General features: G+C 65.6%; 110 protein-coding genes, 2 tRNA genes and 1 riboswitch (2 of these 113 cut by a window edge). Of the genes, 59 read left to right on the forward strand and 53 right to left on the reverse strand.

The annotated features are described in order from the left end of the window. The 5 genes in view from ahbB (ACZ5YA_RS29205) to ACZ5YA_RS29225 are tightly spaced (at most 13 nt apart) and all read left to right on the forward strand, a layout consistent with a single transcriptional unit that may run on beyond the window. Positions 1–461, forward strand: partial view of a siroheme decarboxylase subunit beta gene (gene ahbB / locus ACZ5YA_RS29205; protein ID WP_464091584.1) — the 3' portion only. 538 nt of this gene lie to the left of the window's left edge; the window shows 461 of its 999 coding nt (coding positions 539–999); the start codon falls outside the window, past its left edge; the stop codon is at positions 459–461. Further along, positions 454–939 carry an Lrp/AsnC family transcriptional regulator gene (locus tag ACZ5YA_RS29210; RefSeq protein WP_118931723.1) on the forward strand — a complete coding sequence of 162 codons (486 nt, stop codon included), beginning with the start codon at positions 454–456 and terminating at the stop codon, positions 937–939. The genes ahbB (ACZ5YA_RS29205) and ACZ5YA_RS29210 overlap by 8 nt, the downstream gene beginning before the upstream one ends. Before the next feature lies 1 nt (position 940). After that, positions 941–1,459, forward strand: coding sequence for a siroheme decarboxylase subunit beta (gene ahbB / locus ACZ5YA_RS29215; protein ID WP_251877625.1), 519 nt, complete (start codon positions 941–943; stop codon positions 1,457–1,459). A 13-nt stretch (positions 1,460–1,472) separates the two neighbouring features. Further along, a complete protein-coding gene (gene nirJ / locus ACZ5YA_RS29220; protein ID WP_464091585.1) occupies positions 1,473–2,612 on the forward strand; it encodes a heme d1 biosynthesis radical SAM protein NirJ in 1,140 nt (379 codons plus the stop codon). Beyond that, positions 2,613–3,251, forward strand: coding sequence for a DUF4202 domain-containing protein (locus ACZ5YA_RS29225; RefSeq protein WP_464091586.1), 639 nt, complete (start codon positions 2,613–2,615; stop codon positions 3,249–3,251). It begins immediately after the preceding gene. A 27-nt stretch (positions 3,252–3,278) separates the two neighbouring features. Here the strand turns inward: ACZ5YA_RS29225 and ACZ5YA_RS29230 are convergent, their stop codons facing one another. The 3 genes from ACZ5YA_RS29230 to ACZ5YA_RS29240 are packed head-to-tail and all read right to left on the reverse strand — an operon-like array spanning position 3,279 to position 6,209. After that, positions 3,279–4,271: a precorrin-2 dehydrogenase/sirohydrochlorin ferrochelatase family protein gene (locus tag ACZ5YA_RS29230; RefSeq protein ID WP_280015033.1), complete on the reverse strand. Its 993-nt coding sequence runs from the start codon at positions 4,269–4,271 to the stop codon at positions 3,279–3,281. A 14-nt stretch (positions 4,272–4,285) separates the two neighbouring features. Then, entirely contained in the window at positions 4,286–4,633 is a 348-nt protein-coding gene (locus ACZ5YA_RS29235; protein ID WP_118931727.1) for a c-type cytochrome, read from the reverse strand. Positions 4,634–4,649: 16 nt separating this feature from the next. Next, positions 4,650–6,209 (reverse strand): nitrite reductase, encoded by a 1,560-nt coding sequence (locus ACZ5YA_RS29240; RefSeq protein WP_306633963.1) that lies wholly within the window; start codon positions 6,207–6,209, stop codon positions 4,650–4,652. Positions 6,210–6,442: 233 nt separating this feature from the next. Here ACZ5YA_RS29240 and pdxR point away from each other — a divergent pair, with 233 nt between their 5' ends. Next, entirely contained in the window at positions 6,443–7,969 is a 1,527-nt protein-coding gene (gene pdxR / locus ACZ5YA_RS29245) for a MocR-like pyridoxine biosynthesis transcription factor PdxR (protein WP_464091587.1), read from the forward strand. A gap of 167 nt (positions 7,970–8,136) precedes the next feature. Further along, positions 8,137–9,498, forward strand: a complete 1,362-nt coding sequence (ccsB, locus tag ACZ5YA_RS29250; protein WP_118931729.1) for a c-type cytochrome biogenesis protein CcsB — start codon at positions 8,137–8,139, stop codon at positions 9,496–9,498. A gap of 47 nt (positions 9,499–9,545) precedes the next feature. On the opposite strand, the gene ACZ5YA_RS29255 is transcribed toward ccsB, so the two are convergent. Beyond that, positions 9,546–9,633 (reverse strand) — tRNA-Ser (locus tag ACZ5YA_RS29255). Between the two features lie 115 nt (positions 9,634–9,748). Between ACZ5YA_RS29255 and ACZ5YA_RS29260 the strand changes: the two genes are divergently transcribed. The 4 genes from ACZ5YA_RS29260 to ACZ5YA_RS29275 all read left to right on the forward strand — a co-directional run bounded on the left by ACZ5YA_RS29260 (position 9,749) and on the right by ACZ5YA_RS29275 (position 13,185). After that, complete coding sequence (locus ACZ5YA_RS29260; RefSeq protein ID WP_059375540.1) at positions 9,749–10,726, forward strand: NAD(P)H-quinone oxidoreductase; 978 nt, start codon at positions 9,749–9,751, stop codon at positions 10,724–10,726. Between the two features lie 140 nt (positions 10,727–10,866). Continuing rightward, positions 10,867–11,613 (forward strand): triose-phosphate isomerase, encoded by a 747-nt coding sequence (tpiA, locus tag ACZ5YA_RS29265; RefSeq protein WP_464091588.1) that lies wholly within the window; start codon positions 10,867–10,869, stop codon positions 11,611–11,613. 21 nt (positions 11,614–11,634) lie between these two features. Next, positions 11,635–12,117 (forward strand): preprotein translocase subunit SecG, encoded by a 483-nt coding sequence (gene secG, locus ACZ5YA_RS29270; RefSeq protein WP_059375538.1) that lies wholly within the window; start codon positions 11,635–11,637, stop codon positions 12,115–12,117. A 165-nt stretch (positions 12,118–12,282) separates the two neighbouring features. Continuing rightward, positions 12,283–13,185: a MurR/RpiR family transcriptional regulator gene (locus ACZ5YA_RS29275; protein WP_223283221.1), complete on the forward strand. Its 903-nt coding sequence runs from the start codon at positions 12,283–12,285 to the stop codon at positions 13,183–13,185. On the opposite strand, the gene ACZ5YA_RS29280 is transcribed toward ACZ5YA_RS29275, so the two are convergent. Then, entirely contained in the window at positions 13,179–14,018 is an 840-nt protein-coding gene (locus ACZ5YA_RS29280) for an HAD-IIA family hydrolase (RefSeq protein ID WP_464091589.1), read from the reverse strand. The genes ACZ5YA_RS29275 and ACZ5YA_RS29280 overlap by 7 nt on opposite strands. Positions 14,019–14,248: 230 nt before the next feature. On the opposite strand from ACZ5YA_RS29280, the gene ACZ5YA_RS29285 reads away from it, so the two are divergent. The 12 genes from ACZ5YA_RS29285 to ACZ5YA_RS29340 all read left to right on the forward strand — a co-directional run bounded on the left by ACZ5YA_RS29285 (position 14,249) and on the right by ACZ5YA_RS29340 (position 27,427). Next, positions 14,249–15,184, forward strand: coding sequence for a phosphate/phosphite/phosphonate ABC transporter substrate-binding protein (locus ACZ5YA_RS29285; protein WP_118931731.1), 936 nt, complete (start codon positions 14,249–14,251; stop codon positions 15,182–15,184). A gap of 17 nt (positions 15,185–15,201) precedes the next feature. Further along, positions 15,202–16,047, forward strand: a complete 846-nt coding sequence (locus ACZ5YA_RS29290; protein WP_118931732.1) for a phosphonate ABC transporter ATP-binding protein — start codon at positions 15,202–15,204, stop codon at positions 16,045–16,047. Beyond that, positions 16,044–17,063 (forward strand): phosphonate ABC transporter, permease protein PhnE, encoded by a 1,020-nt coding sequence (phnE, locus tag ACZ5YA_RS29295; protein ID WP_059375527.1) that lies wholly within the window; start codon positions 16,044–16,046, stop codon positions 17,061–17,063. The genes ACZ5YA_RS29290 and phnE overlap by 4 nt, the downstream gene beginning before the upstream one ends. Before the next feature lie 86 nt (positions 17,064–17,149). Further along, positions 17,150–17,320, forward strand: a complete 171-nt coding sequence (locus tag ACZ5YA_RS29300; protein ID WP_165867779.1) for a hypothetical protein — start codon at positions 17,150–17,152, stop codon at positions 17,318–17,320. A gap of 37 nt (positions 17,321–17,357) precedes the next feature. Next, positions 17,358–19,613, forward strand: a complete 2,256-nt coding sequence (locus tag ACZ5YA_RS29305; protein WP_464091590.1) for a phosphocholine-specific phospholipase C — start codon at positions 17,358–17,360, stop codon at positions 19,611–19,613. A 78-nt stretch (positions 19,614–19,691) separates the two neighbouring features. After that, a complete protein-coding gene (locus tag ACZ5YA_RS29310) occupies positions 19,692–21,113 on the forward strand; it encodes a YadA family autotransporter adhesin (RefSeq protein WP_464091591.1) in 1,422 nt (473 codons plus the stop codon). An 86-nt stretch (positions 21,114–21,199) separates the two neighbouring features. Next, positions 21,200–22,141 (forward strand): LysR substrate-binding domain-containing protein, encoded by a 942-nt coding sequence (locus ACZ5YA_RS29315; protein WP_059375512.1) that lies wholly within the window; start codon positions 21,200–21,202, stop codon positions 22,139–22,141. 80 nt (positions 22,142–22,221) lie between these two features. Next, on the forward strand, positions 22,222–23,619 hold the full coding sequence (hglS, locus tag ACZ5YA_RS29320; protein WP_419342488.1) for a 2-oxoadipate dioxygenase/decarboxylase HglS: 1,398 nt from the start codon (positions 22,222–22,224) through the stop codon (positions 23,617–23,619). After that, positions 23,616–24,791 (forward strand): alpha-hydroxy acid oxidase, encoded by a 1,176-nt coding sequence (locus ACZ5YA_RS29325; protein ID WP_464091592.1) that lies wholly within the window; start codon positions 23,616–23,618, stop codon positions 24,789–24,791. The genes hglS and ACZ5YA_RS29325 overlap by 4 nt, the downstream gene beginning before the upstream one ends. Positions 24,792–24,891: 100 nt before the next feature. Further along, positions 24,892–25,881: a Bug family tripartite tricarboxylate transporter substrate binding protein gene (locus tag ACZ5YA_RS29330; RefSeq protein ID WP_464091593.1), complete on the forward strand. Its 990-nt coding sequence runs from the start codon at positions 24,892–24,894 to the stop codon at positions 25,879–25,881. A gap of 157 nt (positions 25,882–26,038) precedes the next feature. After that, positions 26,039–26,123: transfer RNA gene (locus ACZ5YA_RS29335), tRNA-Leu, on the forward strand. Positions 26,124–26,527: 404 nt separating this feature from the next. After that, positions 26,528–27,427: a LysR family transcriptional regulator gene (locus ACZ5YA_RS29340; protein WP_223283223.1), complete on the forward strand. Its 900-nt coding sequence runs from the start codon at positions 26,528–26,530 to the stop codon at positions 27,425–27,427. Between the two features lie 16 nt (positions 27,428–27,443). Here ACZ5YA_RS29340 and ACZ5YA_RS29345 read toward each other — a convergent pair whose 3' ends face one another. From ACZ5YA_RS29345 to ACZ5YA_RS29355, 3 genes are all read right to left on the reverse strand, one after another. Continuing rightward, positions 27,444–29,528 carry an acetate--CoA ligase family protein gene (locus ACZ5YA_RS29345; RefSeq protein ID WP_280016776.1) on the reverse strand — a complete coding sequence of 695 codons (2,085 nt, stop codon included), beginning with the start codon at positions 29,526–29,528 and terminating at the stop codon, positions 27,444–27,446. An 8-nt stretch (positions 29,529–29,536) separates the two neighbouring features. Continuing rightward, positions 29,537–30,700, reverse strand: a complete 1,164-nt coding sequence (locus ACZ5YA_RS29350) for an acyl-CoA dehydrogenase family protein (protein ID WP_464091594.1) — start codon at positions 30,698–30,700, stop codon at positions 29,537–29,539. Positions 30,701–30,805: 105 nt separating this feature from the next. Next, positions 30,806–32,236, reverse strand: a complete 1,431-nt coding sequence (locus ACZ5YA_RS29355) for an NAD-dependent succinate-semialdehyde dehydrogenase (RefSeq protein WP_464091595.1) — start codon at positions 32,234–32,236, stop codon at positions 30,806–30,808. Between the two features lie 302 nt (positions 32,237–32,538). On the opposite strand from ACZ5YA_RS29355, the gene ACZ5YA_RS29360 reads away from it, so the two are divergent. The 7 genes from ACZ5YA_RS29360 (at position 32,539) to ACZ5YA_RS29390 (ending at position 39,010) form a co-directional block, all read left to right on the forward strand. Beyond that, a complete protein-coding gene (locus ACZ5YA_RS29360; RefSeq protein WP_059375496.1) occupies positions 32,539–33,432 on the forward strand; it encodes an NAD(P)-dependent oxidoreductase in 894 nt (297 codons plus the stop codon). A 77-nt stretch (positions 33,433–33,509) separates the two neighbouring features. After that, entirely contained in the window at positions 33,510–34,595 is a 1,086-nt protein-coding gene (locus ACZ5YA_RS29365; protein ID WP_464092877.1) for a glycerol dehydrogenase, read from the forward strand. 34 nt (positions 34,596–34,629) lie between these two features. Then, positions 34,630–35,133, forward strand: a complete 504-nt coding sequence (locus tag ACZ5YA_RS29370; protein WP_059375485.1) for a 2,4'-dihydroxyacetophenone dioxygenase family protein — start codon at positions 34,630–34,632, stop codon at positions 35,131–35,133. A gap of 92 nt (positions 35,134–35,225) precedes the next feature. After that, positions 35,226–36,143: a Bug family tripartite tricarboxylate transporter substrate binding protein gene (locus ACZ5YA_RS29375; RefSeq protein ID WP_464091596.1), complete on the forward strand. Its 918-nt coding sequence runs from the start codon at positions 35,226–35,228 to the stop codon at positions 36,141–36,143. A 117-nt stretch (positions 36,144–36,260) separates the two neighbouring features. Beyond that, the gene (locus ACZ5YA_RS29380; RefSeq protein WP_118931761.1) at positions 36,261–37,223 is read left to right on the forward strand and encodes a Bug family tripartite tricarboxylate transporter substrate binding protein; all 963 of its coding nucleotides are present in this window, start codon (positions 36,261–36,263) and stop codon (positions 37,221–37,223) included. Between the two features lie 13 nt (positions 37,224–37,236). Continuing rightward, positions 37,237–37,998 (forward strand): class II aldolase/adducin family protein, encoded by a 762-nt coding sequence (locus ACZ5YA_RS29385; protein ID WP_059375472.1) that lies wholly within the window; start codon positions 37,237–37,239, stop codon positions 37,996–37,998. Positions 37,999–38,011: 13 nt separating this feature from the next. Next, positions 38,012–39,010 (forward strand): D-2-hydroxyacid dehydrogenase, encoded by a 999-nt coding sequence (locus ACZ5YA_RS29390; protein ID WP_464091597.1) that lies wholly within the window; start codon positions 38,012–38,014, stop codon positions 39,008–39,010. A gap of 110 nt (positions 39,011–39,120) precedes the next feature. On the opposite strand, the gene ACZ5YA_RS29395 is transcribed toward ACZ5YA_RS29390, so the two are convergent. Then, positions 39,121–40,371 (reverse strand): flavin-containing monooxygenase, encoded by a 1,251-nt coding sequence (locus tag ACZ5YA_RS29395; RefSeq protein WP_059375379.1) that lies wholly within the window; start codon positions 40,369–40,371, stop codon positions 39,121–39,123. Between the two features lie 463 nt (positions 40,372–40,834). Between ACZ5YA_RS29395 and ACZ5YA_RS29400 the strand changes: the two genes are divergently transcribed. The 5 genes from ACZ5YA_RS29400 to ACZ5YA_RS29420 all read left to right on the forward strand — a co-directional run bounded on the left by ACZ5YA_RS29400 (position 40,835) and on the right by ACZ5YA_RS29420 (position 45,070). Further along, positions 40,835–41,902, forward strand: a complete 1,068-nt coding sequence (locus ACZ5YA_RS29400; protein ID WP_410469165.1) for an ABC transporter ATP-binding protein — start codon at positions 40,835–40,837, stop codon at positions 41,900–41,902. Between the two features lie 86 nt (positions 41,903–41,988). Then, the gene (locus tag ACZ5YA_RS29405; protein WP_464091598.1) at positions 41,989–42,987 is read left to right on the forward strand and encodes an NAD(P)H-quinone oxidoreductase; all 999 of its coding nucleotides are present in this window, start codon (positions 41,989–41,991) and stop codon (positions 42,985–42,987) included. A 15-nt stretch (positions 42,988–43,002) separates the two neighbouring features. Further along, complete coding sequence (locus ACZ5YA_RS29410) at positions 43,003–43,617, forward strand: glutathione S-transferase (protein WP_118931764.1); 615 nt, start codon at positions 43,003–43,005, stop codon at positions 43,615–43,617. Positions 43,618–43,627: 10 nt separating this feature from the next. Further along, on the forward strand, positions 43,628–44,098 hold the full coding sequence (locus ACZ5YA_RS29415; protein WP_251877579.1) for a type II 3-dehydroquinate dehydratase: 471 nt from the start codon (positions 43,628–43,630) through the stop codon (positions 44,096–44,098). A gap of 12 nt (positions 44,099–44,110) precedes the next feature. Then, positions 44,111–45,070: a 2-hydroxyacid dehydrogenase gene (locus ACZ5YA_RS29420; protein ID WP_306633925.1), complete on the forward strand. Its 960-nt coding sequence runs from the start codon at positions 44,111–44,113 to the stop codon at positions 45,068–45,070. 295 nt (positions 45,071–45,365) lie between these two features. Here the strand turns inward: ACZ5YA_RS29420 and ACZ5YA_RS29425 are convergent, their stop codons facing one another. The 8 genes from ACZ5YA_RS29425 to ACZ5YA_RS29460 form a co-directional block, all read right to left on the reverse strand. Beyond that, entirely contained in the window at positions 45,366–46,187 is an 822-nt protein-coding gene (locus ACZ5YA_RS29425; RefSeq protein ID WP_118931768.1) for an ABC transporter permease, read from the reverse strand. A 1-nt stretch (position 46,188) separates the two neighbouring features. Beyond that, complete coding sequence (locus tag ACZ5YA_RS29430; protein WP_251877575.1) at positions 46,189–47,043, reverse strand: ABC transporter permease; 855 nt, start codon at positions 47,041–47,043, stop codon at positions 46,189–46,191. A gap of 72 nt (positions 47,044–47,115) precedes the next feature. Next, complete coding sequence (locus ACZ5YA_RS29435; RefSeq protein WP_118931770.1) at positions 47,116–48,141, reverse strand: ABC transporter substrate-binding protein; 1,026 nt, start codon at positions 48,139–48,141, stop codon at positions 47,116–47,118. A 25-nt stretch (positions 48,142–48,166) separates the two neighbouring features. After that, positions 48,167–48,952 carry an amino acid ABC transporter ATP-binding protein gene (locus ACZ5YA_RS29440; protein ID WP_059375291.1) on the reverse strand — a complete coding sequence of 262 codons (786 nt, stop codon included), beginning with the start codon at positions 48,950–48,952 and terminating at the stop codon, positions 48,167–48,169. Positions 48,953–48,990: 38 nt separating this feature from the next. Then, positions 48,991–49,680, reverse strand: coding sequence for an ABC transporter permease (locus ACZ5YA_RS29445; RefSeq protein ID WP_059375283.1), 690 nt, complete (start codon positions 49,678–49,680; stop codon positions 48,991–48,993). Beyond that, complete coding sequence (locus ACZ5YA_RS29450; RefSeq protein WP_059375281.1) at positions 49,670–50,383, reverse strand: ABC transporter permease; 714 nt, start codon at positions 50,381–50,383, stop codon at positions 49,670–49,672. The genes ACZ5YA_RS29445 and ACZ5YA_RS29450 overlap by 11 nt, the downstream gene beginning before the upstream one ends. Before the next feature lie 84 nt (positions 50,384–50,467). Further along, entirely contained in the window at positions 50,468–51,259 is a 792-nt protein-coding gene (locus ACZ5YA_RS29455) for a transporter substrate-binding domain-containing protein (RefSeq protein WP_059375279.1), read from the reverse strand. Positions 51,260–51,305: 46 nt separating this feature from the next. After that, the gene (locus ACZ5YA_RS29460) at positions 51,306–52,103 is read right to left on the reverse strand and encodes a maleate cis-trans isomerase family protein (RefSeq protein ID WP_059375276.1); all 798 of its coding nucleotides are present in this window, start codon (positions 52,101–52,103) and stop codon (positions 51,306–51,308) included. Between the two features lie 384 nt (positions 52,104–52,487). On the opposite strand from ACZ5YA_RS29460, the gene ACZ5YA_RS29465 reads away from it, so the two are divergent. From ACZ5YA_RS29465 to ACZ5YA_RS29490, 6 genes are all read left to right on the forward strand, one after another. After that, complete coding sequence (locus ACZ5YA_RS29465) at positions 52,488–52,901, forward strand: RidA family protein (protein ID WP_059375273.1); 414 nt, start codon at positions 52,488–52,490, stop codon at positions 52,899–52,901. A gap of 20 nt (positions 52,902–52,921) precedes the next feature. Next, positions 52,922–53,593, forward strand: coding sequence for a DUF1028 domain-containing protein (locus tag ACZ5YA_RS29470; protein WP_118931771.1), 672 nt, complete (start codon positions 52,922–52,924; stop codon positions 53,591–53,593). 183 nt (positions 53,594–53,776) lie between these two features. Then, on the forward strand, positions 53,777–54,742 hold the full coding sequence (locus ACZ5YA_RS29475) for a LysR substrate-binding domain-containing protein (RefSeq protein WP_059375270.1): 966 nt from the start codon (positions 53,777–53,779) through the stop codon (positions 54,740–54,742). A 42-nt stretch (positions 54,743–54,784) separates the two neighbouring features. Continuing rightward, a complete protein-coding gene (gene argE, locus ACZ5YA_RS29480; RefSeq protein ID WP_118931819.1) occupies positions 54,785–55,960 on the forward strand; it encodes an acetylornithine deacetylase in 1,176 nt (391 codons plus the stop codon). Positions 55,961–56,076: 116 nt separating this feature from the next. Beyond that, entirely contained in the window at positions 56,077–56,346 is a 270-nt protein-coding gene (locus ACZ5YA_RS29485) for a hypothetical protein (RefSeq protein WP_059375267.1), read from the forward strand. Between the two features lie 41 nt (positions 56,347–56,387). Beyond that, positions 56,388–56,954, forward strand: coding sequence for a GrpB family protein (locus ACZ5YA_RS29490; protein WP_059375264.1), 567 nt, complete (start codon positions 56,388–56,390; stop codon positions 56,952–56,954). Positions 56,955–56,987: 33 nt separating this feature from the next. Here the strand turns inward: ACZ5YA_RS29490 and ACZ5YA_RS29495 are convergent, their stop codons facing one another. From ACZ5YA_RS29495 to ACZ5YA_RS29555, 13 genes are all read right to left on the reverse strand, one after another. Further along, positions 56,988–58,196 carry an NAD(P)/FAD-dependent oxidoreductase gene (locus ACZ5YA_RS29495; protein ID WP_280016762.1) on the reverse strand — a complete coding sequence of 403 codons (1,209 nt, stop codon included), beginning with the start codon at positions 58,194–58,196 and terminating at the stop codon, positions 56,988–56,990. Between the two features lie 140 nt (positions 58,197–58,336). Continuing rightward, positions 58,337–58,516 (reverse strand): hypothetical protein, encoded by a 180-nt coding sequence (locus tag ACZ5YA_RS29500; RefSeq protein WP_059375255.1) that lies wholly within the window; start codon positions 58,514–58,516, stop codon positions 58,337–58,339. A gap of 257 nt (positions 58,517–58,773) precedes the next feature. After that, positions 58,774–59,406 carry a helix-turn-helix domain-containing protein gene (locus ACZ5YA_RS29505; protein WP_059375252.1) on the reverse strand — a complete coding sequence of 211 codons (633 nt, stop codon included), beginning with the start codon at positions 59,404–59,406 and terminating at the stop codon, positions 58,774–58,776. Positions 59,407–59,488: 82 nt separating this feature from the next. Beyond that, complete coding sequence (locus tag ACZ5YA_RS29510; RefSeq protein WP_464091599.1) at positions 59,489–60,943, reverse strand: N-acyl-D-amino-acid deacylase family protein; 1,455 nt, start codon at positions 60,941–60,943, stop codon at positions 59,489–59,491. 12 nt (positions 60,944–60,955) lie between these two features. After that, on the reverse strand, positions 60,956–61,969 hold the full coding sequence (locus tag ACZ5YA_RS29515) for an ABC transporter ATP-binding protein (protein WP_464091600.1): 1,014 nt from the start codon (positions 61,967–61,969) through the stop codon (positions 60,956–60,958). 8 nt (positions 61,970–61,977) lie between these two features. Further along, positions 61,978–62,985, reverse strand: a complete 1,008-nt coding sequence (locus ACZ5YA_RS29520) for an ABC transporter ATP-binding protein (protein WP_118931774.1) — start codon at positions 62,983–62,985, stop codon at positions 61,978–61,980. 8 nt (positions 62,986–62,993) lie between these two features. Beyond that, on the reverse strand, positions 62,994–63,869 hold the full coding sequence (locus tag ACZ5YA_RS29525; protein ID WP_054450278.1) for an ABC transporter permease: 876 nt from the start codon (positions 63,867–63,869) through the stop codon (positions 62,994–62,996). A gap of 14 nt (positions 63,870–63,883) precedes the next feature. Beyond that, a complete protein-coding gene (locus tag ACZ5YA_RS29530) occupies positions 63,884–64,819 on the reverse strand; it encodes an ABC transporter permease (protein WP_013391996.1) in 936 nt (311 codons plus the stop codon). 52 nt (positions 64,820–64,871) lie between these two features. After that, positions 64,872–66,443 (reverse strand): ABC transporter substrate-binding protein, encoded by a 1,572-nt coding sequence (locus ACZ5YA_RS29535; RefSeq protein WP_059375234.1) that lies wholly within the window; start codon positions 66,441–66,443, stop codon positions 64,872–64,874. Positions 66,444–66,495: 52 nt separating this feature from the next. Beyond that, on the reverse strand, positions 66,496–67,941 hold the full coding sequence (locus tag ACZ5YA_RS29540) for a M81 family metallopeptidase (protein ID WP_059375232.1): 1,446 nt from the start codon (positions 67,939–67,941) through the stop codon (positions 66,496–66,498). Between the two features lie 127 nt (positions 67,942–68,068). Then, positions 68,069–68,485, reverse strand: a complete 417-nt coding sequence (locus ACZ5YA_RS29545) for a RidA family protein (protein ID WP_059375227.1) — start codon at positions 68,483–68,485, stop codon at positions 68,069–68,071. A 28-nt stretch (positions 68,486–68,513) separates the two neighbouring features. Further along, complete coding sequence (locus ACZ5YA_RS29550) at positions 68,514–69,650, reverse strand: NAD(P)/FAD-dependent oxidoreductase (RefSeq protein ID WP_251877569.1); 1,137 nt, start codon at positions 69,648–69,650, stop codon at positions 68,514–68,516. Positions 69,651–69,763: 113 nt separating this feature from the next. Beyond that, on the reverse strand, positions 69,764–70,135 hold the full coding sequence (locus tag ACZ5YA_RS29555) for a tRNA-binding protein (RefSeq protein WP_059375221.1): 372 nt from the start codon (positions 70,133–70,135) through the stop codon (positions 69,764–69,766). Positions 70,136–70,316: 181 nt separating this feature from the next. Between ACZ5YA_RS29555 and ACZ5YA_RS29560 the strand changes: the two genes are divergently transcribed. Then, on the forward strand, positions 70,317–70,916 hold the full coding sequence (locus tag ACZ5YA_RS29560; protein ID WP_059375218.1) for a nitroreductase family protein: 600 nt from the start codon (positions 70,317–70,319) through the stop codon (positions 70,914–70,916). Positions 70,917–71,014: 98 nt separating this feature from the next. Here ACZ5YA_RS29560 and ACZ5YA_RS29565 read toward each other — a convergent pair whose 3' ends face one another. Next, on the reverse strand, positions 71,015–71,782 hold the full coding sequence (locus ACZ5YA_RS29565) for a substrate-binding domain-containing protein (RefSeq protein ID WP_059375215.1): 768 nt from the start codon (positions 71,780–71,782) through the stop codon (positions 71,015–71,017). 146 nt (positions 71,783–71,928) lie between these two features. On the opposite strand from ACZ5YA_RS29565, the gene ACZ5YA_RS29570 reads away from it, so the two are divergent. From ACZ5YA_RS29570 to ACZ5YA_RS29595, 6 genes are all read left to right on the forward strand, one after another. Next, positions 71,929–72,894 (forward strand): lysozyme inhibitor LprI family protein, encoded by a 966-nt coding sequence (locus ACZ5YA_RS29570; protein ID WP_347881405.1) that lies wholly within the window; start codon positions 71,929–71,931, stop codon positions 72,892–72,894. Positions 72,895–73,322: 428 nt separating this feature from the next. Beyond that, positions 73,323–74,045 carry an META and DUF4377 domain-containing protein gene (locus ACZ5YA_RS29575; protein WP_054450298.1) on the forward strand — a complete coding sequence of 241 codons (723 nt, stop codon included), beginning with the start codon at positions 73,323–73,325 and terminating at the stop codon, positions 74,043–74,045. A gap of 132 nt (positions 74,046–74,177) precedes the next feature. Then, entirely contained in the window at positions 74,178–74,684 is a 507-nt protein-coding gene (locus ACZ5YA_RS29580) for a sigma-70 family RNA polymerase sigma factor (protein ID WP_059375206.1), read from the forward strand. After that, complete coding sequence (locus ACZ5YA_RS29585; RefSeq protein ID WP_118931780.1) at positions 74,681–75,664, forward strand: FecR domain-containing protein; 984 nt, start codon at positions 74,681–74,683, stop codon at positions 75,662–75,664. The genes ACZ5YA_RS29580 and ACZ5YA_RS29585 overlap by 4 nt, the downstream gene beginning before the upstream one ends. A gap of 66 nt (positions 75,665–75,730) precedes the next feature. Further along, positions 75,731–78,169: a TonB-dependent siderophore receptor gene (locus ACZ5YA_RS29590; RefSeq protein WP_464091601.1), complete on the forward strand. Its 2,439-nt coding sequence runs from the start codon at positions 75,731–75,733 to the stop codon at positions 78,167–78,169. 84 nt (positions 78,170–78,253) lie between these two features. Beyond that, positions 78,254–78,697, forward strand: coding sequence for a CopD family copper resistance protein (locus ACZ5YA_RS29595; protein WP_464091602.1), 444 nt, complete (start codon positions 78,254–78,256; stop codon positions 78,695–78,697). 22 nt (positions 78,698–78,719) lie between these two features. Here ACZ5YA_RS29595 and ACZ5YA_RS29600 read toward each other — a convergent pair whose 3' ends face one another. Continuing rightward, positions 78,720–79,169, reverse strand: a complete 450-nt coding sequence (locus tag ACZ5YA_RS29600) for a DUF6389 family protein (RefSeq protein ID WP_464091603.1) — start codon at positions 79,167–79,169, stop codon at positions 78,720–78,722. Between the two features lie 122 nt (positions 79,170–79,291). After that, positions 79,292–79,479, forward strand: a riboswitch (yybP-ykoY riboswitch). Positions 79,480–79,488: 9 nt separating this feature from the next. Here ACZ5YA_RS29600 and mntP point away from each other — a divergent pair. Further along, complete coding sequence (gene mntP / locus ACZ5YA_RS29605) at positions 79,489–80,061, forward strand: manganese efflux pump MntP (protein ID WP_059375198.1); 573 nt, start codon at positions 79,489–79,491, stop codon at positions 80,059–80,061. Between the two features lie 41 nt (positions 80,062–80,102). Here the strand turns inward: mntP and ACZ5YA_RS29610 are convergent, their stop codons facing one another. Next, complete coding sequence (locus tag ACZ5YA_RS29610; protein ID WP_464091604.1) at positions 80,103–81,053, reverse strand: LysR substrate-binding domain-containing protein; 951 nt, start codon at positions 81,051–81,053, stop codon at positions 80,103–80,105. Positions 81,054–81,147: 94 nt separating this feature from the next. Here ACZ5YA_RS29610 and ACZ5YA_RS29615 point away from each other — a divergent pair, with 94 nt between their 5' ends. After that, a complete protein-coding gene (locus ACZ5YA_RS29615) occupies positions 81,148–82,467 on the forward strand; it encodes a D-serine ammonia-lyase (RefSeq protein WP_464092878.1) in 1,320 nt (439 codons plus the stop codon). Positions 82,468–82,532: 65 nt separating this feature from the next. On the opposite strand, the gene ACZ5YA_RS29620 is transcribed toward ACZ5YA_RS29615, so the two are convergent. The 4 genes from ACZ5YA_RS29620 to rpiB form a co-directional block, all read right to left on the reverse strand. After that, the gene (locus ACZ5YA_RS29620) at positions 82,533–83,741 is read right to left on the reverse strand and encodes a hypothetical protein (RefSeq protein WP_464091605.1); all 1,209 of its coding nucleotides are present in this window, start codon (positions 83,739–83,741) and stop codon (positions 82,533–82,535) included. A 72-nt stretch (positions 83,742–83,813) separates the two neighbouring features. Further along, positions 83,814–84,281, reverse strand: coding sequence for a hypothetical protein (locus ACZ5YA_RS29625; RefSeq protein ID WP_464091606.1), 468 nt, complete (start codon positions 84,279–84,281; stop codon positions 83,814–83,816). 14 nt (positions 84,282–84,295) lie between these two features. After that, positions 84,296–85,171 carry a leucine-rich repeat domain-containing protein gene (locus ACZ5YA_RS29630; protein ID WP_464091607.1) on the reverse strand — a complete coding sequence of 292 codons (876 nt, stop codon included), beginning with the start codon at positions 85,169–85,171 and terminating at the stop codon, positions 84,296–84,298. A 27-nt stretch (positions 85,172–85,198) separates the two neighbouring features. Beyond that, positions 85,199–85,627: a ribose 5-phosphate isomerase B gene (gene rpiB / locus ACZ5YA_RS29635; RefSeq protein ID WP_464091608.1), complete on the reverse strand. Its 429-nt coding sequence runs from the start codon at positions 85,625–85,627 to the stop codon at positions 85,199–85,201. Positions 85,628–85,763: 136 nt separating this feature from the next. On the opposite strand from rpiB, the gene ACZ5YA_RS29640 reads away from it, so the two are divergent. From ACZ5YA_RS29640 to ACZ5YA_RS29655, 4 genes are all read left to right on the forward strand, one after another. After that, complete coding sequence (locus ACZ5YA_RS29640) at positions 85,764–86,345, forward strand: CGNR zinc finger domain-containing protein (protein ID WP_464091609.1); 582 nt, start codon at positions 85,764–85,766, stop codon at positions 86,343–86,345. Positions 86,346–86,536: 191 nt separating this feature from the next. Further along, the gene (locus ACZ5YA_RS29645) at positions 86,537–87,409 is read left to right on the forward strand and encodes an alpha/beta fold hydrolase (protein ID WP_464091610.1); all 873 of its coding nucleotides are present in this window, start codon (positions 86,537–86,539) and stop codon (positions 87,407–87,409) included. 132 nt (positions 87,410–87,541) lie between these two features. Further along, positions 87,542–88,483, forward strand: a complete 942-nt coding sequence (locus ACZ5YA_RS29650; protein WP_059375169.1) for a sensor domain-containing diguanylate cyclase — start codon at positions 87,542–87,544, stop codon at positions 88,481–88,483. Positions 88,484–88,563: 80 nt separating this feature from the next. Continuing rightward, on the forward strand, positions 88,564–89,007 hold the full coding sequence (locus tag ACZ5YA_RS29655; RefSeq protein WP_464091611.1) for a DUF695 domain-containing protein: 444 nt from the start codon (positions 88,564–88,566) through the stop codon (positions 89,005–89,007). A gap of 31 nt (positions 89,008–89,038) precedes the next feature. Here ACZ5YA_RS29655 and ACZ5YA_RS29660 read toward each other — a convergent pair whose 3' ends face one another. Beyond that, positions 89,039–89,899, reverse strand: coding sequence for a DMT family transporter (locus ACZ5YA_RS29660; RefSeq protein WP_464091612.1), 861 nt, complete (start codon positions 89,897–89,899; stop codon positions 89,039–89,041). Between the two features lie 118 nt (positions 89,900–90,017). On the opposite strand from ACZ5YA_RS29660, the gene ACZ5YA_RS29665 reads away from it, so the two are divergent. Beyond that, the gene (locus ACZ5YA_RS29665) at positions 90,018–91,403 is read left to right on the forward strand and encodes an aminotransferase-like domain-containing protein (RefSeq protein ID WP_464091613.1); all 1,386 of its coding nucleotides are present in this window, start codon (positions 90,018–90,020) and stop codon (positions 91,401–91,403) included. 88 nt (positions 91,404–91,491) lie between these two features. Here the strand turns inward: ACZ5YA_RS29665 and ACZ5YA_RS29670 are convergent, their stop codons facing one another. Then, positions 91,492–91,815: a hypothetical protein gene (locus ACZ5YA_RS29670; protein WP_464091614.1), complete on the reverse strand. Its 324-nt coding sequence runs from the start codon at positions 91,813–91,815 to the stop codon at positions 91,492–91,494. Between the two features lie 543 nt (positions 91,816–92,358). On the opposite strand from ACZ5YA_RS29670, the gene ACZ5YA_RS29675 reads away from it, so the two are divergent. Further along, positions 92,359–93,414, forward strand: coding sequence for a hypothetical protein (locus ACZ5YA_RS29675; protein ID WP_464091615.1), 1,056 nt, complete (start codon positions 92,359–92,361; stop codon positions 93,412–93,414). Positions 93,415–93,481: 67 nt separating this feature from the next. Beyond that, positions 93,482–93,910, forward strand: a complete 429-nt coding sequence (locus ACZ5YA_RS29680) for a VOC family protein (RefSeq protein WP_059375152.1) — start codon at positions 93,482–93,484, stop codon at positions 93,908–93,910. Positions 93,911–93,929: 19 nt separating this feature from the next. Here ACZ5YA_RS29680 and ACZ5YA_RS29685 read toward each other — a convergent pair whose 3' ends face one another. From ACZ5YA_RS29685 to ACZ5YA_RS29725, 9 genes are all read right to left on the reverse strand, one after another. Further along, complete coding sequence (locus ACZ5YA_RS29685; protein ID WP_059375149.1) at positions 93,930–94,634, reverse strand: ABC transporter ATP-binding protein; 705 nt, start codon at positions 94,632–94,634, stop codon at positions 93,930–93,932. Beyond that, on the reverse strand, positions 94,634–95,350 hold the full coding sequence (locus ACZ5YA_RS29690; protein WP_464091616.1) for an ABC transporter ATP-binding protein: 717 nt from the start codon (positions 95,348–95,350) through the stop codon (positions 94,634–94,636). The genes ACZ5YA_RS29685 and ACZ5YA_RS29690 overlap by 1 nt, the downstream gene beginning before the upstream one ends. Further along, positions 95,347–96,360, reverse strand: a complete 1,014-nt coding sequence (locus tag ACZ5YA_RS29695; RefSeq protein ID WP_059375144.1) for a branched-chain amino acid ABC transporter permease — start codon at positions 96,358–96,360, stop codon at positions 95,347–95,349. The genes ACZ5YA_RS29690 and ACZ5YA_RS29695 overlap by 4 nt, the downstream gene beginning before the upstream one ends. Then, positions 96,360–97,241 (reverse strand): branched-chain amino acid ABC transporter permease, encoded by an 882-nt coding sequence (locus ACZ5YA_RS29700; RefSeq protein WP_059375141.1) that lies wholly within the window; start codon positions 97,239–97,241, stop codon positions 96,360–96,362. The genes ACZ5YA_RS29695 and ACZ5YA_RS29700 overlap by 1 nt, the downstream gene beginning before the upstream one ends. A 69-nt stretch (positions 97,242–97,310) precedes the next feature. Further along, positions 97,311–98,570: an ABC transporter substrate-binding protein gene (locus ACZ5YA_RS29705; protein WP_059375137.1), complete on the reverse strand. Its 1,260-nt coding sequence runs from the start codon at positions 98,568–98,570 to the stop codon at positions 97,311–97,313. A gap of 49 nt (positions 98,571–98,619) precedes the next feature. Then, on the reverse strand, positions 98,620–99,849 hold the full coding sequence (locus ACZ5YA_RS29710) for a serine hydrolase domain-containing protein (protein WP_280016101.1): 1,230 nt from the start codon (positions 99,847–99,849) through the stop codon (positions 98,620–98,622). Position 99,850: 1 nt separating this feature from the next. Further along, a complete protein-coding gene (locus ACZ5YA_RS29715; RefSeq protein WP_464091617.1) occupies positions 99,851–100,780 on the reverse strand; it encodes a phytanoyl-CoA dioxygenase family protein in 930 nt (309 codons plus the stop codon). Positions 100,781–100,802: 22 nt separating this feature from the next. After that, positions 100,803–102,335, reverse strand: a complete 1,533-nt coding sequence (locus tag ACZ5YA_RS29720; RefSeq protein ID WP_464091618.1) for a class I adenylate-forming enzyme family protein — start codon at positions 102,333–102,335, stop codon at positions 100,803–100,805. Next, complete coding sequence (locus tag ACZ5YA_RS29725; RefSeq protein ID WP_280016102.1) at positions 102,332–103,180, reverse strand: phytanoyl-CoA dioxygenase family protein; 849 nt, start codon at positions 103,178–103,180, stop codon at positions 102,332–102,334. The genes ACZ5YA_RS29720 and ACZ5YA_RS29725 overlap by 4 nt, the downstream gene beginning before the upstream one ends. Before the next feature lie 164 nt (positions 103,181–103,344). Between ACZ5YA_RS29725 and ACZ5YA_RS29730 the strand changes: the two genes are divergently transcribed. Beyond that, positions 103,345–104,310 carry an AraC-like ligand-binding domain-containing protein gene (locus ACZ5YA_RS29730; protein ID WP_464091619.1) on the forward strand — a complete coding sequence of 322 codons (966 nt, stop codon included), beginning with the start codon at positions 103,345–103,347 and terminating at the stop codon, positions 104,308–104,310. Between the two features lie 7 nt (positions 104,311–104,317). On the opposite strand, the gene ACZ5YA_RS29735 is transcribed toward ACZ5YA_RS29730, so the two are convergent. The 5 genes from ACZ5YA_RS29735 to ACZ5YA_RS29755 all read right to left on the reverse strand — a co-directional run bounded on the left by ACZ5YA_RS29735 (position 104,318) and on the right by ACZ5YA_RS29755 (position 109,519). Beyond that, a complete protein-coding gene (locus tag ACZ5YA_RS29735; protein WP_059375125.1) occupies positions 104,318–104,638 on the reverse strand; it encodes a DUF4148 domain-containing protein in 321 nt (106 codons plus the stop codon). Between the two features lie 299 nt (positions 104,639–104,937). Further along, positions 104,938–106,023: a helix-turn-helix transcriptional regulator gene (locus tag ACZ5YA_RS29740; protein WP_464091620.1), complete on the reverse strand. Its 1,086-nt coding sequence runs from the start codon at positions 106,021–106,023 to the stop codon at positions 104,938–104,940. Positions 106,024–106,307: 284 nt separating this feature from the next. Beyond that, positions 106,308–107,396 carry an ABC transporter substrate-binding protein gene (locus ACZ5YA_RS29745; RefSeq protein ID WP_059375120.1) on the reverse strand — a complete coding sequence of 363 codons (1,089 nt, stop codon included), beginning with the start codon at positions 107,394–107,396 and terminating at the stop codon, positions 106,308–106,310. Then, positions 107,386–108,855 carry a sensor histidine kinase gene (locus ACZ5YA_RS29750; protein ID WP_306633860.1) on the reverse strand — a complete coding sequence of 490 codons (1,470 nt, stop codon included), beginning with the start codon at positions 108,853–108,855 and terminating at the stop codon, positions 107,386–107,388. The genes ACZ5YA_RS29745 and ACZ5YA_RS29750 overlap by 11 nt, the downstream gene beginning before the upstream one ends. Next, positions 108,812–109,519: a response regulator transcription factor gene (locus ACZ5YA_RS29755; RefSeq protein WP_118931804.1), complete on the reverse strand. Its 708-nt coding sequence runs from the start codon at positions 109,517–109,519 to the stop codon at positions 108,812–108,814. The genes ACZ5YA_RS29750 and ACZ5YA_RS29755 overlap by 44 nt, the downstream gene beginning before the upstream one ends. 245 nt (positions 109,520–109,764) lie before the next feature. On the opposite strand from ACZ5YA_RS29755, the gene ACZ5YA_RS29760 reads away from it, so the two are divergent. Continuing rightward, a protein-coding gene (locus ACZ5YA_RS29760; protein WP_059375112.1) for a CitMHS family transporter crosses the window boundary here: on the forward strand, positions 109,765–110,179 show its beginning. Its footprint extends 926 nt past the window's final position; the window shows 415 of its 1,341 coding nt (coding positions 1–415); it begins with the start codon at positions 109,765–109,767; its stop codon lies beyond the right edge, outside the window.

A 110,179-nucleotide genomic window follows, 5' to 3' on the forward strand; every position in this document is an offset into this window, starting at 1 on the left:
CCGTGCAGAATGGGTTGGACCTTTGCGCGCAACCCTATCGCCGGTTGGGGCTGCCGACGGGGCTGGATGAAGACGAGACGCTGCGCCTGCTGGAGCGCTGGCTGCGTGCAGGCCTGTTCCGTCGCTTCGGCGTGGTGCTCAGGCATCGCCAGCTGGGTTTTCGCGCCAATGCGATGTGCGTCTGGAACGTGGACGACGCGCGGGTGGATGCGCTGGGGGAGCGGCTGGGTGCCGAGCCCGGCGTCACACTCTGCTACCGGCGCACGCGGCGCTTGCCGCAGTGGCCCTACAACCTCTTCTGCATGATCCACGGCAAGGAGCGGGAAGCGGTGCGGGCGCTGCGCGATGCCATCGCCGGCCGGCTCGGATTGGATGCCTGGCCGCATGCGGTGCTGTTTTCGACCAGGTGCTTCAAGCAGCGCGGCGCGAGGTTCGTGCCGGAAGAGGCGGCGCATGGTTAGGCCCAAGAACATTGCCGCGAGCGTGCCGCTGGCGCTGGACGCTGCCGACCGCAAGCTGATCAACCGCCTGCAGGGCGGCTTTCCCATCAGCCCGCGTCCGTTCGCGGACGTCGCGCGGGCGCTGGGGCTGGACGAAGACGCCGTGATCGCGCGCGTGGCCCGCTTGCGCGAGTGCGGCGCGTTGAGCCGTTTCGGTCCGCTGTTCCAGATCGAGCGCGCTGGCGGTGCCTACTGCCTGGCGGCGATGGCCGTACCGCAGGCGCAATGGGAGCGGGTCGTGGCCCTGGTCAACCGCCGGATCGAGGTTGCGCACAACTACCGCCGCGAGCATGCGCTGAACATGTGGTTCGTGCTGGCGGCGGCTGATCCCGCCGATGTGGCTGCCTGTTTGCGCGCCATCGAACAGGAGACGGGCCTGCCCGTGCTGGCGTTTCCGAAGGAACGAGAGTACTTCCTTGAAATGAAGCTGGAGGTCTGAGATGGACGCAGCCGGCCTGACTCCGTTCGAACTGTCCCTGGTCCACGCCACGCAGGACGGGCTGCCGATCCGGCGGGATCCGTACCGGGCCGTGGCCGAGCGGCTGGGCGTCACCGAAGCCGAGGTGATGGCGCATTTGCGCGACATGCTCGCGCGCGGCGTGATACGGCGCATCGGCGTGGTGCCCAACCACTACGCGCTGGGATTCGTGGCCAACGGCATGACGGTCTGGGATGTGGACGACGGCCAGATCGACGCCGTGGGAGCCTGGCTGGGCCAGCGTGCGGAAGTAAGCCATTGCTACCGGCGTCCCCGGCATCCGCCGCTGTGGCGCTACAACCTCTACGCCATGCTGCACGGCGCCGACCGCGCGGCGGTGCTGGCGCGCATCGATGAAGTCGCCGAGGCCTTGGAAGCGCGCTTTCCGGACGCCCTGCGTGCGCGCGACGTGCTGTTTTCCTCGGCCATCCTGAAAAAGACCGGCCTGCGCCTGAAAGACGGCCGTGGGCCGGACGCATAGCGAGGAATTCCGCATGTTCCGCATCTCTGTCTTCGTCTCCGAACTGCTACGCTCCACGCCGCTCGCGCCTCGCCGGGGGGCGGCCGGACCCGTGGTGATCTGGAACCTGATCCGGCGCTGCAATCTGCATTGCCGGCATTGCTACTCCGCATCGGTCGACAGGGACTTTGCCGGCGAACTGGACTACGCCGAGGTCTGCGCGGTCATGGACGATCTGCATGCCCACGGCGTCAGGGCGCTGATCCTGTCTGGCGGCGAACCGCTGCTGCGGCCGGACATTTTCGAGATTGCGCGCCGGGCCAAGGCCATGGGCTTTTACGTAGGCCTGTCGTCCAACGGCACCCTGATAGACCGGCGCAACATCGAGTCCATCGCCGGCTGCGGCTTCGACTACGTGGGCATTTCACTGGACGGCCTGGGCGCGACGCACGACCGCTTCCGGGGCGAGGCGGGTGCGTTCGATGCCTCGCTGGCAGGCATCCGGCTGTGCCGGGACCGCGGCCTGAAGGTCGGCATCCGCTACACCATGACCCAGGGCAACGCCGACGATCTTCCTGGGCTGCTGGCATTGCTGGACGCCGAGAATGTCGACCGCTTCTACTTTTCACACCTGAACTACGCGGGCCGCGGCGGCCGCAACCGGGGCGAGGACAGTCACCACCGCATGACGCGGGTGGCCATGGAGCGGATCTTCGAGACCTGCCTGGAACATGCCGTGGCCGGCAAACCCCGTGAGTTCACGTCCGGCAACAACGATGCCGACGGCGTGTTCTTCCTGCACTGGGTGCGTCGACGGTTCCCGCAGCGCGCGCCGCATATCGAGGCCAGGCTGCGCCTGTGGGGCGGCAACGCCAGCGGCATGAACGTCGCCAACATCGACAACCGCGGCAATGTCCACGCCGACACCATGTGGTGGCACTACACTCTGGGAAACGTGCGCCTGCGGCCCTTCTCGGAGATCTGGTCGGATCCCGCCGAACCCTTGCTCAAGCTGCTGCGGCTGCGGCCGCGGCCCGTCAAGGGGCGCTGCGCCGGCTGCGCCTACCTGGACATCTGCAACGGCAACACCCGCATCCGTGCGCAGAAGCAGTCGGGCGACCTCTGGGCCGAGGATCCCGGCTGTTATCTGACCGAAGACGAGACAGGAGTGTGAATGGAATTCCCGCCCAACCCGGTGAATGCGGAAGACGCATCGCTGCAACGCGCCTGGCAACTGTTCGATGGGTACAACCGGCGCGATCCCAATCTGGTCGCCTGGAATGGCGCGATGCAGCCGCGCGAATGGCTGCACGCCCAATTCCTCCAGGGCTGGGTGGCGAAGCTGGCCCCGCGGGCCGGCGCTGCCTTGCGCCTGGCCGCCCGCTGCCAGCACATCGGCCGCTGGGAGGTCCCGCGCGAGGCCTGTCCGGCCGGCAGGACAGGCTATCTGCAATGGCGCAATACGCTCAAGGAACATCACGCGGACGTCGCTGCCAGGCTGCTTGCCAGCGCAGGCCATGACGCGCAAACCATACAGGCGGTGCTGAAGATCATCCGCAAGCAGGGCATCAAGCGCGATGCCGACGTGCAATGCATGGAGAACGCGCTGTGCCTGGTGTTTTTGGAGCACCAGTACGAGGAATTCTGCGAGCGTTATCCGGACAAGGTCGTCGCGGTGCTGCAGAAGACCTGGCACAAGATGGACGAAGCCGGCCGGCAGGCGGCCGCGTCGCTGTCCTTCAGCGAGCGGGGCCAGGCTTATCTGGCGGCTGCGCTGGCGGGCGGCGAGGAGGCCGGGAACGCAAGTTCCTGATCGCGGCGCTGGTCTGGGGCCGGATGGCTACAGTACGCTGCATGCCACGCCGCAAGCCAGCATTCGTCGCACCAACAGCTTCGGGTCATGCGCGGTTCCCAGCAGCAGGACGGTGCGTTGGCCCGCCCGCACCTGACGGGCCAGCCAGTCCAGTCCCGTGCCCGTGGCTACGGTCGCGTCGGGCTGCAGGCCCGGACCTTTCAACTCGATCCTCGTCGCGTCCCGCCGCGCCTTGTCCAGGATGGCCGGATTGACCGCCGGCACGTGCGCAACCAGGTCGGCCTGGTTCAACAGGCGCAAGGCGCGCAGGGTCAACAGGTCGGCGGGGCCGTCGGCGGCCGCCAGTATCGTCGCGCTGCCTGCGCGGGGCAGGGTATCGGCCTGCATCGCGGCTTCCAGGGCCAGACCGGCCTGCCTGCCGTCTCCCGCCGCCAGCAACGAGGGCAGCGGACCGTCCAGCATCCAATCGTAGAAGTCGCGGCGTTGGTCCAGGTTGCGGAAGCGCGCAACGATGCGGTTGCGGTAGCGCGCCGCAAGCCGGGCCAGATCTCCAGTGCTTTCGTCGAGCAAGGCTTCCAGCCGTTCGCGGATGCGCCGCGCCAGCACGGGCGCACAGCCCCCTGACGAAATCGCCACCACCAGCGGGGAGCGGTCCAGGATGGCGGGCACTTGTATCGTCGACAGAACGGGGTCGTCGACCACGTTGCAGGGAATGCGGCGCGCAACCGCCGCCGCGGCAACCGCCTGGTTCGTGCCGCCGTGATCGGTCGCGGCCACCGCCAGCCAGGCGCCGTCCAGGCAGGCCGGCGAGAAGACCTCCGGCACATGCTGGAACTGGTCCTGGTCCGCGGCTGCACGCAGCCAGGACGTCAGGGCCGGCGCCGCCACGGCAACGGCGGCGCCGGCCCTGAGCAGCAGCCTGATCTTGCGTTCGGCCACCGCCCCGCCGCCCACCACGACCACCCGCCGGCCGGCCAGGTTGAAGTACACCGGGAAGAGCATCGCGGATGGCGTATTCATGGCGCTCTGCTCCCTTACTTGCGGCTGGAGAAGTACTGGGCCAGCTCCTGGATGGCTTCGGGACTCAAGGGCTCTGCCATGGAACTCATGACCGGGTCATTACGTTCCCGGGTCTTGAAGGCATTGAGCTGTTTAACCAGATACTCGGTTTTCTGCCCCGCAAGATTGGGGTACAGGCCGACGGCGCTGATGCCGTCCGCGCCATGGCAGGAGGCGCATAACGGCAGCATGGCGGAGACGCGGGGCGAGAGCGTGTCGGGATTGCCGCCGGCGACCAGGGCGGGCTGCCCGTCGGCGGCCAGCGCGTGGGCGGCGGCCTGGGACAGCAGCAGCGCCGTGAGTATGCGGAATAGCGTTTTCATGTGTCGGTTCCTCGGCTCAGAATTTGCGCGTTTCGGACAGGCCGATGGTCAGCCAGCGGGTGCGGGCGCGGGAGAAAATGCCCGAGGGGCTTTCCATCTTGTGCTCTGCCACCAGTTCCAGGGTCTTGCTGTCGTAGATCTTGATGCGGTCGCCCCAGTAGCCCGAGCTGACATAGAGGTAATTGCCGGTGCGGTTGTAGTCCGGGAAGAAGGCATGCCCGCCCACGTCCAGGGTCTTGGCCACTTCCAGCGTGTTCTTGTCGATCAGCTGGATCCAGGCCGCGCGCTTGTCCTTGTCGACGATGTCCACCGCCACGTAGGGCGCGTTTGGATGGGCGGCGGGCGATTCGGTGGCCCCCGCCACCGGGATCTGCTTGACCACGGAAAAGTCCTTGGTGTCCCACACGGTGACCACGGAGCCCTTGTCGCAGGTGCCGATGTTGGTGCCGAAGGCCAGGAAGCGTCCGTTGACTTCGGTCACCGCGCCCGAGCCGACGTGAGGTTGGCAGCCGGCGGGTATGTCGCGCACCACCTTGTCGTCCTTGAAGTCGATCGCGACGATCTTGTTGTCGTCATAGGACGCGACCATGGAGTAGCGCCCGTCGGGCGTGAGGAAGGTGTCATGCAGCATGCGGCCGACCTTGGTCAGCTTGGTCACGGGCATGTCGGGCTTGTCGGGGTCGATGATCCAGATCTGGCCCGCCTGGCGCAGCGTCAGGGCGAACTTGTTGTTGATCCGGCTGCCGATGACGGGCCCGCCGGCCGATTTAACGAACTTGCCGTCCGGATCTTCGCCCTCCAGGTCCATGTACTTGACCGGTTCCAGCGTGTCCGCCTTCAGGATGGCGACGCTCTTGGGCACGAACGAACTGATGGCCAGCCACTTGCCGTCGTTGGACAGGGCGATGCCGGGACCCGTCAGGCCGACCTTGGCCTTGCGCACGATCTGCAGTGAGTACAGGTCGATCTTGTAGACCATGCCGTCGTCGCTCTTGAGCCAGGCCCAGCGTTCCGCCACGGGGCTGAAATCCATGATGTGCGGCGCCACCGGTGTGGCGATCTCGCCCACCACCTTGTTGGTCTTGCCGTCCAGGAACACGGTGCGCGCATTGTTGCCCGTATCGCCGCGCCCATAGCGCCCGCGCGCCATGACCACCATCAGGTCGTAGACGGTGTCGATGGCGTAGGTCGGCTTGGCGGGCAGGGTGGCTTCGTCGACCACCACCTGCACGCTGGCGCGGATCTGGTCCAGCCCCCATTTTGGATCGTCTGCCGTCTGCGTTTTGATGAGGCGGGCCAACGCACGGATCTCTTCGTCGGACAGGCGGCCCACGAAGGGCGGCATCAGCGTGTCGGGGATGCCGGTCATGATGGTGCCGCGCAGCGCCGCCTCGCTTTGGACCAGGCGGTCGCTGGTCAGGCCCGGCGCGATGTAGCCACCGCGGTCGGCGCCATGACAGACGGCGCAGTTCTGCTGGAACAGCTGATTCGCCTTGAGGTACTCCTCGGTCGGCGCACTCCAGGCGGCGCCGGCCGAGACGAACAGCAAGGCCGCGCTCAATAGCTTGGTGTGCATGTCGATCTCTCCCGTAAGGTTCTGCCGAAACTGCGGCACATGCACTGTGTCATCGTGGCGCCGGGCCGATAAGACACGGCTCACGCCTGTGCGATGGTTACGGTCCAAATCTCTTTTTGACATAGGACAAAGTCAGGGGGCGGCCAAAGCACTACCGTGATAGCAAACGGAGCGCGGCCGGCCCGCGCCGCTTCGAAAGGCCGGCGCCATTTTTTGTCCTGTGGTTGTCCGCCATGTTTTCACTCCCGCTTTCCCTATCCCGCCAGGATGCAAAACCCTACAAGCAGCAGATCGCCGACCAGATCGAGGCGCTGATACGCGCCGGACGGCTGCAGGAAGGAGACAGGTTGCCGGCGATCAACCGCATGTCATCGCTGCTGCAGGTATCGAAGAACACCGTGCTGGGCGCGTATGAACTGCTGATCGATTCCAGCCTGATCCAGAGCAAGCCCAGCCGCGGTTATTTCGTGACGTTGAACCGCAGCCTGGTCATCAATCCGCGCTGTCCCGATTTCGTCCAGGACCGTCCGCCGGTCTACGCCGACGCCGTCAGCCAGGCCCTCTCCAGCGGCGTCTGCGGCCAGTCGCCGCCCATGCCGCCGCGCTATGACTTCAAGGTCGGCCGTCCCTCGGTCCACGCCTTTCCGTTGCGCCAGTTCATCATGCTGTCGAACCAGCTGCTACGGCATGCGGGCTGCGCCATGGCCGAATATGCGCCGCCCGCCGGCCTGTGGGGCTTGCGCGTGCAGATTGCCGATTACCTGTCGGCCGCCAAGGCGCTGAAGGTCGAGCCCGAACAGGTGCTGATCACCGCCGGCAGCCAGGAGGCTTTGAGCCTGATCGCCTCGCATTTCCTGGACCGCCACGGCCGGGCGGTGTTCGAGTCGCCCTGTTATGCGGGGTTCAGGAATCTGGTGCGACGGCATGGCGCGCAGGAGGCGCCGGTTCCGGTGGACGGGCAGGGACTGCGCACCGACCTGTTGCCGGAAGGCCCGGCCAGGCTGGCCTATGTGACGCCCTCGCACCAGTACCCCCTGGGCTACGCCATGTCCCTGTCCCGGCGCCGGCAATTGCTCGAATGGGCCGGCCGCAGCGGCGCGCTGATCATCGAGGACGACTACGACGGCGACTTTTGCTATGAGTCCGTGCTGCCCATGCCGCTGGCCGCGATGAGTCCGCGGCAGGTCGTGTACCTGGGAACGTTCTCCAAGACGCTGGGGCCCGGCCTGAGGCTGGGATACATGGTCTGCCCGCTTGAGCTGGTCGACGATTTTGCCGAACGCAAGGCCTTGCTCAACAACGGCAGCCCATGGCTGACGCAGGCCGTGTTGGCGCGCTACTTCGATGAGAACTGTTTCGCCCGCCACCTGCAGACCTTGCGGCGGCGCTACCAGGCGCAGCGTGACGAACTGCTGCGTGGCATCCGTAAAGTCTGGGGCGGACGCGGCCGGATCAGCGGACAGAATTCGGGGATGCACCTGGCCTTTGAACTGCCGGCGGACAGCCCCGGCGCCGACGCGGTCGCCGCGGCCGCACTGGCGCAGGGCGTGAGGCTGTATCCGCTGGCCCAGGCCGCCGCCAGCGCGGGTGAGGGCGTCGAGTCCCGGCATCTGCTGTTCGGCTACGCCGGCCTGGAAACCGGAGAAATCGCCCTGGCCATGGCGCGCGTGCACGCGGCCTGCAGGCAATTGCAGGAATCCTGTCCGGAGCGGATAGCGTCCCGCCTGTCCCTGGACGAAGTGCGCTGCGCGGGCGTCTAGCACGGTTGCCGCGTTTCCGGTAGGGATGGCGGCGCAGCGTGGGGGCTGGCGCCGTCGCTATGCAGCGCGGGCGCGTCGTTCTTAGAATGAATTTGTCCTATGACAAAATTCGATTCGTTCGGCCTGCGGGCAACCTGGGCCGCACGGTTACGCATGGAGATGCTGCGATGCCGCTTACCGCCACCGGGTCCGTCCCGCCGACTTGCCGCCGGTCCGTGTCGGACGTTTCGAATGCTGCTGCCCGGACCGGCAGGCGCTTGAATCCGACCGACGCCGGGTTCCTGCTGATCTGCCTTGCCGGCTGCGCCTATGCACTGGGGGAGTTCGGCCAGTTCCTGAACGGCTACGAGCAAGCGATGCTGATCGGCGCGGTGCCTGCCCTGGCCTGGCTGGGATGGCTGTGGCGCCCCTTGCGGCCTCTGTTCTTGGCCAGCGGCGCCAGCGCGCTGCTGGCCGCGTGGTTGTACGCGGGCGGGGCAGGGCTGCTGCAGGGCAACCTGGGGCGCGCCGAAAACGTCTTCCTGCTCAAGTACCTGCTGTCGTCGCAGTCGGCCATACTCTGGATGAGCTGCCTGTTCGTGCTGGGCACGCTTTGCTATTGGGCGGGGCTGGCCCGGCCCGCGATCGCCTGGCTGGGCACAGTCCTGACCTGGGGCGGGGTATGGGCGGGGCTGACCGGCCTGCTGGTGCGCTGGCGCGAAGGACATTTGCTGGGACCGGATGTCGGACACATTCCGGTCAGCAACCTGTACGAGGTGTTCGTTTTTTTTGCACTGGTCACGGCGCTGTTCTACCTCTACTACGAGGCCCGCTACGCCACGCGAGCGCTGGGCGGCTTCGTCATGCTGGTGGTTGCCTCGATGGTCCTGTTCCTGTCCTGGTATTCGCTCACGCGCGGCGCCCATCAGATCCAGCCGCTGGTTCCCGCACTGCAAAGCTGGTGGATGAAGCTGCACGTGCCGGCCAATTTCGTGGGCTATGGCACGTTCTCGCTGGCGGGTGCGGTGGGCTTCGCCTACCTGGTCAAGCTGCACGGGCAGAGCGCAGCGGGCAAGCGCCTGATTCCAGTTTTCCTGCTGGGCGCGCTGCTATGCGCCGAGCCGATGATCTTCGGCTCGCGGCGGCTGTCGCCTGTGTGGATGCTGTATTTCGGCGGGGGCGCCATGGTCGTGGGCGCGGTGCTGGCGCTGCGCCGTCCCATTGCCCGCCGGCTGCCGTCCCTGGAGGTGCTGGAGGACATCATGTACCGGGCCATCGCGCTGGGTTTCGCCTTTTTCACCGTGGCCACCGTGCTGGGCGCGTTGTGGGCCGCCGACGCCTGGGGCGCGTATTGGCAATGGGATCCCAAGGAGACCTGGGCGCTGATCGTATGGCTGAACTATGCCGCCTGGCTGCACATGCGGCTGCTCAAGGGGCTGCGAGGAGAGGTGGCGGCCTACTGGGCGCTCGCCGGGTTGGTGGTGACGAGCTTCGCCTTTCTGGGGGTGAACATGTTTCTGTCGGGGCTGCATTCGTACGGCAGCCTGTAGCCCCATGCCGCCTTGCGGGCGGCGATGCGCGCTGGCATCGGGTGTCTTGGCGGAAGCGGTGAGATTCGAACTCACGAACGGTTGCCCGTTGCCGGTTTTCAAGACCGGTGCAATCGACCACTCTGCCACGCTTCCTGGTATTGCGTATATTCCGGCGATCCGGCCATCAGGCAAACAATCTGCCGGGCCGGGAACACGATACGCCGTAAAGGGCGCAATAATAATCCATTTGCTGCAAAGGAGGCACGCGATGCACGCCGTAGAAATCTCTCGCCCTGGTGGCCCCGAGGTCCTGGTCCCCGTGGAGCGCCCCACGCCGGAAGCCGGCGCGGGTGAAGTCCTGATCAAAGTGAGCGCCGCGGGCGTCAACCGTCCCGACGTGTTCCAGCGCAAGGGCAACTACGCGCCGCCGCGCGGCGCCTCGGACCTGCCGGGCCTGGAAGTGGCCGGCGAGATCGTCGGCGGCGACCTGGCCGGCAGCGGTTTTGTCTTGGGCGACAAGGTCTGCGCCCTGGTGGCGGGCGGCGGCTACGCGGAATACTGCGTCGCGCCCGCGGCGCAATGCCTGCCGATTCCCAAGGGCCTGTCCGACATCGAGGCCGCCGGCCTGCCGGAAACCTATTTCACGGTCTGGAGCAACGTATTCGACCGCGGCCGCCTGTCCGAAGGCGAGGCGCTGCTGGTGCATGGCGGCGCCAGCGGCATCGGCACCACGGCCATCCAGCTGGCCCGCGCCATGGGCCACAAGGTCTATGCCACCGTCGGCAGCGACGACCGGGCCCGCGCCGTGGAAGCGCTGGGCGCCGAGCGCGGCATCAACTACAAGACCCAGGATTTCGTGAAGGAAGTGCTGGACGCCACCGGCGGACGCGGCGTGGACGTGATCCTGGACATGGTGGCCGGCGATTACATCGGCCGCGACATGCAGTGCCTGGCCGACGACGGCCGCATCGTCATCATCGCCCAGCTGGGCGGTTCCCACGCCAATGTGGATACGGCCCAGGTCATGCGCCGCCGCCTGACCATCACCGGCTCGACCTTGCGTCCCCGTCCGGTCGCCTTCAAGGGCGCCATCGCGCGCGCCCTGCGCGAGCAGGCCTGGCCCCTGCTGGAAAAAGGGGCCATCAAGCCCATCGTGCACGCCACCTTCCCGCTGGCCGAGGCCTCGCGCGCCCATGCCATGATGGAAAGCGGTGAAAACATCGGCAAAATCATCCTGACCATGTAAGAAATGGGGGGCGCTCGGCGTAGCGTCCCGCAACAGGATACAATCACGGGTTTCGCCTGGAATTTTTTCCAGGCAGGCCCGTGGGCGGTTGCTACGCAGCCCTTGGCTCGCCCCAGTCCAACCGATACAGATACCTCGCCATGACTTCAGTCGAAAACCGCGCCCGCCTCGTGCTGGGCAACTGGAAGATGCACGGCAACCTGGCCGAGAACGCCGCGTTGCTGACCGAGCTGCGCGCCGCGGATGCTGCGAGCCACTGCGAAATCGGCATCTGTGTGCCGTTCCCCTACCTCGCGCAAGCGGCGTCGGCCCTGACCGGCAGCAGCGTGTCCTGGGGTGCGCAAGACGTCAGCGCCCATGAAAAGGGCGCCTACACCGGGGAAGTCTCCGGCGCCATGCTGAAGGAATTCGGCTGCCGCTGGGCCCTGGCCGGCCACTCCGAGCGCCGCGTGCTGCACGGCGAGACCGACGAGGCCGTGGCCGCCAAGGCCCAGGCCGCGCTGGCTGCCGGCCTGACCCCGGTGGTGTGCGTGGGCGAATCCCTGGTCGACCGCGAAGCCGGCAACACGCTGGCCGTGATCGAACGCCAGTTGAAGCCCGTGCTGGCGCTGGGCGCCGAGGCGGTTTCGCGCATGGTCCTGGCCTATGAGCCCGTCTGGGCCATTGGCACCGGCCGCACCGCCAGCCCCGAGCAGGCGCAGGAAGTCCATGGCGCCATCCGCGCCGCCCTGCGCGCGCTGGGCGCGGCGCAGGTGCAAGTGTTGTACGGCGGTAGCGTCAAAGCTGCCAATGCCGCCAGTCTGTTCGCCATGACTGATATCGACGGTGCCCTGGTCGGCGGCGCGTCGCTCGTGGCCGAAGAATTTTTGCGAATCGCCGCTATCTAAGTTTCCGTTCCGGAGTCTGTAATGCCCTTGATGCTCAAAATCCTGCTGGCCGTCCAAGTGATCTCGGCGCTGGCTATCATCGTCCTGGTCCTGCTTCAGCAGGGCAAAGGCGCCGACATGGGGTCCGCCTTCGGCAGTGGCTCGGCCGGCAGCCTGTTCGGCGCCACCGGCGCGGCGAACTTCCTGTCGCGCGCGACCAAGTGGGCCGCCGTGGTCTTCTTCGCGTCCACCGCCGGCCTGGCTTATGTCAGCCACAAGGGCAATAGCGGCCCTGCCGTCGACTCCGGCGTGATGCAAAGCTTCCCGGCCGACCGTTCGGTGCCGCAAGTGCCGGGCGCAGCGCCCGCTCCCGCTGGTTCGTCGGTTCCCGGCGCGGGTTCGGTGCCCGCCGCTCCGGCCAAGCCCGACGCGTCGGTGCCCTCGGTCCCGGCCGCACCCGCCACCCCGGCCGCACCGGCCGCAGGCGACAAACCCGCCGAAACGCCCGCGGCGCCGGCGAAGTAAGCCACAGCAAACGGAAAGGCCGGCACATGCCGGCCTTTTTCATGGGCGGCTTGCGGCTGCCCGGATATCCTGTCATCGGCGGCCGTTAGCATGCGCCGTCGCCGCGCCGGCAGCGGGTAGGGTATCGTTGCCTGCGCATCCGGTTCCTGTTCCTCGATCTCCGCCATGGCCACATCCAAACGCACTCCCCGAACCCCGACCGCCGCCGATCAGCAGCGGGGCTCGCCGCAGGCCATGCTGGCGCGCATCCAGAGCCTGCTGCCCTCGATGGGGGCGGCCTCGCAGCGCATCGGCGAGTTCGTCATACGCAACCCGGCCGAGGTGGTGCACATGTCGGTCAGCGAAGTGGCCGAGCGCACCCAGTGCAGCGAAGGCAGCGTGGTGGGTTTTTGCAAGCTGCTGGGCGCCACGGGCTTTCAACAGCTGAAGATCGCGCTGGCGCAGCAGATCGTGCAGCCGGTGCAGTACATCCACGAAGACCTGGCGGCCCAGGACACGCCCGAGCAGGTCGTCAGCAAGATCTTCCACAGCAATATCCAGACCCTGCAGGAAACGGAGTCGGTGCTGGACGTGGCCGCGCTGTCGGCGGCCGTGGAACTGATCCGCGGCGCCCGCCGCGTGGAAATCTACGGCATCGGCAGCTCGGCCGTCATCGCGCATGACGCGCACTACCGCATGTTGCGCATCGGGCTGCATGCCACGGCAGTGACCGATTCCCACGTGCAGGCCATCAGCGCGTCGCTGACCGGGCCGGACGTCGCCGTGCTGACCATTTCGCATTCCGGCAGCACCCATGAAACCGTGTTGGCGACGCGGCTGGCCAAGGAAGCCGGGGCGCGCACGATCTGCATCACCAATTTCGGCAAATCGCCGATCCAGGAACACGCGGACGTGGTGCTGCACACCATGTCGCGCGAGACCCGTTTCCGCACCGAGGCCATGACCAGCCGGTTGGCGCAGTTGGCCATCATCGACACGCTCATCGCCTGCCTGGCCCTGTCCGACTACGACAAGGCCGTCTCCACGCTGCGCAGCACCTTCGACGTGCTGTCGAACAAGCGCTACTGATCGCCTTCGATGTCCGCCGGCAGCGCATGCCTGCGCGGACGCGCGCCATCCAGCAGCCCCGCCACGTCCGGCGCATCCGCGTAAGGCGCAGTGCCGACCAGCAGATAGCCGATGCCCAGGCGCACCGCGCCCAGCGCATCGGTGCGCACGTTGTCGCCGATGACCGTGGCGTCGGCCGGCGCCAGGCCCAGCCGGCGCAATCCTTCCTCCAACAGCATGGCTCCCGGCTTGCCGAGTATTTGCGGGCGCACGCCAGGCGCGCAGGCCAGCACCGACTGCAGTAGCGCGCCTGTTTCGGGGACGATGGCGCCTTGCGGGCCGGGATGGGTGAGATCGCCGTTGCTGACCATCAAGGTGGCGCCCCGCGCCAGCTCGCCTGCCAGGGTCTGCAGCGTCCCGTAGCCGAACGATAGATCGCGCGCCAGCAGCACGATGTCCGCATTGCGGTCCACCAGCGCCAGCCCCAGGCTGGCGGCGAAGCCGCGCAATGCGTCCGAGGCGCAGAGCAGCACCGCGGCCCGCGGATGCTGCCGGGCGATATGGCGCACGGCCTGCTCGCCGGCCAGGATCAGCGTTTCGGCTTGCACCGGCAGGCCCATCGCCCGCAAGCGCGGCGCCAGGCCTGCCGCCGTGTCAGTGGAGTTGTTGGACACGATGACGCAGCGTCCCGCCCAGCGGGTCAGCAGCTCGCTGGCGCCCGGTATCACTTCATGGCCCCGTATCAATGTCCCGTCCAGATCCAGGATCAGGCCGCGCGAGCGGGCGGTCCAGGGCGGTTCCGACGTCGGGGCTTGGGAATGGGTAGCGAGAGGAGTGCAGGCAATGCGGGTCATGGATCGGCGTGGTGGCGTCGAAGCGCGTGCAGGTTGAAAGGAGTGGGCGCCCGCTACGGTTCGGGCCTGCCCGGCGGCTGTGATTCTATCTGAACAAAATTCAAAAATTCATTTTTTTGATTTGAGCAATTTTCATTTTCCTGTCATGTGCCATCACTAATCTGCGTCCGGAATCAGGGCCGAGCACGCAGCGCCCCGATGGCAACCTCAACAAGACTAGGAATAGAAAAATGAAGATCCGCAATTGCGCGCCCGCCCTGGCGCTGGTTTCCCTGCTGGCCGCCGCACCCCTCGCGCAAGCCCAATCCCTGGCCGACGGCTCGCAGCAGCGTCCGTTGCGCGTGCTGCTGATACCTGCCGATGGCGGCACCGAATCGGGCACCAAGGCCGACTACGCGCCGATCTTCAATGCGATCACGCGCAGCACCGGGCTGCATTTCCAACTGACGGTGGGCCAATCCTACGGCGCCGTGGTCGAAGGCATGTGCAACCAGTTGGCCGAGGTCGCGTTCTTGGGACCGGTTTCGTACGTGCAGGCGCACGAGCGCCAATGCGCGCAGTTGCTGGCCGTGGGCGTGCAGAAAGGCGAGTCCGCCTACTACGCCGCGATGTTCGCTCGGGCCGATTCGCCGATCAATACGTTGGCCGACCTGAAGGGCAAGCGCGCCGCGTTCGGCGACGTGAACTCGGCTTCCAGCTTCACCTTCCAGGTGGCGTCCATGATCAAGGACGGCATGAACCCGGCCAAGGACCTGGCGGCGCTGCAATTGACCGGCAGCCACGCCAGCAGCCTGGCCGCGCTGGTGCAGGGCCAGGTCGACGCGGCTGCGCTGTCGTTCGATTCCTTCGACAAGGCGGTGCGCCAGGGCGCGGTGGACCCGAAGTCCGTGAAGGTGATCTTCAAGAGCGAACCCATCCCGTATCCGCCGCTGGCAATGAACACCAAGCTGCCCGAGTCGCTGAAGGCGACGCTCAAGCAGGCATTTGCCAAGGTGCATCAGGCGCCCGGCGTGACCCCGGACATGGTGCGCGGCTACGGCGGCGCCAAGCTGGATCGCTTCGACACCGAGTTCTCCGAGGCGCAGTTCGCTGGCCCGGCTTCGAAGATGGCCCTGCTGACCGACGAGATCAAGGGCGAAATCCTGCAGAAGGCGGCACAGCGGTGATCGCCGGAGCAAGCGAAATGGACATGCTGCGCTACGACGCCGTCGGCATGCGCTACGCCGACGGGACCGCGGCCCTGAACTCGGTGTCGCTGCAGGTGCCGCGCGGCCAGTTCTGCGTCATCCTCGGCGCCTCGGGCGCGGGCAAATCGACCTTGCTGCGCATGGCCAACGGCTTGACCGTGCCGACCCAAGGGGAAGTGTGGGTCGATGGCACGCAGGTGCAGCCTTCGACGCTTGCTGCCGTGCGGCCGCGGATCGGCATGGTGCATCAGCACTTCAACCTGGTGTCGCGCGCGACGGTCGCGACCAACGTGCTGTCGGGCGCGCTGCCCGGCTTGCCGGCATGGCGCGCCTATCTGATGCGCTTCCCCGCGGAATTGCGCGAACGGGCCTGCAAGCTGGTGCGCGAAGTCGGCCTGCAGCCCGAACATCTGCAACGCCGCGTGAGCGAATTGTCTGGCGGCCAGCAGCAGCGCGTGGGCATCGCCCGCGCCTTCATGCTGGCCCCGGCCTTGTTGCTGGCCGACGAGCCGGTGGCCAGCCTGGACCCGCGCATCAGCCGCGACATCCTGGAGCTGTTGCGCAATCAGGCGCGGGAACGCGGCGCGACCGTCCTGTGCAGCCTGCACCAGGTCGATCTGGCCCGCGAGTTCGCCGACCGCATCGTGGCGCTGCGCCATGGCGTCATGGTGTTCGACGGACCGGCGGGCGCGTTCGATGAGGCCACCGCCCGCGCCCTGTATCGGGCCCCGCAGCCGGAGAGCGGCATCGCCGCTGCCGATCTTGCGGGCCGCGGCCATGTCGAGCCGCGCGCGGCCAGGCCGATCCGGCCGGCGGTGTTGTCGGCGGGAGGCGCGCAATGAACACGCAGGCATTGAAAACGCCGGCCGACAACGCGGCCTGGCGCCTGGATCCGCCTTACGGCGCCCGCGCGCTGCTGATCGTGATCGCGGCGCTGATGTTGTTCCTCTACACCGGCCAACGGGTCGAGATGGGCCGCATGGCGGCGCTGACCCTGGACGGCGCGCTGGCGGCGGTGGGCCTGAAGCAGCAGTCCCAGGTCACGGCGGGCCTGGGCGCCCTGGCCGACAACCTGTTCCCGCTGCAGGTCTCGTATCGCACCGAGACCTCGCGCATAGAAGGATTCGATCCGGACAAGTTGCCGTGGCTGGCCCGTGTGGAAACGCTGCAGGTGACCGAAAGCCGGTTGAATCCGCACACGCTGAAGATGGAAGACGAGGTGTCCACGCAGACCTATCTGGTCGAGCCGCTGGGCTATCTGTGGCGGGTGGCGGTGAAGATGGTCGAGACCTTCGAGATCGCCATCTGGGCGACCTTGCTGGCCGTACTGGGCAGCGTGCCGCTGGCCTATTGCAGCGCCCGCAATTACGCGCCCAATCGGCTGCTGTACGTGGCGGCGCGGGCCATCGTCAGCATGTTCCGCGCGATGCCCGAGCTGATCTGCGCGCTGTTCCTGGTGCTGGCCTACGGCTTCGGCCCGATTGCCGGGGTGCTGGCGCTGGCCATCCATTCGATGGGATTCCTGGGCAAGTTCTACGCCGAGGATATCGAGACGGCCGACGCCAAGCCGCAAGAGGCGCTGGCCGCGATCGGCGCCAGCAAGCCGCGCGTGTTGGCCTATGCCGTGCTGCCGCAAGTCATGCCCAAGTTCACCGGCTACACCCTGTACATCCTGGACCGCAACGTGCGCATGGCCACGGTCGTGGGCCTGGTGGGCGCGGGCGGCATCGGCCAGGAGCTGAAAGGCCGCTACGACATGTACCAGTACGCCCACGTCGGGACCATTCTCGTCGTGATCTTCATCACCGTGTTCTTGCTGGACCAGGTCGCCGCCCGCTTGCGGCGCCGCTTGAGCTGAGCTGGCGCGGCGGCCAGCCAGGCCGCCGCGCCCCGATAGGTTTTCTGCCGGACGGACCCGGCAACATTCCCTGACCAGGAGTTTTCATGACCCCGTACTTTGCACTGGGCCGCGCCCTTGTTGCGGCCATCGCCCTGAGTTTGACCCTTGCCGCCTGCGGCGGCGATGACGACTCGGATGACGGCGCGACCGCGCCGCCCGAGACCGGACAGCCCGAGACGCCGCCGCCCGCGCCGCAACTGCGCTGCGCGCCCTGAACGCCCGATCCGCTCAACCCAACGCAAGAGTAGCCCCATGACCAAGACCTACCCCTCGCATTCCGCCAGTGTGTCCCCGGCCTTGCCGGGCCGCCGGCAGTTCTTCCGCGCCTCGGCCCAGGCGGCCGGCGCCCTGTCGGCGATGGCCTTGCTGCCCGCCTCGATCCAGCGCGCGCTGGCGGTTCCCGCGGCGGTCGAAAGCGGCACCATCAAGGACATCAAGCACATCGTGATCCTGATGCAGGAGAACCGCTCGTTCGACCACTATTTCGGCACCATGCGCGGCGTGCGCGGCTTCGGCGACCGCTTCCCGATTCCGCTGGCCAGCGGCAAGTCGGTGTTCTTCCAGCCCGACCCCAAGGGCGGCCAGGACATCCAGCCCTTCCGCCGCGATTCCAGGACCAGCAACGCGCTGATCGGATCGGGCACGCCGCACAATTTCCCCGACCAGCAGGCGGCCTGGAACCAGGGCAAGATGGACCAGTGGATCCAGTACAAGAACCAGGCCACCATGGGCTTCTTCATGCGGGAGGACATTCCGTACCAGTTCGCGCTGGCCGACGCCTTCACGGTCTGCGACGGCTATCACTGTTCCATCCTGACCGGCACCGATCCCAACCGCATCGTGTTCTGGTCGGGCGCCAATGCCAATCCCGAACTGCGCAAGCTGGGCGTGAACAGCACCGACACCGATTCGGAGCCCGTCAACTCGCGCTGCTGGCCCAGCCCGTCCAACTGGGTCGCGGGCCGCGCGCAGCTGGCCGACGGTTCGGGCCAGGTCGACCCCGTGACGGGCGTCTACAACTACAAGTACAAGAACAGCGCCTTCAAGTGGGACACCTTGCCCGACCTGCTGCAGCGCGCCGGAGTCAGCTGGCACATCTACCAGAACATGAACAACAACTGGACGGGCGCCATGCATGGCTGCCTGGCCTTCAAGAGCTTCCGCACCGCGCAGCCGGGTTCGCCGATCTATGAACACGGCCTGACAGGCGGCCCCGAGAAGAACGACGGCGCCGTCAATTTCCTGGCGCAGCTCAAGCAGGACGTGGCCAACGGCACCTTGCCGCAGGTGTCCTGGGTGCTGCCCACCCAGGCGCTGGCCGAGCATCCGGGCAGCAGCGAAGGCGTGGCCGGCGCGGCCGACTTCATTGCCGACGTGCTGGACGCCTTGACCTCCAATCCGGAAGTCTGGAGCAAGACCGCGCTGTTCGTGACCTTCGACGAGAACGACGGCTTCTTCGATCACGCCGCCATGCCGGCAGTGCCGTCCTATGACGCCAACGGCGTGCTGATGGGCAAGTCCACCGTGCCGCTGGACGGCGAGTACTTCGATGCCTCGGTGGGCAGCTACCTGAAGGCCGATGACAAGATCACCGGCAACATCCGGCCGTGGGGCCTGAGCTCGCGCGTGCCCATGTACGTGGTGTCGCCGTGGAGCAAGGGCGGCTGGGTCAATTCACAGGTGTTCGATCACACCTCCGTGGGCCGGTTCCTGGAGCAGCGCTTCGACATCAAGGTCGACGCCATCAGTCCTTGGAGCCGCGCGGTTTGCGGCGACCTGACCTCCTGCTTCGACTTCGTCAGCCCCAACGATCCCCGCGTGCCCACGCTGCCCGACACCAGCAACTATCCCGCGATCAACGCGGCGCAGAAGCTGTTGCCCACCACTGCCGTGACGCAGGCGCCCGCCATCCCCCAGCCGCTGTTCCAGGAGACCGGCACGCGGCTGTCGCGCGCGCTGCCTTATGAACTGCACACCAGCGCCCGGCTGGGCGCGGACGGCGCCGTCGAACTGCTGTTCAGCAACACGGGCGAAGCGGGCGCGGTGTTCCATGTGTACGACAAGCGCAACCTGGACCTGATCCCGCGGCGCTACACCGTCGAAGCCGGCAAGACGCTGTCGGACACCTGGACCGGCGGCGACTATGACCTGTGGGTGTACAGCAGCAACGGCTTCGTGCGGACCTTCTCCGGCAACACCCAGCGCGGCGCGGCTTTGGAAGTGCAGGTCTGCTACGAGCCGGCCGGCAGCGCGCTCTACGTGAAGGTGTCCAACCGCGGCACGGCCAGCCTGCAGGCGAACCTGCAATCCAACGCCTACCGCAAGGACGGCCCCTGGACCCTGGCGGTCGAGCCGGGCAAGGTCGCCGAACACCACTGGTCCATCAAGGAAAGCGGCAACTGGTACGACTTCACCGTCACCGCCGAAGGCTTCGAACGCCGCTTCGCCGGACGCATGGAGAACGGCCGCGCGAGCGTCAGCGACCCCGCCATGGCGCTGCATCTGTGATGGCCCAGGCATGAGCGGGCCAGGCGCGCATCGGGGTGCGCGCCTGGCCGTCCGCAACAAAAAACTACCAACATGATCATGAAAAACACATACGCAATTCTGGCCGCCAACGGCTTGTCGGCGGCGGTTCTGGTGGGTGCGCTGGCCGGGGGATCGGCCGCGCAGGCGCAGACCGCGCCGCCCGTGATGTGGGACGGCAGCAATCTCGGCTATGGACCGGGCGCCGCCCAGGGTGTGACGGGCAAAGGTAATCACGCCATAGGCAAGAACGCCGGCGTCAACGTGAAAGGCAGCAACAACATCGGCCTGGGCAATGGCGCGGGCCAGGACGTGAGCACCAACTGGAACCTCGCGATCGGCGAGGGCGCGGGCTCCAAGGTCGGCGGCAAGAACGCCAACCAGGCCATCGGCTATTACGCCGGCACCAACGTGCAGGGCGGCTGGAACCAGTCGTTCGGCCGCAGCGCCGGGCAGAACGTCACGGGCGACTACAACGATGCCTTTGGCTTCTGGGCCGGCACGGACACGGTGGGCAACAACAATGCCGCCTATGGCACCAACGCCGGCCGCAACGTCACCGGCAACGGCAACTCGGCATTCGGCCAGGAAGCGGGCCGCAATGTCGTCGGCGACGGCAACCTGGCGCTGGGCCAGAACGCGGGCCAGAACGTGGAGGGCGAGGGCAACCTGGCGCAGGGCAAGAATGCCGGGCAGAACGTGACCGGCGCCAACAACATGGCTGCCGGCGCCTACGCGGGCTACGGCGTGCAGGGCGATGGCAATACGGCTAGCGGGCTGGCCGCCGGCCGCGACGTCGTCGGCAACAACAACGTAGCGCAGGGCACCGCCGCCGGGTCGGGTGTGCGCGGCAGCGACAACGTATCGATAGGCTCGAATGCCGGACGCGGTTCCGTCGCGGAACGTAGCGTGTCGGTGGGCGCGGACTCGTCCGCGGCCACGCAGAGCGTCGCGGTCGGCGCCGGCGCGGTGGCCAGCGCGGGCAACAGCGTGGCGCTGGGGGCGGGGTCCTCGGCGGCGCGCGGCGCGCAGGAAGGCTACGAGGCCTACGGCATGGCGCGGCCCCAAAACTCCACCGGCGAGGTGAACGTGGGCGGACGCCAGATGACGGGCGTGGCGGCAGGCAGCGAGGACACCGATGCCGTCAACGTGGGTCAGCTGCGCGCCGCCAGCAGCGCAAGCGAGGCGCGCGTGGGCGCCGTCGAGCATTCCGTGCAGAACCTGCGCAACGACCTGGATTCCCAGGAGCGCATGCTGAGCGCGGGCGTGGCCGCGGCCATGGCGACGGCTTCCTTGCCGCAGGCCTATCTGCCGGGCCGCAACATGCTGTCCATGGCGGGCGGCACCTGGAATGGCGAATCGGGCTACGCCATGGGCCTGTCGCGCGTTTCCAGCGGCGGGCGCTGGGTCTACAAGGTATCGGCCAACGGCACGTCCCGCGGTGATTTCGGCGGCGCGGCGGGGGTCGGATACCAGTGGTGAGCCTGGGCCTGCGATAATGCCGCAAGCGCTGCGGCCGGCGATGGGACGCCGGCCGCGGCCAGCACAGGCATACCCGGATCGGCCCCATGGAAAAGCGTTTGATGCCATCGATGATGGCGCTGCAATGTTTCGAGGCGGTGGCGCGGCACATGAGCTTCACGCGCGCCGCCGAGGAACTGCACATGACCCAGAGCGCGATCAGCAAGCAGATCGCGCAGCTGGAGGCGCTGCTGCGCAACCCGCTGTTCCTGCGGGTGCGGCGGCGCCTGCAACTGACGCCTGCGGGAGCCTTGTACCAATCCGAGGTCAGGGCCATCCTGAACCAGGTGGACATGTCCTCGCGCTACATCCTGACCTACGGCAGCGAGACCCAGGTGCTCACCATCGGCACCCAGCCCACCTTCGGCGCGCGCTGGCTGATCCCGCGGCTGCAAGGCTTCATGGCCGCGCATCCGGACATCCAGGTCAAGGTGCGCAGCGAAACCCGGCCCTTCGACCTGATGCAGGCCAAGATCGACATCTCCTTCTTCTTCGGGCATGGCACCTTGCCGGGCGCCCAGTGCCGGGAATTGTTCGGTGCCGAGGTGGTGCCGGTGTGCGCGCCCGGCTTTCTTCCGGGTGACAGGGTCGACAGCCTGGAGGCGCTGAGCGCGCAGGCGCTGATCCAATGCGCTTCGCGCCCGGAAGCCTGGCACGACTACTTCTCGCGTCAGCAGTTCCAGTCCGACCGCAGCTACCACGGTCCCCGCTTCGATACCTTCTACATGTGCGTGCGTGCGGCAGAGGGCGGCTGCGGCGTGGCGTTGACGCCGCGCCTGCTGGCCGAAGAGGAGTTGCAGGCCGGCAAGCTGGTGATTCCCTGGGACTATGTGCAGCCCAGCGACGGCGCGTACTTCGTCGCCTACTCCGAGCATTCGGCCGAAGTGCCCAAGATCAAGCAGTTCGTCGCCTGGGTGGAACAAGAGGCCGCACGCAAGCGCGAGCGCGACGCCCAGCGCGCGCGATCCATGAAAAAACGGACTGATTAAGCCGATTTTTTTCATTTGATTGCGCGCGCAGCGCATGATTTCATGCGGCCATCCTTGTTTACCGATGTGCCGAGCCCGCCATGAGTCAGAATTTCGTCAATCCGGATCAGATCCGCGCCTGGTTCTCTCGCGCCATGTCCGACATGTACAAGTCGGAAGTGCCGCTGTACGACACGCTGCTGGACCTGGTCGCACAGGTCAACGCCAAGACGCTGGCCGAGCAGCCCGAGCTGGCCGCGCAGCTGGCGCGCACCGGCGAGATCGAGCGCCTGGACATCGAGCGCCACGGCGCGATCCGCGTCGGCACCGCGCAGGAACTGGCCAACCTGCGGCGCGTGTTCGCCGTGATGGGCATGCAGCCGGTGGGCTATTACGATCTGTCGCCGGCCGGCGTGCCGGTGCATTCCACCGCCTTTCGCGCCACCCACGAAGCCTCGTTGCAGGCCAGCCCGTTCCGCGTCTTTACCTCGCTGCTGCGGCTGGAACTGATCGCCGACGAGACCTTGCGCGAGAAGGCCGCCCGCATCCTGGCCGCGCGCCAGATCTTCACCGCGCGCACGCTGGAACTCGCGGCCCGCTTCGAGGCACAGGGCGGATTGGATGTAGCCGCGGCCCGCGAATTCGTGGAAGAAGCCCTGCATACCTTCCGCTGGCACAGCGAGGCCACCGTCAGCCTGGAAGACTACGAGGAACTGCATGGTCAGCATCGCCTGATCGCCGACGTGGTGGCCTTCAAGGGCCCGCACATCAACCACCTGACCCCGCGCACGCTGGACATCGATGAAGCCCAGGCCGAGATGCCCCGCCGCGGCGTGTCCGCCAAGGCCGTGATCGAGGGCCCGCCGCCGCGCAAGTGCCCGATCCTGCTGCGCCAGACCAGCTTCAAGGCGCTGGAGGAAGCGGTCCTGTTCGCCGGCGCCGACGGCCAGTCCGCGGCCGGCAGCCACACGGCGCGCTTCGGCGAGATCGAGCAGCGCGGCGTCGCGCTGACCCGCAAGGGCCGGGCGCTGTACGACCAGTTGCTGGACCTGGCCCGCAGCCGCATCAGCGGCGCGCCCAACGAAGGCAATGCAGCGGCCTACATGCAGAACCTGCAGGACTGTTTCGCCGCCTTCCCGGATGACTACGACGCGCTGCATGCGCAGGGGCTGGCCTATTTCCGCTATTTCCTGACCGGCAAGGAAGGCGCGGATCCCGAGGCCGGCCTGCAGGACCTGATCGCCCAGGGCCACATCCGCTTCGAGCCGCTGGTGTACGAGGACTTTCTGCCCGTCAGCGCGGCCGGCATCTTCCAGTCGAACCTGGGCGACAAGGCCCAGGCCGAATACGCGCAGAACGCCAGCCAGGCCGCTTTCGAGCAGGCCCTGGGCGCCAAGGTGCAGGACGAGCTGGCGCTTTACCAGGACACGCAGGACCGTTCGCTGGCCGCCTGCATGCAGGCGCTGCGCGAGCAAGCCGGCTCGCCGGTGGCCGCATGAGCCGTCTGGACCGTTGCCTGTCCGTGCGCGACTTCGAACGCGAGGCGCGGCGCATCATGCCGCGCTGCGTCGAAGGCTACGTCTGCGGCGGCACCGAGGACGGCGCTTCGCTGGCCGAGAGCGTGCGCGCGCTGGGCGACGTGGGTTTCCGGCCGCGCGGCTTGCGCGTGGTCGACCAGCGCAGCAGCCGGGTCGAACTCTACGGACAGCGCTACGCCATGCCGCTGGGGTTCGCGCCTACCGGGTTCTCCTCCATCGTCATGCATGAGTGCGACCTGGCGTTGGCGCAGGCCGCCCGGCAGGCCGAGATTCCCTTCATCATCAGCGGCGCTTCCAGCGTACCGCTGGAACGTTTGCAGGAAGCCACCGGCAAGCGCTGCTGGTACCAGGCTTATCTGCCAGGCAATACCGAGCGCATCGCCAAGCTGCTGGCGCGGCTGCGCCAGGCCGAGATCCCGGTGCTGGTGGTGACCATCGACACCTGCGTGGGCGCCAACCGCGAGAACCTGCAGAAGCTCTCGTTCACCGTGCCCTTCAAGCTCAGCCCCAGCGTGATGCTGGACGGCATGCGCCATCCGCGCTGGAGCTTCAACGTCTTCCTGCGCACGTTGCTGGGCAGCGGCATCCCCAGGTTCTCGAACCTGTACGAAGAAATCGGCCCGCCCATCACGCAAGACCCGCCCAACGGTTTTCGCGGCGAACGCGACAAGCTGTCGTGGGAGCACATCCGCTGGATCCGCGAGAACTGGCCCGGCAAGCTGGTGCTCAAGGGCGTGATGCATCCCGACGATGCGCGCCTGGCCTATGCGGCAGGCGCCGACGGCGTGATCGTGTCGAACCACGGCGGACGCCAGCTGGATGGCTGCATCTCGCCCCTGCAGGCGCTGCCCGACGTGGTGGCCGCGGTGCCGCCCGGCTTCCCGGTCATGGTGGACGGCGGCTTTCGCCGCGGCTCCGACGTGCTCAAGGCCGTGGCCCTGGGCGCGCGCATGGTCTTCACCGGCAGGCCCCAATTGTTCGGCGCGGCCGTGGCCGGCAGCGCCGGCATCCGCAAAGTCGCGGACATATTCCGCAGCGAGATCTCGACCAACATGGCGCTGCTCGGCTGCGCGACGCTGGCCGACCTCACACCGGACCTGATCGCGCCCTTGCGGCCGGCGGCGACCGCCTGACGCGGGCGGCGCCAGCCGCCCCGGGCAGGAGCACCCGCACAACAACAAAAAAACGGCGCGCATTTCCATGCGCGCCCATCCGTTTTCGACAGGAGGAAACATGAAGAAGATCTATACCAAACTGGCCGGCGTGGCGGCAGTGCTGGCGTGCCTCGCCAGCGGACCGGCGCAGGCCCAGGCCGGCGCCTATCCGACCAAGCCGGTGCGGCTGGTCGTGGGTTACGCCCCGGGCGGCACCACCGACATCAGCGCGCGCATGATCGCCGATGTGCTGGGCAAGGAGTTCGGCCAGACCTTCGTGGTCGAGAACAAGCCCGGCGCCAACAGCAACATCGGCGCCGAATCCGTCGCCCGTTCGGCGCCCGACGGCTACACCCTGTTCGTCGGATCGATTTCCACCGCGATCAACCAGTCGCTCTATTCCAAGATGTCCTATGACGCGCTCAAGGACCTGGACGCCGTCGCCCTGCTGAACGTGGTGCCCAACATCCTGGCCGTCAACGCCAGCGTGCCGGTCAAGTCGGTGCAGGAATACATCGCCTACGCCAAGAAGAACCCCGGCAAGCTCACCTGCGCCTCGCCCGGCAACGGCTCGTCCGCGCACCTGGGCTGCGAACTCTTCAAGATGAAGACCGGCATCGACATCCTGCACGTTCCGTACCGCGGCAGCGGCCCGGCCGTGGCCGACCTGCTGGGCGGACAAGTGGACTCGATCTTCGACAACCTGCCGCCGCTGCTGCCGCACGTGCGCGCGGGCAAGCTGACGGGTCTTGCCGTCACGACCGGCAGCCGCGTGCCGTTCGCCCCGGAAATCCCCACCATCGCCGAATCCGGAGTGGAAGGCTTTGACGTGGCGGCCTGGTTCGGCGTGTATGCGCCGGCTGGCACCCCGCCCGAAGTCGTCCAGAAGGTCAACGCCGCCATCAACAAGGCCCTGACCTCCGACGCCGCGCTGGCCGCCAGCTACCAGACCAACGGCTTCCTCATGCCCCCGCCGCCCAACACGCCGCAAGCGTTCAAGGCCTTCATGGAAAGCGAAACCCGCAAGTGGGGCGAGGTCGTCAAGGCGACCAACCTGCAGATCAACTGATAGGCTGGGGAAGGGGCCGTCCGCGGCCCCTTAGAAGCGTTCTTGGGGACGGATTGGTGGCGTTGCAGCGACAAAGCAGCACGGAACCACCCGATTCCTGATTTGCGTGATAGAATGTTCGACTTTCCAGGAAAGCACGCTTTTCTGGTTGAAGTTAGCCGACGTGGTGAAATTGGTAGACACGCTATCTTGAGGGGGTAGTGGCGAAAGCTGTGCGAGTTCGAGTCTCGCCGTCGGCACCAAGAATTTGTTCCAGGCATACGCCTGGAAAGTAAAAAGCCCGTAAGAATCCATTTCTTACGGGCTTTTTTTCGCTTGCTTCATCCGATCGTGGACAGGCAGCGAGCCAAGAACGTTGCATTTGCGCGCTTGCTGGCGGCAGCGCACCTGCGCCGGAAAGTCATGGGGCGGACCTCAAGAGGGGAGACGACGAAAGACTCCGGGCCCCTGTGTATGATTCGTGCTCGCCATGCAAAACAAAACTCACGGAGACAAAATGCGAACCACTCGCAAAGTGCCGGGCGCAACGCGCTCCATGGCCGGTACGGATCGCATGCGCGTCTCTGACCTTTTCACGATAGCTGGGCGGGCCGTCCATTCCATGTGAATCGTCAGTAGTCATTCCATGTCAAAGAAAATTCCCCCCATGAATCCTCTGCGCGCGTTCTATGTCGTCGCGCGCACCAAGAGTCTGACCAAGGCCGCCAAGGAGCTTCACGTCGGCCAGTCGGCGATCAGCAAGCAGCTGGACGTGCTGGAGAAGTATCTGGGGGTAAAGCTGTTCCGGCGCGAACAGCGGGGCATCAGTCTGACGGATATCGGGGAAGAGCTCGGAGAGCGGATCATTCCGGCCTTCGACCAGATCGCGGATGCGACCCATAGCATCATGGAGCAGGGCAACGACAACAAGATACGCGTGCATACCTATACGACGTTTGCCGCGAAGTGGCTGATCCCGCGACTGGAAAGCTTCCAGAAGAAATACCCAGAGTTTTCAGTCCTGATCATCAATCTGGTCAAGGACATTGATTTCGAGCGGGACCGCATTGATTTCAGCATCCAGTTGGGTAGCGGCGGCAACCCCGACACCGAAGCCGATCTATTGTTCGACGACATCATCGAGCCGGTTTGCAGCAGCGCGTTTCTGAGAAAGCATGCTCCGGAAACCGCGTATCCCCAAGCCATCCTGCGCACGCGGCTACTGGTTTCGCACTATCGGCCCAAGGGGGAGTGGAAGATGTGGGCAAAGGCGCACGGGCACTTGGCCGACATCGCCGATACCCACCAGATGAATTTCAGCAGCTCGGTGCTGACGTGGCAGGCCGCCATGGACGGCCTGGGCGTGGCGATCGGTCAGGTGGCGCTCTTGATGGGGGACATCGAAGAAGGGAGCCTGCTGTATCCGTTCAAGCAGCCGGTAAGAACAGGCCTTTCCTTCTACCTGCTGCGACCCAAGGTCCGTCGCGAAGCCCGGAAGATAACTTTGTTCCGGGACTGGATTCTGTCGGAAGCCGCAGCGACCCGGCCCCTGTTGCCGGATTGCTGACGGCGATCCATGCTGGTCACGCGCTTTGCATGACCAGGGCATCCACGGCCAGGACGCCTTGTCCTTCGGCCAACACCAGCATCGGGTTGACTTCGGCCTCTCGTAGCTTCAGTTCGGGTCGTTGCGCGAGCATGGACAGCTTGGAGATGGCGTGTGCCAGGGCCTCCAGGTCACCCTTTGGTTTGCCGCGCAAACCCGATACGGTTTTCAGGATTCGGATCTCTTCGATCATTTCCCGTGCGCCTTCGACCGATACCGGCGCCAGGCGGATGCTCCTGTCGCGCAGGACCTCAGCCCAGACGCCTCCGGCGGCCAACATGACGATGGGCCCTGCATCGGGGTCGACCCGGTAGCCGATCAATACCTCTGCCATTCCCTGCAACTGAGGTTGAACCAGCACGTGCTCGCACACGAGCTGCGGCGCTTTCTGCCGCAGATTCGTGCGTAACGTTTCGAAGGCCCGGGACAGCTGCGCGGGATCCTGAATGTTGAGCACGACGCCGCCTACTTCTGTCTTGTGGGGAATTTCCGCCGAACAGAGCTTGGCCACCACTGGATACTCGAAAGGCAGCGTCGGGATCTGGCCGTTCAATGGGAAGATTGCGTAGTCGGCATGAGGCACCTGCAAGCGGTCCAGCACGTCATAGGCTTGCGCCTCGCTCAGGGCCTGCGCTTGCGCCAATTGGGGAGATCCGGCTGCGGCGGCGGTAGAGAGTTTCCGTCGGGCAAACACCGAGGAAATGGCGTCAGCGCACGTCTCTGGCGTGCGAAAGCAGGGGATGCCTGCACGCGTCAGCGTGCCCAGAGCTTCGGGGGCGTCGGGTACCAGCATCACGGCTAGAGGCTTGTCCGCGCTGGTGAATTCCAGGATGGGTTTGACGGCCAGTTCAGGCTGCAGCCTTGCGGATGAGCCCACGACCGCGACCACCAGGTCGAACTCCGGCGCTTCCAGCATGATCTGCAGCGCCTTCTTCATGACCTCATACTTCGTTCCTGCCAAGGTCAGGTCCAGCACGCGGCCGGCGGAGCCGGGAATCTGTGCCTCTTTCAACTTGCGCTGCGTGGCTTCGGACAGCGGCTGCACGGTCACGTTCCGAATGCCCAGTTGATCGACGACCATGGCGGCGCCGCCGCCCGTCGTGGCAACCACGCCCACCCGTTTGGCGCGGGAATCAGGCGCGGGCATTCTTTTTGCCAGCGGCAAAGCCTCGAAGAGGGTTTCCAGCATCTCGACGCGGACCACGCCCAGGTCTTTCAGGAACGCGTCCGCAATGTCGTCCTCGCCCGCCAAGGCGCCAGTGTGCGTGGCGGCCATTTCCGCCGCGGCGTTCGAACGGCCCAATTTATAGGCGATCACGGGCTTGCCCCGGCGGGCGGCCTCGGCGGCGAATGCTCTCAATTTGTCTCCGTGACGCAGGCTTTCAAGAAAGAGCACGTAGCCCGCGATCGTCGGATCGTCGAGTGTCGCCTGGCAAATTTCTCCCACGCACAAATCCGCTTCGCTGCCGACGGACACCAGGCCGGCGAAACCCACGCCGCGCGCCTTGCCTCTTGAAACCAGGGCTCCGATCATGCTGCCGCTGTGCGAGGCGACGAACAGGTTTCCCTTGGGCAGGTCAGGTTCCGCGAACGCGGCGTTCGCGGTCAGGACCAGGCCGTTGTGGGGATTGACGACGCCCAGGCTGCTTGGCCCCAGGATCCTGACGCCCGAGGCTTGCGCAAAGTCGCGAAGTTCCCGTTCGCGCTGGCAGCCTTCTTCTCCGGATTCCGAGAAACCCGTCGCCAGGATGGTCACCTGCTTCACGCCGAGTTCCGCGCATTCCCTGACGGCGGGAAGCACCGTATCGGTGGAGGACAGGATGAAGACATGCTCCGGCACCTCTGGCAAGGCACTGAGACTGGGCCAAGCCTGTTCACCCTGGACCTGATCGCGATTCGGATTGATGGGGTAGATCTTTCCTGCGAACCGCGAGCGCCGCAGGAATTGCAGGGGGCGGCCGCCCGTCTTGCCGGGATCATCCGATACGCCCACCAATGCGATGCTGCGCGGATGCAAAAGTGCCTGGCTGATCAACTGCTCGGAATGCTCGATGATGGACATGCGTACTCTCATTGATGCGAGGCTCTGGGCGCGCGCTGGGAAAACGAGCGGCCAAAAATACCCTCGGCAATTCGGTTCTTCAGTACTTCGATGGACCCGCCCGCGATCATCCAGCCGCGGGTCCGGCGAACGCAATACTCTACCAATGCTTCCTGGCTGAAACCCATTCCACCCATGATCTGCATGGCATCATTGGATGTGTCCCAGCCTGCCATATTGCAGGCGAGTTTCGCCATGGCGGTGCTTTGCGCCGAGGGCAGCCCTTGCTCGCCTTCGAGAGCGGCCTTGTAGAGCAGCAGCTGAGCTTGCTCGAGCTTCATCCACATATCGGCAAACTTCCACTGCAAGCCCTGGAACTCGCACAGCTCGCGGCCGAACTGCTTGCGCAATGTGGCATGGTCTCTGGCCATGTTGAAGGCGTACCTTCCCAGGGCCAGCGCGCGCGAGGCATTGCCCAGCCGTTCCACGTTGAATCCGGAAATCTGCTTCTTGAAGCCGCCCAGACCCAACAGCAGATTTTCCTTCGGCACCCGGCAATGCTCGAAGTAAAGCTGAGACCACTGCTCTCCGTTCATGAAGCTTGAGGGCTTTCCTATCTCGAAACCCGGCGCGCCTCGTTCGATCAGGATGGACCCGATGCCTTCCACGCCAGGGCCGAACCGCACATAGACAAGAAAGAGCTCCGCGTCGGGACTGTGGGTGGAGAAAACCTTGCTGCCATTGACGACGTAGTGGTCTCCGTCGAGCACCGCCGATGTTTTCAAGTCGGTCACCGCGGAGCCGGCGCCCGGCTCCGTCATGCCTAGCGAAATCAGTTTCTTCCCAGACAGCAGGTCAGGGAGAAAGCGGGCCTTCTGTTCCTTGTTGGCATACTCGACGAAGGTGCGGATAGGTCCGAAGTTGCCCGCCTGCACGATATCCGCGCTTTTCGGACACGCCAGCGCCACTTGCTGGATCGCAAGCACGGCGTGCATCAAGGTGCCGCCCTGGCCTCCGTCCTCCTCGGGAAAAACAATGCCCAGCAAACCCTGTTCCGCCAGCAGCGCCGCGGTTTCCCAGGGGTACTGATTGGAGTGGGCCCGTTCCAGCGCTCCAGGAGCCAATTTGTCCTGCGCGAATCGCGCGACGCTATCTGCAAACGCCTGGTACTCTTCCGAAAGGTTGAAATTCATGACGGTCCCAATGGTTTCTATTTAGTGCGGGGATCTTAAGTCGGGGCATGTGCGCGCAGTTTTTCCAATCGCGCCGACAAACATGCCAAAAAAACATATCAGGCGTCAGGCCAACCCGCCTTGACGCACGCACTTCACGCGCAGGAATTCCCGCAGTCCTTCCTCGCCGCCTTCAGATCCCAATCCACTGTCCTTGAAGCCGCCAAATGGCGTTTCCGGCAGCGAGGCCTGCAGATCATTGATGCAGACGACGCCACTCTCTATCTCGTTGACCAGCCGGTGCGCCAGTTTCATGTCGCTGGTGAACGCATAGGCGGCCAACCCAAAGGGCAGCGCATTTGCCTCGGCAATGGCCTCGTCGGCGTCCTCCACGGGCATCATCAGGGCCACAGGACCGAAAGGCTCCATGCGGCTGACTTCCGCGCGCCTGTCTCGCAGCGCCAGGACGGTGGGTTGATAGAAATAGCCGCGCCCCTCGATTGCGCGGCCCCCGGCGAGCAGCGTGGCGCCGCATTCGACCGCGTTGCGCACGAGGGCATCGATGGCGGCCAGGCGGCGCTTGTTCTTCAGCGGCCCCATCCTCGACTGGGAATCGAAAGGGTCCTTTACGGCCAAGGCGCGGGTGTGCGCGACGAATCTTTCGCAGAAGTCATCGAAGATGTTCTTGTGCACAAGGAAGCGCGTGGGCGAAGTGCATACCTGGCCGGCGTTGCGGAACTTGGCTGCGACGCCTGCCGCGGCTACCTCGTCGATATCGGCATCGTGCCAGACCACGACGGGGGCGTGGCCGCCCAGCTCCAGCGTTGCTTTCTTCATGTGCAAGGCCGCCTTTGCGCCCAGCTGCTTGCCCACCTCGGTTCCGCCAGTGAAAGTGATCATGGACACCCGCGACGAGGCGCACAGCTGATCAGCAATGGACGCGGGGTCGCCAAACACCATGTTCACGGCGCCTTGCGGCAGGCCCGCGCGTTCGCAGGCCTGCGCAATCAACAAGGCGACGCCGGCTGTTTCCTCGGAGGGCTTGAGCACGATCGTGCAGCCGGCGGCGAGGGCTCCGCTGATCTTGCGAGCGGGGGTGATGGCAGGCGCGTTCCATCCTGCAAACCCTGCCACCACGCCATATGGCTCCAGTTTGACCAGCTGCTGCACGCCTTGCGTCCTGGCCGGAATCAGGCGGCCATACAGGCGCCGCGCTTCCTCCGCGGCCCATTCGAACATTTCCGCGGCGGTGTCGACCTCCTTTCGCGCCTCGGACAGGGGTTTGCCAAGCTCGAGGGTGATCTGGCGAGACAAGTTGTCGCTGTCTCCGCGCATTTCCTGCGCCACTTTGCGCAGCAGTTCAGACCTGAGCGTGGGGCTGGTCCTGCGCCACGTGCCGTAGGCGCGGTGCGCGCCGCCGATCGCCCGTTCGACGTCGTCTGGCGAAGCGGCGCGGTAGCGTCCGAGTTCCTCTTCCGTTGCAGGCGACACCAGGACCAGCTCTGCCTGGCCGGTGCCTGCGCGGAACTCGCCGTCTATGTATTGCGAATACTTCATGTCTCAATCTCCGCGTCTCGATATGCTTTTTGGAATTGCCCGCCGCCGCACCGGCAATCCGCGCGAGCAGGCCAGCTGGTTGAACGCGGGGCGGGAGTTCGTCGCAGTCTATCAACCAACGACTGTGCGGAGCGTCCACTTTTTCTCTGGCAAACATGCGTTTTTCGACTATCAACGCGGCTGTTTTTCAGGCGGCTGGAGCGTGATCGGATGTATGCCTAAAACGACTATCTGCCAGAAAAAATGTCGTCCTCTGGCATTTTTGATCGTCGATATACTTTGCCCGTCTAAAGGAGTGGGCTATGAGGATCGGTTTTATTGGCTTGGGCAGGATGGGACTTTCGCTGGCACGTTCGCTGGTCGGCAAGGGCGAGCAGGTTTGGGTTTTCGACCTGAACGAAGAGGTAGCGAAAAGACTCCAGGCCGAAGGTGCGCATATGTCGGCGGACGTGGCCGATCTGTGCAGAAATGCCGATATCGTCTTCACGATGCTGCCTGGCCCAAGGCAAGTCAAGGAGGTGGCGCTCGGCTCGGGCGGCATCCTCGAAAACCTTGCCCCCGGAGCCATCTACATCGACATGAGTACTGTCGATGTCGATACCGTCGATGCGCTGTTCCAGGCGTTCACGGCAAAGGGAATCGTGTTCGGCGATGCTCCCGTGGGTCGGCTGGCCGCACATGCGGACAAGGGAGAATCCCTGTTCATGCTGGGCATCGACGCGCGGTATCTCGAAAAGGTCGAGCCCGTTCTGTACAAGATGGGGACCACCGTTTATCACTGCGGTGCGGCGGGCCACGGCACGCGTACCAAGCTGATCAACAACATGATGGTCCTTTGCTATTGCCAAATCAATTCCGAAGCCTTGGTGTTGGCGCAATCGTTGGGTCTGGATCTGAACAATACGTTCAATGTGCTCACCAGCACGACTGCCAGCAACGGTCAACTGAAAGAGAAATGGCCGAACAAAGTGCTGAAAGGAGATTTGTCGCCGGGCTTCGATCTGGCGCTGGGATACAAGGACATCTCCTTGGCTTCCAACGCGGGCGCCAGCAGTCGGGTAGCTCTGCCCGTGTGCGACACGACCAGGAACATCTTCAGAATGGCGTTGGCGGCGGGCAAGGCAGGGCAGGACACGTCCAGCCTGACTGACTTCTGGGCCGAAATCAACGACTGCCCCAAACCCAGGCTCGGCTAGGCGCGTTTCGTCGCGAACCCAGAGCCAAGTGGATGCCGGGCCGCAGGCGCCCCGGAACACCATTGCTTCCGTTACTCATGGCCAATACATACTCAAATCTATATGGGACGGGCTTTCCTGCGCGATATGTGCAGGGGCCTGCCGCGTTGAACGAACTGAAAGGCATACTCCGGGACTGCCTGGGCGCGGACTCGGCGCTATTGATCTACGACGCGGCACTTGAGCAATACATGCCTCGTTTCAACCAGTCCGGCGTGGCGATCCATGCCTTCATCTTCCCGGGAAACTGTTCCGATGCTGCCATCGATGACCTGACCGCAGCTGCCCGGAATATTGCCGCGGATTGCGTGATCGGTTTCGGCGGGGGGAAAACGCTGGATACCGCCAAGGCCGTAGCGGCAAACCTGAATCTGCCCATGGTGATCATGCCGTCGGCGGCTTCGAACGATGCTCCGACGAGCCGCCTGGTTGCGATCTACGAAGAACATGTCTTCAAGCATTCCAGGGTGCTGGCGCGAAATCCGGACTTGGTGCTCGTGGATACGTCGATCCTGGCCGAGGCGCCCAGGCGGCTGCTTGTCGCTGGTATCGGGGATGCCCTGTCCAAGAAATTCGAAGTGGATTGCTCGGTGGCGAATTCCGTCCCGAATACCTTCGGCATGCAAAGCCTGCTGCTTTCGCGAACGCTGGCCGACAGATGCTATGAACTGATCCGCATCCACGCCATAAGCGCCATTGGCGAATGCGAGGCGCAACGGCCGGGCGAGCACTTCGAGCGACTGGTGGAGGCCTGTGTCCTGTACTCGGGACTGGCATTCGAGGGAGGCGGCCTGTCGCTGGCGCATGGCTTGCTTCGTGGGCTCACGTGCATGCCGGAAACCGAACGCTTCCTGCACGGCGAACTGGTGGCCTATGGCTCCCTGGTCCAGGTGCTGGCCTGCCAGCGCCAGCGCGACGAATTCGACGAACTGCTGGGAGTGGTCAAGGCAGTCGGCTTGCCCTCCTGCCTGCGGGATTTCGGCGTGTCGGACATCTCGAAGGAGCGGCTGTCGGAGGTGGCGGCGCAGACATTGACCGCGCCCTATCTGGCGGGTGGAGCGCAGCAGATATTCCAAGACGACATCGTGCAGGCGATGCTCGAACTCGAGCGTCGCACCGCCTGAAATTTCATCCAAACGGAAAACCGAAGGAAAAACCATGAACTCAGTTTTGCCATTCCCGAAAGAACTTCAACCCAAGGGCATACGCCAGGAGATCGTGACGCCGGTGCTGGAAGGCGATGACCGGTTGTGGGTTCCGATTCATGACAACGTGTGGTTCAAGCCGCTGTTGCTCAACATCACGCACGGGTACTGGACCAGCGTCCTGCGAGTGCGGCGCAAGGGCGTCGTCAGCTGTCATCGCCATCCCGCGACGGTGCATGGATATGTGCTGAAGGGGTCGTGGCGCTATCTGGAGCATGACTGGACGGCTAAGGAAGGAAGCTATGTCTTCGAGCCGCCTGGCGAGACCCATACGCTGGTATCGGAAGAGGAAGGCGAGATGCTGACGTGGTTTCTGGTCAATGGCGCCTTGATATACGTGGACGAGAACGGCAAGCAGACCGGTTACACGGACGTATTCGATCGTGTTGAGAAATGTCGCGCCCATTACAAGAGCGTGGGCCTGAGCGAGGACTACCTCGAAAGCATCATCCGCTGATGCGATTCCCAGGGTGAGGAAGACAAATGAAAAAGATCAAAAACTTCTTGCTGTTGGCCTCGATGTCGGTGGCCATGTGCGGCGGCCAGGCCATGGCCGCTGACTATCCCGCTCGTCCCGTTTCGCTCGTCATCGGGTTTGGCGCCGGTGGCCCCACGGACGTGATTGGCCGGTATGTGGCGCAGCAGCTTGGCGACAAGCTGGGGCAGGCCGTGGTCGTGGAGAACCGGCCGGGCGCGAATGGCCTGATCGCCCTGCAGTATGTGAAAAAGGCCAAACCGGATGGCTACACCCTGCTGTTGGCGAGCAGCGGGTCCCTGGCTATCGAACCCATGTACCGCAAATCGATCGATTACAACGTCTTCAAGGACTTCACGATCATTGCTCCCGTCGCGCAGTATCCGTATGTGATGGCGGTGAATGCCCAGTCGAGCGTCAAATCCATCCCCGATCTTGTCGCGGCCGGAAAGGCGGCCAAACAGCCGCTGACGTTCGGTTCCGCCGGCATGGGGGCGGACAATCATCTGGCCGGGGAGTGGTTCGCCAAGAGAATGGGGGTGCCCTTGTTGCACGTGCCATATAGCGGGGGAGACGCCGCCCTGGTGAATGGCATGCTGAGCGGAGGCATCGATATGGCCCTGATCAGCGGCGCCGTGGCGCTGCCGCAGGTGCAGGTGGGCAAGCTGCGCGCCATCGGCGTGGGCACAAAGGAACGCGTGTCTTTTCTGCCGGAGGTCCCGACGGTCATCGAGGCCACTGGCCAAGCTGATTTCCTCATCGGGCCATGGAACGGCATCGTGGGCCCGGCCGGCATGGATCCCGCGATTGCCGGGAAAATCGAGACGGCCGTCCAGGAAATCCTGAAAACCGAAAAGTCGCAGAAGACCCTGCTGGGGCACGGCCAGTATCCCTTCCTGGGTTCAGGCCAGGATTTCAGCAACTACATCAAGGCGCAGCAGGACCACTGGGCAGAGGTCATAAAAAGCTCGGAACTCGAGAAGCTGGACTGACCAGGCTGCGGTTCGACGTAAGGAGAGCTGTCGGAAGAAATAGCCGATACGTCGACGCACGCTTACCGGAATACCGGATTCCGCTGCGAGTGAACATAGAAAATAGGAGACAGGTCCATGGAAGTGCCGTTCTCTTCCCTTGTTTTTATGGTGTCCATGCTTGGCGTTTCCGTCGGCGCCCAGGCTCAGAATTTCCCCGAAAAGCCGCTGACGCTGGTTGTTCCTTATTCCGCGGGAGGCAGCACGGACGCCACCGCGCGCCTCGTTGCCGAAGGCATGAGCAAGAAGATCGGGCAGCCCGTTATCGTCGAGAATAAGCCAGGGGCCGGCGGCGGGATCGGGGCTCTGTATGTCAAGCGCGCGCCCAGCGACGGCTATATCATGCTGGTGACGTCGGCATCTCATATCGTGAATAAAGTCATGGACAAATCCGTGGACTACGATATGCAGCGCGATTTTCGTCCCGTATCGCAGCTGACGAATCTTCCGATCGTGCTGGTCGTGAATGCGAAATCGGATTTCAAGTCGGTCGACGATCTCGTTGCATTCGCCAGGAAGAATCCCGGAAAGCTGAACTATGGCTCCGCCGGCAACGGCACCGTTCAACATATGTCCGCGAGCCTGCTGGCCGATATGGCGTCGGTCGAGATGACGCACATTCCCTATAAAGGCGGCGCCGCGGCGCTGACGGATCTTCTTGGCGGCCAGCTGGACTTCGTTTTTTCGCCCATCAATGAGGTGGTCGGCCAGGTCAAGGAAGGCAATGTCCGGCCACTGGCCGTGACCACCAATGTCCGGTCGGACGTGCTGCCCGACGTACCCACAATGAGTGAATCTTTGAAGGGCTATCAGTTGCCGCTGTGGTTCGGCATCGCGGTGCGGGCCGATGTCTCGGATGAACGGACGGCCGTACTGTCCCGGGCGGTCCAGGATGCCTTGCGGGACAAGGAGGTCAGTGAGCGGCTGATCGCTCAGGGCAGCGAGCCGGTCGGGTCGACTCCGCAGGAGATGGCGGCACTGCAGGCCAGCGAGAAAGTGCGCATCGAGAAGTTGCTGGCCACGATGAACGTGGCTCGATAAAGGGAGAGGCACAATGCATACGTTCTCTGATGAAGAGTGGGCACTGCGAGTCGATCTGGCCGCCTGCTATCGCCTGGTGGACATGTTCGGAATGCTGGACATGATCTACAACCACATTTCCGCCAGAGTGCCGGGCGAGGATTCATTTCTCATCAACCCGTTTGGATATCATTATTCGGAGATTACGGCCTCGTCGCTGATAAAGGTGGACGTTGACGGCAATGTTCTCTACAACCCCCATGAAACCTATGGTGTGAACAAAGCGGGGTTCGTCATCCACAGCGCCATACACAAGGCTCGCCATGATGTCGAATGCATCATCCATACGCATACGTTGGACGGCATGGCCGTGTCGGCGATGAAATGCGGGCTGTTGCCTTTGACGCAGACGTCGATGCGGTTCGTGAATGTGGCGTACCACGACTATCAAGGCGTCGTGGTCGATACCGAGGAGCAGGAAAGCCTCGTGAACGACCTGGGGGAGGCCGACGTGATGATTCTCCGGAATCACGGCTTGCTGGCCACTGGCCGGACCATCCCCGAAGCCTTCAACAATATCTACAGGCTTGAAAGATCGTGCGCCGTGCAGCTGCGCGTCATGTCGTCCGGCGCCGAGATCAACCTTCCAAATGACGAGGTGATACGTCGCACGGGACAGCAATTGAAGCTGCAACCCAGCGCAGACAGCCCTGGCAAGCAAAAGCCGTACGGAATATTGGAATGGCCTGCCTTGAAGCGGCTCCTGGATAAGAAATGTCCGGACTACAAAGATTGACCCGGGGCATTGCATGAATCCGCTTATCGTTTTGTCCCGCGAGGTGCATGCGCGCGATGTGGACGGGTACGCCCAGCTCAGGTCCCGTTGTGGCGAGGTATTCGACTGGCTGCTCTACGAGGGCGCGCACAGTGTTGCGGAGGAGGGCAGGGCCCGGGTCGTAGGGGCGTATCTGTCAGCAGATATTCTGGAACTGTCCTCCAAAATGGAGCTGACAAGGAAGATGTCGGATTTTTGCGACCTGATGCGGAAATGCGGAGGGTTGCGGTTCCTGCAGGTTCCCTCCGCCGGATTGGATCGGCCGTTTTACGACGAATTGAGCGCCCGTGGCGTGCAAATCTGGGATGCGCGGGGGATCGCGGGGACGACGGTTGCCCTGAGCGCATTCACTGGCATGCTGATGCTTGCCCGGAACATGCATGTCCATTTTCGCAAGCAGTACGAAAATGAATGGTTTCCGGTGCGCTTTGGCCCGTTGGAGCCGAGGGGAATTGAAAACAATACGGCCGTGATCGTGGGCGTCGGAAGTATCGGGGCTGAAATCGCCCGGCTATGCAAGGCCGTGTCCATGAAAACCATAGGCGTGAGGCGAACTTCCAGCGGCCCCCTGCCGAATTTTGACAGTGTCGTCACCCTGGACAGGAAGGATGAGGTATTGCCCCGCGCCGACTGGGTATTCCTTGCATGCCCGCTGACGCCCGAGACGTTTCATCTCATGGATGCCGATGCCTTTGGCAAGATGAAGGCCGAGGCAGGACTGATCAACGTTGCGCGGGGACCGGTGGCCGATGAGGACGCCTTGATCGAGGCGTTGCAACGGGAGCAGGTCCGCTGCGCTTACCTGGACGTTTTCGAAGTGGAACCCCTGCCGCCGGCGTCGCCTTTGTGGAATATGCACAACGTGATTCTCACGCCGCACGCGGCGGGCGATGCGCAGACCCGATACGGGAAACTGGACGAGCGCTTTCGGCAGCGCTTGCTGCAATGGTATGCCAGCGCTAGCCAGCCCTAGCTACAGTGCCCGAATGGGGTAGGCCGGCCAGGACCGCAAAAAACCCGCAGCTCCCACGAGCGTGCGGGTTTTTTCTGGCTGACCTGGAAGCCGGCCATGCTCCGCCTCCCTCATTCCTTCTCGTAGGCCAGGTAATCCAGATGGATGCCGATATGGTCCGCGATATAGCGGGCGTCGTGCCAAACCCCCCAGATGAACGAGGAACTACGGTTGGTGAGGTTGGGCAGGCCGAGGAAGTAAATGCCTTTTTCGGCGGAAATGCCGCGCTTGTGGATGGGGTAGCCGTTTTCGTCGAAGGTGTCGACGTCGATCCAGCTGAAGTCGACCTTGAAGCCGGTCGCCCAGAGGATGGTCTTGATGCCGGCCTCGGCCAGGTTCAGGCTGAGGATAGGGTAGGTAAGGCATTCCGGGTCGGGCAGCAGTTTCCAGGCATCGGGCTCGGGCGGCAGGTCCAGGCCGTTCTGCTCGATGTAGGCGTCGGCTTCGCGCAGGACCTCGAAGTAGTCGGCGTCGCCCTGGGCGACGTCGCGGCCGAGGTTGTCGGCGAAATGCAGCACGCCGTTCTCATAGGAGGTGGTGATGCCCACCAGCTGGATGCCGTCGCGCGCCAGGCGGCGGAAGTCGACGGTCTTGCCGTTTTCGTAGCCGCTCACGGCGAAGGCGACGTGTTCGCGCTTGGGCTTTTTCTTGACCTCATCCCACATGCCCAGCGCGCCCAGCCACCAGCAGTAGTCGCGCTGGCGGTAGGAGCGGGGCGGGCGATAGTGTTCGCCCACCGACAGGTAGACGGTGCGGCCGGCCTGGCGGAGTTCTTCGGCGATCTGCGAGCCGGAGGCGCCTGCGCCGACGACGAGCACGGCGCCTTCGGCCAGCTGGCCTGGATTCTTGTAGGCCGAGGAGTGAAGCTGCTGGATGCCGGCGTCCTGCGGCACGATCTTCGGGTAGGTGGGGATCTGGAAGGGGCCGGTCGCGGCGACCACGTGCTGGGCTTCGATGGTGCCCGCGGAGGTGGTGACGGTGAAGCCCGGGCGCTTGTCGTTGCGCTGCACGCGCAGGACTTCGACGCCAGTGCGCACCGGCGCCTTGAGCATCTTGGCGTAGTCCTCGAAGTACTGGGCCATGCGCTCCTTGGGCGGGAAGACGTCGGGTCCGACGTCATCGAATTTCAGGCCGGGAAAGCGGTCGTGCCAGGCGGGGCCGTTGGCGACCAGCGAGTCCCAGCGTTCGGAACGCCAGCGTTCGGCGATCCGCTTGCGCTCGAGCACGATATGCGGAATGCCCATGGCGCCGAGGTGTTCGCTCATTGCGATGCCGGCCTGACCGGCGCCGATCACCAGCGTATTGGTTTTTTCAATTGACATTTGAAGATCCTAAAAATTACCGAGACCCTGGTGCGTCTCGAGGCTGACACGAAGATCAAGCAACAGAAGACCGGCGAACCGCGCGCTTGATCAAAGGGCGCGCTGAACGATAGGCACGCAGTGTGACCCTGAAGCCCCGAGTTGATAACTTCGTTTTTCGGACGGCTGACTTAGGAAAAAGCAAAGGAGCAGGTTTGCGCGGAAAGGGGGGCTTCGGGGCGTCCGGGATGCCGCGATTTCTTTTTTCCGATGGCCCCCATCAGCATCGGCAACGCACTGGGAAAAGGGCCTTGCCGTATTCTTGAATGCACCAGAACGCTGAGGACGCTCTCTTGCGTGCCATGCGGCCACCGCCTGCTTTTCCCGAGCCATACACGCCGGGAAGTCGAACTTTGTGAGTGCAGCAGCCATGCCGAATCGCCCCTTTGCCTCCGATACTCCCAGCGCGCTCCGATTGGAGGGCGTGATCAAGAAATACCGCGATCATGCGGTGCTCCAAAAGGTCTCCCTGAAGATCGAGAGCGGAGAGTTCCTGACGCTGCTGGGCCCGTCCGGTTGCGGCAAGACCACCTTGCTGAACCTGATCGCGGGTTTTGCCGACGCGGACGAGGGCGAGATCTTCATCGACGACACCCCGGTCACGGCCTTGCCGCCATATCAGCGCCAGATCGGCATCGTGTTCCAGAACTACGCGCTGTTCCCGCACATGACGGTGGCGCGCAATATCGCTTATGGCCTGCGGATGCGGCGCGTGCCGGCCGCCGAGATCGAGCGCAGGGTGGGCGAAGCCATGGCCCTGGTGAAGCTGGATGGACTGGGCGAGCGCAAGCCGCGCGAGTTGTCCGGCGGCCAGCAGCAGCGGGTGGCGCTGGCGCGGGCCCTGGTGATCCGCCCCAAGGTGCTGCTGCTCGACGAGCCGTTTTCCGCCTTGGACAAGGGCCTGCGCGGCGCCATGCAGGTGGAAATCCGGGATATCCAGCGCAAGCTCGGGGTGACGACAATCTTTGTCACCCATGACCAGGGCGAGGCCCTCAGCATGTCGGACCGCATTGCGGTGATGAACCAGGGCGTGATCCGGCAGGTCGCGGCGCCCGACGAGCTGTATCGCAATCCGCAGGACCCGTTCGTGGCCTCGTTCCTGGGCGACGTCAACATCCTGCCCGCGCACTATCACGGCTCCGGCGCGGAGACCATCCAGCTGCGCCTGGGCGCGGGGCTGACGCATATTCCCCGCCACCGCCTGGTGGGCGGCTCGCACGAGGGGCACCGGCTCGATCTTTATGTGCGGCCCGAACACATCAAGCTGGAAACCCTGCATAGCGGGTCGGTGCTGAGCGGCACGGTCGTCAACCACGTATTCCAGGGCGACCACGTGGATCTGTACCTGGAGGTGCACATTCCCGTGGAGGGACGCCAGCACGTGATGGTGCGCACCTCCGACCTGAACTGCATCCATGAATGGCCCGTGGGTGCCGTGGCGGGACTTGCTCTGCCCGGTCACGGGGTCAGCGTCTTCAACGCGTCGTCCTGAAAGACGGGTTCCGCGCTGTTCCATCCTGCACGGCGGCCGCGCCAGCGCAGCCGCCCGGCTTCCATTCTTTCGCGAGGCAAAACTCCATGAAGCAGATCCCCCTTGAAATGCAAGCCATCATCGCCCGCGAGCCCGGCGACGCCACGGTGTTGGCGCTGGCCGAGCGCCCGGTCCCCACGCCAGGCCCCGGCGAAGTGCTGTTGCGTGTGCTTTCGGCCGGCATCAACCGGCCCGACATCATGCAGCGCCAGGGCCTGAGCAAGCCAGCGCCGGGCGTGACGGACGTGCTCGGGCTGGAGGCCTGCGGCGAGGTGGCCGCCTGCGGCCCCGGCGTGCCGGAGTCCCTGCTCGGACAGCGATTCATGAGCCTGCTGGCGGGCGGAGGCTATGCGCCGTGGTGCGTGGCGCGCGTGGATCATTCCCTGTCCGTGCCCCCGGGGCTGGGCGACGCCGAGGCGAGCGCCCTGCCGGAAGGCCTGTACACCGTCTGGCACAACCTGTTCGAGCTGGGCCGCCTGCGCATGGGCGAGACCGTGCTGATTCACGGCGGCGGCGGAGGCATCGGCACGCTGGCGATCCAGATGGCGCATGCGGCCGGGGCGAAGGTCATCGTGACGGATGGCGAGCGCGACCGCGGCGCTGCCTTGCGCGAACTCGGCGCGTCCGAGGTGATCTGCTTTCATGACACGGATTTCGTGCAGGCCTGCGAGACCTATACCGAGGGCCGCGGCGTGGACGTGGTGCTGGACATCGTCGGCGGCGATTACGTGCGCCGCAATCTGCAGGCGCTGGCCTTCGGCGGGCGTCACGTGAGTCTTTCCTTCCTGCAGGGATCGGCCGTCAATGTCGAGCTGCTGACCCTGATGCAGAAGCAGCTGAGCCTGCATTCCTCGACCATGCGGCCGCAGACCGATGCCGAGAAGGCCCGCATGGCCGCCGCGCTCAGGCGCCACGTGCTGCCCCTGGTGGCCGCCGGCCGCATCCGGCCCAGAATGGCGCAAAGCCTGCCGCTGGCCGAGGCCGTGCGCGCGCACCAGTTGCTGGAAAGCGGCAAGGTGTTCGGCAAGCTGGTCCTCAAACCCTGACAATCGGAGACTGGATTGAAACTCCTCTACGCCCCGACGTCCCCTTTCGTGCGCAAGGTGATGATCTGCGCGCATCTGACCGGCCAGGCCGGACGGATCGAATGGCTGCCCAGCGCGGCGCATCCGGTCAACCGCGATGCGCGCATCGCCGCCCATAATCCGCTGGCCAAGGTGCCGACCCTGATCCTGCCGGACGGCAGGGCGCTTTACGACAGCCGCGTGATCTGCGAATACCTGGCCGGCGCCGCCGGCGACGCGCAGCTGTTTCCGGCGGGCGAGGCGCGCTGGCTGGCATTGACGCGCCAGGCCCTGGGCGACGGCCTGCTGGATGCCGCGCTGCTGGCGCGCTACGAACACACGGCCCGGCCGGCCGAAATCCAATGGCCGCAATGGCGCGAGGCACAGCTGGTCAAGGTACGGGCCTGTCTCGCGGAAATCGAGGCGCAGGCAGACGAGCTGCCGCAAGCGCATCCGGACATCGGCAGCCTGACCATAGGCTGCGCCCTGGGCTATCTGGATTTCCGCTTTCCCGAGCTGGACTGGCGCGCCGCGCATCCGCGGGCCACAGCCTGGTTCGCCGTGTTCAATCAATTGCCTGCCATGCAGGCCACCCTTCCCAACGAAGCCTGAGACCGCCGCCATGACGACGCCGAGCGCATCTTCCACCTCCTCCACGGTCTGGTTTCTCAACGGGCCGAACGCCAATCTCTACGGACTGGACGCCAACAAGACCTATGGTTCCGACAGCTTTCCCGTGTTGCAGCAGCGTTGCGAAAGCAAGGCCGCCTCGCTGGGCATCCGGCTGAATTTCGTCCAGTCCAACCACGAAGGCCAATTGGTCGACTGGATACAAGAGGCGCGCGGCAGCGCGCAGGGCGTCATCATCAATGCGGCCGGCCTGACCTATTCGTCGGTGCCCATCCTCGATGCCTTGCTAGCCTTTCCCGGCAGGATCATCGAGGTCCACATGAGCAACATCTGGCGGCGCGAGGCCTTCCGCCATCATTCCTACATTTCCAAGGCCGCCGACGGTGTCATCGCGGGCCTGGGCGGCGATGGCTATGAGCTGGCCATCGAGGCCATGTCCCGCCTGATCAACCGCAGCGCCTGAGGTCGCCCCGCCATGCATGCATCCTCCCGCCCGGCCGTGTCGGGCACGATGGTTTTCTACAGCGAGTTCGATGACTACACGGCCTGGCGCGACGCCATGCAGGCGCGCCTGCCGGACCTGCGCATGGTGCACGGCAGCGAGGCGCACGACCCGGCCAGCATCCATTACGCACTGGCCTGGAAGGCGCCGCAGGGCTTCTTCGACCGCATGAAGAACCTGCGCCTTATCGTGAACCTGGGGGCGGGAGTGGATTCGCTGGTGGGCCGCGAGGACCTGCCCGCCGGTGTGCCCATCACGCGCATCACGGATCCAAACATGGCGCGCATGATGGCGGGCTACGTGCTGTTCGCCACCCTGCGCTATGCGCGCGATATTCCGTATTTCGAGGCGGCGCAGCGGCGCGGCGAGTGGGCCTACCGCCATCCGCGTTCGCCCGAGGACGTGCGTGTGGCGGTGCTGGGCCTGGGCGAGCTGGGCGCCTGCGCGGCGCAGGAGCTGCGCCGCCAGGGGTTGACGGTGCTGGGCTGGTCGCGCAGCCCGCGCAGCATCGAAGGCGTCGAGTGCCACGCCGGCATGGAGTCGCTGGACACGGTGCTGTCGCGCGCGGACATCCTGGTGGTGATGCTGCCGCTGACGCCGCAGACCCGCGGCCTGCTGGATCGCGAACGTTTGCAGCGTCTGCCCCGCGGAGCAGCCCTGATCAATGTGGCCAGGGGCGCGCTGGTGGACCAGGCCGCCCTGACCGATCTGCTGCGCAGCGGCCATCTGGGCGGCGCGACGCTGGACGTGTTCGAGCGCGAGCCCCTGCCCGCTGGCGACCCGCTCTGGGCGATGGACAACGTGCTGATCACGCCGCACCTGGCTTCGGTGGCCATTCCAGCATCGGCCGCCGGACAGATCGCCGACAACATACTGCGCGTCAACCAGGGCCTGGAGCCCGCCAACCGCGTTGATCCCGCGCGCGGCTATTGACGTTGGGTCTTGCGGATGTCAGGGTTCTTTAGCCGCCGAGGCAGCCCTGCGCCATTCCGATGCTCGCCCCAATGGGGCTGCGCTTCGGATGGCTCCGGACCACCTCGGCTGACAGTCGCCTAATGCGTTGGTTTTGGACCCCGTTCATGGGTAGATATTGTGAGCCGGTGGCCGGGCGGAGGGATCCGAAGCGCAGCCCCACCGGGGCGAGCATCGGAATCCCGCAGTCCGGACGCCGGCGGCTCAAGAACCTGATCTCACCAAACCAATCAGCAACATTCCACCCCAGAATTCTCTAGTGGTTGTCCTCGATATTGAGGATCCTGCTCAGCCCGAGGAAACGGTTGGCGAAGATCAACAGCGCGGCCGTCACCACGATGTACACCACCGACAGCGCAGCCAGGGTCGGGTCGGCGAACTCGCGCACATAGTTGTACATGGTCACTGGCAAGGTCTGCGTGCTCTGGGTGGTCACGAACAGCGAGGCGGTGAATTCGCTGAATGACATGATGGCCGCGAACAGCCAGCCGCCGAACAGCCCGGGTGCCAGCAGAGGCACGGTAATCGTGAACAGCACCCGCACGGGCGAGGCGCCCAGGCTGGCGGCGCTCTGCTCCAGGCGTTCGTCCAGGTTCTCCATCGAGACATAGACGCTGCGCAGCACGAAAGGCAGGACCAGGATGACGTGGCACAGAATCACGATCCCGTAGCCGCGGTCCACGTTCAGCTGCGCCGCCAGGATCAGCAGGCCCAGCCCGACCGTGAAATGGGGAATCACCAGCGGCGAGAGCAGGATGGCTTGCAGGATGTTCTTGCCCGGAAACGCCATGCGCTTGACGGCGATCGCCAGGCCGGTGCCGATGACCAGCGCCAGCAGCGAGGACCAGAGCGTCACCACCATGCTGGCGCGAAAGCCATCGCGGAAATCGGCGTAGGTGAAGACGCGCTCGAACCAGCGCCAGGACCAGGCCTGCGGCGGAAAAGTGAGCAGGGCCTTGTCGTTGAAGGAGGCCAGCATCACCACGACTACCGGCAGCAGCACGAAGGCGAGGATCAGCGTGATCAGCACCGGCGCGCCGATGCGCAGCCACAGGGGCAGGGATTTGCGGATGCTCATGTCAATGTCCTCCGATGACCTTGAGACGGCGCGTGACCTGGCCGAGCAGCATCAGCGAGATCGCCGTCAGGCCCAGGCCCATGACGCTCAGGCTGGCGGCGAGGGGGAAGTTCATCGACGAGAATCCCAGCTGGTAGACCAGCGTCGAGACCGTCGGCACGCGGCCCCCGCCTATCATCTGCGGCGTGGCGAAGGCGCTGAAGGTCCAGGCGAACGAGGTGGTGATGCTGGCCAGGATGCCGGGCATGGACAGCGGCAGGGTGATCGTGAGAAAGGTGCGTACCGGCCCCGCGCCCAGGCTTTCCGCGGCCTTTTCGTAGTCGCGGTCGATGTGCGAGATGGCCGTGGCCAGCATCAGCACCACGACGGGGATGGTGACGTGCACCAGCGCCACCAGCACGCCCAGATGGCTGAACATCAGTGTGAGCGGCGTATCGATCAGGCCCGTCTTGAGCAGCATCGAATTTATGAAGCCCGTGCTGCCTAGCACGATGATCCAGGAATAGGTGCGCACGATCTCGCCCAGGAACAGCGGCGTGATGGACACGATCAGGATGAAGGATTTGATGGCGCGGTTGCGCACCCGGACCAGGGCATACGCCAGCGGATAGGCCACGAGCAGGGAGCAGACCGTGGTCTCCACGCTCAGGCGCAAGGTGTTGGTGAAGGCATCGATGTAGATCTGCTTGCCCATGCCCGAAAAGTTCGTCAGCGTCAGGCCGCCGACGTCCAGCGAACCCGGAATGAAGGTGCGCAAGCTGTACTGCAGCACGGCCGCCATGGCGACGCAGATGCACAGGGCGATGAAGCTTGCCGGGGATATCAGCCATCCCCTCAGGGTGGAACGCGCATCCATGGTGAACCCATCCTTGGTTTACGTTGAGGACGTGGCGGCGCCGCGGCCCCAAGGGGCCGCGGCCTTGCGTTATCAATTCATGATGTTCTCGGTAAACCACTTGCGCCACTCGGCCGTTTTCTCCGCGCGCAGCTTGTCGTCGATGACGATGGCCTGGGTGTCCCACTGCTGTTTGGTCGTGAAGACGCCAGGAAGGGCAGCGTCTTCAGGCGAGACCTTGGCGTTGTCGACGACGGGGCTGGCCTTCTTGGCCGCCACGATCTTGGCCTGCACCTCAGGCGACAGCGCGATGTCCATGAACTTGTGGGCCAGGTCGGTCTTGGCGCTGCCTTTCATGATGGCCATGGTATCGACACCCAGCACCGCGCCTTCCTTGGGCATCGCCACCTTGATGGGCACGCCCTGGCCGATCATGTAGTACGCGTTCATGGATAGCACGACCTGCACCGGCGTTTCGCCGGCGGCGATCAGTTGCTGGCTGTTGGCGTCGTTGGTGTAGAAAGCCTTGAAATTGGGTTTCAGGGCCTTGAGTTTTTCCTGCCCCTTTTCCCAGGTGCTGGCATCGCCGCCGGACAGCAACGCCGAAATGTCGATGATGTGGCTGGGGTCGAAATCGGGCGCGGACAGCTTGCCTTTCAGCGCCGGGCTCCACAGATCGTTCCAGCTGTTGAAGGTGACGCCCGCGGGAACCAGGTCGGGGCGGTAGCCGATGGTGTACACGTACGCCCAGCTGCCGATATGGTACGGGCTGATCTTGGCCCGGTCGACCAGGTGCGAGTAGTTGGGGATCTTGCTCAGGTCAAGTTTTTCGTACAGGTTGGCGTTGACATAGAGCCAGCCGATATGCGACGTGGTGAACGTGATGTCGCTTTCCGGCTTGGTGGCGAGCTTGGCCTTGTTCAGCCGGTCTATGGTGCCGCCCGTGATGTACTTCACCGGCACGCCGGTCTGCCGCGTGAATTCGCGGCCGATGTTCTCGTCGATGAGATCGCGGAAGCTGCCGCCCCAGGTGCTGACCACCAGCGCATCCTGCGCCTGCGCCGTGGCGGAGAGAGCCGCGCCGGCAAGCATGCCGGCGCTTATGAGTTTCTTGATCATGACAACCCCTTGTCTATATGGTTGACTACAGAACCTGCTCGAGGAAATTCTTCAGGCGCTCGCTGCGGGGCGCCCCAAAAAACTGTTCAGTGGGCGCGGTCTCGATGATTTCGCCTCGCTCCATGAAGACGCAGCGGTCGGCCACCCTGCGGGCGAAGCCGATTTCGTGGGTGACGCAGATCATGGTGATGCCGGTCTGCGCCAGGTTTTCCATGATGCGCAGCACCGAGCCGACCGATTCCGGATCGAGCGCCGAGGTCGGCTCATCGAAGAGCATGATGCGCGGGCGCAGGCAGAGCGCGCGGGCAATGGCCACGCGTTGCTGCTGGCCACCGGAAAGCTGGATCGGATACTTGTCGGCCTGCTCGATCACATTGACTTTGGCCAGGTATTCGCGCGCCGTCTGTTCGGCCTCGCGGGCTGGAACCTTCAAGGCGATCTTCAGCGCGAAGGTGCAGTTGTCCAGCACCGTCATATGCGGAAAGAGGTTGAAGTTCTGGAACACCATGCCCAGCTGGCGCCGCACTTTCTCCACGTCTTCGGGACGCCGGGTCAGTTCGGCGCCGTTGACCCGGATGTCGCCCGAGTCATGCTGTTCCAGATGATTGATGCAGCGGATCAGGGACGACTTGCCGGATCCGGAAGGACCGCAGAGGATGACGATCTCGCCGTTGGAGACCTCCAGGTGGATATCCCGCAGGGCGTGGAAGGCGCCGTAGAACTTGTTCAAACCCGAGATGGAGACCGCGGGCGCGCACTCGGACAGGGTGGCGGAGACAGGCGGCGTGATGCTGGACAGGATGGCAGTCATGATGGTTCGCGCTCTGATAGTTCGGTCGGCCGGGCGGTTCAGGCCCTGGCGAGATAGCGGTTCAACTTGCGGTCCGCGATCGAGAAGCCAAGTCGTATGCAGTTGGTGATGCACCAGTAGATCGCCGCCGCCGTGATCAGGGGCGTGAACGGGTCATAGGTGTAGTCGAACACGGTGTTGGCGGCCGCGGTGAGGTCGACCAGCGTGATGGCGCTGACAGCCGCCGTGCTTTTCACCATGATCAGCAATTCATTCTGATAGGCGCGCAGCACATAGCGCGCCACCAGCGGCAGGCGCAGGCGGAACAGGATCTGCGCAGGCTTCAGGCCCAGGGTCTGCGCCGCTTCGATCGTGCCCCGGGGTATCGCCGCCAGTCCACCGCGGATGATCTCCGCCATGAAGCCGGAATGGGTCAGCGCCAGGCCCAGCCAGGCGCAGACATAGGCGTTGGAGAAGACGCTCCACAAGGGGGTGTCGCGCACGATGGAGAACTGCGGCAGTCCGCTGTAGATCAGGTACAGCAGCACCAGGCTGGGGACGCCGCGGAAGAAGCCGATGTAGCTGCTGGCGAAGAGCGCGCGCGCACCGGGCCGGAAGCTTGCCAGCGCCACCGGCAGCGCCAGCAGCAGGCCGATGACCAGCACCGGCAGCAGCACGGCGAAGGTGGTGCCGGCGCCGGCCAGCAGTTTGGGCAGGCTGTCCCAGGCTACCTGGAAGTCAAAGTGCATGCGACGCTCCCTTGGTCACGACGGGATGAAAGCCGCGCGCAGCCCATGTTTCGACACGGCGCGCCACGTAGTAGGTGAGCCAGGTCATCATCAGGAAGAAGCCGGCCGCAAGCATGTAATAGACGAAAGGCTCCTTGGTCACGCCGGAGGCAAGCTTGGCGTAGGCCATGATTTCCTTCAGGCCGATCAGGGAGATGAGGGCGGTGTCCTTGAGCACGACGATCCACATATTGGTCATGCCGGGCAGGGCCAGCCGCAGCATCTGCGGCAGGATCACCTTGAGCCAGATGGCGGTGCGCGGCACCAGCAGCACCCGCGCGGCCTCGAACTGGCCGTGGGGAACGTTCTGGATCGCGCTGCGGATCAGGTCGGCCAGATAGGCGCCATACACCATGCCCAGCGCCGCTACCGCCGCCATGAACGGCGTTACCTCGATCTGCTGGTCGATGCCGAACGGCGCTAGCAGGCTGGCGACGATCTGCGAGCCGCCGTAATAGAACAGGAAACCGACCAGCAGCGAAGGCACCCCCGTGAAGATGGAGGCATACGGAATCCAGACGATCTTGGCCAGCCATGTCGGCCGCAGTGTGATCAGGGCGAAGAACGTCCCGATCGCGAGCGCCAGCAGGTAGGCGCAGACGGCGACCTGGATCGTCATCATTGCGCCGGTCGCGAGTTGCTGCACGAAACCCATCGAAGGCATGAGGTCTTCCTGGCAAGCGTGGGTGGAGTTCCGCCCGGTCCGGCAAGCTCGTGCCGGGGACTCGGGCGGCGCGCGCGAATCCTGCTAGCGGCAGGCCGCTTCCTCGGGCAGCAGCTCCACTTCCATGTACGGCTTGCGCAGCTTGGTGAAGGTGCAGTCCTTGATGATGGTGTCCAGCGTGACGTTCATGCGGTTGAGCAGTTCGCCGCCGTCCTTGCGGGCGATCCAGCTCGATCCGGCTTCGCCGCCGCCAGTCCACAGATCGCCGCCAGCGAACTTCCAGCCCTTGCCCTGGGGCTTGGACAGGAACTCATTGGTCCAGCTGATCTTGGGACCCAGGCTCATGTCGAGCCGGCCGTTGGCCAGGTCGAGACGGATCTGGTCGGGGTTGTCGTAGAACACGATCTGCACCGCGTTGCCGAATGTCTCGCCCACGTACTTGGCTTGGGCCGAGCCGCGTTGCAGGCCGATGCGCACGCCCTTCAGGCCCTCCGGCGTGAAGGTGTAGTTCTTGGCCTCGGGCACCACATAGGAGTCCGGGTTGAACAGCACCGGTCGGCCGAACAGCACTTTTTCCTTGCGCTCCGGCAGCGGCTTGGTCTGGCTGACCACGGCATCCAGTTTCTTCTGCAGCAGCGCCGGGATCAGGGCCTTGAAGTCCATGACGACGATCTCGCAATCGACCTTCATCCGCTTGCACATCTCGCGCGCCAGGTCGGGTTCAAAGCCGGTCAGGCGGCCTGACGGGTCGACCATGCTGAAGGGCGGATAACTGCCTTCGTTGCCCAGCACCAGCTTCTCGGCTTGGGCGGGCGTCACAGCGAACAGCGAGGCGCCTGCGAGCGTCAGCGCCGTGATGGTTTGGTGTAGATGCATTATTTTCCCCTTGCTTATTTATTGGTCATGCACTTCGTTGAATGGTCTACATCGCTGCGGCCTTGCTCAGGTTGCCGTTGAACAGCGAGCCGTAGCCGGGCTTGGCGCCCGCCGCGCCGGTGAGATCCAGGCAATGCCAGAACGAAGCCTGGATGGCCGAGATCACCGGCTTGCCGAGTTTCTGTTCCAGCGCCTCGATGGCGCCGACGGTGCGGAAGTTGGTGCACGAGACGAAGATGGCCGTCGCGTCGGGGTGATCGACCGAGAGCACGTGGTCGTAGACCTTTTCCAGCGAGACCTCGGCCAGCGCGTGATCGTCAGAGATGCCGAGGCAGGCGCTCTTGACGACCTCGTGGCCGTTTTCCTGCAGGAAGCGGATGGCGCGCTCGTGGATCTCCGGAAGATAGGGCGTGGCCAACGCAACCTTGCCGGCCTTGACCTTCTTCAGTGCCGCGAGCGTCGCGGTGGAGGCGGTGGTGATCTGCGGCCCCGGCACCCACTGCCGCAGCTTCTGGATCAGCGCCTGGTCGTAGGCGGTGCCATGCAGGAACGAGGCGCTGGTGCCGCCGAACAGCAGCACGTCGATGGGAGCGGCGCCGGCCAGGCGCGCGGCCTGTTCGAGTTCAGGCGCGTTCATCATCTCTTCGATGCCTTGCACCGTGACCTTGGGCAGCTTGATGCGCGCGGTATGGGTGGAAACCCCTGGAGCGGACATGGCCCACATTTCTTCTTCCATCACGACGCTGGAAGCGATGTAGATCAGCCCGATGCGGGCCAGGTCGCCCGAGCCGTCGTAGCGGAATCGGGGATAGGCGGCTTGCGCCGGCGTTGAGGCGGTGTTCATCCGGATCCCTTGTAAGGTGAGGTTGCTGCGGATTGCATCTGGTGACGTCGGCCGTCGATCCGGGACCGGGCGTTGCCGCCGCCCGCCGCACCGGCCACGCCAGCGAAAACCAATGATGCGAGAGGCCATCCGAGGCACCAAGTCGCCTTTTCCGTTGGCATGGATCGATTTTCCTGATGGCCCCGCGAGGCCGCCGAGGCAGGTCGCATGCGCATGGCGGCGGGCGCCGCCCGCGTCAGGATTTCCGAGACGGGACGCCGGAAAAAACAAATAGGCTGCGTTCCCGCTTGGACCGACCATCAGCGGGCAGGTCACGGCCTTGTGCGATGCCGCCACCCAGGCGGGCGCGGGGTCTCCGGATAAACCCTAATGCAGATACGAGCCATGAAGCACAAGCGCATACGCACCTTCAATACCAAGGCAACCTACCCTGAACAGAACCTCGATAACGATCTGTGCCAGGCCGTCGTCGCGCGCGGCAGCACCGTCTTCTTGCGCGGGCAGATTGGCCAGAATCTGGACACCTCGGAGAGCGTCTGCATCGGCGATGCGGCGGGCCAGACCGAACAGGCGATGAAGAACATCGACATGTTGCTCAAGGAGGCCGGCGGCGAGCTGCAGGATATTTGCAAGATCACGATCTACATCATCGACCCGCGTTATCGGGAGCCGGTCTACCGCGTGGTCGGAAAATGGCTCAAGGGCGTGTTCCCCGTGTCCACCGGCATTGTGGTGTCAGCGCTGGCGCGCCCCGAGTGGCTGGTGGAAATCGACGCGACTGCCGTTATTCCGGATTGACGCCGCAGGAGGCCCAGCTCATGACTTTCTCCATCATTGCCCGCTGCCCGGCCACCGGCCAATTCGGCGCGGCTGTTTCGTCCTCGTCGCCCGCGGTCGCGGCGCGCTGCATCCGTGCGCGTGCGGGCGTAGGCGCGGCGGTCAGCCAGAACATCACCGACCCCGCCCTGGGGCCGCTCATCCTCGACGCGATGGCCGAGGGCCGCACGCCCGAAGGCGCGCTGCAGGCGCTGGCCGAACGTCCTTTCATCAGCTACCGGCAGCTGATGGCCATCGATGCCACCCAGGCGCCGGCCATATTCACGGGCTCGAACGCGCTGGGTCGCCTGGCCGACGCGCAAGGCGAGCATGCCGCATGCGCGGGCAATATGCTGGCGTCGCTGGAAGTGCCGGCGGCCATGTTGTCGGCGTTCGAGCAGGCCTCGGGTTCGTTGGCCGAGCGCCTGATGCAGGCCATGCTGGCGGGCCAGGCGGCTGGCGGCGAAGAAGGGCCGGTGCATTCGGCCGGGCTGCTGGTGGTGGCGGACCTGGATTGGCCCATCGTCGATTTGCGCATGGACTGGGTCGAGCAAGGTCCCGTCGAACGGCTGTACGAGGCCTGGCAGGTCTACGAGCCGCAGATCGAGGCCTACATCACCCGCGCCAGGGACCCGCGCGCCGCGCCGAGCTTTGGCGTGCCAGGCAATCCGTGAGCGCTTGCGGCTTGCGGCTTGCGGCGAGTGCGAGAAAACCCGAGGAGCGCCATGCCCCGCTGTCAGGGCATAGTGGATACACTTTTGCACGGTGCGGTTGACGCTGGCGCCGGGCCGCGCCGGCGGCCTGCGCAGCGGACCGCCGCCTCCTTCCAGCCTGCTCCAGTTTTCTCACTTCGGACTATGCTCAATCGCATTTCGCTGCGCCAGATGGAGTACTTCGTCGCCACTGCCAAGCATGGCAGTATCGCCGCGGCATCCAACCAGATCCACATTTCGGCGCCGTCGATCTCGGCTGCCATCGCACATGTCGAAACCGAATTGGACGTGCAGCTGTTCGTGCGGCATCCGTCCAAGGGCCTGGCGCTGACAGTGCTAGGCCAGCAGGTCATGAGCGAATGCGAAGATCTGCTCGAGCGCGCGTCGCGCCTCTACAAGATTGCATCCGTTTCCAGCAACACCATCCAGGGCACCTTGCGCGTGGGCTGCTTCCAGTCGCTCACGGCCATGATCGCGCCCGAGGTGATCTTCGGGTTCTCGCGCGCATTCGACAAGGTCGAGCTGCACATGGTCGAAGGCGATCAGCAGTTGCTGATCGACAAGCTGCATACGCTGGAGATCGACGTTGCGCTCAGCTACGACCTGAGGCTGGGCGACGAGATATCGTTCGAGGCGCTGGCGCGCCTGCCGCCGCACGTGGTGGTCAGCGAGCTGCATCCGCTGTCGCAGCAGATTGCGGTAACGCTGGAAGAACTGGCGCGCTTGCCCATGGTGTTGCTGGACCTGCCCCTGAGCCGCGACTACTTCATGTCCCTGTTCGCGAAGTTTGGCCTGGAGCCGAACATCGTGGCGCGCTCGCGCTCTGAGGAAGTAGTGCGGTCCATGGTGGCCAACGGCATCGGCTACGCCCTGTTCAACGTGCGGCCGAAGTCCACCCAGGCCCTGGACGGCAAGCGCCTGGTGCGGCTGCGCCTGGTGGGCGAACACCGGCCGATGCTGCTCGGGCTCACCACCTACAAACCGATGAAGCCGTCGCGCCTGACCGAGGTGTTCATGCAGCGCTGCCGCGCCTACATTTCGGACCAGTACATTCCGGGCATGAGCGAAGGCAGCTTCTTCGATCCCTACGTGCCTCCTGAAAACAAGTGAATGGACGGCGCGCGCGCCGTCCGTCTTTTGCAGATCCATGCCATGAGCTCACCGACCCCGGACAACAGTCCAGACCTATTGCGCGAACTGCTCGCCTTTGAATCCGTCACGCTGACGCCCAATATCGACCTCATAGAACGGGTGCGGGAATTGCTGGCGCAGGCGGGCATCGCATCCACGCTGGCGGCGGACCCGCAGGACGCCAGGCGCAGCAATCTGTTCGCTTCCGTCGGCCCTTTGGAAGTACCCGGCATCCTGCTCTCGGGCCATACCGATGTGGTGCCCGTGACGGGGCAGCCCTGGACCACGCCGCCCTTTCAGGCGACCGAGCGCGATGGTCGCATCTATGGTCGGGGCAGCGCGGACATGAAGGGCTTCGTCGCCTGCGCCGTGATGGCCATGATCCGCGCGGCTCGCCTGCCGCTGGCGCGCCCGCTGCATCTGGCGCTGTCGTTCGATGAAGAAATCGGCTGCGTCGGCGTGCGCCACCTGCTGCGCGCGCTGCAAGACATGGAGCCCGCACCGTTGCTGTGCGTGGTGGGCGAGCCCACGCTGATGAAGATCGGCACCGGCAACAAGGGCAAGGCGGCCTACCGGGCCGTGTGCTGCGGCCAGGCGGGCCATTCCGGGCTGGCGCCGCATTTCGTCAACGCCATCCATACGGCCAGCGATCTGATCGGCGCGCTGCGCGACGTGCAGCGCGACCTGGCCGAACACGGACCGCGCGAGGCCGGCTATGACGTGCCATATACCACGGTGCATGCCGGCACCATCAAGGGCGGCACGGCGCTGAACATCGTGCCCGCGGAATGCGAAGTCAATTTCGAGATCCGCAACGTCGCGCAGGACGACCCTAACCAGATCCTGGAGCGGGTGCTGGAGCTGACCAGGACGAAGATGCGCGCCGCGGGCGCCCGGCCCGAGGCCGAACCGCCCCGGGTCGAAGTGGTCAATAGCTATCCCGGCCTGGCCACGGCGGACGGCTCGGCGGCCGTGGCGCTGCTGGCCTCGTGGCTGCCGCCGGACACGCCGCTCACCAAGGCTGCCTTCGGCACCGAAGGCGGGCTGTTCCAGCAGCTGTGGGCGCAGACCTCGGTGCTGATCTGCGGACCCGGCAGCATCGAGGTGGCGCACAAGGCCGACGAGTACGTCGAACTTTCGCAGCTGCAAGCCTGCGACGCCATGCTGGAGAAGTTGACGCAGTATTTGATGGTTTAGGCGCCGGAGCGCGGGATCGCTGGCTACGTGGCAACGTTTTGAAGCAATCGCCTGTTGAGCCGGGGCTGCGAGAGCCTGCTATAACAGCGGCTACAGCTTTTCTGTAGGGCCAGGAAATGTCCATTCAAACGTTGAGCCGCTATGGTGTGGCGATTTTTGCGGCTGCGCTGATGGCCGGCTGCTCCTCCAGCGGTCCCAAGACTTCGGAGCAGGGTGCAGCCAAGTCGTATTCCTCCACTGCCCGCGCCGGCGGCGAGTGCGCGAGCCGCGGCAAGTGCATCTACAAGGGCGCGTATGAATCAGGGGAACGGAACTACGCCGAAGCGGAAGCCAAGCGCCTGAACATCGCCGAACTGGAGCGCCTGCGCCGCGCTTTCGGCAATTGACCCCGGCAGGGAACCGGCGCACGCCCACGCCTGAAGAAATCATGCGGCACTACGACTCGGACCCGGACGAGGATCCCTGGGTTCGCGGCAAGCCTGCGCCGGAGCAGGTCGCGGTAGTACCTTATGACCCCGATTGGCCGGCCCGTTATGCCCAGCTTGAAACGCAGGTGCGCGAGGCTTTGGGGCCGGCCGCGCTGGCGGTCGAGCACATGGGGTCGACCGCGGTTCCGGGCTTGCCGGCCAAGCCGGTAATCGATATCGATCTGACGGTGGTCGACCCCGTGCAGGAGGACGCCTATGTCCCCGCGCTGGAAGCCGCCGGTTACGTGCTGGTTTTACGGGAGCCGTCCTGGCATCAGCACCGTCTTTTGCAGCTGGCCGCGCCGCGCGTGAACCTGCATGTATTCGGCCCCGATTGTCCCGAGAATATCCGGCACCGGATGTTCCGCGACTGGCTGCGCCAGCACGCGGCCGACCGCGATCTGTATGCCCAGGCCAAGCGTATGGCGGCGGACGGCATGATGCAGGTCATGGATTACAACAAGCGCAAGGAAGCGGTCCTGCGCCAGATCTACGAACGCATGTTCCGCGCCGCCGGCTTTATCTGAGGCGCGCCGGCGCGGATATCATCCCTATCCGCTTCAATAGTGGCTTTTCAGCGGCACGGCGGGGTCGGCCAGCACGTCGCGGGGCGGGTTCAGACCCAGCTCCAGCAGCTTGCGCGCCGCCAGGTGGTCCATCGGGGCGTTGATCGATTCGACGCAGACCAGATGGCCGTCGGCAAAGTGCAGGATCGAGAAGCTGCCGGGCTTGGCGCCGGGCCGCAGGACGCGCTCGGTGTCCGGCGGCGCCAGGCCGGCGATCTGCAGGCGCAAGGCGCCCTGATCGGACCAGAACCAGGGCAGGGCGTGATACGGCGTTTTCGTGCCCAGCAGCACGCCGGCCAGGGTGCGGGCCTGGTCGTTGGCGTTCTGCACCGATTCCAGGCGCAGGGTCTTGCCCCAGCGCGCATACGGAAACGAGGTGCAGTCGCCGATGGCGTAGATGCCGGGCGCGGAAGTCTGCATCAGCCCGTCCACCACGATGCCGTTCAGGCAGTCCAGGCCGGCGGCCTGCGCCAGCGTGATCTCGGGCACGGCGCCGATGCCGGCGACCAGCAGGTCCACCGGATGCTCCACCTCGTTGACGACTACGCTGCGCACGCGGCCGTTCTCGGTCCGGATGTGTTGCAGGTCGGAGGACAGGCGCAGGTCGACGCCGGAGTCGTGCAGTACGCGGGCGACGTGTTCCGAGGCCTCGGGCGACACGGAGCGCGCCAGCAGGCGCGGCGCGGACTCGAAGACGGTGACCGGGCGTCCCAGGGCGCCCGCGGTGGCCGCGATTTCCAGGCCGATGAAGCCGCCGCCCACGACCGTGACCGACGGCGCGTCGGCGATCGCGGCGCGCAGGCGCGCGGCGTCGTCGGCGTTGCGCAGGTAGATCAGGTTCTGCAGTTCTTCGGGCACGTCCGGCAGGCGCCGCGCGCGCGTGCCGGTGGCCAGCACCAGCGCGTCATAGTCCAGCTGCTTGCCCGAAGCCAGCGTGAGCGTGCGCGCGTCGCGGTCTATGCCGACCGCGGGATCGGCCAGCAGCACCTGCACGCCAGCGTCGGCGTAGACCGCCTCGGGGCGCAGCAGCTGGATCGGAGCTTCCGGATCCTTGATGTAGGTCTTGGAGAGCGGCGGGCGATGGTAGGGCAGCGAGGCCTCTTCGCACACCAGCGTCAGGCTGCCGGGAAAGCCGCCTTCTATCAGGCTGGCGCACAATTGCGCCGCCGCGTGGCCGCCGCCGACGATTACCACCTTCTGCATGCATGACTCCTGTTCTGCCTGGCCCGGTCTCGGGCCGAATCGGCAATGCTACCGCAGGTGGCAGCTGGAGGAACTGCATGCAGGACGCGAAGGGCGCTGCGCGCCTGGAGAGGATCAGGCCGCGGCGTTGGGGGACGGGCTCAGGCGCCCGGCAGCATGTAGCGGGCGGAAACGGCCAGGATGCGCTGGGCGGATTCGCGCAGCCTGCGGGCTTCGCGGTGGGCGTTGAGGGAAACCACGGCGTCGTAGCGGCGCGCGCTGAGCGGACCGGCCAGCAGCACCGGGCGGCGGGTAAGAATCGGGGATATCAAGCGTTGCATGTGGAGCATTCCTGCGGGCGTCAGGCCCAGTCGATGCCAGGTATCGTAAGGCGGCCGGGGGTGGCGGCCAACGAATTACCTTTTATATGAATATCCGGCGCGCGCCCGGGATTCGGGGGCTGGCGGATATTCGAACGCCAGTATCGCCCGCGAGTATGACAGCCATATGCCAGCGGCGCTTGCGGCCGCCCGGCAGGCGCGGACCAGGTCCGCGCGGAGAACCCGCCGGATGACGATGCCCCGGGGGCACCAGCGGCTCAAGGCGCCTTGAGCCGCGACGGCACCTCGCCCACGTCGCTGCAAACCGCCAGCACTTCGGCGGGCTTCTTGCTCATGGACAGGTACACGTGGCCGATGCTGCTGTCGAAGTAGGCGGTCTCCAGCTTGCCCAGCACGACGCTGTCGCCGTTTTCGAACTGGATGCGGACCTTGCCCGACAGCACCACCGCGAATTCCTGGCCGGGGTGGCGGATGTAGTCCTCGAACTCGACCACCTTGCGCGAGTCGATGAGCGCCAGCATGGGCGTCATCTTCTTGCCGGGGTATTCGCCCATCAGCAAGCGGTAGTGGTAGTTCTCGGTGACGTAGTCGCGGGCGTCGCTGAGCTTGTTCTTGACGAAGGTGGGGGCGACGGCGGCCTGCGAGGCGTCCGGCAGCATGAACATGCGGGTCATGTCTATGCCGAGCGCGCCGGCCAGCGCGGCGAACTTCTCGTAGCTGAGGGCGATCTGCCCCAGCTCCGCCTTGGACAGCGTCGAGACCGCGATGCCGCTGGCGCGGGACAGCGCCTGCAGGGTCATCTTGCGCGCCTTGCGCTCGGCCCGCAGGCGAGCGCCCATTTCTTCCTTGCCGACGATCTCGGGCGGGGATGTAGTGCCGGGTAGGGCCATGTAGCGATCTGGCAGGTAGGGGTGATTGGGGCAGGGCCCGCAAGCCCCGCTGCGTATGCCGGATTGTAAGGGCTGGCCGGGATCAGGCTCCCGCCCGGTTGAGGACGCGGCCGGCGTGCTGGCCGGTAAAGGCCTGGCCTTCCCAGACGGGCGAGCCGTTGACGTAGACCGAGTGGATGCCCGCCGCGCGCTCGGTGGGACGCTCGAAGGTGGCCGAGTCGGCCACGGTGGCGGGGTCGAAGACCACCAGGTCGGCGTAGTAGCCGGGCTGCACCTGGCCGCGTTCGGCCAGGCCGAACTTGGCGGCGGTCAGGCCGGTCATCTTCCAGACCGCGGTCTCCAGCGGGAACAGGCCCAGGTCGCGCGAGTAATGGCCCAGCACGCGCGGGAAGGTGCCCCACAGGCGCGGGTGCGGACGCTCGTCGTGCGGCAGGCCGTCGGAGCCGATCATGGTGGGGCCGAACGCCAGGATGCGCTGCACGTCGGGCTCGTCCATCATGAAGTAGATGGCGCCCGCGGGCTGCAGCTCCGGCACCACGTCGTACTTGGACTTGTCGCGCTCGGCGGCGATTTCCTCCAGGTCGCGCCCGCTCAGTTCGGGAAAGGGCTTGCACCAGGTGATGAGCGTGCGGCCCGCCAGCAGCACGCGGTCCTGCTTCAGCATGGTGGAGCCGGCCACGTAGGGGTAGGCGTCCAGGGACACGTCCTGGCTGGCCATGGCGGCCTCGATCAGCGCCAGCGTTTCCTTGGAGCGGCCGAAGTTGGGCTTGCCCATGACCTTGTGGTGCGAGATCACCACCGGCACGTCCAGCTCGCGGCCGATGCGGAAGGTCTCTTCCAGCGCCGCCACGATGTGTTCGCCCTCGTCGCGCATGTGGGTGGCGTAGACGCCGCCATGCGTGCCCAGCGGGCGGCAGACCTCGATGATTTCCTCGGTGCTGGCGTGGGCGGCGGGCGGGTAGAAGGCACCGGTGGAAATGCCGATGGCGCCGCTGGCCAGCGCGTCGTCGGCCAGCGCCTGCATGGCCTGGATCTCCCCGGCCGTGGCTTCGCGCTTCAGGTCGGGCATGACGGCGGCGCGCAGGGTGGAATGGCCCACCATGCAGGCGGCGTTGACGGCGGGCGGCGCGGCGCGCAGGGCCTCCAGGTAGTCGGAGAAGCGCTCGAAGCGGAACGAGCCGCCTTCGTCCAGCAGGTCCAGCGGCGCGGGCGGGTTGGCATGCGCCAGCGGCGCCAGGCTGATGCCGCAGTTGCCGGTGACCACGGTGGTGACGCCCTGCGAAATCTTGGGCGTCATGTCGCGGTGCTTGAGCAGGTAGTTGTCGTCGTGCGTGTGCGAGTCGATGAAACCCGGCGACACCACCTTGCCGGCCACGTCGATGCGCCGGCGGGCGCTGCTGGCGCTCAGGTCGCCGACGGCGGCGATCCGGTCGCCGCGCACGCCGACGTCGGCAAGCCGGCCGGGCGAGTTGGTGCCGTCGATGACGGTGCCGCCGGCAAGGATGTAATCGAACGGGGTGGCGTCGGTCTGGGACATGCGTATCTCCGGCTAAACGGGGGGGGCGAAGTGGCAGGCGACCTGCTGTTCGGGGGCGATCTGGCGCGGCTGCGGCGCTTCTTCGGCGCAACGCGGCTGCGCCATCGGACAACGGGTGCGGAAGGCGCAGCCCGAGGGCGGCGACAGCGGGCTGGGTATTTCGCCCTTCAGCACTTCCACGGGTTTGCGCTCGCCCTGGCGGGCCGAGGGCACGGCGGCCAGCAGGGCGCGGGTATAGGGATGGGCGGGGCGTTCGAAGATGGCCTCGCGGGTGCCGGTCTCGACTATCTTGCCCAGGTACATCACGGCAACGCGGTGGCTGATGTGGCGCACCACGCTCAGGTCGTGCGAAATGAAGACGTAGGTCAGCCCCAGGTCGCGCTGCAGGTCCATCAGCAGGTTGATGACCTGCGCCTGTACCGACACGTCCAGCGCCGATACGGGTTCATCGCAGACGATCAGGCCCGGGTCCAGCGCCAGCGCGCGCGCGATCACGATGCGCTGGCGCTGGCCGCCGGAGAACTCGTGAGGGTAGCGGTCGGCGGCGTCCGGACGCAGGCTGACGCGGGCCAGCAACTGCGCGACGCGCTCGCGGATGGCGGCGCGGCTGTGGCCGAAGGCGCGCAGCGGCTCGCCGATGATGTCGCGCACCCGCATGCGCGGGTTCATCGAGGAAAACGGATCCTGGAAGATGAATTGCATGCGCTGGCGCATGGCGCGCAGTTCGCGGCTGTTCATGGCGGCCAGGTCGCGGCCTTCCAGCAGGATGCGGCCCTCGGTGGGGTCGGTCAGGCGGATCAGGCATTTGCCGGTGGTGGATTTGCCGCAGCCGGATTCGCCCACCAGGCTCAGCGTCTGGCCGCGCGGCACCGACAGGGAAACGCCGTCGACCGCGCGCAGCACCTTGGCGCCGCTGCCGCTGTCCACGGGGTAGTGCTTCTTCAGGCCGATGACTTCCAGCATGGGCGGGGCGTCGGCGGCGGGCGCGGACACGGGGCTCGCAAGGGGGATGTCGTGCAGGTTCATGGCGGGCCTCAGGCGGTCAGGGCGGCGGGAGCGGGTTCGGCCGCGCGGGCCCAGCACCAGACGCGGTGGCGGCTGCCGGCATCGGCGGCGGGCGGCGCCTGCTCGGAACAGCGCGGCTGCGCTTCCGGGCAGCGCGCCGCGAAGGCGCAGCCGCGCGACTCGGGCGTCATCACCGGCACGATGCCGGGCAATTCGGCCAACCGAGCCGTATGGTCCTGGCCGTCGGCGAAGTCCGGCAGCGAGCGGATCAGCGCCTGGGTGTAGGGGTGCTGGGCGCGGTCCAGGATGTCGTCGACGCTGCCTTCCTCGACCTTGCGTCCCGCGTACATCACGATGACGCGCTGGCACATCTGCGCGACCACGCCCAGGTCGTGGGTGATCAGCACGATGGAGGTGCCCAGCCGCTGCTGGATTTCCCGCAGCAGGTGCAGGATCTGCGCCTGGATGGTCACGTCCAGCGCGGTGGTGGGCTCGTCGGCGATCAGGACCTTGGGCTGGCAGGCCAGCGCCATGGCGATCATGGCGCGCTGACGCATGCCGCCGGACAGCTGGTAGGGATACTCGCGCACGCGGCGCGCCGGGTCGGAGATCTGAACCAGCTCCAGCAGCGATTCGGCCTGCGCCATGGCCTCGCGCCGCGACAGGCCCTGGTGCAGCATCAGCGATTCGCTGATCTGGCGGCCCACCGTGAACACGGGGTTCAGCGAGGTCATGGGTTCCTGGAAGATCATCGAGATCTGGTTGCCGCGGATCGCGCGCATGGCCTTTTCAGACAGCGCCAGCAGATCCTGGCCGTCGAACTCGATACGGCCGCCGGCCACGCGCCCGGGGGCGCGCAACAGCCGCATGATGGACAGTGACGTGACGCTCTTGCCGCAGCCGGATTCGCCGACCAGTCCCAGCGTTTCGCCGGGCATCAGGTCGAAGGACAGGCGGTCCACGGCGAGCACGGTGGTTTCATCGCCGTCGAAACAGGTGGTGAGGTCGTGCACGCGCAAGACGGGTTGGGTTTGCATGTGCGCTCCTACAGCTTTTTGGCCAGACGGGGATCGAGCATGTCGCGCAGGCCGTCACCCACCAGATTGACGGCCAGGACGGCCACGCCCAGGAACAGGCCCGGATACAGGATGATGTGGAAGGCCACGGCGACGAAGTTGCGGCCTTCGGCCATGATGTTGCCCCAGCTGGGGATCTGCGGCGGTATGCCCACGCCCAGGAAGCTCAGCACCGCCTCGGTCAGGATGGCGGACGCCGCGATGAAGGTGGCCTGCACCATCAGCGGGGCGAACAGATTGGGCAGGATGTGGCGCAGCAGGATCGCGGGCACGCGCGTGCCGGACGAAATGGCGGCCTCGATATAGGGTTGTTCGCGTATCGTCAGCACCAGCGCCCGCACCAGCCGCACTACGCGCGGCACCTCGGGGATGACGATGGCGATGATCACGGTGCCCAGGCCGCCCTTCAGCGTGGCCATCAAGGCGATGGCCAGCAGCACGCCGGGGATGGCCATCAGCCCGTCCATGATGCGCATGATGAACGCGTCGATGCGGCGGAAGTAGCCCGCCGCCATGCCCAGCGCCACGCCGGCGACGGTGGAGACCACCGCCACCACGATGCCGACCACCAGGGAGACGCGGGCGCCCCAGACAGTGCGCGAATAGACGTCGCGGCCCAGCGCGTCGGTGCCGAAGAAGTGCTCCGACGACGGCGGCTTCATGCGCGCCAGCGGATTGATGTCCTGCGGGTCGACGGTGGCCAGCCAGGGCGCGGCCAGCGCAATCGCGGCCAGCGCCAGCAGGATGGCGCCGCCTATGTACAGCATGGGATGGCGGCGCAGCGAGCGCAGCACGCGGCGGTGGCGCGGGCGCCGCGCGGGCAGGGACAGGGTAGTGGTAGTCATGCGTTGCCCCCGGTTCAATAGCGGATGCGCGGATCGAAGAGCCGGTAGCTCAGGTCGACCAGCAGGTTGATCAGGACATAGATGCCCGAGGCCACCAGCAGCACGCCCTGGATCACGGGATAGTCGTGGCGCAGCACGGCGTCGATGGTCAGGCGGCCCAGGCCGGGAATCGCGAATACGGTTTCCGTGACCACCACGCCGCCGATCAGCAGGGCCACGCCCACGCCGATGGTGGTGACGATGGGGTTGGCGGCGTTCTTCAGCGCATGCCAGACGATGGGGCCAGCCGCCAGGCCCTTGGCGCGGGCGGTGCGGATGTAGTCCTCGGACAGGGCCTCCAGCATGGTGGCGCGCGTCATGCGCGTGAGCAGCGCCATGTAGACCAGGCCCAGCGACAGGCAAGGCAGCACCAGATGGCGCAGGTAGGGCACCACGCCGTCGGCCAGGGGCTTGTAGCCCTGCACCGGCAGCCAGCCCAGCTTGATCGAAAAGCCGTAGACCAGGCTGTAGCCGATCAGGAACACCGGCACCGAGAATGCGCAGACCGCGCCTATCATGACCAGCCGGTCCAGCCAGCGTCCCGCGTGCCAGGCCGCCAGCACGCCCAGCGGAATCGCCACGATCACCGCGAACAGCATGGTGAAGATGGCGATGGACAGCGTCGGTCCCATGCGCTGGCCGATCAGCTGCGAGACCGGCATCTGTGTCGACATCGAAGTGCCCAGATCACCGGTGGCGATGTGGCTGACCCAGATGCCGAACTGCTGCAGCAACGGTTTGTCCAGGCCCAGGTTCTGGCGGATCTTCTCCACGTCGTCGGCGGTGGCGTTGTCGCCCGCGATCACGGCCGCGGGATCGCCCGGCGACAAGTGGATCAGCAGGAACACCACGACCGCGACCACGGCCATGACAGGAATGACGGCCGCTATGCGGCGCAGTATGTATTTCACGCTGGTTTTCCCCCGGCTTGTGGCCGGGCGCACGCGGCGCCCGGCGCCCGCCTTACGGCTTTTCGATGTTCCACATCACCGGGATGCCGGTCTTCAGCAGCTCGGTGTGCTGCAGGCCGCGGAATGCGGACACGGGCTTGAATTCCCCCCACATGACATAGGGCACGCTCTGGTAGGCGCGCGCCTGCATCTGCGCGGCGATGTCCTTGCGCTTGGCCGGGTCCGTTTCGCGGATCCAGCTGGTGCGCAGCGTGTCGAGCTCCTTGTCGCAGGGCCAGCCCGGCAGGCTGTTGCCGCAGGCGGCGGACATCCAGGGGTTGGTCACCGGCGTGCTGGCGTCGTAATAGCCGCCCCAGGTCAGGAAGACGTTCCAGCCGCCTTGCGCCGGCGGATCCTTCTTCAGGCGGCGGCCGGCCAGCGAAGCCCAGTCCATGGATTGCAGGTCGACGTTGATGCCGGCCTTCTTCATGTTCTGCGTCAGCACCATGACGGCGGGCGCGCTCAGGTGGTCCGTGGGGTACAGCACCACCACCTTCTCGCCCTTGTAGCCGGCTTCCTGCAGCAGTTGCTTGGCGCGCGCCGGATCGGTCTTGGCGTAGGGCGCCGCGCCCGCGTCGCTGGCCAGCGGCGAGCCGCAGACGAAGAGGCTGGGGCAATAGTCGACGCGGTATTTCTCCGGGTAGCCCATGGCCGACAGCATTTCCTTCTGGTTCACCAGGTGGTAGAGCGCCTGGCGGGCAAGCTGGTTGTCGAAGGGCGGATGCAGCGAATTAAGGATGACCATGCCCTGCGTCGCGACGGACGTGTTCAGGGTGATGTCCTTGTTGGTTTCCAGCACGGGCAGGAAGTCGGGCGTGGTCTGTTCGATCATGTCGACCTCGCCGTTCATCAGGGCGGCGGTGGCGGTGTTGCCGTCGGGGATGTAGACCCACTCGACGCGGTCCACCTTGACGTTCTTGCCGCCGGCCAGGCCGTCGGCGGGCTCCGCGCGCGGCACATAGGCCGGGTTCTTCACGTACACGACCTTGTTGCCCGGCACCCATTCATCGCGCTTGAAGAGGAAGGGGCCCGAACCGACCATTTCCGTGACCTGGGTGTTCGGGTCCGTCATGGCCAGGCGCTTGGGCATGATGAAGGGCGGCATGCCGGAAGGCTTGGACAAGGCGTCCAGCACCAGGCCGAAAGGCTCCTTGAGCGTCAGCGTGAAGCTGTTGTCGCCGGTCGCCGCGAGTTCGGCGCCCGCGGCCATCATGGCCTGGCCCAGCGTGTCCTTCTTGGCCCAGCGCTGGATCGACGCCACGCAGTCCTCGGCCTTGACGGGCGTGCCGTCGTTGAACTTCAGGCCCGGGCGCAAGGTGAAGCTCCAGCTCTTGCCGTCTTCGGACACGGTCCAGCTGTCCACCATCTGCGGCTTGACCTGCCCCTTGCTGTCCTGCGAGAACAGGGTGTCGAACACCATGTAGCCGTGGTTGCGCGTGATGTAAGCCGTGTTGAACAGCGGGTCCAGCGTCTTGAGGTCCGCGTGCGGCACCAGGCGCAGGGTCTTGGTCTGCGCCAGCGCGCCGGTGGCGGCCCCCATGGCCAGCAGGGCGGCTGCGCCCAGCAAACTGAAACGTCTGATCATTGTTATCCCCTTCGTTATTCCCATGCCCTGCTCGGGCGGCGATCGTTGAGCCTCAGGCCTTGAACGGCCACTTCGGCAATTTGCGCTTGGTGTAAGGCAGCGCGTTGTAGTCGGTGGTGATGGCGCCCGGCGTTTCCACGTAGATGACGTGGCGGCCGACCTGCGAATACGAGGCGTAGAAGTGCTGCGACGATTTCACGATGATGAGCTTCATGGCCTGCAGGTCCACGCCGAACTGCGTGAACAGGTCGGTGCCCATGGCCTGGGTGCGGTTGGTGGTCAGGGCGATGGTCACGCCCTGGCTGCGCACGATGGCCACGTCACCCAGCAGCGCGGGCGTGCCGGCCAACCCGGTCATGATGGCGTCTCGCTTGAGCGCCACGATTTCGCAATCCAGGTCCAGCGGCTGGCCCGACACCGGCGCGACCTTGCCGCCGATGCGCAGCTGGATGCGCGCGCCTTCGCCCGCCTCGAAACAGAGCTGCACGGCCACCGGGTCCCAGAACGGGCCGGTCGCGACGTCGGTGATGCCGCGCGCCAGCACGCGTTCCAGGATGAAGGTGGCGTCGCTGGGCGCGCCGCCGCCCGCGTTGTCGGCGGAGTCGGCCAGCACCACCGGAAAGTCGTTCAACGCCAGGGCCTGGTCCAGCGCTTCGTCGGCGCCTGGGTAGGGCGGCGCCAGTTGCTCGCGGAAACCGATGATCTCTTCGCCCAGCGCGCGCGCCAGGGCGTTGGCCTGGGCCTGGTCGCCGTCGGTATAGACCAGCACCTTGGAACCCATGTCGGGCGTGTCGCCCCACGGGAAGCCATGCGCGATGGATACCGACAGCACGCCTTCCTTGCCTTCCATGGCGAGCAGGCGGTCCACGAAGCTGCGCATGGGTTCGCGGCTGGTGTGCATGATGGAGATCATCTCGCAGTCGTACACGGCGCGCGTGGGTTTGATGCGGCCTTCGGCGCGCGCCACGCACAGGTCCACCAGGTCGTAGGCGCGCTCCAGGATGTCGGTGTGCGGATATTCCTTGAAGCAGACCAGGAAGTCGGCGCTTTCCACCATGTCTGCCGTCATGTGGCAATGCGGGTCCAGTTCGGCGCCGATCACGGTGTCGGGACCCACGATCTCGCGGGCGCGGCGCAGCAGGTCGCCTTCGCAGTCGTCGTAGCCGTCGGCCACCATGGCGCCGTGCAGGCCGAACAGGGCGATGTCGACGCGGCCGGCGCGTTTCAGATCGCCCAGCAGTTCGTCGCGCAGGGTTTCGTAGGCGTGGCGGGTGGTGATGCCGGCCGGCGTGGCGCCGGCGGTCAGGCCTTCGACCAGGGTCCAGTCCTTGCCCTGGGCGCGCTGGCGCGCGGCCCACAGCGGCCCCGAAAACATCTGCATGCGGTCCGGATGCTGACCCGCGGGGTAGTAGCCGCGCGCCCGATAGGCCGACAGACCGGTCGGGATGGGAGAGAAGGTATTCGTCTCGGTCGCCAGGGACCCGGAAAAGATTTTCATGCTGCCGCTCCGCGTAAGGATGTGCACATGGGGGCGCCGGCGTTGCCGCGAGCGCAAGAAAAAGACCGCACCGCCTGGCGCCAGGGCCAGGGGGTGGCTAGCAATGGGACCGGCCCGCGGCGCGGGCTCAGGCTTCGGACACGGGGCCCGGCGTGTAGCCGCCGTGCACGGCCGCCGCGCCCAGCCAGGCCTGCACCTCGATTTCCACGTCCACGCCCATGGCCAGCTTGGCCTCGACCGTTGAACGCGAGGGGAAGTCGGAAGAGAAATGGCTGCGGTAGGCGTCGTTGAACTGCGCGAAGAGTTCCAGGTCCGACAGCCACACCGTCACGCGCACCACGTCCTTGAGGGTGGCGCCCGCCAGGGCCAGCGTTTCCTTGATGCGCTCGATGGCGGCATGGGTCTGGGCGGCGATGTCGCCGCGCACGACCTGGCCGTTGGCGTCCATCGGGATCTGGCCCGACAGGAACAGGAAGCCGCCGGCCTGGGTGGCGCGGGAGAACGGCAGGGGCAGGGGGCTGGGGTAGCGGGCAATGGTGGTCATGGTGGACTCTCGCAGGCAAGGGGAGGGTTCAGCGCAATCGCGCGGGACGCACGGCTTCGGCGTCCACGCCGTGCGCTTGCAGATGGGCGGGCAGAGGCTGGCGCGTGAGCAGTGCGGCAGCCAGCTCAGAAGTCGCCGCGGCCGTCTGGATACCATAGCCGCCTTGGGCCGCCAGCCAGAAGAAGGCGGGCGCATCGGCGTCCCAGCCGACCACGAAATCGCCATCGCGCACGAAGGAGCGCAGGCCGGCCCAGGTGTGCTTGGGGCGGCGGATGGTGAGCGAGGTCGCGGTTTCGATGCGGTAGATGCCGGTGGCCACGTCCAGTTCTTCCGGCACCACGTCATGCGCGGCGACCGGGTCGGCGTTGGCCGGCGATCCCAGCAGTTGGCCGGCATCGGGCTTGAAGTAATAGCTTTCGTCGACCCCGACCACCGCGGGCCAATGGGCAAAGTCCACGTCCTGCGGGCCGGAGAACGTGAAGGCGGTGCGCCGGCACGGCTGCAGGCCGACGGGCGAGGCTCCGCACAGGGTCGCGGTATGGTCAGCCCAGGCGCCGGCGGCGTTGACCAGCGCCCGCGCATGCAGGGTGCGGCCATCGGCCAGCGTCAGCGTCCAGACGCCGTCCGCATGCGCGGCCGACACGACTTCGGCATTGTTGTGCAGCACCGCGCCCTGGCGCGCCATGCCGCGCAGAAAGCCCTGGTGCAGCGCGTGCACGTCGATGTCGCGGGCATCCGGTTCTTCGATGGCGCCGCAGATCTGGTCGGCGCGCAGACAGGGCACGCGCTCGACGGCCGCTTCGGCGTCGATCAGCGTCACATTGGGCGATTGGCTGCGGAAGTCGTCATAGACCTGGCGCAGCAGGTCCTGCTGTTCGGGCGTGGCGATGTACAGCACGCCGCGCGGGCTGAGCAGCGGATGCTCGCTGAAGCCCTGCGGCGGATTTTCGTAGAAGGCGCGGCTGGCGCGCGTGAGCGCCTTGATCTGGTCCGTGCCGTAGGTTTCCATGAACATGGCCGCGGATCGGCCGGTGGAGTGGTAGCCCGGCTGGGCCTCGCGTTCCAACACGGCCACCGAGGCCGTGGCGCTCAGGCGGTAGGCCACGGAAGCGCCAGCGATGCCGGCGCCGATCACGGCGTAATCGAATAGGGGTTCTGCTGTCATTTTGTCGGAAGCGAGAATTCTCTTATTTGATAATTCTCGAATACGATAGTTTTTTGACGGCAGACAAGTAATAGGGGAAAGCCCCGATGGAGGAAACTCCGAGGCTCGGAAAGTCAGGTCAGGCGCGTGCCATTGGGAACTTGATCGTCCGGCACTGCCAGCACGATGCCGCCGGCTTCGTCGGCGAAACCCAGCACCAGCACTTCGGATTTCATCGGCCCGATCTGGCGCGGCGGAAAGTTCACCACCGCCATGACGCGCTTGCCCGCCAGCTGTTCCAGCGTGTAGCGATCGGTGATCTGCGCCGAACTTTTGCGGATGCCCACGCCGGCCCCGAAATCTATCGTCAGCTTGTAGGCGGGCTTGCGCGCCTCGGGAAAGGCCTGTGCCGACTGGATGGTGCCTATGCGGATGTCGACCTTGAGGAAGTCGTCAAAGCCGATGTCGGCGGCGGCGGGGGTATTCGGGTCTTGGGTGTAGTGCACGTTGGGTCCTTGGATTGGGTTGTCCGTCACCTTGCGCAGAGCCGATTTGGTCGATAGACGGAACAGTTTGTTCCGCGCAATGGTGTGTTTTTTGGCTTCCTAAACGTATTCGGGACAATTGCCGGTCGGTAGAATTCGCCATGCATTTTCCTCTATCTACTCGTCGGAAGGCCACAACGTCATGAGCAACGCTTATCTGGACGCCCTCAAGCAGCGTCGCACGCAGTACTCGCTGGGCCGCAACCTGTCGATCTCCAAGGAGGAACTGACCTCCCTGATCCAGGAAGCGATCAAGCACAGCCCCTCGTCGTTCAATTCGCAAAGTTCGCGCGCCGTGATCCTGTTCGGCGCCGAGAGCGACAAGCTCTGGAACATCGCGATCGAAGAAGTGCGCAAGGTCGCGCCGGCCGAGAGCTTTGCCCAGACCGAAGCCAAGCTCAAGAGCTTCGCCGCGGGCGTGGGCACCGTGCTGTTCTATGAAGACCAGGGCGTGGTGCAGGGCTTGCAGGAAAAATTCGCCCTGTACGCGGACAACTTCCCGGTCTGGTCCGAGCAGGCGGGCGGCATGGCCCAGCTGTCGGTCTGGAGCACCCTGGCCAGCGCCGGCGTGGGCGCCAGCCTGCAGCACTACAACCCGCTGATCGACGCCGCCGTTGCGCGCGAATGGAACATCCCGGCGTACTGGAAGCTGCGCGCGCAGATGCCGTTCGGCTCCAACGAAAACGGCTTCGGTGAAAAGGCGTTCATGGACGACGCCGAGCGCTTCCGCGTGGCCGGCTGAGTTTTCGGGACGCCTTGGGCGTCCCGGTCCGAGCGCATCGGAAAACCCGCAATTCCCTGGGAATAGCGGGTTTTTTTACGTCCGGCTCCTGGCGGCCTTCAATCCGTCTTCCAGCCCCACTTCTTGAAGATCGCCCGACCTTCGGGCGCGGTCAGGAAGTCGACAAAGGCCTGCGCCTGCGCGTTGCCTTTCCCTTTCTTGGTGACGACGGCGCCCGCGTCGCGATAGATGCGGTACGGCTCTTCCACCTCGACCACGCTGGCCAGTTCGGGGTTGGACACCTGCCAGATGTTCCAGATCAGCCAGGCGTCTATGGTCTTGTCCTCGGTCCATTGGGTGCGCGCCTGCGCGCTGTTGCCGGCCTCCGGCAGCACGAGGTTGGCGCGGAAGGCGCGCACGGTTTCGATGTCGCCAAGACGGCCGGCCACGTCTTCCCACAGTCCGGTCTGGCCCGCGCCGGATACCGCCATGACCTTGATGCCGGGCTTGAGCAGATCCTTGAAGCCCGTGATGGCCTTGGGATTGCCCGGGCGCACCAGGATGGCGGAGGGTCGCAGGTACAGCGTGCGGGCTTCGCGCAGCTCGAACACGCCAGGCAGCGCCGAGGCAAAACCGCTCATCATGTTTTCGGCCCCGCTGTAGATCACGTCGGCGTCCTGTTTGGCCTTGTCGGCCCAGGCCGGCGTCGGACCCGCGGTGACGCTGACATCAATGCCGTGCAGCTTGCCGAACGCAGCGGCGGCTTCCTTCATCGCGGGCGCGGGGCCGCCGGGGCCATACACGTTCAGGCTCGGAGCGGCCCAGGCGCTGCCGGCGGCGGAGCAAGCCAGGGCGATGCCGCAGGCAAGGGATCTGATCGACTTCATAGCTGACACTTCCGTTCTACGCCGATTGCGGCCGGTTGCGATAAGCGGCGCGATCGGCTGGTTGATCCATGGAGCGCCGCGGGGTCTTTCCTGCGGCTCGCCACCCGGTAGACGCGCAAGGGAAGGGGAATATTCCGGCGAGGACGTTGCAGAGGGTAGAACTCTGTTTCCAGTCTGTTAAAAAGTCGCGTGCAAAATTGCAGCCTTGCCGCCGCCTCGCGATGGACGACAACACAGTCTTCAGGCATCGAGACAAGGCGAGGGGCATCCTCAACGAGAAACGTCACATGAAATCTGGAATCACCGCAGGCCGTTTGTTGTGCATGGCTGGTTTCTGCGCGCTTGCCGCGCCCGCCTACGCGATCGATTGCGCCAAAGCCGCCAGCGCCGCGGAAAAGCTGATCTGCTCGGACCGCAAGACCGTGGCGGCGGACGCCGAGTTGAACCGGGCTTACGCCGCGATACTGAAACAGGCCCCCGACGGCGATATCCGCGCCATGCTGGCGCACAGCCAGAAGCGCTGGATTGTGGCGCGCGACCGCGCGCTAACGGACCTGATCGAGGATCCGGGCTCGGTCCCCGCCGGCAAGACGGTTGCAGGCGTCGCTCGCGATTTGATCCAAAGCCGCACGGCGCAGCTCAAGGAAACGCACAAGGGCGCCGCGCTGCCCGACATCATCGGCAGCGCAGTCCGCCAGCGGCAGTTCCAGGCGCAATTCACCGGCGGCGCGTACGCCGGCTACTCGACTTCATGCGACATCTTTCCGGGCGAACATGCCTACTACGGTTGCTTCGCGACGCGGCATTACCAGAACAATGACCGCATCTGCTCGGTCGACGAGTACTGGGCCTCGGGCGGCGTTTATACCAAGCGTTATGTCGCCAACGTGGTGGACGGCAAACCGCAGTTGGCTGCATCCTGCTCGTTCAGCAGCTCGGACGAGGCGTGTTCCGATACCCCGGGCCAGACAAAATGGAACATGAAGCCGCAAAAGCCGGACTTTTCCTATCCCGACCAGCCGCTGCCCAAGATCGATGGAGAGATCGTGAGTGATGACGACTATGAGTGGGCCCGGGCCTGCCTGACGGGCGCGGCCTACCCCGCCAATTGACGCCAGTGAGTTGATCGCGCCTGCATGATCAGTCTCGCGTTGCGACGATTTTGCGTATTGCGCGCAGTTCGCGGTGTATTGGCAATACTTGCAGTATTTTGAGGGTTATGTATTTAGTTGTAAGCCAGCGAAGACCTCGCGGCTATCCGTTGGCAGGCAAGAGTAATACACGTTTGTTTAGGGAAAACCCGTAGATTGCGTTGCTCAGAGGGTGTTTTTCGGGCCGGCTCTGCGGCAAGATTTTGAAACGGACTGGATGGCCGGGCGTCCAAAACGTCCATCCCGCGAACGTAGAATCCCGTTTTTCATCAGTGCCATCCGGCTGACAGGAACGAACCATGAAGAAAACCATCCTCCTTGCGTCCGTATGCGCCGCGCTGCTGCAAGCTTGCGCGCCGACCTCCTCTCCCCGCGAAGGATCGTCCGCCATGCCCACTACCGCCACCACGCCCGCCAGCCCTGAAGTGAGCCTGCCCGCCTACTACTGGCGCCTGGCTTCCGCCACCGACGCGGCGGGCAAGCCGATAGCCGCGCTGCAGGCCGGCGTCGAACACCAGCTGCGCCTGTCGTTCACGCAGGACGCCTTGAACATCCGCGGCGGCTGCAACGCGCAGTTCGGCGGCTACACCTACAAGAACGGCGTGCTGCAAGTGGCGAACCTCGCGTCGACCATGAAGGCCTGCGACCAGAGCCTGATGCGCCTGGACGCCGAGATCGGCCAGCGCATGAAGGGCGACCTGCGCGCCACGCTCAGCGGACACGCTTCCGAACCGGGACTGGAACTGGTCGCGCAGGACGGCAGCGTGCTTAAGTTTGTCGGCGAACCCACGCCTGAAACGCTCTACGGCAGCGCCGGCGAAATCATGTTCCTCGAAGTCGCCGCGAAGAAGACCGAGTGCAGCCACCCGCTGATTCCCAACTACCAGTGCCTGATGGTGCGCGAGCGCCGCTACAACGAAGCCGGCGTGCAGCAGCCCACCCAGGACAAGTGGCATCCGCTGTATCAGTCCATCGAAGGCTTCCAGCACCAGGACGGCGTGCGCACCGTGCTGCGCGTGAAGCGCTACGACTGGAAGAATCCGCCCGCGGATGCGCCCAAGCAGGTGTATGTGCTGGATATGGTGGTGGAGCAGGACGCGTCGAAGAAGTAAGACGCCAGCTTCCCTCTGGATTTCCCGATTGCGCCCGGCCCCTGGATTCAGCGGCCGGGCGCAGTCATTTCACCCGGTGCAGGGCACTATGTTGTAAATTGTAGTCATTCTCATTTATAACCGTGCGTCTTCATGGCCGCCTCCGATCCCTCTCCGCGGCACCCCCTGCACACGCTGTACCAGGAACACCAAGGCTGGCTGCAGGGCTGGCTGCGCAAAAAGTTGGGATGCGCCTTCGACGCCGCCGACCTGGTGCATGACACCTATCTGCGTGTGTTGGCCCGCCGCGAACCGGGCGACATTCGCGAGCCGCGGTCCTATCTGGCGACCATCGCGCACGGTCTCATGGTCAACCATCTGCGGCGCCGGGACCTCGAACGCGCCTATCTGGAAACGCTGGCGCAGCTGCCCCAGGCGCAGTCGCCGTCGCCCGAGGAGCGCGCCCTGGCGCTGGAAGCCCTGTGCGAAATCGACGCCATGCTGGACGGCTTGCCCGTGCCGGTGCGGCGCGCTTTCCTGCTTTGCCAGCTGGAAGGCCTGACGCATGCGGATATTGCCAAGACGCTGGGCGTGTCGGTCGGCTCGGTGCGGCTGTACATCGCGCGCGCCCTGCGCCAGTGCCTGGAGTTCGCGCCATGAGCGCCGGAGAGGCAGGGCGCATCGATCCGCGCGCGCTGGACGGAGCGGTGGACTGGTTTCTGCGCCTGACGTCGGGCAGCGCCAGCCAGGCGGACCGGGAAGCGTGGCAAGCCTGGCGCCAGGCCGATCCCGAACATGAGCGCGCCTGGCGGCGCACCGAAGCGCTTACGCGTCGCTTCGAGGCGTTGCCCAAGGGCATGCTGCCCGTGCTGGGACGGCCGCGCTCGTCCGCCCGCCGCGCCGCGCTGGGCAAGCTGCTGGTGCTGATCGGCGCCGGAGGCGCCATCGGCTACGCGCAGGTCGATGAAGCCTGGCGCGGCTGGGTGGCCCAATACCGCACGGCCGTCGGCGCCCGGCGCGAGGTGCTGCTGGCGGACCATAGCCGCGTGGTGCTCAATGCCGCCACCGCCATGGACGTCTTGTTCGATGCCCAGCAGCGGCTGATCGCGCTGCACGGCGGCGAAATCCTGATCGAAACCGCGCCGGACCCGCAACAGGACGTTCGGCCGTTCATCGTGCGCACCCGCGAAGGCAGCATCACCGCGTTGGGTACGCGCTTCGTGGTCAGGCGCGACGACGGCGTATCGGCGGTACAGGTGCTGGAAGGCGCCGTGCGCGTGGCGCTCCCGGGCGCTTCGGCGGATGCCGCGCGCATCGTGCCCGCCGGCATGGGCCTGCGCTTTGGCGGCGGCCAGATCGATGACGCCCAAGCGCTGACCGGCGATCCCTCCGCCTGGCAGCGCGGCATGCTGCAGGTCGACGGCATGCCCTTGAATGAATTCCTGCGTGAACTCCAGCGCTACCGCGCGGGCTGGATCGATTGCGCGCCCGAAGTGGCGCATCTGCCCATTTCCGGCGCTTTCCCGCTGGCCGAACCCGACCGGGTGCTGGTCACGGTGGCGGACACCCTGCAACTCGGCCTGCGCTACCGCACCCGCTACTGGGTGTCGCTGGTGCCGCGCGGCGAGACTATTTTGTAACGGCGACTAGCACTTTGCGCGTCTTATCTGGCTACGAGGGTAAGACCAACATCTGGAGTGCATGTCATGCCCCGTCAGCTTTCCCCGTTGCGCGCAAGCGTCTCCTTCCCAGTCTTGCTCGCGGCAGGCGCATTCGCGCTACCGCTGGCCGGGTTGATAGCGCCCGCCCAGGCGCAGACCCAGGCGGGGCAGGTGAGCGTGGCCGTCGAGCCTGGGCCGCTCAGCGCGGCGCTTTCGGCCTATGCTGCCCAGGCCGGCGTTCTGCTGTCGTTCGATCCCGCCCTGACGCGCGATCTCCAATCGCCTGGGCTACGCGGCAGTTTCGGCTTCGAGGAAGGGTTGCGCCAGTTGCTGGCCGGTAGCGGCCTGGAACCGGCGCGGCGCGCCGATGGCGGCTACACGCTGCGCAGATTGCCGCAGGGCGAAGTCACCGCCTTGCCCGCAGTGACCGTCACCGGCGCTGGCGACGAAGGCCCCTCCGAAGGGACGGGCTCCTATACCGTGCCGGCAACAAGCGCCGCCACCCGCATGCCGCTGTCGCTGCGTGAAACCCCGCAATCCATCAGCGTCGTCACGCGACAGCAGATGGACGACCAGAATCTGAACACGCTGGACGAGGTGATGCGCCAGACGCCCGGCATCGCCGTCGAGCGGCTGGATGAGCGCGTGCAATTCACCTCGCGCGGTTTTGCGCTGAACACCATGCTCGACGGCGTGCCCACGCTGTCGTTCAAGACGCCGTCGGCCGAGGCGGGCATGATCAACACCGCCATCTACGACCGGGTGGAAGTCGTGCGCGGCGCCGCCGGCCTGCTCAACGGCGTGGGCGAGCCGGGCGGTTCGGTGAACCTGGTGCGCAAGCGTCCCACGTCGGAGTTCGCCGGACACGTCACCGGTGGCGTCGGCCGCTGGAACAGCTACAACGCCGAAGCCGACCTGGGCGGCCCGCTGAACAGCGCCGGCACGCTGCGCGGCCGGGTGGTCGCCGCCCGCACCGCGGGCGACAGCTTCATTGACTACAAGAAGCGGTCCGACGATGTCTTCTACGGCATCCTCGAGGCCGACATCCTGCCCAGCACCACCGTCAGCCTCGGCTACGAGCACCAGAAGACCGCCATCGACGGCGCGAACTTCGGCCAGGCGCCGCTGTTCTACAGCGACGGCACGCGCACGAACTTTCCCCGGTCCTTCAATCCCGTGACGCCATGGAGCCAATGGGACATGTATACGGACCGGATATTCGCGACCTTGGACCATCGCTTCGGCAGCGGCTGGCACGTCAAGATGGACGCCAGCCGCTTGAAAAACGAAAGAAAGGCCGCCTGGGGCTACGTCCTCGCGTATCAGCCCGTCGATCCGTCCGGCGCTTCCACCATCGAATTGCGCGACAACCCGGCAAGCTCCACCAACAAGTCCTTCGATATCTACGCCGAAGGGCCGTTCCAGGCATTCGGCAGGGAGCACCGGGCCGTCCTGGGACTGAGCTACAACCGCTACACCAGCGAACTCAACCTGAACTCGGCGAACCCCGCTGGCTGGGACCGCCGGCGCGTGAATCTCTACGATCTGCGCGACGTGCCGCGGCCCGCCATGCCCTACACCTTCTACGACACCTTCCTGGACGCGAAGGAGACCGCCATCTACGGTTCCGCGCGCCTGAAGGTGGCCGAGCCGGTGTCGCTGATCCTGGGCGCCCGGACCACCTGGTACGAAGAAAACTCTTCGGCCTATAACGGCCCCGCCAACACCTGGACCCACAACCCCACGGCAAAGGAAAATGGCGTCTTCACGCCCTATGCCGGCGTGGTCGTGGACCTGAGCAAGGATTATTCGGCTTACGCCAGCTACACCCGGATATTCATACCCACCACCTCGCGTGACGCCGGCAACGTGGTGTTGCCGCCGCAAACCGGTCAAAACTATGAAATCGGTTTGAAGGGCGAACATCTGGACGGCAGGCTGAACACAAGCTTCGCGATATTCCGCACCCAGGAGGAAAACGTTGCGGTGGAGGATCCGTCCAGCCCGCCGCTGCCGGACGGGAGCACTCCCTACCGCGCCGTCAAAGGCGCGCGCAGCAAGGGTTTCGAGCTGACCGCGTCCGGCGAAGTGGCGCCTGGCCTGCAGCTGATGGGCGGCTATACCTACTTTGCCAAGCGCGACGCCGAGGGCGCATTGCTGCTGCCGAGCACGCCCCAGCGGCTGTTCCGCCTGGCTGCCAGCTACAGGCTGCCGGGCGAGTGGAACAAGCTCACGATCGGCGGCAACGTCAGCTACCAGAGCAGCATCTACTACGATGAAGCCGGCGGACTAGGGCGCGCCAGCCAGGGCGGCGTCACGCTGTTTGGCCTGATGGCGCGCTATGACTTCAACAGGCATGTGTCCGCGTCCGTCAATGTGGAAAACCTGACCGACAAGTATTACTACAGCGGCCTGGGGGGCTACAACGGCTACAACTACGGCACGCCCAGGAACGTCTGGATGAAGGTGAGCTACAAGTTCTGAGCGGGGGGCGTTTGATGTTTGTCATGTTGCAGCGCATGGCGCGGATGAGACAATCCCGACTGATGGCCATTCCCATTCGCAGCCATGAACACCTACCCCTTGCTGCTCATCCTGCATCTGCTTGCCGCCTTCCTGTTCGTCGGCACCGTCACCTTCGAGGTGCTGTTCCTGGAACCGGTGCACAAGCGCCTGCCGCCCGACGTGCGCCGCGCGCTGGGCAGCCAGCTGGCGCCGCGCGTGCGGGCCGTGCTGCCGTGGTCGGTCGTGGTGCTCTACCTGGCCGGCCTGGGCTTGGCCTGGCAATACCGCGGCGCGCTCGCCGATCCATTCGCTTCGTCCTTCGGCGTCCTGCTGTCGCTGAAGATCGCGCTGGCCTTGAGCGTGCTGCTCCATGTCGCGACCGCCTTGACGCTCGCGCGCCGCAAGCGCCTGACCGGCGCATTGAGCAGGCGCATGCACCTCAGCGTGTTCTGCCACATGGTGCTGATCGTGGTGCTGGCGAAGGCGATGTTCCACGTGGCCTGGTGAGTGCGCGGCCCATGCCGCGGCGCTACGCCGGTAGTGCGAGCGGTTCCAGCGTTCCGTAGCCTTCTTCCCCATACACCAGCCCCGGCAGCGGCGAACGGCCACGGCCGCAGGTTTCCCACAATTCCGCCACCCATTGCATTGCGGTATCGACGATGACGTCCTGGACGTTGAAACTGGCTTCGTCCGACGCGAACAGCGGCACCTCGGGTTCGATGCCGTCTTCCGTGTGAGGCACGTCGAACAGGTAGCGGTGGCCTTCGATGGCCTTGTTGAGCACGAACAGGTCCGGGCCTTCCAGGCTGGCCACCACCGAAAACGTACCTTCGCCGTCCTGATCGGGGAACACCACGAAATGGATCTCGCGCGCCTTGGGCGGCAGGGCGGCGATCAGCGCCGTCAGAGTAGCGCGCGCCGCGGGGTCGTGGGCGCGCAGGATGCGCAGCAGTTCGGCGATGTATTCGGATTGGGTCATGTGCGTGTCCTGATCATTCCCGCCGGGGCGATGGCAGCATCGCCAGACAGGCGTTCGCGTGGAGCTGGGAATCCACAAGGACTAGTGGTGTAACACACGGATCGGCAGGCTCTGCTAGACTGCCCTTACTCTTTGGGGAGTAGCCTCCTTGCAGCCCGGCCAGCCAAGGTCCGGTCCGCAGGGGCTTGCGTCAACATTCTTGGCTTCCTCGGCCATGGCGCAAGCGGCATCCATGCTTGGCGAGACCACGGATTTTTCGCGCGACGCCGGGCGGCGCGGGAGATCCGTGCCGTTTCCGCCCAGCAGGATCACGACTCCAATGAATCCCATCGCCATCATCGTTCTCGCGTTCGCCATGTCCACGGACGCGTTCGCCGCGGCCATCAGCAAAGGCGCCGCGCTATACAAACCCCGATTCCCGGAAGCCCTGCGCACAGGGCTGATCTTCGGCGTGATCGAAGCCATCACGCCGGTGATAGGTTGGGGACTGGGCTCGGTCGCGGCCAAGTACGTGGTTGCCTGGGATCATTGGATCGCGTTCGCGATGCTCTGTATTCTGGGTTTGCTGATGATACGCAACGGCCTCAAGGAAGAGGAGGAGGACGCCGCGCCCGTCACCCGCCATTCCTTCTGGCTGCTGGCGGCAACGGGCCTGGCCACCAGCATCGACGCCATGGCGGTCGGCGTGGGGTTGGCGTTCGTGGACGTGAACATCGTGGTGGCGGCCATTGCCATTGGCCTGGCGACTACCTTGATGGTGACGATAGGCGTGATGCTGGGGCGGGTGTTGGGCAGCGTCGCCGGGAAGCGGGCCGAGATCCTGGGCGGTATCGCGCTGATCGGGATAGGCGCGGCGATACTTTATGAACATTTGAGCGCCGCGGCGGTTTGATGTCGCGCGGCGGCGTCGCTCGCCGGTTTCACGGCGTGTCCTTACCCGCGCGAGTCCCCGATCAAGGCGGACCGCGCGCTGTCGAAGCTGCGGCATTCGGATTTCAACCACTCGGAAAAGATCCGGGTGCGCCGCTCATCAGGCCGGCGTGACAGCAATACGTAGCGCGCCGGCGCGGGCGTGTGCTTGCCGAACACGTCGACCAGCCGCCCGCTGCGGATCTCGTCATAGACCATCGCGCTGCGCCCGATCGCCACGCCCTGGTGATTCAGCGCGGCGCCAATGGCAAGGCTGGCCAGGTTGAACTGCGGCCCGTCCAGATGGCGCACCCAGCCCGGCTGGTGCGCTTGCATCCAGGTGCGCCACTCGATGAACTCCGCGGCGCCAGCCCAAGGCGAGGCGTCGTGCAGGAACTCGACGCCATCGAGCGATTTGCCGGCGCGAAACTTGGGGTGGGCCGCAAGGTATTCGGGCGTTGCGACCACCAGCAGATACTCGTCCAGCAAGGCGTCCGCCTGCAAATCGCTGTAATGCGCCGGGTCGTAGCGGATGGCGATGTCTATGTCTTCCTCCTCCATCAGCTTGCGGTCCAGCGGCTGGAAATCCGCCTTCAGCCGCACCGATATGTCTGGCTGCAAGCGATGGAATTCCGTCAGGCGCGGCATCAGCCATTGCAGCGCGAACGAGGGCAGGCAATTGACCTGCAGCGTTGACGCCGGCAAGCCCAGCCGCTCGATCTCCTGTTGGATGTCGTCCAGCGCGCGGCTGACCGTCGAGTACAGCGACTCGCCCTTGGACGTGAACGTCAGGCCGCGTTGTTGACGAACAAACAGCAGGTAGCCCAGGCGGTCTTCCAACTGCCGGATCTGCTGGCTTACCGCGCTTTGCGTGAGGTTCATGGCTGCCGCAGCCCTGGTAAAGCTGAGATGACGGCCGGCCATGTCAAAACAGCGCAGGGCGCCCAGCAGTGTCGAGTCGAAATGGGCTGGCATAAGTCACGCTAATGGCTGCAGTAGAAATGATCGCTATTCTTGCATGCTGGCGGCATCTACGATTCGCGCTGAACCATCAACCTGCAAGTTCATGATGACCGCCAATTTCGATCCTCAGCTATTAGAAAATCTTCAATCAAGAACGCCTTTGCTATGGCTCAACCCCGAAAGGGGCGGACCCTTGCCAGGATCCGCCCCGTCCCTGACCCTGATCAACGAGGCGGAAAGCCGTCTGGCGCGTTGCGCGCCGCTGCTGGCTACGCTCTTTCCCGAGCTCGCGGCCGCGAATGGGCATATCGAGTCCCGGCTGATGGCTGCCGGGCCGTTGCAACAGGCGTTGGGCGGCGGCTGCGCCTCGGGCAGCTGGTACCTCAAGCGCGATGACGAGCTGCCCGTCGCAGGCTCCATCAAGGCGCGCGGCGGATTTCATGAAGTGCTGGCCATTGCCGAGACGATCGCGCTGGAGCACGGGCTGCTGCAGGATGCGTCAACGGACAGGCGCATCCTGGCCACGCCGCGGGCTCGCGCCGTGTTCAGCCGGTATGCCGTGACCGTGGGCAGCACCGGCAACCTGGGCATGAGCATCGGCGTCATGGCCGCCGCGCTGGGATTCGATGCCGTGGTCCACATGTCCGCCGATGCCAAGGAATGGAAGAAGGACCGGCTGCGCCAACGCGGCGTGCGCGTGGTGGAACACGACGGCGACTACGCCGAGGCCGTCGCAGCCGGGCGGGCGCAGGCGCTGGCCGCGCCCAGTAGCCATTTCGTCGACGACGAGCAGTCCGAGCTGCTGTTCTTCGGCTATGCCGCGGCGGCGCGCGGACTGGCGCGGCAATTGGTGGAAGCGGGGCGCGTGGTCGATGCAGCGCACCCGCTGTTCGTGTATATCCCCTGCGGCGTCGGCGGCGCACCGGGTGGCATCAGTCATGGCCTGAAGGCTTTGTTCGGGACTCACGTGCATTGCTTCTTCGCCGAGCCCGTCGCCTCACCGTGCTTTCTGGTGCAGTTGGCGTCGGGAGCGGACACTCCCGTGTCGGTGTACGACATCGGCCTGGACAACCGGACCGAGGCAGACGGCCTGGCCGTCGGCCAGGCATCCGAGCTGGTGGCTGCGCTGATGAAGCCACAGCTGGGCGGCGTCTTCACCGTGTCCGATGACGAGCTCTACCTGAACCTGATTGCGCTGAAAGACACCCTGGGCGTCGAGGTCGAACCATCGGCCGCCGCCGCGGTTTCCGGTCCGGGCTGGTTGGATTCAGCCGCCGGCCGCGCGTATGTCCAGGGCATGGATATGTCCGAAGCCACGCACGTCATCTGGGCCACGGGCGGGTCGCTGGTGCCCGCGGAGGCGTTGCGCGGCTTCCAGGAACACGCCAGGGGACTCAGCCGCGCCGGTGCGGCCCTTGACCCGTGATTCCAGGCGGCGCCGGCCGCTTTCGACCGCATGGTTTTTCGCGCGCGGCAAGCCCGTGCGCTCCGTCAGTTGGTGACCAGATACGCCTGCCCGTCCGGCTTCAGATAAGGCGTCAAGGCCTTGAACGGCACGCTGGCATGGGTGCCCAGGCAAGCGCCCGACGCGTGCCCGACTCCGGACACGGACAGGCTCAGCGCGCCGGGCGCCTGCACGCCCAGCGCCAGATAGTCGGGCCAGAGGTCCGCGCAGTCTTCCAGATTGGGCCGATCCCCGGACTGTTGGGCGGCGGTGCCCGACTTGACCGCCTGTTGCATCAGCGCGAGCAGGGCGGGACTCTTTTCCCCGCCGAAGCTGCGCTTGCCCGGCACATACGCGTCGAACACGCGATTCCAGTCCAGGTATTCGCCGCGCAGCAGATCGTAGGTGTAGGGTTCGAAATGGTTGTAGGGATGCGCGCCGCCGCAGTCCAGGCTGCCCGATTCGGTCACCGTCATCAGCGCGCGCGACAGCCAGGTGACGTGCACGGCCTCTTCATCGAATCCGCCCAGCGTGCCGGCGCCCGGATTGCCGCTGGTGTAGGCCGAGGCCATGCAAGCCAGCGCGCCCAGGCTCTTCTGCCAATGGCGTTGTTCGAGCAGATAGTTCGTGCGCTGCAGGACCTGCGCATCGGGATGGCGGCTGAGCCGCGGGTAGGTGAACTTGGTGCGCGGATCGCGCCACATGCGATAGGCCACCGCGCCGTCACCGATCTCCTTGCCGACCGGCTGGGCGTGTCCGGCCAGCTTCAGCGTCTCGTAGGGCGCACGGGCGGCGGTGATGCCTGCCTGGACGTCGACGTCGCCAAGATTGACCTGGCTGGCGCGGGCCTGCTTGCGGTCCTTTTCCAGCTGCTCCGTGTCGTATTGCGCAACCTGCTTCAGGTCGAAGCGTAGCTGCTTGCCGCTGCCGGCGTCAGTCCAGAGGCCGCGGTAGCCGGTGGCATCGCGGGTTCCTTGCCAGCTTGCGGCCTGATCCGCCGGCTTGCCTTCCTGGCGGGGCTTCGGTTCGAAGAGCTCCTTGGCCGTGCCGCGCAGCGGGATGTCCACGCCGTGCTTGGCGTAGAAGTAGCGGCCGGTCAAGGTGCCGTCGGCCGCTGCTTCGGTGTCCAGCTCCAGCACGATGTCGCCGGCGCCTTGCAGTGTTCCGGTGTAGACGGTGCGGGGCGCGGCGTGGGCCTGGGCGGCTAAAAGAGACAGGACTGCCAGCGCAATCGCGCTGCGGACGTTGCGGTGCATACGGGACGGTGAGCGAAACATCGAGGAGCCTGGGATCCAAAGGGATAGCGTCGGCTGACTATACCGGAACCATCAGCCCAATAGCGCAGCCGCCTCGTCATCCGCAAGCATCTGCTCGAACAGGTCGCCAAGACTGCTGGCCACCTCGCTGACTGCCTCGAACTCCGGCTCGACGCCATGCACGACCCGCCCCGAGATCAGGTCGATCGCGAGAAATTCATAATCGCCGTCCACGCTCATGAAGATCGGCACATGGCGCGCCCAGAAGGCCTCGACGGCGTGCCGGTCGGCGTCGCTGATGGCGGCTTCGAGGCTGATGTCGCGAAAGGTGTCCCGCCCAAAGGCGCTGTCGGCGGTTCCGGCATAGTCGGCCGCGCTCAGGAACCAGCGCGTGTCGTCCGCGCTGCTCAGCTGCGTGTACAAGGACAGGAACGCCGCGTGTTCCGAGGAGTCAGCCGGTGTAGCCACGGGCGCCGCGCGGTGTACCGTCCAGCCGCGCGCGGCAAGCAAGCTCAGGAAACGTTCGTGCAAGTTGCTCATCAGGCTTGTCTTGGTTATCGCGTTGCCGCGATGTTCGCGCGCCGCAAGCGCGCGTTCAAGGTTTGCGCCAACTCGCCCAATCCCACATCGCCGCAGCCGACCAGCGTCAGCTCCTGCAATCGGGTCAGCGTGTCCAGCACGCCGATGTCCGCAATCCGCTTGCAGTACTGAATGTCCAGCCGTTCCAGGCTTGCAAGGGCGCTGATCGGACCTATCTTCTCCAGCGCACCCAGGTTCTTCAGGCGCAAGGAGCGCAATCCTGTCAGTTGCTCGATGCCGGACAGCGTCTTCAAGCCACGGCCCGCCAGCAAGCCCAGCGCCAACAGCGGCAGTCCCGCGATGCGATCGAATACCGACGAATCGAACGGCACGTTCCAAAGGTTCAGCTCCTTGAGCGGCAGGCTCAAGGCGCGGTCCAGCAGCATGCCGCGCCGGTCCGGAACCATGGACAAGGAAATCAATGCCGGAAAGTCTTCCGGCTCGAACCGCAACGTTGCGTCTACTGTCAGCGCCTCCAGCCTGGGCAGCGGGCCGGCTTTCCAGGTGTACGTGCCGGGTTCGGGATGGATGGAAAGATGGCGCAGGCTGGCTGGGAGCATGTCTGCGCGCAATCCGGTCAGAACGCTGCCCGCGACCGCGCCGGGGCCGATGGACAGGTGCGCCAGCGCCGGCAGCCGGGCGAGGAGTTCGGGCAGCTCGTGCAGCGGGTCGCCCTGAGGCGCCCATAGATGCACGTCTTCGATCGAGGCCAGGACGGCCTCTTGCGGCGGGGCATCGTAGAGCACGATGCGTTCATCCGCGCCTGCGAATTGCGAGCGTTGGCGGCTGTGCATGAAGCGCCAGGTCTGGTCGCGGGCTGGCCGTGGGATCGAAAACGGGATGATGGACATATGGCGTTCCGGCAGGCCGTTGGGAGCTCAGCCCGCCTTGCTCAGCATGTCGATGCGGCGCTGATGACGCGAGCCATCGAAGGGCGTGTCAAGGAAAGCGCTGACGCATTCGCGCGCCACCTCGATTCCTATGATTCTGCTTCCAAGCGCCAACACGTTCGCATCATTGTGCTGACGGCTCAGGCGCGCCATGGTGGCATTCGTGCACAAGGCGGCTCTTGCGGCGGGGAAACGATTGACGGCAATCGAAATGCCTATGCCCGAGCCGCAAATCACGACGCCCTTCCGGACCTTTCCGTCCGTGATTGCCCGCCCCATGGCAAAGCCAAAAGCGGGGTAGTCGACCGAGTCTTCGCTGTGGGTTCCGAGGTCCAGCCAATCCACGTTTTCGAAGGCCTTCTTCAGCTTTTCCTTGAGCTCGTAGCCGGCGTGGTCGGAGGCAATGGCGATTTGCATGCTTTCTCTCTCATGTGGGGACTCGGGATTGCCGAGCGCGATTGTAGTCCGCGAAAGCGTGACGCCGCGCGCCGCACGATTCTTCCGTAACTTGATAGTCGCAAACTAAGTGGTTACATTCAAGACGGAGAACGTTATGACCGCCACTACCCCCACGCCCGAATTCCGCCTGCTGGGCGATCATGCGGCGTTAGACCTGATCAACACCGTCGAGCAGTCCGACGACGGCCCTCGCGACCGCCTGCAATCGGACGACGATGTGCGGTCCTGGCTGGACGCCTTGGGCTTTGCGCCCGCCCAGCGCAAGACGCCCAAGGGCCTGCTCGAATCCGCGCGGACATTGCGCGAGACGGTGCGTGCGTTGGTTGCCCAGAGAAAGGCCGGATTGCCGCTCAAGCTCAGCGCGCTCAACCGGGCGCTCGCCGCCGGCGGCAGCCATCTCGAGGTTGCCGTGGTGGCGGGCGCGCCCAGCCTGGCCCGTCGGTACGAAGCGGCCACGCCTGACCAATGGCTGCTTCCCGCCGCGGAGGCGGCCGCGGACTTGCTTGTGCACGGGGACTTCGAGCTGGTGCGCAAATGCGAAAACCCGCTCTGTTCCCTCTGGTTCTACGACCGCACGCGATCTCATCGCCGCAGGTGGTGCAGCATGTCGCTTTGCGGCAACCGCCACAAGGTGGCGGCCTTTCGCCAGAGGGAAGCCCAGGACGCGGCTTCCTGAGCGCTTGCTTGCCCATTCATCCGGCCGCCCTGGCCGGATTTTTTTTGAACGAACCGCTCCGTGTCATAGCTTTGAACTATTTAAGTAACCGTTAAATATTAGTTTGACGGGTTACTTAAAAGGCGCAAGAATGGCTCGCACAGCCTGCCGGAATTCGGCTGCTGATCCAGTTCCTGACTGCGGAGACCGTCATGTCCAGTACCCCTGAAAGCCGGATCCAAACGCGTCGCGTGCAAGCCGACGGCCTGAATCTTTTCTATCGCGCAGCGGGCAATCCCGATGCGCCCGTGCTGCTGCTACTGCACGGTTTTCCCAGTTCCTCGCATCAATTCCGCAACCTGATCCCGATTCTGGCCACGCGCTTTCAAGTGATCGCGCCGGACCTGCCCGGCTTCGGTTTCACGGAAGTGCCCGAGGAGCGCGGTTACCGCTATACGTTTGACGACCTGGCCGCGTCGCTCGGCGCATTCGTCGATGCGCTGGGTCTCAAGCGCTATGCGATGTATGTTTTCGACTATGGCGCGCCCGTCGGGCTGCGCCTGGCGCTAGCCCACCCCGAGCGGGTCACCGGCCTGGTTTCGCAGAACGGCAATGCCTATCTCGAAGGCCTGGGCGATGCCTGGGCGCCGGTCCGCGCTTATTGGGCGGAGCCAACCGCCGCCAACCGCCAGGTCATCGCGGATGCCGTGCTGAACCTAGAGGGTACGAAGTGGCAGTATGTGCATGGCGTCGCCAATCCGGACGACGTGGCTCCGGAAAGCTACACGCTCGATGCCGCCTTGCTCGAGCGGCCGGGCAACAAGGAAATCCAGCTCGATCTGTTCCTGGACTACGCCAACAACCTGAAGCGGTATCCGGATTTCCAGGCCTTTTTCCGCTCCGCGAAGATCCCGACGCTGGCGATCTGGGGGCGCCACGATCCGTTCTTCATTCCGCCTGGCGCCGAGGCGTTCAAGCGGGACAATCCGGACGCGCAGGTCGAGCTGCTGGATACCGGGCATTTTGCGCTCGAGACCCATGCGGAGTACATCGGGAGCCGGATTATCGAGGTGTTGGCGCCTTGAGGGATCCCGGAATCGGCCGCCGAACGCGGCCGATTCATGGCGCGCTTCTTTTGGCGCTCACCGAGCACCCCGCCGCAGCTGATGGATTCAGGCTACAGTGACCCGTTCATTTGGATCGAGGATGGATAGGGTATGTCGAGTGAAAGCCCGCTTCTTGATGACAACGCGGTGTATAGGACCTTGCTTGAGTCGACCAAGGCAATTCCCTGGAAGATCGATTGGGCCACGAAGCAGTTCGCCTATATCGGCCCGCAGATTGAAACGTTGTTGGGCTGGAAGGCCGACAGCTGGGTGAGCGTGGAGGACTGGGCCATGCGCATGCACCCGGAGGATCGGGACTATGTGGTGAATTTTTGCGTCACCCAATCCCAGGCCGGCGTCGACCACGAGGCGGACTACCGGGCGCTGACCAAGGAAAACGGCTACGTGTGGATCCGCGACGTTGTGCACGTGGTGCGCAACGACAGGGGCGAGGTCGAAGCGCTGATCGGTTTCATGTTCGACATCACCGAACGCAAGAAGACCGAGGAAAAGCTGCTGACCTTGCAGAAGGAATTGGAGGCGCTGTCCTTCAAGGACGGTTTGACGAACATTGCCAACCGGCGTCGCTTCGATAGTGGTTTCGAATTGGAGTGGGAGCGCGCGCGCAGCGAACGTCAGCCGCTGTCCATGCTGTTGTTCGACGTTGATTTCTTCAAGCAGTACAACGATCTGTATGGCCACACCCAGGGCGACCAATGTCTGGTGGATATCGCCCAGACCTTGAGTCTGGCGCTGGATGGGCCTCGCGATCTGGTTGCGCGCTACGGGGGCGAAGAGTTTGTCGTGCTGCTGCCGGAAGCCGACGCCGAGGTGGCGCGAAAAGTCGCTGAGCGCTGCCAGCGCTTGCTCCAGAAAAAGGCTATCGTGCACGCGCTGTCACCGCATGGCAGGCGCGTCACCGTCAGCATTGGCGCCGGAACGGTGGTGCCAGACGGGAAGATAGACCGCGCTGGCTTCATCGAAGCCGTCGACCAGCAGCTATATGCGGCCAAGAAAAATGGGCGGGACCGCATTGAGCATATGCAGTTGTAGCGCTGGGTCGCGCGCGCAAGGTTTTCTCAGTAACAAGCGCTGAACCTTCCGGGTTCGGCGTCTACACAGGAATTGATTTAATGAGCAGTATTTTTCCAGGCGATCTGTGGGCAGTGGGTGAAGCGCAGATCGAGGGCTTGACGATCATCGTTCGTTTTCGCACCGGGCTGCCATCGGCGCCTGACCGTCAGATCAATGAAAACCTGGTCATCATCTCGTGGCCGTACCAGGGCATCGAGTCCGGTATGCCCAGTGACGAAGACAAGCAGAGCCACAATAGCTTTGAAGAGGCTATCGAAAAAGGCTTTGAGAACTCCGATATCGGGGTGCAGGTGGCTTGCCTGACCGGGAATCACCACAAAGAATGGCGTTACTACACGCGGGACGTCGAAGCCTTTCTGGATGCGTTCAATGCATGCCTGGCGGGGCATCCGGTCTATCCCATACAACTGCGCATGTACAAGGATCCCGATTGGAATGCCTTGGCGGAATTGCAGCCCCAGGGTTCAGACCAGCTTCATTGATAGGGCTTGGGTGGCGCTTGCGCGCCACGTGCTACGCATACCGCTTGGCGCCCGCCACGCAAATCACCGCCGCCAGCGTCACGACCAGCATCGTCCAGCTGACCTGCTCATGCAGCAGCACGGCAGCCAATCCCAGCCCCATGAACGGCTGGAACAGCTGCAACTGCCCCACCGCCGCAATCCCGCCCTGCGCCAGCCCGCGGTACCAGAACACGAACCCGATGAGCATGCTGAACAGCGACACGTAGGCGAGACCTATCCACGCCGGCGCGCCAACGTGTTCGAACGACGCCGGCATGGTCAGTAGCGCGATGGGCAGCATGAGGGGCAGGGACAGTACCAGCGCCCAGCTGATGACCTGCCAGCCGCCCAGCTTGCGGGAGAGCTTGGCGCCTTCGGCGTAGCCCAGGCCGCAGACGATGATGGAGGCGAGCATGAGCAGGTCGCCGGTGGGCGAGGCTTGCAGGCCGCCCCAGGCGGCGTAGCCCGCGACGCAGGCGGCGCCGACGATGGAGAACATCCAGAACGGCGGTCGCGGGTGTTCGCCGCCGCGTATCACTGCGAAGATCGCGGTGCTGAGCGGCAGCAGTCCCAGGAAGACGATGGAGTGGGCCGAGGTGACGTGCTGCAGGGCCAGTGCCGTCAGCAGGGGGAAGCCGACCACCACGCCCAGCGCGGTCAGCGCCAGGGAGGGGAGGTCGGACAGGGACGGCCGGCGTTGGCGCAGCAGCATCAGCAGGGCCAGGCCCAAGAGGCCCGCGATGGCGGCTCGCGCGCAGGTCAGGAAAATGGGATCCAGGTCCGCCACGGCGACCCGGGTGGCGGGCAAGGAGCCCGCGAAGATCACCACACCGATAAAACCGTTCACCCAGCCGCTGGTGGCCTTTTGCATCTGAAGCTCCTTGATAGCGGGCTTCAGTACAGCACGGCAGTTGTCCGTAGTCCACGCACAATCCAGTACAATTTCAAGAAACTGTTATGTATAAAAAGCCAGTACGGCGGAGATTTCCATGGCACGTGGCGGCACCCTAATCAAGCAGGTCATGGGCGAGATCCAGGGGCGGATTGCTGCGCGCACGGCCTTGCCTGGCGCCCGGCTGCCTTCGGTAAGAGTGCAGGCCAAGACGCTGGACGTGTCGGTGTCCACGGTGGTGGAAGCCTACGAGCGGCTGGCGGCCGAGGGCGTGCTGGTGTCGCGTCCCGGCTCCGGCTTTTATGTGGCCGGGCAGGTGGCACCGCTGACGCTGACCGAGATGGGACCGAAGCTGGACCGGGAGGTCGATCCGCTGTGGGTTTCGCGCCAGTCGCTGGCGGCGGACGCGGACAGCTTGCGGCCGGGTTGCGGATGGCTGCCGGTCAGCTGGATGTATGAAGACGGGTTGCGGCGCGCCATGCGCGGCATGGCGCGGGCCGAAACCGCGGAACTGACCGAGTATGGAACGCCGTTGGGCCATGCGCCTTTGAGGCAGTTATTGGCGCGGCGCATGGCGGGCATGGGGATAGAGGCCGGGCCCGAGCAGATCATGCTGACCGATTCGGGAACGCAGTCCATCGACCTGATCCTGCGCTTCCTGCTGGAGCCAGGGGACACGGTGCTGGTGGACGATCCCTGCTATTTCAACTTCCATGCGCTGCTGAAGGCGCATCGCGTCAAGGCGGTGGGAGTGCCGTACACGCCGAACGGGCCGGACCTCGGAGCGTTCGAAGCGGCGCTGCGCGAGCATTCCCCGCGGCTCTACATCACGAACTCCGGCATACACAATCCGACGGGGGCGACCCTGTCGCCCCTGGTTGCGCACCGTCTGTTGAAGCTGGCGGACGATTCCGAGCTGGTGATCGTCGAAGACGATATCTTCGCGGATTTCGAGAACACGCCCGCGCCGCGGCTGGCCGCGTTCGATGGGCTGTCGCGGGTCATACATATCGGCAGCTTCTCGAAGGCGGTGTCGGCGTCGGTGCGCTGCGGCTACATCGCGGTGCGGTCCGACTGGGTGGAAAGCCTGACCGACCTGAAAGTCGCCACGACTTTTGGCAGCAGCCGGCTGGCGGCCGACGTCATTTTCAGAACCTTGACGGGCAGCGGCTACCGTCGGCATATGGAGTTGACCCGGCTGCGTCTGGCGCAGCAGATGGACAAGACCGCCGCCAAGCTGCAGAAGCTTGGCATCAAGCCCTGGTTGACGCCCCGGGCGGGCATGTTTCTGTGGTGCCGCCTGCCCGAAGGCAAGGACGCGGCTACCGTGGCCCGCCTGTGCCTGAAGGAAGGGGTGTTGGTGGCGCCGGGGAATGCGTTCAGCCAGTCGCTGGCAGCTGGGGATTTCCTGCGGTTCAACGTTGCGCAGTCCACGGACGAGCGGATATTCACGGTGCTGGCCAAGGCCTTGAACGCCGCTTGATGCGTCCTGTCTATCCCGGTTTGCCGCGCGCCACGGGGGGCTACGCAATCCAGCGGCGCGCGGGCCGCCGGATCGTGCGTACTTGCGACTACAAGTAGGCGAGGGTGATGATGTAGCCCTGGGCATCTTTCTGCCCGGTCTGTCGCGCCTTGAGGGACACGGGCTGCACGTCGACCTGCACGCGGCTGGCGTTTACCCCGTAGCGGTAGGCCGGCTTGCCGGCGGCGCGGGCGCGTTCAGCGTCGCATTCCACGCGCACGGCGACCCGTTTGGGTTGAATCTGCGGCGTGCATGATGCCGTCTCGACGATGGCACCGTGGAAATAGATGGTTCCATCCGCGGCGTGGGCTGCGGGCAGGACGCTGGACGCACACAGCAAAAGCAGGGAAAGGCGATATTGGAGCTTGGACATGACAGCAACTCCTTGCGACTGGAAACGGAGGGGATGGCTATGTCTGTCTTCACTTCTTTAACGGCAGCCGGCGGCGAAAGTTAATCGCAATCCGTTATCGGGCCGTGTTCGCTTGGGCGAGCCCATGTATGGCTTGCTGCTGCAGCGCGGGCGCGTCCGTCCGCAGGGCGATATGCGGCCGTGGCGGAACGTTCGCGGCTGGACTGCGTCTTGTGAAGAGAGGGTCGGCTCGCTACGCGAATGCCGGGAGGATTATGGGCGGCATCGTGGGCTCCTTTGATCGCGCCTTGCGGAGCGCGGTGATGGTCAAGGGACCAGGAACGGACTGTCGGCCAAGATGAAATGCATGATTTCATTGTCGCAGGTCGCGGGGAAAAATCAATACCTGGCGCTCGATGCACATGCGATCACTATCTTCCGGATTCTGGCGACGGGGTGTTTCGCCCCGTCTTGAAGGTTTGCTGCAGACGCGTCCGGCGCTGCTTCAGTAAACTCCGGGCTGCCGCGCGGCGTCCACCGCCGCTTTCATGTTCGCTCATCTCCATGACTGCTTCCGACACGACATTCGCCGCCGCGCTTCGTACTCCCGTCACCACTGCCGACGATCTGGACCCGCTGGATCAGTTCTTCCAGCGCCCCGAGGTCAGCGCCTTTCTTGCCAGGGCCCGCGAACCTGGGCAGGCCGACGCCAGTCTGCGGACCTGTGCCGATCTGCTGCCGACGCTGCATCCCGGTCGCGCCGCCGCGTTGGCCTTGATGTGCGGCTCGCTGGTGGAGGATGGCGCCGATCCGGCAATACTCTTTGCCGTCCTGCAAGACTTGCTGCGGCAGTGGCTGCGCACCCTGAGTCCGTATTGCGCGCAGGAGGTCGAGGATGACGACGATGAGGTGGAGGAGGCCGACCGACAGGCCTGGCAGGACGCCAGGTCGCGCATGGCCGACGTACCCGAAGACCGGCGCTGGGAGGTGGAGGCCTTGCACCAGGCGGCGGACCTGCTGGTGCTGCCGATGATGACCATGGTCCTGCGCGATCGCCGCAATCACGCCGCCCTGGTGTCCGACGCGGAATTGATGGCGCTGCTGCATCCCATGGCCACCAGCAACGACAGCCTGCCCTTCGAGCATCTGCATTATCTGTGGCTGGCCTCGCAGCTGGGTTACGAGGATGAACTGGTGGTGCTGCTGCCGGCTTCCATGACGGGTTTCATTGCCAGGGCGCATGCCGTGAACAACAACTTCCACGCGTTCACGTTGCTGCAGATCATCATCGGCGAGCATGCGCAGGCGCTGGGCGTGAAGCGCGAGATCGCGCCGCGCGAACCGGATCAGGACGGCGATACCGCTGATTTCCAATGGCTGCAGGCCGACGCCTATGCCGATGGCGCGCTGATCGACGCCATGCGCTACGCGTGGGGCGAGGCGGCGCTGCGCCACAACGCCTCGCGCCACGGCAGACGCGTGCTGATCGCGCTGGAAACGGACGAAGGCATGAAACGCAATTGGTCCGGGTTCAACGGCGCCATGCACGAGGCGCAGCAGCCGTCCATGACATTCACGCGCTATCTCACGCGTGACGAGGTGGCTTCGTACCTGGCTTGAACCGGCGCGGACGGGGCCGCATGCCGAAAGGTATAGTCAAAGGCTCCCCATCCAACAGGAGCGCCACATGCAGACCAATGAAATCCATCGCGGCCGGCTGATCGACCACATCCAGCTGGTGGTGCGGGACCTGGCGGCCAGCCAGCGGTTTTATCAAGCGGTTTTCGATGCGTTGAAGGTACCGATGGGCGGCACGGGCGACGGCTATTTCTGGGCCGACGAGTTGTTCGTGTCCACGCCCGACAGCAAGGCCGCGGCGGGGCAACTGACCGGACGCCATCATCTTGCGTTCCAGGCGCAGGACCAGGCCATGGTCGATGCCTTCTACAAGGCGGCGCTGGCCCATGGCGGCAAGGACAACGGCGCGCCGGGTTTCCGGGACTACCACCCGGGGTATTACGGCGCCTTCGTACTGGATCCGGATGGCAACAACATCGAGGCCGTGTTCCACGGCGAGGCGCGGCGCAGCGCGCCCTCGGTCAAAGTGACGTTCTGAGCCGCGCGCCGTCCCGTGGTCACACCCCCAGATAGGCGCGGCGCAGCCCTTCATCGGCCAGAAGTTCGGCGCCGGGCCCCGACATGACGATCTCGCCGTGTTCCAGCACATAGCCGCGCGCGGCCATGCTGAGCGAGCGGTGCACGTCCTGCTCCACCAGCAGAATGGTGATGCCGCGCGCGTTGATGAGCGGCAGCTTGTCGAAGATGTCCTTGACCATGATGGGTGCCAGTCCGATGGACGGCTCGTCCAACAGCAGGAGCTTGGGCGAGGTCATCAGCGCGCGGCCGATGGCCAGCATCTGCTGCTCGCCGCCGCTGAACGAGCGGGCGAGCTGGCGGCGGCGTTCTCGCAGACGCGGGAACAACTGGTAGACCCAGTCCAGGTTGTCGCGGCTGCGGCGCTTGTCGCGCAGCACGTCGGCGCCGACCAGCAGATTGTCCTCGACGTCCATGTGGCCGAACAGGCGGCGGCCTTCCATGACCTGGGCCATGCCCAGGCGGGCCACCAGGTGCGCGGGCAGGCCGCTGATGCGCTCGCCCAGGAAGCGGACCTCGCCGGCCAGCGCGGGCAGGGAGCCCATGACGGTGCGGATCAGCGTGCTCTTGCCGGCGCCGTTGGCGCCAACCAGGCTGACGATCTCGCCTTCGCCCACGTGCAGGTCCACGCCGCGCAGCACCTGTACGTCGCCGTAGCCGGCGTCCAATTGACGGATTTCGAGCATCAGGCGGCCTCCCCGAGATAGGCGCGCACCACCTGCGGATCGCGGGCGACCTGCTGCGGCAGACCGTCGGCGATCTTGCGCCCCTGCTGGATGACGACGATGCGGTCGGATAGTTGCATGATGGCTTTCATATTGTGTTCGATCACCAGGACGCTGATGCCGTCGCCGCGCAACGACAGGATCAGCGCCACCATTTCCTCGGTCTCCACCGGCGTCAGGCCCGCCATCACTTCGTCCAGCAGTAGCAGACGAGGCTGGGTAGCCAGGGCCTTTGCGACTTCCAGGCGCTTGCGGCCAGACAGGGTGAGGGTGCGTGCGATTTGGTGCTCGCGTCCGGCCAGGCCGACGCGGGCCAGCACGGCTTGAGCGATTTCCTCGGCCTGGGCTGGCGCGCGGTGGCGCAGGAAGGCGCCGATCATGGCGTTCTCCAGCACCGTCATGTCGCCGAATGGCTTCACGATCTGGAACGTGCGTGCGAGTCCAGCGGCGCAGATGCGCGCCGGGTCCTGGCCGTTGATGCGGGCGCCGTTGAAGCGGATGTCGCCGCTGCTGGGTGGCACGAAGCCGGAGGCCATGGCGAACAGCGTGGTCTTGCCGGCGCCGTTGGGACCGATCAGGCCGGCGATCTCGTCGGCGCCGACGGCGAAGCTGACCTCGTCGGAGGCTCGTACGCCGCCGAAATTGCGGCTGACATTATGGAATTCGAGCAGGTTCATCGCGTGCTTCCCATTGCGGGGCCGGCCGCCTTGGCAGGCGCGCCGGCGGCGCGCACAGGCGCTTTGGCGCGGCGGGACAGTATCGCCATCAGTCCTCGCGGCTCCCAGCGGATAACGATCATCAGCAAGAGGCCATACAGCATCATGTCGGCTCCCACCATGCCCCCGGTCAGCGAGCGCGCCAGTTCTTCGCCAGGCAACAACAGCAGCGCGCCCAGCACCGGCCCCCAGAGCGTGCCGCGTCCGCCGATGATGCAGACCACGGCAATGACGACGCTGAGATTGGCGCCGAACACCTTGTCCGGGCTGATGTAGAGCACGAACTGTGCATAGAAGGTGCCGCCCAGTGCCGTCATGGCCGCGCTCAGCATGGCCGCGGTGAGCTTGTAGCGCCGCACGGGCACGCCCAGCGCCATTGCCGCGTCCTGGTCGTTGCGCACGGCCGTCAGGCAGTAGCCGAAACGGCTGCGCAGCACGTGGCGGTTGATCAGCAACGCGGCGATGGTGAAGGCCAGCGCCACAATGTAGTAATAGGCCTTGCCGGTATGCTGGAAGTACAGCGGCGCGTCGCGCAGCAAAGTAACCTCCATGCCGCGCGGCCCGCCCAGCAGGGTGTCGGCGTTTTCCACCAGGGTCTTGAGCACCATGCATGAGGCGATCGTGGCCAGCGCGAAGTAGGCGCCGCGCAATTGTAGGCAGGACAACCCCACGATCAGCGCCGCTCCCATGGCCACGGCGGCGCCGGCCCACATGCCTAGCCAGGGGCTGATGCCCAGGTTCACGAACAGCCAGGTCGAGGTATAGGCGCCCAGCCCGAAGTACGCGGCATGGCCCAGCGAGAGCTGGCCGGCAATGCCGCCCAGGATGTTCCACGACAGCGCCAGATAGGCGTACAGCAGCGTCATGGCGCCTACCGACAGCAGGTATTGGTTGCCGCTGGCCAGCGGCAGCAGCGCCAACAGGCCCAGCGCGGCGATGCCGGCGGCCGAAGTCTTTGTGGTCTTGGCCATTATTCGTTCTCCACGCCGAACAGCCCGCTGGGCCGGAAATACATGGTGGCGAGAAACAGCAGGAAGATGAGCGCCTCGGCGTAAGTGATGGGAATCAGCTGGCTGCCGACCGATTCCAGCACGCCGACCAGGATGCCGCCCCAGAACGCGCCGGCCACCGAACCGATGCCGCCCAGCACGACGATGACGAAGGCGCGCAGGCCGAAGATGTCGCCGACGAAGGGGTTGACCGGATAGAGCGGCAGCAGCAGCGCGCCGGCCGCGCCCAGCACCAGCAGGCCGATGGCGAACGACAGCCGGTAGACGCGGGCGCTGTCTATGCCCAACACGCTGGCGGCTTCGCGGTCCTGACCGGTGGCGCGGATGGCGCGGCCGGTGCGCGTGTGACGCAGGAACAGCACCAGGGCTGCCGTGATCAGGCAGGCGAAGAACAGGCCGGCGATCTGCGGATAGGTAAAGATCAGGTCGCCGGGCATCCAGACCTCGTTGGCCCAGGGCGCGTCGATGGTGCGGCTGTCGGGACCGGCCAGCGCCAGAAAGGCGTTGTCCAGGAAGATCCACAGGCCGGTGGTGAAGATCAGTACGCCGATCGGCTCGCGCGAGTTTTCCTTGCGGTAGATGCCGTCGAGCAGCCAGCGCTGGCAGGCATAGCCGACGACGAACAGCGCCGCCGCCGTGAGCGGCATGGCGGCCAGCGGGTGCAGGCCGAAATGGCTGGTGAGCGCGAAGCAGACGTACATGGACATCATCAGAAAGGCGCCGTGGGCGAAATTGATGATCTTCATGACGCCGAACTGCAGGCTGAGGCCTAGCGCGATCAGGCCGTAGACGGCACCGCTGGCGATACCGCCCAACAGCGCCTGGAGTAGGGTATTGGTCAAGGGGAAGCTCCTAGCGATAACGGGGCGCCAGCGCCACGCGCGGGGCGTGGCGCGGCGGCGCCGGGTCGGTCAGGGCTGGGCGGCGGGCCAGACCATCTTGTAGGACTTGGAAGCCAGGTTTTCCGGCCACACGGTGCGGTACTGGCCGTCGGGCGTGATCTGCTGCATGACGTAGCGCTTCTCGGGGTTCTGGCCCTTGGCGTCGATCACGATGTCATAGCCCACCAGCTTGTTCAGGTCAGTGCCTTGCATCCTGGTCTGGGCCAGGGCGTCGCGGATGGCCTCGGGATCGGCGCGGCCGGCGCGCTCCAGCGCGTCCTTGATGACCCAGACCGCGGCGTAGGCGCTGACCGACAGTTCGTTGGGATCGACCTTGTAGGCGGCGACGAAATCGTCCCAGAACTTCTGGGCGAACGGCGTGGTGATGGACGACTCGTAGCCGGCCCAGCCGTTGGTGGTGTAGACATTGCCGGCGATTTCCTTGCCGACCAGCGGAATGAAGGTGCTGTCGATCTGGCCGGCCGCGCTGCCGACGTAGGTCGAGCCGACCCGCATTTGCGCCAGCAGCTTGTGCAGTTGCACCGCGTCGGCGCCATAGGAGGTTACGGTGACGACATCAGGCTTCTTGCCCTTGATCTTCAGCACCAGCGGACGCAGGTCGGGCGAGTTGGGCGGGTATCCCTCGTCCAGCACCAGATCGATGCCGGCTGCCTTGAACTTGGCGCGCAGCGTGTTGGCCATGTCCTGGCCCCAATCGGTGTTCTCATAGACCATGGCGACGGTCTTGGCTGGCTTGCCGGTGGTCTTGCCCGCGTATTGAATGAAGTCGGCCATGCTCTCGGCATTGCCCGATGCCGGGATCTGCGTGGGACGGAATACGTACTTGAAGCCGCGCTCGGTGATGTCGGCCTTGGCAGCCAGGTCCACTACCCACGGCACCCGATTCTTTTCCGCGACGGCCGTGGCGGGGAAGGTCACGCCGCTTTGGAACGCGCCCAGCAGCACCGGGGTCTTCTCGCGGGTAATCAGGCGTTCGACCTCGGTCATGGCGACCTTGGCGTCGCCCCGGGTGTCCACTTCGACCAGTTGCAATTGCGCCCCGCCCAGCGCCTTGATGCCGCCGGCGTCGTTGATGTGCTTGACGGCCAGATGCGTGGCGCGCGACATATCCTTGCCGATGGAGGCTGTGGCGCTGCCCGATAGCGGAATCAGATAGCCGATCTTCACCGGGTCGGCGGCCATGGCGGCGCCGTGGACCAGCAGGGTGGCGCCGGCGGCGGCGAAGAGATGCCGCAGGACGGAGGGGCGATAGGGAAAGCTCGTGCTCATGAGAATTTGTCTCCAGTATTTTTTGTGATTAGTGTGTGCCGCGTCGGCGTCAGTCTGGCGGCCCCGCGCCCAGAGCCGCGTGCGTCGCGCGCACCAGGCGGTGCGCGCGTTCATCGAGCAGCACGGTGCGGCCCATGCGGTTCATGGTGTAGGCAAAGGAAAGCCGGCGCTGCGGCCAGGCGAAAGCCAACGATCCGCCGGCGCCCGTGTGGCCGTAGGCCTCGCTGCCGAAGCAGGCGCTGTCCAGGCCCTGTGCACGGTTGTCCATCTGGCGCATGAAGCCGCTGGCGTAGCGCGTAGGCACGCGCAGGCAGGCGTCGTCGTCCGTGCGCGCCGACAGGGCGGTGGCCGCGGCCAGCGTGTCCTCGCGCAGCAGGCGCACGCCGCCGCGCGCGCCGCCCAGCGCCAGCGTGCCGTACAGGCGGGCCAGACTGCGCGCATTGCCGATTCCGCCCGCCGCGCACAGCCCGGCTGCACGGCCCGCGCGGCTGTTGAAGCCGGAAGGGCGCCAGCCGCCGGTATTCTTGGCGTATAGCGCGGTGGGGCTTGCGGGCTCATCCTTCAGTGACTGTTCGAAGGGACTGAACGGCGCTTGCGGCGCCGGCGGCGGCACGATGGGCGCTACCCGCGCTTCCTCGGTTGCCGGCAGGCCTATCCAGAAGTCCAGGTCCAGCGGCTGCGCGATATGGCGGCGGAAAAACTCGCCCGGCATGCAGCCGCCCAGCCTGCGCACCAGTTCGCCGACCAGCCAGCCGTAGGTCAGGCCGTGGTAAGCCACCCGTTCGCCCGGGGTCCAGAAAGGCGCGGCGGCGGCCAGCCGGCCAGCCATGCCTTCCCAGTCGAAGGCGGCGTCCGCGGGCAAGGGTTCACGCAGCGCGGGCAAGCCTGCGGTGTGGTTGAGCAGCATGCGCGGGGTGGTGCCGGCCTTGCCCGCTGCGGCGTATTCGGGCCAGTAGCGGATGACAGGCGCGTCCAGGTCCAGTTCGCCGGCTTCGGCCAGCATGTGGGCGCAGAGCGCCGTGGCTGGCTTGGTGTTGGAGAACACGATACAGACGGTGTTGCGTTGCCAGGGCCGGCTGTGGTCCGTGTCGGCCCATCCGGCCCACAGGTCGACCACCGGATTGCCGTCGACCTCGATGGCGACGGACGCGCCCAGCTCGCCGCCGTCCTGGAAGTTGCGCGCGAACGCGGCGCGTACCGGTTCGAAGGCGGGATCGCAGTAGCCGTGGATGGCCGGGGGCGCGGTTGCTGGCGCCTGGGGCGAGGTCGCGGCGCCCATGTCAGCGCGTCAACGGCGCGCGTGCGCCGTAGCCCAGCAGATAGCGCGCATCGTGGGGCAACGCGGCCGCGACGCCTGCGGGCAGGGTGCTGGTGAAGTCGGCGAAGCCGCGCAGCCAGGACACGTTGTAGTTGCAGAGTATGGCGCGGCGCTCGCGGTCGGTATGGTTCGGGCCGGAGCGGTGCCAGGTATTGGACAGCCAGATGGCGACCGAGCCGGCGGGCGCGGTCAGCGTGACCTCGCCGTCCAGCGGGCCGCTGCCCCAGGGCGGCGACTTGCGCAGCTTGTGGCTGCGCGGCATGACGCGCGTGGCGCCGTTGTCGGCGGTGAAGTCGTCCAGCATCCAGACGTTCTGCAGCGTCAGCGGAAACTCCGGCAGCGGCTCGGCGATCTGGCCCAGCGGCGCGTCCACGTGCCAGGCGCCGCCGCCCGTGCCGGGGCCGATGCTGGTGGCCTGGAAGTCGTGCAGGTTGCAGTCCTGGCCCATTACGCTGCGCACCATCGGCAGCACCACCGGGTGCTCGATCAGCGGGATCATGTCGGGCGCCTTGTTCAGCAGGTTCCAGACGCGTTGCGACTTGTCGTCGTCGAACAGGGTGGGCAAGTGCAGGAAGTTCTTCGACACTTTGTTGATGGGTACCGGCCAGCGCGTGTTTTCGTTGTCGCGGCGGTACTGGTGCACGCGCGCCACCATGCGCTGCGCTTCCATGTCGCTCACCGTGTAGTGGCGCTTATAGTAGGCCAGGATGTCGTCATCGTCTTCGTGCCGTTCGTCGTCCAGCGGGAACGGATCGGCGCGTTCGGCGGCCATCAGGCTGGCGACGCGCTCGCGCGCCTGTTCCAGTTGCGCGGCGTCCAGCACGTTTTCAATGACGGCGTAACCTTCTTCGGCGAGCTGGCGTTGCAGCGCCTGCAGATCGAGTTGCTTCATGTTCCTCCCCTTGTGTTGAATGTCACTGCGAAATCGGACCGGGCGCGGCCACGGGGGCCAGTGCGCCGCGTGCGAGCTTGCCGATGCTGGTGCGCGGCAGGGCTTCCGCCGCGCCTATGCGGCGCGGCACTTTGTAGCCGGCCAGATGTGCGGCGCAATGGGCTTGCAGGGCGTCGGGGTCCAGGCGCTGGCCCGGCGCGGGCGTGACCCATGCGTGCACCACCTGTCCCAGCCGCTCGTCGGCCACGCCGAAGGCGGCAGCTTCGCCGACCTCGGGGCGCGACAGCAGCACCTGCTCCACTTCCAGCGGATAGACCTTGAAACCACCCACGTTGATGCAGTCGTGCCGCCTGCCTTGCAGGTGGAGATAGCCTTCGGCATCCAGGACCGCGACGTCGCCGGTGTAGAACCAGCCCGCGCGCAGCGCCTGCGCGGGCTGGCGGTAACCGGCCATCACGTGCGGACCGCGCACGCGGATCTCGCCGGGCTGGCCGGGCGGCAGAGGCCGGTCGCCATGGTCCAGATCCACCACCTGCAGCTCGCCGCCCGGAACCGGCAGACCCACGGAACCTGGCTTGCACGGGCGGTGCATGGGGTTGAACGCCAGACAAGGGCCGGCTTCGCTCATGCCGTAGCCTTCGTAGATGGGACACCCCGCGCGCTGCTCGAAGCGCGCCAGGGTTTCGCGCGGCAGCGGCGCCGCGCCGGAGAAGCAGGCGCGCAGGCTGGCCATGCGTTCCGGACTGAGAGCGGGGTTCAGCAGCAAGTCGTGGAAGATGGCAGGCGCGCCCGGCAGCAGCGTGACGCGATGGGCGGCGATGGCGTCTATCGTGCGGGCGGCATCGAAGCGCCGCATCACCACCAGTTCGCCCCGGGCATGCAGGCTGAGGTAGAGCGACATGGCGACCGCCGACACGTGGAATAGCGGCATTACGCAGAGCACTACCTCCGATTCGCGCCGCGTCGGCAGCCAGGCTTCGCGCTGCGCGATGTTGTAGGCGATCTGCCGGTGCAGGATGTTCACACCCTTGGGGCGTCCGGTGGTGCCGCCGGTGTATTGCAGCGTGGCCAGGTCTTCGTGCCGGGGCAGGTCTTCGGGCAGGGCGCAGGCCTGCGGCAGCATCTCCAGCAGGCCGGCGCCGTTGCCTATACGGAGTATGGCGCCGGCATCCAGGCCGGGACACAGGGCGTGCAGGTCCAGCTTTACGCTGTCGTCGTGCAGCAGCATGCAAGGCGCGGCGTCGTGCAGCATGTAGGCCAGTTCGCGTTCGCGGTAGCCGGGATTCAACGGTACGGCCTGCGCGCGCAGCGCGTGCACGGCAAAGGTGGCGACGGCCAGGTCCAGCGAGTTCTGCATCAGCAGCGCCACCCGGTCGCCGGGCCGCACGCGCTCGCCCAGGCGGCGCGCCAATGCGCCGGCCAGGCCGGCGTATTGCGCGTAGTTCAGGCGTACGCCTTCGAAGAACAGCGCGGGCAGATCGGGCGTTTCGCGGGCGGCGTCGCGCAGCAGATGGATCACCGAGTCCGGGACGGCGGGCAGGGCGGGGGAGTTCATGTCTTGCGCTCGGCGGCCTTGCGGGCGGCCTTGGCGTCGCTGGCCTGCCATACCGTGGGCCGGCCTGCCCCGCCCAACAGGGTAATGGGGTCGGCGTTGTCGATGTGGCCGTACTGCCCCTTGTAGATGCTGTAGCCGCACAATTCCTGCAGGCGGCGCGGAAAGCTTCGCGCCACCTCGGCCGGAATGCCGAGTTGCAGGTTTTCCTGTTGCCGCATCCAGCCGGCGCAGTAGTAGCACGACAGGGCGTAGCGGCGCGCATTGCTGTTGTTGGCGCCGCCCTTGTGCCACAGTGCGCTGTCGAACAGCATGACGCTGCCTGCCTTCATGGTGGCTTGCACCGTGTCTATATCCTGCGCGCCATAGGGCGGCGACGAATCGTAGCGATGACTGCCCGGCACGATGTGGGTGGCGCCGTTCTCGGCCGTGAAATCGCTCAAGGCCCAGATGGCGTTGACCGCCAGCGGCGGGCGCGGGCGCGGCATGGCCAGCTGCTGAGTGTCTTCGTGCAACGGCTGGGCGCCTTGTCCTGGCGCCAGCGTCAGCGAGCACAGCGACGACAGCAGCAGCTCACGGTCCAGCAGGCGTTCGGCCAGGCCCAGCACGTCGGGCTGCAGCGGCACGTCCCAGAAGCGCGGATCGTAGACCAGCAGGTTGTTGATGCGCACCGTCTTGCGGCCTTCGAACGAGGTCTGGGCATAACCGAGGTTGTGCTCGGCCTCGATCCGGATCAGGGCTTCCTGCAGCTGGCTGACCTGCTCGGGCGGGATGATCCCGGGCAGCACCACGAAGCCGTCGCGTTCAAAGGCTGCGATCCGCTCGTCGAGCGGTTCGGGCGTGGACATCTCTTGTCTCCTGATGGGGCCTGGATCTGCGTCCGGCGGTATAGGTCTGTGCGTATAATCGGCCGGTAGTCTTCGCCCTGCCAGCGCGTAGCGTCCACGGCAGTGGCGCAAAGCGTCCATCCCCTAGAAGATGGCGGCCCCGTCGGCATGATCCGGTACTCAAGATGAGCGCGCAGGCCTACCACCACACCACCGATGTCATAGCGCCGCAGGATCAGTTCGCGTATTGGCGCGATGCGATCTGCGATGCCTACGTGCCGCTCGAACCCGAGCGCGACGCCGCGCGCAGCTTTCGCGGCCAGATCGACGGCCTGTTGCTGCCGGATCTGCACGGCTCGACCATTACTGCCCAGTCCCATGTGGTCAGGCTGTCCGCAGCCGGTCTCTCGGCCCGCACGCAATCTCCGTTCTTCGCCAATTTGCTGTGTGCGGGCGAGGCTCTGGTCTCGCAGGACGGAAGCGCCATGCGCGCGCAGGCCGGCGACGTTTATGTGGTGGATTGCGCGTCGCCCTGGGAAGTCGACTTTCGCACCGATTTCCGCATGTTCTGCATCGAAATCCCGGAAGGCCTCCTGCGGCCGCAACTGGGCCGCCGCGGACGGCTGGCCACGCCGGTGCTGGACGGAAGTTTAGGGGCGGGGCGGGTGCTGGCCAGCTACATGCGCCTGGTCAGCGAATTGCCGGCAAACGAGTTGCAGCAGGTGCAGGCGCTGATGGTCAGGCATTGCAGCGAACTGCTGTCGCGGACCCAGCTCGAAGGGGCGGATGCCGGCGCGCAGATCGCCGAACGGGTGCGCCATGAAGTCCTGGACCGCATTCTGGCGCTGGTGCAGCGCCGTCTGGCCGACCCTGGCCTGACGCCGGTCTCGGCCAGCGAGGAGCTCGGCATCTCCCGCAGCTATCTGTTCAAGATCATGGCCGAGCATGGTTTGAGCTTTAGCGCCCACGTGCGGCAGTGCCGGCTGGAGAAATGCCGCCAGGCCATCGAAACCCAGCCTGGCCGCTCCATCGCGGACATCGCCGCCAGCTGGGGATTCGAGGAAGTTTCCACATTCAATCGGGCGTACCGCGCGCACTATGGCCGCTCGCCAGGCAGCGAGCGCGGCGGTGCGCCCTCGCGGGCAGGATAGCGGCGCATCACCACTTGCTCTGGCCCTGCGGCTGCTGCATCTGTGGGGAGTTTGCCGGCCTGACCGTGTCCACATACTTCCTGTAGGCGGCGACGTATTCGGGGCTGTTGATGTCCGGGGTGCTGTCGCTGTCCCAGTTTCTTTCAACGCCGGATTGCTTCCAGGCTGCCAGGTCGCGTTCGACCTGATCGCGGCTGAGTTGGACGTCCGACGGGGGCGCAGCGGTGGTGGGGGCAACGGCCGTTTGCGCGACGGCGGGGCCGGAGAGCAGGGCGCAGGCCGCCAGGACGACGGGGATCATGGCGCGGACGGTTAGGGCAGTTTTCATGAAATGCTCCTGATGACGTGAGTGACCGCAGCATTGGAAACCGGTGTCCATGGGGGCTTGCTGCAATGCAGCCCGGGGCAGGGACAGCTGCGCTACCGGATTGGCGCATTGGTATTTTTCTTGGGCAGGCCGGCCCGGCCCGCGGCGCGCGCGGACACGCACCTGGCGCCTTTGCGCTGCCAGGTTTACGACTCGGGCCGGAGAGGACGTCCGGGCCTCATGCCTTCGTGCTCATCGTAGGACGGTGCGAGTAGGCGCCACATACTCAATATTGGGTACGTCGTGCCGGCGGCGCACGCTCACAGCAGCGAGGCGAGCCTGACCAGTTCGGACTGGCGGTTGCATTCCATCTTGTTGAGCAGGGATGCGACCTGTTTACGCACGGTCAGCACCGAGGCATGGCGCAGGGTGGCGACTTCCTCCACGCTATGCCCCATCGCAAGTCCGGCCAGCACCGCGGCTTCCGCGTGCGTGATGGCGAATACGGCTTCCAGCCTGTCGACGTCGGGTTGGGCGAAGGCGCTCTTTCTGCGCATGCGCACCAGCAGCATGCGGTTGCCGATCAGGCTCAGCGCTTGCGGGGCCGCGCTGATGTCGATCCAGGTCAATTCGCCCCATCCGGCGGCGGCCGCCAGCGACCGCGCTTTGCCGTCGCGCGCGACCGCCTGGCAATACGCGTCGAACAAGGCCTGTATCTTGGCGTCGGGATGGCGCAGCTTGCCGCCGCGCACGTTCCAGCCGTGGCCGTCGTCCAGATAGCGCGTGGCCAGGGCAGACTTCATGTTCACCATCGCGTCGCGGCTGACCAGCAGCACGGCCTCGCCCACGTCCGAGAGCGCGCTATCGATGGCTGTCCAGCCGATGGCGAGCATCTTTTCGCGCTGGGCCAACCGGTTCTTCAGCAGGCGGAAGTACTGGGCGATGTCGCCGGACTGGAGCCGTTCGCTGGCCTTGTCGTCCACGGTCGAGCGTTGAAAGGCGATGGCGGCGCGCAGCTTGGCGCTGGATTCGATCACCAGGCACAGGACTTGCGCCATGCGGTGCTTGAGCATGAAGTCCGTGTAGAACTCGGAACGCTGCAGCTGCTTGTGGCCGCACATGCTGGCGGTATCCAGCCAAGTGCCGACGGGCAGCAGCCGCGAGTCCTGTTCGACGATATCGCAGCTGTAGTAGTGGTTGCGGTAGTCCCTGGCGGCGGCTTCGGGAAAGCTCACGGTGGACAGGTCCAGCAGCTTGTGACGGGCATCGAAGACGATCAAGGTGCTGCTGTCCGCGCCCACCATGTCGCGGGCGGTCAGCAGGATGTCGCGCCAGGGCGGATCGGGATCCGCCAGACGGTCCAGGGCTTCGATCGCGCGCCGGACGGCAATCTGGTGTTCAGCCATTTCGTGCCTCCAACTCTGGTTCAGACGCAAACGCTGTCACGCATCACAGATCGTTGTAGAGGTGGCTCCGGCCAGATCGGGGGAGCGCTGCGCGGCCATGGTTTGCCGGCGTGGGGGAGGTTGGCCTGCCTGGATTGTCGGCGGCGCTGCCACAAGGAAATTATCCTCGCAAAATCCCGGGGCGGATGAAAAAAATAGGCGCTTCGTCCGGACAAGAGGGGCCGGATCCGGAGGTGGTATCGACGTACCGGGGCATTCTTACCAGAATGCGCCGCCTGGCGGCGTCAGGGTTGCGCGCCGCCGCCGGGCGGACGGATCGCCGCGCGCCACAGATCCAGGAAATGCCTCTTCTTGAGCGCATCCAGATACACCAGCAGCCCTACGCCCAGTCCAACCGGCCGCACGCCCGCTTCCGGGTTGGCCGAAGCGCCCACCGGCCGCATGCCCGATTGCCGCGCGACCATTTCCTGGCCCCGCGGCGACAGCAGATAGTCCAGGAACATCGCGCCCAGATCAGCCCGTGGCGCCTGCTTGGGGATGATGGCGGAACGCGACAGCATCAGCGTGTAGTCCTGCGGATAGACGATGGCCAGCGGCGCGCCCTGGTCGATTCGATGCCGGGTATAGGACTCCAGCAGGTTGTAGGCCAGCGTGATCTCGCCGCGTTCGAGCTTGTCCAGCGCGTCTTCGGTGGACGCATGCACGGCGACGCGGTTGCGGCCCAGTTCGGCCAGCAGTGCGCCGGCCATGCTGTCCAGCCGCGTGTCCTGCGTGGCCGCCAGGTAGCCGATGCCGCTGCCCTCGACATCGTAGGTGGAGATGGCGCCGGCCAGGGGCTGGTCCGGCGCCTGCAGCAGGGACAGCAGCTCGCGCCGGGTGCGCGGCGCCCGCGCGGGCGCGAGCTTGCGGGTGTTGTAGACCATGACGATGGGATCGGTGCCGATGCTGAAGACCTCGTCGCGCCAGTTGGCCCAGGCCGGCAGGGCGCGGGTTTCCGGCGAGATGTGGGGTTGCGCGTAGCCGTCGTTGACCAGCTTGGTCTGCAGGTCCATGGCGCTGCTGATGACGATGTCGGGCCCGGACCGGGTGGTGGCCGCCGGCGTGGCGCGGGAGACCGTCCCGGCATACAGCTCCTGCGTGGACAGCTCGGTGTACTCCAGGCGCAGGCCGGGGTTGAGCCTGCTGAAGTCTTCCAGCACGCCGCGGAACACCTGCACGCTGTTGGAGGCATGCACGACCAATACGTTCCTGCTGTCGGCGGGTCCCAGCGTCAGGCCGCCGGCGCTGGTTTCCGCGGCGTTGCCGGCAGCAAAGGGCAGCAGCGCGGCCAGCGCCGCCAGCAGGCGCAGGGGTTTCAGGAGATCAAGCTTCATGGGGTCGGGGCGGCAGCGTGACCACGGCGTCCAGGCCGCCGCCCACGCGGTTGCTCAGGGCCAGCCGGCCCTGATGGATGTCGACCACGCGCTTGATGATGGACAGGCCCAGCCCGGCGCCGGGCGCGCGCGGGTTGGGGCCGCGCACGAAGCGCTCGAAGGCGGCGTTGGCCAGCGCCGGGGGAATGCCTGGACCCTGGTCGGATACGGATATGCGCCAGCCTGCGTCCTGCGGCTCCAGTCGCACGTCGATGTGGCCCTCTTCCGTGGCGCCGTGGCGCAGGGCGTTGTCGATGAGGTTCTTGAAGGCTTCGCGCAGCATCAGGCTGTCGCCCAGCACGGTGGGGGGACTGCCGGGCGCCGTAACGGGCAGATGCAGGCGCACATCGGGTTGGGGATCGGCTTGCGGGACCGTGTCATACACCGCCTGGCGCAGCAGCTCGGCCAGGTCCACCGGCTGGAACTGGCGCACGTTGCTGCGGTGGATGACGCTGGCGTCGCTCAGCAGCTGGTTCACCAGGCGCGAGAGTTTCTCGGCGTTGCGCAGCACGGCCAGCAGGCTGCGACGTTGTTCGGCGGGGTCCTCTTCGTCCAACGCCACTTCCATCTGCGCGTGCAGCGCGGCCAGCGGCGTGCGCAGCTGATGGGCGGCCTCGGCGATGAAGAGGCGCAGGGTGTCGAGGTTTTCCGACAGGCGCGCCATGAAGCCGTCAAGCGAGTGCACCAGCGTGTCGAGTTCCTCGGGCACGGGAGCGGCGATGGGATGCAGGTCCGACGCGCTGCGGACTGCCAGTTCGCGTTCGATGCGGCGGATGGGCGACAGCGACCGCAGCAGGCCCCAGTAGGCCAGCGCAAGCGCCGCGGCGGTAAAGCCGATCAGCGCCAGCGTGCCTTGCCACAGGATGCCCGCCGCCAGCGCGTTGCGCGCTTCGCGGGTCTGCGCGACCTGGATGAGGGCGGTCTCGGCATTGCGGGGACCGGCGATCTTGCGTTCCATCCAGGCGATGCGCACCGGTTCGCCCTGGTAGCTGGCGTCGTACAGCCGGGGCGAATAAGCAGAGCCGTCGTTGCCGCGTCCGGGCGGCGCGGGCAGATCCGCGTAGCCGGAAATCAGCGCGCCGCCGGCGTCGCCGACGCGATAGAACACGCGGTCGCGCGGCGCCTGTTCCAGCAGCGCCAGCGAGGCGTAGGGCATATCCATGCGCCACTCGCCCTGCACCAGCTGCAGGCTGTCGGCGATGGACAGCACCGAGGCACGCAGCAACTGGTCGTAGGTGGTGTCGGCAGTCTGATTGGCGTAGCCGCGCACCAGCAGGTAGAGCGTGGCCAGGGCGGCGACGAACAGCGCCAGCAGCATGGCCAGCAGGCGGCGCTTGATCGAGATGCGGCCCTGCGCGGCGGCGGGCCTGGCGGATTCACTCCCGGCCGGGGCCGGACGCGGCGGAGCTGTCGTGGTCATCGGTGGCGGTCAGGAGGTAGCCGGTGCCGCGTTGCGTTTCGATGCGCAGCGGCGAGCCTTCGAGCTTGCGGCGCAGCCGGGCGATATAGACCTCGATGGCGTTGGGCGCGGCGTCGTCGTCGAACGCGAACAGCTTGTTGGCGATTTCGGTCTTGCTGACGGCGCGGTTCATGCCGGCTAGCAGGATTTCCAGCAGGCTGTATTCACGCTTGGGCAGTTCGATGCGCTGGCCGGCCAGCGTGACCTGGCGCGCGGCGCTGTCGATGACGAGTTCGCCAAAGCGCAGCACGCCGGCGGCCTGGGCGCTGGGACGGCGCAGCAGGGCGCGGCAACGGGCTTCCAGTTCGCGGAAATCGAAGGGCTTTGCCAGGTAGTCGTCGGCGCCGGTATCCAGGGCGTGGACGCGGTCTTCGATGTCGATGCGGGCGGTCAGTGCCAGCACGGGCGTCTTGCTGCCGCGGTCGCGCAGGCGGTGCAGGATGTCGAAGCCCGACATGCGGGGCAGGCCGATGTCCAGGATGACGAGATCGAAGGTTTCGTATTGCAGCACGCCGTCAGCGCTGAGACCGTCGTTCTGGCAGTCGACCGCATGGCCGAGACGGCGCAGCCGGCGCACGAGTGCGTCGGCCAGGTCCGCGTCGTCTTCGATCACCAATATGCGCATAGGGGCGATTGTCGCATGAGGGGGATGTGGACCCCCACGCCGCACTCGCTGCGCTCGCTTGCTGCCCCCCGAGGGGGCGCCTTCCGCCTTGGGGCGGCCCGGCGGCGGAAGGGATGGACCCCACACCGCACTCGCGTTCAAAAAAACGACAGGTTGCCGACAGCTTTTATTTCTAGTCTTGCGGTCGCGCTTCCCCAGCCGGAGGCGCGCTTGCACATAACAACGACTAGCCGGAGATAACCCTCATGCTTCTGACCCTGCTTGGCTTCGGCATGGTGATCACGTTCATGACGCTGATCATGACCAAGCGCCTGTCGCCGTTGGTGGCGCTGATCCTTGTCCCCATTATTTTCGCCCTGCTGGGCGGGTTCGGCTCCGGCATCGACAAGATGATGCTGGACGGCATCCGCAAGATTGCGCCCACCGGCGTGATGCTGATGTTCGCCATTCTCTACTTCGGGGTCATGATCGACGCCGGCCTGTTCGACCCCATCGTCGGCCGCATCCTGCGCGCGGTGAAGGGCGATCCGCTGAAGATCGTGGTGGGCACGACCGTGCTGGCGCTGGTGATTTCGCTGGACGGCGACGGTTCGACCACCTACATGATCGTGGTGGCGTCGATGCTGCCGCTGTATCGCCGCCTGAAGATGAACGCGCTGT

It is taken from the genome of Achromobacter sp. JCM 18799 (genome assembly GCF_055395645.1).

Coding starts and splice junctions, on each gene's coding strand:
- ACZ5YA_RS29695 (WP_059375144.1), bottom strand. CDS start 96,360: ATGGCCAAGACCACAAAGACTTCGGCCGCCGGCATCGCCGCGCTGGGC.
- ACZ5YA_RS29515 (WP_464091600.1), bottom strand. CDS start 61,969: ATGAACCTGCACGACATCCCCCTTGCGAGCCCCGTGTCCGCGCCCGCC.
- ACZ5YA_RS29425 (WP_118931768.1), bottom strand. CDS start 46,187: ATGAGCATCCGCAAATCCCTGCCCCTGTGGCTGCGCATCGGCGCGCCG.
- ACZ5YA_RS29755 (WP_118931804.1), bottom strand. CDS start 109,519: ATGCGCATATTGGTGATCGAAGACGACGCGGACCTGGCCGACGCACTC.
- ACZ5YA_RS29540 (WP_059375232.1), bottom strand. CDS start 67,941: ATGAAAATCTTTTCCGGGTCCCTGGCGACCGAGACGAATACCTTCTCT.
- ACZ5YA_RS29745 (WP_059375120.1), bottom strand. CDS start 107,396: ATGAAGCTTGATCTCCTGAAACCCCTGCGCCTGCTGGCGGCGCTGGCC.
- ACZ5YA_RS29665 (WP_464091613.1), top strand. CDS start 90,018: ATGGCACGTGGCGGCACCCTAATCAAGCAGGTCATGGGCGAGATCCAG.
- ACZ5YA_RS29525 (WP_054450278.1), bottom strand. CDS start 63,869: ATGACTACCACTACCCTGTCCCTGCCCGCGCGGCGCCCGCGCCACCGC.
- ACZ5YA_RS29620 (WP_464091605.1), bottom strand. CDS start 83,741: ATGCACCGCAACGTCCGCAGCGCGATTGCGCTGGCAGTCCTGTCTCTT.
- ACZ5YA_RS29475 (WP_059375270.1), top strand. CDS start 53,777: ATGCTCAATCGCATTTCGCTGCGCCAGATGGAGTACTTCGTCGCCACT.
- ACZ5YA_RS29610 (WP_464091604.1), bottom strand. CDS start 81,053: ATGCCAGCCCATTTCGACTCGACACTGCTGGGCGCCCTGCGCTGTTTT.
- ACZ5YA_RS29660 (WP_464091612.1), bottom strand. CDS start 89,899: ATGCAAAAGGCCACCAGCGGCTGGGTGAACGGTTTTATCGGTGTGGTG.
- ACZ5YA_RS29415 (WP_251877579.1), top strand. CDS start 43,628: ATGACGACGCCGAGCGCATCTTCCACCTCCTCCACGGTCTGGTTTCTC.
- ACZ5YA_RS29675 (WP_464091615.1), top strand. CDS start 92,359: ATGACTGCTTCCGACACGACATTCGCCGCCGCGCTTCGTACTCCCGTC.
- ACZ5YA_RS29505 (WP_059375252.1), bottom strand. CDS start 59,406: ATGGCCCTACCCGGCACTACATCCCCGCCCGAGATCGTCGGCAAGGAA.
- ACZ5YA_RS29645 (WP_464091610.1), top strand. CDS start 86,537: ATGTCCAGTACCCCTGAAAGCCGGATCCAAACGCGTCGCGTGCAAGCC.
- tpiA (WP_464091588.1), top strand. CDS start 10,867: ATGACTTCAGTCGAAAACCGCGCCCGCCTCGTGCTGGGCAACTGGAAG.
- phnE (WP_059375527.1), top strand. CDS start 16,044: ATGAACACGCAGGCATTGAAAACGCCGGCCGACAACGCGGCCTGGCGC.
- ACZ5YA_RS29750 (WP_306633860.1), bottom strand. CDS start 108,855: ATGACCACGACAGCTCCGCCGCGTCCGGCCCCGGCCGGGAGTGAATCC.
- ACZ5YA_RS29535 (WP_059375234.1), bottom strand. CDS start 66,443: ATGATCAGACGTTTCAGTTTGCTGGGCGCAGCCGCCCTGCTGGCCATG.
- ACZ5YA_RS29375 (WP_464091596.1), top strand. CDS start 35,226: ATGGCCGCTGACTATCCCGCTCGTCCCGTTTCGCTCGTCATCGGGTTT.
- ACZ5YA_RS29280 (WP_464091589.1), bottom strand. CDS start 14,018: ATGACCCGCATTGCCTGCACTCCTCTCGCTACCCATTCCCAAGCCCCG.
- ACZ5YA_RS29715 (WP_464091617.1), bottom strand. CDS start 100,780: ATGAAGCAACTCGATCTGCAGGCGCTGCAACGCCAGCTCGCCGAAGAA.
- ACZ5YA_RS29730 (WP_464091619.1), top strand. CDS start 103,345: ATGAGCGCGCAGGCCTACCACCACACCACCGATGTCATAGCGCCGCAG.
- ACZ5YA_RS29585 (WP_118931780.1), top strand. CDS start 74,681: ATGAGCGCCGGAGAGGCAGGGCGCATCGATCCGCGCGCGCTGGACGGA.
- ACZ5YA_RS29365 (WP_464092877.1), top strand. CDS start 33,510: ATGGCCAATACATACTCAAATCTATATGGGACGGGCTTTCCTGCGCGA.
- ACZ5YA_RS29340 (WP_223283223.1), top strand. CDS start 26,528: ATGAATCCTCTGCGCGCGTTCTATGTCGTCGCGCGCACCAAGAGTCTG.
- ACZ5YA_RS29390 (WP_464091597.1), top strand. CDS start 38,012: ATGAATCCGCTTATCGTTTTGTCCCGCGAGGTGCATGCGCGCGATGTG.
- ACZ5YA_RS29670 (WP_464091614.1), bottom strand. CDS start 91,815: ATGTCCAAGCTCCAATATCGCCTTTCCCTGCTTTTGCTGTGTGCGTCC.
- ACZ5YA_RS29275 (WP_223283221.1), top strand. CDS start 12,283: ATGGCCACATCCAAACGCACTCCCCGAACCCCGACCGCCGCCGATCAG.
- hglS (WP_419342488.1), top strand. CDS start 22,222: ATGAGTCAGAATTTCGTCAATCCGGATCAGATCCGCGCCTGGTTCTCT.
- ACZ5YA_RS29395 (WP_059375379.1), bottom strand. CDS start 40,371: ATGTCAATTGAAAAAACCAATACGCTGGTGATCGGCGCCGGTCAGGCC.
- ACZ5YA_RS29380 (WP_118931761.1), top strand. CDS start 36,261: ATGGAAGTGCCGTTCTCTTCCCTTGTTTTTATGGTGTCCATGCTTGGC.
- ACZ5YA_RS29495 (WP_280016762.1), bottom strand. CDS start 58,196: ATGCAGAAGGTGGTAATCGTCGGCGGCGGCCACGCGGCGGCGCAATTG.
- ACZ5YA_RS29350 (WP_464091594.1), bottom strand. CDS start 30,700: ATGAATTTCAACCTTTCGGAAGAGTACCAGGCGTTTGCAGATAGCGTC.
- ACZ5YA_RS29470 (WP_118931771.1), top strand. CDS start 52,922: ATGACTTTCTCCATCATTGCCCGCTGCCCGGCCACCGGCCAATTCGGC.
- ACZ5YA_RS29325 (WP_464091592.1), top strand. CDS start 23,616: ATGAGCCGTCTGGACCGTTGCCTGTCCGTGCGCGACTTCGAACGCGAG.
- ACZ5YA_RS29405 (WP_464091598.1), top strand. CDS start 41,989: ATGAAGCAGATCCCCCTTGAAATGCAAGCCATCATCGCCCGCGAGCCC.
- nirJ (WP_464091585.1), top strand. CDS start 1,473: ATGTTCCGCATCTCTGTCTTCGTCTCCGAACTGCTACGCTCCACGCCG.
- pdxR (WP_464091587.1), top strand. CDS start 6,443: ATGTTTTCACTCCCGCTTTCCCTATCCCGCCAGGATGCAAAACCCTAC.
- ACZ5YA_RS29590 (WP_464091601.1), top strand. CDS start 75,731: ATGCCCCGTCAGCTTTCCCCGTTGCGCGCAAGCGTCTCCTTCCCAGTC.
- ACZ5YA_RS29315 (WP_059375512.1), top strand. CDS start 21,200: ATGGAAAAGCGTTTGATGCCATCGATGATGGCGCTGCAATGTTTCGAG.
- ACZ5YA_RS29440 (WP_059375291.1), bottom strand. CDS start 48,952: ATGACTGCCATCCTGTCCAGCATCACGCCGCCTGTCTCCGCCACCCTG.
- ACZ5YA_RS29210 (WP_118931723.1), top strand. CDS start 454: ATGGTTAGGCCCAAGAACATTGCCGCGAGCGTGCCGCTGGCGCTGGAC.
- ACZ5YA_RS29305 (WP_464091590.1), top strand. CDS start 17,358: ATGACCAAGACCTACCCCTCGCATTCCGCCAGTGTGTCCCCGGCCTTG.
- ACZ5YA_RS29650 (WP_059375169.1), top strand. CDS start 87,542: ATGTCGAGTGAAAGCCCGCTTCTTGATGACAACGCGGTGTATAGGACC.
- ACZ5YA_RS29655 (WP_464091611.1), top strand. CDS start 88,564: ATGAGCAGTATTTTTCCAGGCGATCTGTGGGCAGTGGGTGAAGCGCAG.
- ACZ5YA_RS29575 (WP_054450298.1), top strand. CDS start 73,323: ATGCCCACTACCGCCACCACGCCCGCCAGCCCTGAAGTGAGCCTGCCC.
- ACZ5YA_RS29490 (WP_059375264.1), top strand. CDS start 56,388: ATGCGGCACTACGACTCGGACCCGGACGAGGATCCCTGGGTTCGCGGC.
- ACZ5YA_RS29420 (WP_306633925.1), top strand. CDS start 44,111: ATGCATGCATCCTCCCGCCCGGCCGTGTCGGGCACGATGGTTTTCTAC.
- ACZ5YA_RS29355 (WP_464091595.1), bottom strand. CDS start 32,236: ATGAAGTATTCGCAATACATAGACGGCGAGTTCCGCGCAGGCACCGGC.
- ccsB (WP_118931729.1), top strand. CDS start 8,137: ATGCCGCTTACCGCCACCGGGTCCGTCCCGCCGACTTGCCGCCGGTCC.
- ACZ5YA_RS29600 (WP_464091603.1), bottom strand. CDS start 79,169: ATGACCCAATCCGAATACATCGCCGAACTGCTGCGCATCCTGCGCGCC.
- ACZ5YA_RS29310 (WP_464091591.1), top strand. CDS start 19,692: ATGAAAAACACATACGCAATTCTGGCCGCCAACGGCTTGTCGGCGGCG.
- ACZ5YA_RS29290 (WP_118931732.1), top strand. CDS start 15,202: ATGGACATGCTGCGCTACGACGCCGTCGGCATGCGCTACGCCGACGGG.
- ahbB (WP_251877625.1), top strand. CDS start 941: ATGGACGCAGCCGGCCTGACTCCGTTCGAACTGTCCCTGGTCCACGCC.
- ACZ5YA_RS29240 (WP_306633963.1), bottom strand. CDS start 6,209: ATGCACACCAAGCTATTGAGCGCGGCCTTGCTGTTCGTCTCGGCCGGC.
- ACZ5YA_RS29445 (WP_059375283.1), bottom strand. CDS start 49,680: ATGCACTTTGACTTCCAGGTAGCCTGGGACAGCCTGCCCAAACTGCTG.
- ACZ5YA_RS29735 (WP_059375125.1), bottom strand. CDS start 104,638: ATGAAAACTGCCCTAACCGTCCGCGCCATGATCCCCGTCGTCCTGGCG.
- ACZ5YA_RS29565 (WP_059375215.1), bottom strand. CDS start 71,782: ATGAAGTCGATCAGATCCCTTGCCTGCGGCATCGCCCTGGCTTGCTCC.
- ACZ5YA_RS29580 (WP_059375206.1), top strand. CDS start 74,178: ATGGCCGCCTCCGATCCCTCTCCGCGGCACCCCCTGCACACGCTGTAC.
- ACZ5YA_RS29370 (WP_059375485.1), top strand. CDS start 34,630: ATGAACTCAGTTTTGCCATTCCCGAAAGAACTTCAACCCAAGGGCATA.
- ACZ5YA_RS29360 (WP_059375496.1), top strand. CDS start 32,539: ATGAGGATCGGTTTTATTGGCTTGGGCAGGATGGGACTTTCGCTGGCA.
- ACZ5YA_RS29710 (WP_280016101.1), bottom strand. CDS start 99,849: ATGGGCGCCGCGACCTCGCCCCAGGCGCCAGCAACCGCGCCCCCGGCC.
- ACZ5YA_RS29705 (WP_059375137.1), bottom strand. CDS start 98,570: ATGAGCACGAGCTTTCCCTATCGCCCCTCCGTCCTGCGGCATCTCTTC.
- argE (WP_118931819.1), top strand. CDS start 54,785: ATGAGCTCACCGACCCCGGACAACAGTCCAGACCTATTGCGCGAACTG.
- ACZ5YA_RS29640 (WP_464091609.1), top strand. CDS start 85,764: ATGACCGCCACTACCCCCACGCCCGAATTCCGCCTGCTGGGCGATCAT.
- ACZ5YA_RS29230 (WP_280015033.1), bottom strand. CDS start 4,271: ATGAATACGCCATCCGCGATGCTCTTCCCGGTGTACTTCAACCTGGCC.
- ACZ5YA_RS29615 (WP_464092878.1), top strand. CDS start 81,148: ATGACCGCCAATTTCGATCCTCAGCTATTAGAAAATCTTCAATCAAGA.
- ACZ5YA_RS29460 (WP_059375276.1), bottom strand. CDS start 52,103: ATGAACACCGCCTCAACGCCGGCGCAAGCCGCCTATCCCCGATTCCGC.
- rpiB (WP_464091608.1), bottom strand. CDS start 85,627: ATGCAAATCGCCATTGCCTCCGACCACGCCGGCTACGAGCTCAAGGAA.
- ACZ5YA_RS29550 (WP_251877569.1), bottom strand. CDS start 69,650: ATGACAGCAGAACCCCTATTCGATTACGCCGTGATCGGCGCCGGCATC.
- ACZ5YA_RS29720 (WP_464091618.1), bottom strand. CDS start 102,335: ATGAACTCCCCCGCCCTGCCCGCCGTCCCGGACTCGGTGATCCATCTG.
- ACZ5YA_RS29300 (WP_165867779.1), top strand. CDS start 17,150: ATGACCCCGTACTTTGCACTGGGCCGCGCCCTTGTTGCGGCCATCGCC.
- ACZ5YA_RS29455 (WP_059375279.1), bottom strand. CDS start 51,259: ATGCATCTACACCAAACCATCACGGCGCTGACGCTCGCAGGCGCCTCG.
- ACZ5YA_RS29345 (WP_280016776.1), bottom strand. CDS start 29,528: ATGTCCATCATCGAGCATTCCGAGCAGTTGATCAGCCAGGCACTTTTG.
- ACZ5YA_RS29385 (WP_059375472.1), top strand. CDS start 37,237: ATGCATACGTTCTCTGATGAAGAGTGGGCACTGCGAGTCGATCTGGCC.
- ACZ5YA_RS29740 (WP_464091620.1), bottom strand. CDS start 106,023: ATGGCTGAACACCAGATTGCCGTCCGGCGCGCGATCGAAGCCCTGGAC.
- secG (WP_059375538.1), top strand. CDS start 11,635: ATGCCCTTGATGCTCAAAATCCTGCTGGCCGTCCAAGTGATCTCGGCG.
- ACZ5YA_RS29330 (WP_464091593.1), top strand. CDS start 24,892: ATGAAGAAGATCTATACCAAACTGGCCGGCGTGGCGGCAGTGCTGGCG.
- ACZ5YA_RS29510 (WP_464091599.1), bottom strand. CDS start 60,943: ATGTCCCAGACCGACGCCACCCCGTTCGATTACATCCTTGCCGGCGGC.
- ACZ5YA_RS29625 (WP_464091606.1), bottom strand. CDS start 84,281: ATGAGCAACTTGCACGAACGTTTCCTGAGCTTGCTTGCCGCGCGCGGC.
- ACZ5YA_RS29595 (WP_464091602.1), top strand. CDS start 78,254: ATGAACACCTACCCCTTGCTGCTCATCCTGCATCTGCTTGCCGCCTTC.
- ACZ5YA_RS29450 (WP_059375281.1), bottom strand. CDS start 50,383: ATGCCTTCGATGGGTTTCGTGCAGCAACTCGCGACCGGCGCAATGATG.
- ACZ5YA_RS29690 (WP_464091616.1), bottom strand. CDS start 95,350: ATGAACCTGCTCGAATTCCATAATGTCAGCCGCAATTTCGGCGGCGTA.
- ACZ5YA_RS29680 (WP_059375152.1), top strand. CDS start 93,482: ATGCAGACCAATGAAATCCATCGCGGCCGGCTGATCGACCACATCCAG.
- ACZ5YA_RS29725 (WP_280016102.1), bottom strand. CDS start 103,180: ATGTCCACGCCCGAACCGCTCGACGAGCGGATCGCAGCCTTTGAACGC.
- ACZ5YA_RS29465 (WP_059375273.1), top strand. CDS start 52,488: ATGAAGCACAAGCGCATACGCACCTTCAATACCAAGGCAACCTACCCT.
- ACZ5YA_RS29285 (WP_118931731.1), top strand. CDS start 14,249: ATGAAGATCCGCAATTGCGCGCCCGCCCTGGCGCTGGTTTCCCTGCTG.
- ACZ5YA_RS29545 (WP_059375227.1), bottom strand. CDS start 68,485: ATGACCACCATTGCCCGCTACCCCAGCCCCCTGCCCCTGCCGTTCTCC.
- ACZ5YA_RS29260 (WP_059375540.1), top strand. CDS start 9,749: ATGCACGCCGTAGAAATCTCTCGCCCTGGTGGCCCCGAGGTCCTGGTC.
- ACZ5YA_RS29435 (WP_118931770.1), bottom strand. CDS start 48,141: ATGATCAAGAAACTCATAAGCGCCGGCATGCTTGCCGGCGCGGCTCTC.
- ACZ5YA_RS29685 (WP_059375149.1), bottom strand. CDS start 94,634: ATGCTCGAAATCCGTCAATTGGACGCCGGCTACGGCGACGTACAGGTG.
- ACZ5YA_RS29500 (WP_059375255.1), bottom strand. CDS start 58,516: ATGCAACGCTTGATATCCCCGATTCTTACCCGCCGCCCGGTGCTGCTG.
- ACZ5YA_RS29235 (WP_118931727.1), bottom strand. CDS start 4,633: ATGAAAACGCTATTCCGCATACTCACGGCGCTGCTGCTGTCCCAGGCC.
- ACZ5YA_RS29430 (WP_251877575.1), bottom strand. CDS start 47,043: ATGGATGCGCGTTCCACCCTGAGGGGATGGCTGATATCCCCGGCAAGC.
- ACZ5YA_RS29630 (WP_464091607.1), bottom strand. CDS start 85,171: ATGTCCATCATCCCGTTTTCGATCCCACGGCCAGCCCGCGACCAGACC.
- ACZ5YA_RS29485 (WP_059375267.1), top strand. CDS start 56,077: ATGTCCATTCAAACGTTGAGCCGCTATGGTGTGGCGATTTTTGCGGCT.
- mntP (WP_059375198.1), top strand. CDS start 79,489: ATGAATCCCATCGCCATCATCGTTCTCGCGTTCGCCATGTCCACGGAC.
- ACZ5YA_RS29560 (WP_059375218.1), top strand. CDS start 70,317: ATGAGCAACGCTTATCTGGACGCCCTCAAGCAGCGTCGCACGCAGTAC.
- ACZ5YA_RS29225 (WP_464091586.1), top strand. CDS start 2,613: ATGGAATTCCCGCCCAACCCGGTGAATGCGGAAGACGCATCGCTGCAA.
- ACZ5YA_RS29520 (WP_118931774.1), bottom strand. CDS start 62,985: ATGCAAACCCAACCCGTCTTGCGCGTGCACGACCTCACCACCTGTTTC.